Source organism: Stutzerimonas stutzeri, assembly GCF_002890895.1.
Taxonomy (GTDB): domain Bacteria; phylum Pseudomonadota; class Gammaproteobacteria; order Pseudomonadales; family Pseudomonadaceae; genus Stutzerimonas; species Stutzerimonas stutzeri_AB.
On sequence record NZ_POUL01000005.1, the window covers coordinates 284452 to 398745 of the forward strand.

The window sequence follows — 114294 nt, forward strand, 5'->3', positions numbered from 1 at the left end:
TTCGGCTTCGCGCATGCCGGTGAAGTCCAGTCGACCCAGGTAGGCTGCCAACGCATAGCCGATGGCCAGCGCGATGATGATCGCGCAGCTGCGCATCCACTGCATGGGCAGGCGGTTAAGCACGACGATGGCGGCCAGCACCACGCCGGAGAGCAGCAGGTTTTCGCGGCTGGCAAAGGTGCCGTCGCCCATGGCCGAGTAGCCGCCACCCATGCTGATCAGCCCGACCTTGATCAGCGTTAGCCCGATCATCAGCACCACGATGCCGGTCACCAGCGGCGTGATCAGCCGCTTGATGAAAGGCAGCACGCGCGAGACGCCCATCTCAATGAACGAGCCGGCGATCACTACGCCGAAGATCGCTGCCATTACGCCTTCGACCGGCGTGCCCTGATTGACCATCAGCACGCCGCCTGCGATCAGCGGGCCGACAAAGTTGAAACTGGTGCCCTGAACAATCAACAACCCGGCGCCCAGCGGGCCGAAGCGCTTGCACTGCAGAAAGGTGGCAATGCCGGAGATCACCAGCGACATGGAGACAATGATGTTGGTGTCGCGCGGCGATACGCCGATGGCCTGGCAGATCAGCAGGCCGGGCGTGACGATCGGCACGATGATCGCGAGCAGATGCTGCAGCGCGGCGAGAAAGGCAATCCATGGGCGTGGCCGGTCATCGAGGCCATAGAGTAGCGCTTCGTTCGTGTCGCTCGCGTTGAGCTGTTCGGGGGCGTTCATGGGCATCCTTGCGGATTGAAAAGGAGCGCGATTCTACTGAGCGCTGCCGGTCTCGCACAGGGCAAGCAGCCGGCAACCCGCACTGATCCACGTCGTGAGGTGGCCGCAGTCCACTGCGACAGCACGGTAGAGGCACCCGTCGGGACGTTGGGTCACCGTGCATGCCGACTGGAGGCTGTAGGCGTGTGCCCGGCGGACCAGATGATGGCTCGAGCGTTGGAGCCTCGCTCGCTGTACAGCAGGCATAAAAAAGCCCGACACGATGGTCGGGCTTTCATTGTTGCTGCAACGCAGACGATCAGCCGTCCAGCATCGCCTTGTTGCGCACCGCGCCCTTGTCGGCGCTGGTGGCGAGCAGGGCGTAGGCCTTGAGCGCCGTGGTCACCTTGCGCGCGCGTGGCTGGGCCGGTTTCCAGCCTTGCTTGTCCTGCTCGATGCGGCGGTGGGACAGTTCTTCATCGCTGACCTGCAGCTGGATGCTGCGGTTGGGGATGTCGATCAGTACCTTGTCGCCGTCGCGCACCAGGCCAATGGCTCCGCCCGCAGCGGCTTCAGGCGAAGCGTGGCCGATGGACAGGCCCGAGGTGCCGCCAGAGAAGCGGCCATCGGTGAGCAGCGCGCAGTCCTTACCCAGCCCCTTGGATTTCAGGTACGAGGTCGGGTAGAGCATTTCCTGCATACCGGGGCCGCCTTTCGGACCTTCGTAGCGAATGATGACGATGTCACCGGCCTTCACTTCGTCATTGAGGATGCCTTTAACAGCGCTGTCCTGGCTTTCGAAGATCTTCGCCGTGCCTTCGAACACATGGATGGATTCGTCCACGCCGGCGGTCTTCACCACGCAACCGTCCAGAGCGATGTTGCCGTAAAGCACGGCGAGGCCGCCTTCCTGGGAATAGGCATGCTCGACGCTGCGGATGCAGCCGTTTTCGCGGTCATCATCCAGGCTGTCCCAACGGGTCGACTGGCTGAACGCCGTCTGCGTCGGGATACCAGCCGGGCCTGCCTTGAAAAAGGTGTGTACGGCTTCGTCCTGGGTCTGGGTGATGTCCCACTGGGCGATACCTTCAGCCATGGTGCGACTGTGTACGGTGGGCACGTCGGTGTGCAGCAGGCCGCCACGGGCCAGTTCGCCAAGGATGGAGAAAATGCCGCCGGCGCGATGCACGTCTTCCATGTGGTACTTCTGGATGTTCGGCGCGACCTTGCACAGCTGCGGCACCTTGCGCGACAGGGCATCGATGGCGCGCAGGTCGAAATCGACCTCGGCTTCCTGAGCCGCTGCCAGCAGATGCAGGATGGTGTTGGTCGAACCGCCCATGGCGATGTCCAGGGTCATGGCGTTCTCGAAGGCGCGACGGCTGGCAATATTGCGCGGCAGAACCGACTCATCACCTTCACCGTAGTAGCGCTGGCACAGCTCGACGACGGTACGGCCGGCGCGCAGGAACAGCTGCTCGCGGTCGCTGTGGGTCGCCAGGGTCGAGCCGTTGCCGGGCAGGGCAAGGCCCAGGGCTTCGGCCAGGCAGTTCATCGAATTCGCGGTGAACATGCCGGAGCAGCTGCCGCAGGTAGGGCAGGCGCTGCGCTCGTATTCCGCGACCTTCTCGTCCGAGGCGGTTTCGTCGGCGGCGATGACCATGGCGTCGACCAGGTCCAGGCCGTGGCTGGCCAGCTTGGTCTTGCCGGCTTCCATCGGGCCGCCGGAGACGAACACCACCGGAACGTTCAGGCGCAGCGCGGCCATCAGCATGCCGGGGGTGATCTTGTCGCAGTTGGAGATGCAGACGATGGCGTCGGCGCAATGCGCGTTGACCATGTACTCCACCGAGTCGGCGATGATTTCGCGCGACGGCAGCGAATAGAGCATGCCGTCGTGGCCCATGGCGATGCCGTCGTCGACCGCGATGGTGTTGAATTCCTTGGCGACGCCGCCGTGCTTCTCGATCTCGCGGGCGACCAGCTGGCCCAGGTCCTTCAGATGCACGTGGCCTGGCACGAACTGGGTGAAGGAGTTGGCGATGGCGATGATCGGCTTCTTGAAGTCTTCGTCCTTCATGCCGGTGGCGCGCCACAGCGCGCGGGCACCAGCCATGTTGCGGCCGTGCGTGGAGGTTTTCGAGCGGTAATCGGGCATGACGGTTCCTGCGGCTAATCAGCTGGTCGAGTGGTGCTAATGGTGAGCGTCGCCTGTGCCGCATGCAACGGCAGGTAGCCGTGCGTGCGCAGGGGCCGGATCGAGGCGGGGTATCGCTCGGGCGGCCTGGGCTCATGGCCCGCCGGGGGATAGCGGCGAGGAATGCGGGCGATTCTACGCGCGTTACTGTCAGCGAGCCAAACGGCGCGATTACCGGCGCCCAACCAGGCTGAGCTGACCGCATCAACACTGGAGCTGATGACGCGTTATTCAGCCAGCGCCAAGCGAAGCCGTTCATCCGCTTAACCGGTGCCTGAGGTGGCGCAGTGAGTTTTGCTGGCTAGGGTTGGTTCGGGCTGACTGGCCACCCGTAGTTCAGGATTCGGGCGGGTGGCCTGGGCGGTGCCTTGCGTCGGCTCGGATTTCGAGCAGGCGCCAACGTAGCTTCAGATAAATAGAACAAGAAGAGGTATACACATGCTCGACATCAAACTCGGCGGTATTGCCGCTGCGCTAGCCCTGGCGTTTTGCGGGTCTGCCATTGCTGCTTCGCTGCCGGACACACCCGGAGCGCCGTTTCCGGGCGTGACCAGTTTCGACCGTTCCGGCCCCTACGCTACCACCAGTCGCAGCGAAGGCCCGAACTGCCGAGTCTATCGGCCCGCCACGCTGGGGCAGGGCGGCGTGCGGCATCCCGTGCTGCTGTGGGGCAACGGGACCGGAACGGGGCCATCCGCGTATTCGGGCCTGTTGTCGCATTGGGCCAGCCATGGCTTCGTCGTCGCCGCGGCAGAGACCTCCAACGCCGGAACCGGGCAGGACATGCTGGCCTGCCTCGATTATCTGGTGCAGGAGAGCAACCGCAGCTTCGGTACCTACGCAGGCGTGCTCAATACTGGCCGCGTCGGGACTTCCGGTCACTCCCAGGGCGGCGGTGGTTCGATCATGGCCGGGCAGGATGATCGCGTGAGCGTGACCGCGCCCATCCAGCCCTACACCATTGGCTTGGGGCACGACCCGGCGTCACAGCAGAACCAGAAAGGCCCGATGTTCCTGATGTCCGGCGGTGGCGACACCATTGCCTTTCCCTATCTGAACGCGCAGCCGGTCTATACCCGGGCCAACGTGCCAGTGTTCTGGGGAGAGCGGCGTTATGTCACTCACTTCGAGCCGGTCGGTGATGGCGGGGCGTACCGCGGACCGTCGACAGCCTGGTTTCGCTATCACCTGATGGATGACGAAACGGCCCGCAGCACCTTCTATGGTCGCTTCTGCGGGTTGTGCACCAGTTACTTGTGGAGTGACCAGCGCAAGGGCATCGAGTAAGCGTCCGTCGAAGCCCTCGTACGCGTCTCGGTGCGAGGGCTTCGTCTGTCGTCAGACGCTGATCAGCTGTTGGGCAGGATGCGGCAGGTGATGCTCTTGATGTAACGGGTTTCCGGGATCGCTGGATGAACCGGATGGTCCGGCCCCTGACTGCCGCGTTCGAGCAGTTGGATATTGCGGTCCAGATGCCGCGCGCTGCCGAGCAGGATGTTCTGCAGGTTGTCTTCTTCCAAATGCATGGAGCAGCTGGCGCTGACCAGGATGCCGTCCTTGTTCAGCAGACGCATGGCGGCTTCGTTCAGGCGGCGGTACGCGGCTTCGCCATTCTTGATGTCCTTCTTGCGCTTGATGAACGCGGGCGGATCAGTGATGACCACATCGAAGCGCTCTTCGGCGTTCTTCAACTCCCGCATCGCTTCGAAGGCATCGCCCTCGACGCAGGTCATCTTCTCGGCCACGCCATTGAGCGCAGCATTGCGCTCGACACCATCGAGCGCGAACGCCGAGGCATCCACGCAAAATACTTCGCTGGCGCCGAAGGCCGCGGCCTGCACGCCCCAGCCGCCGATGTAGCTGAACAGATCGAGCACGCGCTTGCCTTTGACGTAAGGCGCCAGGCGCGCACGGTTCATGCGGTGGTCGTAGAACCAGCCGGTCTTCTGGCCTTGCAGCACCGGCGCTTCGAATTTCACGCCGTTTTCTTCCAGCGCCACCCATTCCGGGACCACGCCAAAGGCGGTGTCAACGTAGCGCTCAAGGCCTTCGGCGTCGCGGGCGCTGGAGTCGTTCTTCCACAGCACGCCGCGCGGCTTGAGCACCTGCACCAGCGCTTCGAGCACGGCGTCCTTGTTGCGCTCCATGGTGGCAGAAGCCAGTTGCACCACCAGATGATCGTGGAAGCGGTCCACCACCAGGCCGGGCAGCAGGTCAGAGTCGCCGTAGATCAGGCGGTAACAGGGCTGGTCGAACAGGCGATCTCGCAGCGAGAGGGCGACCTGGATGCGATGCACCAGCAGCGACTTGTCCAGGCTGTGCTTGAGGTCGCGGGACAGCAGGCGGGCGCAGATCAGGTTGTTCGGCGAGACGCCGACAATGCCCAGCGGCTTGCCCCCAGCCGCTTCGAGAATGGCCTGATCACCGGCAGCAAAACCGCTCAGCGGGGTGGCTGCGGTATCCACCTCGTTGCTGTAGACCCACAGATGGCCGGCGCGCAGGCGGCGGTCGGCATTGGCTTTGAGGCGCAGGCTGGGCAGGCTCATCGGGAGGCTCCGGGAAAAGGGCGCGATTATAGGCGAGCGGGCTGACAAAAGCGCTGGCAGGATGCAGAACGGGCAGCCGGTTGGCCCAACGCTGCTGCACGCGGTTGCTTCCAGCAGGTGGCTCTGATGAGGCATCGGTCAGGTCGCGTCGACCGGATTCGCGATGCCTCTGCGCGACGAGGCTGGCGTCAGTCGGCGAGGGCTTTGACCAGCGCTTCGCTGAACGCCGGGATATCGTCCGGCTTGCGGCTGCTGATCAGATGACCATCGACCACGACCTGCTCGTCGACCCACTGAGCACCGGCGTTTTTGAGGTCGTCGGTCAGCGATGGCCAGCTGGTCATCTTCATGCCCTTGACCAGACCGGCCGAGGCCAATAGCCAGGCGCCATGGCAGATCACGGCGATGGTCTTGTTTGCTCGCGCCGCGTCGCGGACCAGCGCCTGAGCCATCTCGTCGGTGCGAATGGTGTCGGAATTTACCACGCCGCCAGGCAACAGCACGGCGTCATAGTCTTCCATGCGAATGCTGTCGAAGGTCTTGTCGACGTGAAACTTGGTGGCCGGTGTGGTGTGGTTCCAGCCGGTGACCTCGCCGTTCGATGACGAAACGATCTCAGCGGTCGCGCCGGCTTTTTCCAGCGCTTCCTTAGGGCCAGTCAGCTCGACCTGCTCGAAACCATCGGTTACCAGGATCGCTACGCGTTTGCCTTTCAGCGAATCGGCCATCTCGTTTCCTCCTCGTCGGATTGCAAAGTGATCTACTTGAATCCGACCATGAACTCGGCCAAAGTTCGCACTCTTTTCTTAGTGGCCTTGTGCTATTCGCAAGGCCTGGCCGCCTCCATGTCCATCGAACTCACCGACGAACAGATCCGCAGCGTGCTGCAGGGGATCAGTGTTCCACCGCAGCCGCAGATCATGGTTGATCTGCAGATGGAACAGGTCATGCCTGATCCCGACCTGCGCGCGATTGCGCGGCTGATCAGCCAGGATCCGGGGTTGTCGGGCGCCTTGCTGAAAACCGTGAACTCGCCGTTTTTCGGCCTTGCCAACCGCATCGCTTCGATTCAGCAAGCCGTCAATTTGCTGGGTTGCCGTTCGGTGATCAATCTGATCAACGCGCAATCGATCCGCGGCGAGCTGACCGATGCCGCCATCGTCACGCTCAATCGTTTCTGGGATTCGGCGCAGGACGTGGCCAGCACCTGTCTGGCGCTGGCGAAGCGGATCGGTCTTCCGGCACCTGATGAGGCCTATACCCTCGGTCTGTTTCACAACTGCGGCATCCCGCTGATGCTGACCCGTTTCCCCGGCTATATGGCCGTGCTGGAAGAGGCTTACGCCAGCGTTGGTCCCGAGACGCGCATCACCGACATCGAGAATCGGGTGCTCAATACCAACCATGCCGTGGTGGGTTATTTCGTCGCGCGCTCCTGGAAGCTGCCGCAGCACCTGTGTGAAGCCATCGCCAATCACCACAACGCCATGGCCCTATTCCGCGACGAGTGGAGCGATCCGCAGATCAAGACGCTATTGGCGATCCTGAAGATGGCCGAGCACATCTGCGCCTGTCATCGCGTATTAGGTGAGCAGCCGCAAGACCATGAGTGGGATGCCGTGGCGCAGCTGGTGCTCGAATACGTCGGCCTGTCGGAATACGATTTTGAATGCCAGCGCGACATCATTCGCGAACTGGGCGTCGGCTGACCCGGCTGCGCGTTAGCTGCTAAGGTCGCCATCCGGTCCACACTGCATATTTTTCTCTGATGCCCGAACTCCCAGAAGTTGAAACCACCCGCCGCGGTATCGCGCCGCACCTGGTCGGCCAGCGTGTCAGCCAGGTCGTCGTGCGCGAGCGGCGGCTACGCTGGCCGATTCCAGACGATCTCGATGTGCGGCTGTCGGGCCAGCGCATTGAAGGCGTCGAGCGGCGCGCCAAATACCTGCTGATAAAAGCGGAAGTCGGCACCCTGATCGCACACCTGGGCATGTCCGGCAGCCTGCGTCTGGTTCCGGCGGATCAGCCGGTCGGCAAGCACGAGCATGTCGACATCGTGCTGGAGTCCGGCATGGCGCTGCGCTACACGGATCCACGGCGCTTCGGTGCGCTGCTCTGGAGCGATGATCCGCTGAGTCACGTGCTGCTCGCCAGCCTGGGGCCGGAACCGCTGAGTGATGCGTTCGATGGCGAGCGTCTGTACCAGATGTCGCGTGGACGCAGCATGGCGATCAAACCCTTCATCATGGATAACGCAGTGGTCGTTGGCGTCGGCAATATCTATGCGAGCGAGGCGTTGTTCGCTGCCGGAATCGATCCGCGGCGTGCCGCCGGCGCAGTGTCACGGGCGCGCTATATGAAGCTGGCCGTAGAGATCAAGCGCATCCTTGCCTACGCCATTGAACGTGGCGGCACCACGCTGCGTGATTTCGTCGGCGGCGACGGCAAACCGGGCTATTTTCAGCAGGAGCTCTTCGTTTACGGCCGGGGCGGGGAGTTTTGTAAGACCTGTGGCTCGACCTTGCGCGAAATTCGCCTCGGCCAGCGGGCCAGTGTTTATTGCGTACGCTGCCAGCGATGATCTCGCCTGAGTGCGCAGGCGTTGACGTTGTTCACGATCAATAACCGACGGCCGCTGCTATAGTGGCCAACACCACAATTACCTGCCTCGTATCGCCCAGCTGAAGGACCACACCATGAATCTGTTTCGCTCCACTGCTGTTGTCTTGGCCCTGACCACAGGTCTGCTGACGATGCCCGTGCAGGCGCAATCGGTACAGCAGAACGCCAGCGGCGATCCGATGTACACCGTCGAAGCTCCCAAAGCCTTTTCCATCGTTGGCGATCTGTTGATTGCGCGCCCGTTGCTGATCGCAGCCACCGCCATTGGCGCAGGGCTGTTTGTGGTCAGCTTGCCGTTCAGCGCCATGGGCGGCGGCATCAAAGAGGCGGGTCATGCGCTGGTCGTCGAGCCAGGCGCTGCAGCCTTTGCTCGCTGCCTGGGCTGCACCCGCGTCGGCTACAACCGCCAGGACTGAATCCCCGGCCAGCATCGGTCAGTCTGAACTGCGATGACCTGCCATTCACGGCTCCGCCGCTTCACTGCGTGCGGAGCCGTGCTGTTTCCGGGGTTCGATTTGTTTCGCTGGATTGCCTGCAGACGCAGCCAGGCGTGTGAGTGCCAGTCTGTAGCGAGATCGTTTGGAGTTTTAGGCGAGAGGGAGTGCTGACCTCACCGTTCGGGTGAGGCCGCAAAAGATAAATCAGGCCTTTCCGGTGATGATCATGTACTTCTGCATCAGCTCGTCCTTGCTCTCGACATTGCTCTCGTCGAGGGGGATGCAGTCCACCGGGCAGACCTGCTGGCACTGCGGTTCGTCGTAGTGGCCGACGCACTCGGTGCAGAGGTTCGGGTCGATGACGTAGATTTCCTCGCCTTGGGAAATTGCGCTGTTCGGGCACTCGGGCTCGCACACGTCGCAGTTGATACAGTCATCGGTGATTATCAGGGACATCCAGCTGGCTCCAGCTGCGGCATCTGCCGCAGCGCAAGTAATAACGACGCGCCAATTTTGCCGCATCGACTCGCCCGGTGCACGCGGCAGTGATCACCCTTTTGTCGCTGAGTGTCTGCCGCGCAAAGCTGGAGTGCTTCAGCGCGAGCCGTAGCGCTCGGTCAACGCCTTCATCACCGAGGGGTGAACGAATTTGCTGACATCGCCCCCAAGCCGGGCGATCTCGCGGACTAGGGTCGAGGAAATATAGGAGAATTTTTCCGATGGCGTCAGAAACAAACTCTCCACGTCCGGAACGAGCTGACGGTTCATATTGGCCAGCTGGAACTCGTATTCGAAGTCCGAAACCGCCCGAAGACCGCGCAGCAGTACGTTGGCTTTCTGTTCGGTAACGAAGTGCGCCAGCAGGGTGGAAAACCCCATCACCTTGACGTTCGGCAGATGCGAGGTCACTTCCTTGGCCAGTGCAACGCGTTGTTCCAGCGGGAACAGCGGATTCTTGTTGGGGCTGGCAGCGACGGCAATGATGACTTCATCGAACAGGCGCGAGGCGCGCTCGACCAGGTCGGTATGGCCCATGGTGATCGGGTCGAAGGTTCCCGGATACAGCACTCGATTCATCGCGGCGTCCTGACGCTTGCGTGGGGGGTGGATGGTAGCGGCTCGGTGTCGGCAGCGTAAAGCATCAAAGCGGATGGCTGCCGAATGTCAGCACAACGAAGCCGTTCATGGGTTTTTTAACCTTTCGGCCAATTGACTCGAGAGGTTCGCGGCAAGGCCATAAATGGACAATTGCGGGTTGGCACCGATGCTGGTGGGAAACAGCGAACCGTCGTGGATCGACAGGTTGTCCATCTGATGATGCCGGCCAAGGCTGTCAGTGACCGCCTGAAGCGGGTCTTCGCCCATGGCGCAACCGCCCATCACATGGGCGCTGCCGAGGCGGGTGCGGTACAGCTCCAGACTCAGTCCATCGATCATCTGGCGCGCGTGTTCGAGGCTGGTGGCATGACTGGCGTCGCTGTGCAGCGGCAGGACGGTTCTGGCGCCCGCAGCGAACTGGACCTCCGCCATGCTGTGGTAGGCGCGGCGAATCCCGTCCCAGGTGTAGGGGGTCATCCTGTAGTCGAGGGTGGGGGTGCCGTCGCTACGTAGCTGAACCCTGCCCTCGGCGCTGTCAGGGTGAAAGCCGTCGCGCATCAGCGCAATCATGGCATTGGTATGCGGCAACTGCTCCATGCGCAGGGCATTGTCGATCCCTCCGCGGCCGAGCAATGTTGCGGCCAGGGCCGGGTGGATGGGCGGCACTTCCAGCTTGTAGGACATACGCCCGGCGGTGCCGTCATCCCATTGGAACTGATCGGAATAGATCGACTGAGGCGCGCCGTAGAACGGGTTGATCACCTGCTCGAACTGGGCGGCAGAGAAATTCACCAGATGCAGAAAGGTGCGTTTACCGACGCGCTGATGTGGGTCGGGCGCGTCTGAGCGCAACAGGATTGCCGGTGTGTTGATCCCGCCGCCAGCGAGGATGTAGTGGCGCGCACGCACCCGAATCTTGTGGCCGGTCGGCGCAACGCTGCGCGCATCCATGGCGAAGCACTCCAGTGCGGTGACGCGTGACTTGTCCAGAACAAGGCGTTCGGCGCGAGCGAGGTAAAGCAGCTCGCCGCCGGAATCCAGAGTGGCCGGGATGGTTGTCACCAGCATCGACTGTTTGGCATTGGTCGGGCAGCCCATGCCGCAGTAACCCAGGTTCCAGCAGCCTCGCACGTTGCGCGGGATCACCGCCCAGCTGTAACCGAGCGCTGAACAGCCGTCGCGGATCACCTGATTGTTGGCGTTGGGCGGCAGTGGCCATGGCTCGATGCCCAGACGCTGTTCCATGCGTTCGAACCAGGGCGCCATGGAGTGTTCGGAAAGCCCTTTGACGGAATGTTCACGCGCCCAGTGCTCCAGGGTGGCAGCTGGGGTGCGGAAACTCGATGTCCAGTTCACCAGTGTCGAACCGCCGACGGCGCGGCCCTGCAGGATGGTGATGGCGCCGTCCTTGCTGGTACGGCCGATCGCCTCCTGATAGAGCGAGGCGTAGGCGGACGGCTCCTGCATGTCGAAGTCGCGGCTGCTGCGCAGCGGGCCCTCCTCGATCAGCAGTACCTTGTAGCCGGCTGCGCTGAGGAGCTCGGCACTGGTGGCACCGCCAGCCCCGCTGCCAACGATGGCAATGTCGGCGTCGAGTGTAAGGTCCCGTTCGAGCTGCGAACCGTCATGGGTCTTCCAGCCTCGGGCTATACCTTCGGCAAAGGGGTCGGTAACAGGCATTGCGGATTCCTCAAGTCGGTCGAGCGGTCACTGCATTCATCGCTAGATAACCGGCGGGCCGGGGTAGCCGCAGTGACGCCAGGATTCCGGTCGGCCATACCAGGCCATCAGGATCATCTGCTGAAGCGAGGCATGACCCTGGCGCAACAGTGCGACCGAGCTGTTCTCCCATCGCTGTAGAAACGCCTGTACCTCGCCATCCTGCGCCTGTTCCCAGGTGCCCCATATGCCAGTCAGCGGGCCGCGGGTGAGGGTAAGAGAGAGCAAATCAAACAACTGCTGCACCTGTTTCAACACGGCGGGCGACAGATGGGCGAGCCCTTGATCGAGGCTCGTCAGGGTGCCCTGCACGGCGCTGGGCATGTTCGATTCCGGCACGGCGCCTTCCAGCAGGACTGGCGTCAAGCGCTGTAGCATCGGCAGGTCGCTGTCGCGCAACTGCGTGAAGCCCGCAGCAGACCGCTCACCACGACAGCCGGACAAACTGCCGAGCAGGCCTGCGCCGGCCAAGGCGGCGCTGCCAAACAGCCCAACCCTGAGAAGGCTGCGGCGGGAAAATGATCGCTCGGTACTGGTCATTGTTGTTGTCACCGATTGCGCTTTTTCAACGCACGAAGAGCTTGTAGACCAGCTTCTGCAGCGCCTTGCCGTAAGGGGGGTAGATCATCCGGGCGGCATTGAATCGCTGCTTGATGAATACGCCTTTGGCCTTGCTGAACGTAAGGAATCCGTCGTGCCCGTGGTAGTGGCCCATCCCTGACGGGCCTACGCCACCAAAGGGCAGATCATCCTGTGCGACATGCAGCAGCGTGTCGTTGAGGCAGACACCGCCAGAATGGGTATGACGCAGCACATGGCGCTGCTCGCTCCGGTCGTAGCCGAAGTAATACAGCGCCAGTGGGCGTGGACGTGCGTTGACATAGGCGAGCGCCTGGTCGATCCCGTCATATGGCACCACCGGCAGCAGCGGGCCGAAGATCTCGTCCTGCATGACCTGCATCTCGTCGGTGACGTCGAGCAGCAGGCAGTGCGGCATGCGCCGGTCCTGCCCCTGTTCGAACAGCGGGAGCAGGCGCGCACCCTTGACCTGGGCATCGTCCAGATAGCCTTGCAAGCGGGCCTGCTGCCGCCGGTTGACGATGGAGGTGTAGTCCGGGTTGTCCGCCAGCTGTGGATAAAAACGCTGAACGACCTTTCGATAGGCCTCGACAAAGTCATCGATGCGCTGCCGTGGAACCAGCACGTAGTCCGGCGCGACACAGGTCTGCCCGGCGTTGAGCGTCTTGCCAAAGGCGATGCGCTCGGCAGCGTCGGCGAGCGGCACGTCGTTTGAAACGATAGCGGGCGATTTGCCGCCCAGTTCGAGTGTCACCGGGGTCAGGTTTTCTGCGGCGGCTCGCATGACGTGACGGCCTACGCTGGTACTGCCGGTGAACAACAGGTGATCGAAAGGCAGCTTGGAAAACGCGATGCCCACATCCGCCTCGCCAAGGACAACCGCGACCTGGTCCTCGGGAAAGATCTGTGCGAGCAAGTCCTTGAGTAGCTGGCCGGTAACCGGTGTCGACTCGCTCATCTTCAGCATCACCCGGTTGCCGGCAGCCAGCGCGCCGATCAGCGGGCCGATGGCCAGATACAACGGGTAGTTCCACGGCACGATAATGCCGACCACCCCGAGTGGCTGGTAAACGACGCGGGCGCTGGCGGGCTGAAAGGCCAGCCCAACACTGCGCCGAGAAGGCTTCATCCAACGCGGCAGGAGGCGTTTGGTGTGGCGAATGCCATGCAGGCTGGGCATGATCTCGGCGAGTCGAGTCTCGTCAGCCGAGCGATTACCGAAATCCTCGCTGATGGCATCGATCACCGGCTGCTGATGACTGGCGAGCAAGTCATGCAGTGCCTCTAGCCACTGCAGACGATCCGCTGCAGTAGGGCTGGGATAGGCCTGAAAAGCACTGCGCTGACGCTCGAATAACGCCTGCAAACGCTCGGTTTCGAGATGGGTGGGATGCGAATACACAGCGTCGGCAAGCATGGACGATGCTCCGGAAAGGCGACAGATCGGAGATTTCTAGAGTAAAAACTCTAAACTGTCAAACCTGTGCGCACTCACGGCGGTCGGGTTACCTTTGCGTTCCGGCTCTAGCACGACGAAAGTAGCTTTCCGCAATGTCCCCGAAACCAAGAACCCGCGAGCGCATCCTGCAGGCCAGCCTCGAGCTGTTCAACGCCCAGGGCGAGCGCAGCGTGACCACGAATCACATCGCTGCGCACCTGGAGATTTCGCCCGGCAACCTCTATTACCACTTCCGCAACAAGCAGGCGATCATCGCCGAGTTGTTCGATCGTTATGAGCGGAAAGTCGATGGATTTTTGCAACTGCCGGAAGGCCGGGCGCTAACCATCGAGGACAAGACCGGGTACCTCGAAGCGCTGCTCTCGGCAATGTGGGACTACCGTTTCGTGCACCGTGATCTTGAGCATCTGTTGAGTGGCGACGACATGCTTGCCGGGCGCTACCGGCTGTTTGCCAGACGCCATTTGCTGAGTGCGCAGAGGATCTATCAAGGCTTCGTCGATGCCGGAATCCTCCGGATGACGCCTCCCCAGGTAGAAGCACTGGCCGTCAATGCGTGGATCATCATGACGTCATGGGTGCCCTTTCTCTGTACCGTGGACGGTTCCGAGGACATACGCATGGATAGAAACATGCTCCGTCGCGGGATCTTTCAGCTGTTGGCGCTAGAGGATGGGTTCGTGACAGACGCTGCACGCCCCGGCGTTTCAAGTTTGTTGGCGCAACTGCACGCCCCGATCATGAACGGTTGATCGGCCAGCCAGCGATACCTGTCTTGCCTGTCATGTCTGCTCAAGCCACTCCGGTATCCGCCGCTCCAGGTAATAGCTTGGCTTTAACGGCGAGCTCTCGACGAAGCCGACGTGCCCGCCGGACTTATGCAGTTCCAGCGTGGTGGTGGCTGAAAGCTCATCGGATTCTGGCAGGCTGTGGCGAAATACAAACGGATCGTCCTCGGCCTGGATTAGCAGGGTAGGGATGCGGATGTCCGGCAGGAAGTAGCGGCTCGAGGCGCGGCGATAGTAGTCTCGTGCATCGGTATAGCCGTGCAGCGGGGCGGTGAAGCGGCCATCGAAGTCCCAGAAGGTGCGCATGCCCTCCAGCGATCCCAGGCGCTTCAATGCCGAGAGATGGGCGTCATTACCCGTGCTTGCGAAGAGTCGCTGCTTGTCCCTGACATAGGCGACCATCTCGCGCATGAAATGCGCCTGATACACCCGCGAAAAGCCCAATCCGATACGGTCAGCGCACTGGTCCAGGCGAAAGGGTACGGAAACCGCCACGGCCCTTTGCAGCGGCGCGGCCCGGCCGGTCTCGCCGAGGTATTTGAGCAGCACGTTGCCCCCTAGCGAATAACCCACGGCATAGAGCGGCGCCAATGGCCGTGCGGCCTGTAGGTGAGCGATCACTTCGGTCAGGTCATCGCTGGCGCCGGAATGATAGGCGCGCGGGAGCAGGTTCGGCTCGCCAGAGCACCCTCGCCAGTTGATGGCGACGCTTGCCCAGTTTCGGCTCGCCAGTTGCCGTTGCAGGCCGAGCACATAGAGCGAATTCGATGAGCCGGTCAGGCCATGCAATACCAGCACGAGCGGTGCCGCGGGATCATGTGGGCCGTGCCAATCGAGATCGATGAAGTCTTCGTCTGCCAGCCATAACCGCTCTCGCCGGCGCTGAAGCACAGGCGTTCGGCGGCAGAACGGGTTCCATAGCGTTTGCAGGTGGCCGCCGGGCAACCACCAGGCCGGGGCGAAGGGGGGATCCATTTCAGGTGCAAAGTCTGTATCGGGAATGGTGGCGGACATGATCACCCTGGGTCGATTGCAATGCGATCCGTGTGGCCTGGTTGCCTTGGTCCAACCAGGCCACGGCGCGGCCTGAGCCTTACGCTTCGCCGGTGCGCTCCCACAGCGCGTAGTTCACCTTGCCCGCCTGTTTTTCGCGGTGCAGACGCCAGTTGCCAGGCAGGCCGAGGGTGGAAGGGGCGGCTTCGCTCTCGGTGTAAACCCAGGCGTGCTTCGCCAGCCAGCCCCGGTTCTCCAGCAGTTCGCAGGTGGGCTGCAGCAGGTTCTTGTTGAACGGCGGATCGAGAAACACCAGGTCGAAGGGGGTCGGGCTCTGGGTTTCGAGATAGCGCAGGGCATCGCTCTGTAGCAGCTGACCCTGGCCACACTTGAGCGTGTCGAGATGCTTACGCAAATTGGCGATGGCATTGGCGTTCACATCCAGCGCGAGAGCCATGCTGGCACCGCGCGAGAGGGCTTCTAGGTAGAGCGCGCCACTGCCGGTAAAGGGATCGAGCACGCGTGCACCGGAGAGGTAGGGGGCGAGCCAGTTGAACAGCGTCTCGCGCACGCGATCAGGTGTCGGTCGCAGGCCCTCGGCGTCGGGGAAGCCGAAGCGACGGCTGCGCCATTCGCCGCCGATGATACGCAACTGGCCTTGGCCCCCATGGGCGGAGGGGCGGACGGGTGGATTGGCCATCAATGCTCCGGAACGCTGCTGGGTTGTTCGAGGGGCTTCGTGCTCGGCGGGGGCAGCGGCTTCTGCTCAACCTGCGGACCTGCGGTGACAATCACGAAGTCGTCCGGGCTCAGATGCTTGTTCATCGCGGCCTTGACGTCTTCGACCGACAGCGCCTGGACCTGTTGCATGAAGTCTTCAAGGTGGGTCAGCGGCAGGTCATAGAAACCGATGCTTCCCAGCTGGCCGACAATGTCGCTGTTGCTTGCCGTCGACAGCGGAAAGCTGCCAGCGACTTCGCGCTTGCTGCGCGCCAGCTCAGCGTCGGTTGGACCCTTCTCCAGATATTCGGCCACCAGACGCTGAACCAGCACCAGCGTACCTTCAGCCAGTTCGGCACGGGTCTGCAGATTGATCATGAACGGGCCGGCGACCTGCATTGGACTGAAGCCGGAATAGACGCCGTAGGTCAGCCCACGTTTTTCGCGCACCTCCTCCATCAGACGCGTGCCGAAACCGCCGCCGCCGAGAATCTGATTGCCTAGATACAGCGCGGCGTAATCAGGATGGCCACGAGGTATGCCCAGTTGCGCCAACATCAGGTGGGTCTGGTTGGAGGGGAATTCGATGTTTTGAGTGCCAGCGGTTGGCTCGCTGGGTGACGGCGGGGGCGGTAGCGCAGGGCCTTGGGGCAGCGCTGCGGAGACCTGCGCGGCGATGGTTTCGGCTTCCTCGCGGCTGAGGTCGCCAACCAGCGCAATTACCGCGTTACCGGCGGTGTACCCCTTCTGATGAAACGCGCGCAGCTCTGCGACGATGATGCCCGGGATCGACTCTGGCGTACCTTCGCTGGGATGAGCATAGGGGTGATCGCCGTAGAGCTGCTCGAAGAGTTCAAGGCTGGCGAGCTTGCCCGGGTTCTGCTTCTGGAATTCAAAGCCGGCCAAGACCTGATTCTTGATTCGCTGCAGCGAGTCGTCCGGAAAGCTCGGTTGGCCCACGACATGGCTGAACAGCTGCAGCGCCGGCTCGCGCTTGTCCGGCTCGCTGAGACTGCGCAGGCTGGCGACCGCCATGTCGCGGTAGGAGCCGTTGCCGAAATCTGCACCTAGGCCTTCGAAGCCTTTGGCAATCGCGGTGACGTCCTTGCCTTCTATGCCCTCGTTGAGCATGGCGTTGGTCAGCATGGCCAGGCCCGGCACGCCATCATCCTGGCTGCTGCCCGCAGCAAAGGTCAGGCGCAGGTCGAACATCGGCAACTGATGCGCCTCGACGAACAGCACCTTGGCCCCGCCAGTGGTCTGCCAGCTCTGAATGTCGAGTTCACGGCGGGCCAGCGGCTTGTCGCCGAGCTCGGCCAACGACTCGATCTGTGTGCTGGCGGCTTCGGCCTCCTTGGCCTCAATGGCGATGGCCTGTCCGGACTCTGCCGGTGTGGCGACGGTTTCTTCGGTCGGTACCGGAATGGATGCGACGGCATCGCCGGCTTCTTCGTTGCAGGCGGCCAGGCCGAGGCAGGACGCCAGCGCCAGGCCGAGCAGGCCGCGACGCAACAGGTGGCGATCACTCATCGCTGGACTCCTCGGGTAGAACATGGGCAACGCTCAGGCGCGAGCGAGTGAAGTAGGTGCGAGCAGCCTGCTGGATGTCCTCAGGCGTAACGGCTTCCAGGGCGCTGAGCTCTTCGTCCATCAGCCGCCAGGAGAGCCCGACAGTTTCAAGCTGACCGATGGTGGTCGCTTGCTGTGTGATGGAGTCGCGCTCGTACACCAGCCCGGCGATGACCTGAGCGCGGACCCGGCCCAGTTCCTCGGCCGATGGTGCGGTTTGCTTGAGCTGTTCCAGCTGCTTCCAGAGACCGGCCTCGACTTCTTCCAGCGTTCGGCCTTTCTGCATGTTTGGCGCGGCGCTCAAGGCGAACAGCGTATCGCCGCGAGCGTAGGCGTTGTACCAGGCCGAGGCGCTGGTCACTAATTCCTCGCCTCGTTCGAGTTGCTGGGGTAGGCGCGCGCTGTAGCCGCCATCGAGCAGCGCGCTGATCAGCCGCAGCGCATGGATCTGCCTCGGGTTTTTGCTGGTGGCCAGGCTCGGCGTGTTGAAGGCCATGATCAGACTGGGGACCCGGGTTTGCACATGCAGGCGCAGCCGGCGCTCACCGGGCTCGTCCAGTTCCAATGGGCGATTGGCATTGGGTACGTCCTGTTTCTTGATCGGCCCGAAGTAGCGTTCCGCCAAGGTGCGGACTTCATCGACCGTAACGTCGCCGACCACTACCAGGGTTGCGTTGTTGGGCGCGTACCAGCGCTCGTACCAGGTGCGCAGGTCCTCGACGGTCATCCGCTTGAGATCGGCCATCCAACCAATGGTCGGGATGTGGTAGCCGCTGGCTGGATAAGCCATGGCCTCGAAGCGCTCGAAAGCCAGCGCGCTGGGCTTGTCGTCGGTGCGCAGGCGGCGCTCCTCCATGATCACTTCTATTTCGCGCTCAAATTCCTCTGCCGGCAGCTTGAGGCTCGCCAGACGATCAGCTTCCAGTTCGAAGGCCACGGCCAGGCGGTCGCGCGCCAGTACCTGGTAGTAGGCGGTGTAATCGTCGCTGGTGAACGCGTTTTCCTCGGCGCCAAGTTCGCGCAGGATGCGCGAGGCCTCGCCAGGGCCAAGCTTGCGGCTGCCCTTGAACATCATGTGTTCGAGGGCGTGGGACAGGCCGGTCTGTCCGGGCGACTCATAGCTGGAGCCGACCTTGTACCAGAGCTGGGAGACGACTATCGGCGCCCGGTGATCTTCTCGCAAGATCACCTTGAGGCCGTTATCCAGAAAGAACTCGTGGGTGGGCTGGGCTTCGGCAGCCATGACCAGCGGTAGGTACAGGGTGCCGAGTAGCAGGGCTGCGGCGCGGCGTAGCATCAGAGGCATAAGAAGAAAGGCTCGTTCAGTGATCGATCCCGCCCGCGAGGACGCTGGCTGGTGAGGGCACGCGAGCCATGGTACTGGGGCACTTGTGTCAGGGCAAAGGCATATGGAGGTGCTTGCCGGTGCGGCAGGCTGGGCGGATGGCCACGCTTAGCGAAGGCCGATGCTCAATGCTAGGATAGCGCCCGTCTGGCTGGTGGCATGTCCACCGGCGTATCGCCCTCTTGAGAAAATCTTCTCCATGTTTGGTTCAAACGACGATAAGAAGGCGCCGGCCGAGGCTGGCGAGAAGAAAGGCTTGTTTGGCTGGTTTCGCAAGAAGCCGCAGTCACCAGCGGCCGAACCGCCGCCTGCCGAGCCGCTGGAAGACAGCCAGCCGTTCGCCGACGAGCCCGATACCGCATTGCCCGACGAGGCAGAAACGGTCGAAGAGTCCCCGCCTGCGGAGCCGGAGCCTGCCCAGGCGGAGCCCGAAGAAGAGCCGCAGATCAAACCGGCCGCTGAATTGCAGCTTGAGCCCGAGGCAGAGCCCGAGCCTACGCCGGAGCTGGTTCAGCCTGAAGAAGTGCCCGAATCGCCAGTGTTGGCCGAGATTGCCGTCGAGCCTGCCCCGGCTCCGGTTGTCCAAGAACCCCCAGCCAAGCTCGGCTTCTTCGCGCGTCTCAAGCAAGGTTTGTCGAAAACCAGCGCCAGCATTGGCGAAGGTATGGCCAGTCTGTTTCTCGGCAAGAAAGCCATCGACGATGACCTTCTTGATGAGCTGGAAACCCGCCTGCTGACAGCCGATGTTGGCGTAGAGGCCACCACGGCGATCATGCAGAACCTGGCGCGCCGAGTCTCGCGCAAGGAGCTGGCTGACAGCGGTGCGCTGTATAAGGCGTTGCAGGAAGAACTCGCCAGCCTGCTCAAACCTGTGGAACAACCGCTGCTGATTGACGGCAGCAAGCAGCCGTTCGTGATCCTTGTGGTAGGTGTCAACGGCGTTGGCAAGACCACGACCATCGGCAAGCTGGCGAAGAAGCTGCAACTCGAAGGCAAGAAAGTCATGTTGGCCGCAGGCGACACCTTCCGTGCGGCTGCAGTCGAGCAGCTGCAGATCTGGGGTGAGCGCAACAACATCGCGGTGATCGCCCAGCACACGGGGGCGGACTCCGCTTCGGTGATCTTCGATGCGGTGCAAGCGGCCAAGGCCCGGGGCATCGATGTGCTCATCGCCGACACTGCCGGACGCCTGCATACCAAGGACAACCTGATGGAGGAGCTGAAAAAGGTCCGTCGGGTGATGGGCAAGCTCGATGAAACTGCGCCGCACGAAGTGCTGCTGGTGCTCGACGCCGGAACCGGTCAGAACGCGATCAACCAGACCAAGCAGTTCAATCAGTCGGTCGAGCTGACCGGCCTGGCACTGACCAAACTCGACGGTACCGCGAAGGGCGGCGTGATCTTTGCTCTGGCCAAACAGTTCGGCACGCCGATCCGCTACATCGGCGTTGGTGAGGGCATCGATGACTTGCGAACCTTCGAGGCGAACGCCTTCGTCGACGCCCTGTTTGCCGAGAAGGGGACGGGCGGAGCCTCGTCATGATCCGTTTCGAACAGGTGGGCAAGCGCTATCCCAACGGCCACGTCGGATTGCACGAGCTTTCCTTCCATGTGCAACGCGGCGAGTTCCTCTTCGTTACCGGGCACTCCGGCGCCGGTAAGAGCACCTTGTTGCGTTTGCTGCTGGCGATGGAAAGGCCCAGCAGTGGCAAGCTTCTATTGGCTGGCCAGGATCTGTCGCGAATCAGCAATGCGCAGATTCCGTTTCTCCGTCGGCAAATCGGCGTGGTGTTCCAGAACCACCAACTGCTGTTTGATCGCACCGTGTTCGACAATGCCGCCTTGCCGTTGCAGATCCTCGGGTTGAACAAGCGCGAAATCGGCCAGCGTGTAATGACAGCGCTCGAGCGCGTCAGTCTGAAGGACAAGGCGCTGCAGTACCCCTCCGATCTCTCCACCGGTCAGCAACAGCGGGTCGGCATTGCCCGCGCCGTGGTGCACCGCCCGGCATTGCTGCTCGCCGACGAACCGACCGGCAACCTCGACCCGCGTCTCGCGGCTGAAATCATGGGCGTATTCGAAGACATCAACCGCCTCGGCACCACGGTGCTGATCGCCAGCCACGACCTGGCGCTGATTGCCCGCATGCGTCACCGCATGCTCACGTTGCAACGTGGCCGATTGATCGGCGACGGGGAGGCCACCCGATGAGCGCACCCGAGCAGAACCCGAATCCAGCCGAACGCGCGGGCGGTGTACGCAACAAGCCCGAGCAGCCGAAGAGCGATGAGCCGGACTTCAACACCCTGTTTCATGCCTGGGTTGAAAGCCACCGAGCCAGCGTGGTGGATAGCGTCGGCAGGCTGATCAAGCAACCGATCGGTAGCTTCTTTACCTGCCTGGTCATGGCGGTCGCATTGAGCTTGCCGATGGGGCTGGCGCTGTTACTGGACAATGTCGAGCGGCTCGGCGGCTCCTGGCAGCGGGCGGCGCAGATTTCGCTGTTCATGCAGCTGGATGTAGACGGGGCGCAAGGACAGGTACTGCGCGAGCAAGTTCTGGCGATGCCCGACGTGTCCGAAGCCAGCTGGATCAGTCGCGAGCAGGCGCTGGAAGAGTTTCAACAACTGTCGGGACTCGGCGAGGCCTTGCGGGAGCTGCCGGAGAACCCGTTGCCCGGCGTCATCCTGGTGACACCCAACGAAGTTGATCGCGATAACCTCGAGGCGCTGCGCCAACGCTTGGCGGAGTTGCCCGGCGTCGAGCAGGCGCAGCTGGACCTGCTCTGGGTCGAGCGGTTGACCGCAATTCTCAAATTGGGTGATCGGTTCGTGTTCGGGCTTAGCCTGTTGCTGATCGCGACGCTGCTGCTGGTCATCGGTAATACCATCCGCCTGCATATCGAAAACCGGCGCACCGAGATTGAAGTGGTGAAGCTGGTCGGCGGTACCGACGGCTACGTTCGGCGTCCGTTTCTCTACATGGGCGCGTTGTACGGGCTGGGAGCAGGCCTGATGGCCTGGGTCTTGTTGGCTTATGGGCTCGGCTGGTTGAACGAGGCGGTCATAGGCTTGGCTGGCTTGTATAACAGTGACTTTGGTCTGGCAGGTGTGCCAGCCGATGACGGGCTCTCGCTCGTGCTGGGTGCCGTGCTGCTGGGTTATATAGGCGCCTGGCTAGCCGTGGCGAGGCATTTGAGCGAGCTTTCTCCTCGCTAAGTTGTTGATTTAGATGGATTTATTAGGCTGTAAGGAAACTTTTCCACAGGCTTGCAGTCTCATGCGGCAGTGCTAAACTGCTGCAGCTTCATTTTTGGAGGACCTGCATGACATCTAATCTCCAACCTGTTCAAGCCCTGGTCCCGGGAGGCAATCTCGAGGCCTATGTGCAGACGGTCAACAGCATTCCGCTGCTCACGGTCGAGCAGGAACGCGACTTGGCTGGACGTCTGTTCTACCAACAGGACCTCGAGGCCGCCCGTCAGATGGTGCTGGCCCACCTGCGCTTCGTCGTACACATCGCCCGCAGCTATTCCGGCTACGGTCTGGCACAGGCCGATCTGATCCAGGAAGGCAACGTCGGCCTGATGAAGGCGGTCAAGCGCTTCAACCCGGAAATGGGTGTGCGTCTGGTTTCTTTTGCCGTGCATTGGATCAAGGCCGAAATCCACGAGTTCATCCTGCGCAACTGGCGCATCGTCAAGGTCGCCACGACCAAGGCGCAACGCAAGCTGTTCTTCAACCTGCGTAGTCAGAAGAAGCGTCTGGCCTGGTTGAACAATGACGAGGTCGAGCGGGTTGCCGACAGCCTCGGCGTTGAGGCTCGCGAAGTCCGCGAGATGGAAAGCCGTCTCACCGGGCACGATATGGCATTCGATCCCTCTGCCGATGCGGATGATGACAGCGCTTATCAGTCGCCAGCGCATTATCTCGAGGATCATCGCTACGACCCGGCTCGGCAACTCGAGGATGCCGATTGGAGCGATAACTCCAATTCGAACCTGCACGAAGCGCTGGACACGCTCGATGAGCGCAGCCGCGACATCCTTCAGCAGCGTTGGCTGAGCGATACCAAAGCGACTCTGCATGATCTCGCTGCCAAGTATGGGGTTTCTGCTGAGCGGATTCGTCAGCTTGAGAAAAATGCGATGAACAAGCTCAAGGGTTCCATTCAGGCTTGATAGTCCTGGCCTGAATCGTCATCCCGAGCCTAGAGGCGCTGCAACTGCAGCGCCTTTTTTATAGTCGGACCGAAAGGAAGGGGTCGCATTCGGATTGTCGCTGGCATCAGCGGCAGTGCCTGGAGCTCTCCAGACTGTCGGTAAGGGCAATCAACAATTGGGCCGCGCTGATGGGTTTGTGTAGCCAGGTGATCCCCGAGTCTTCGGCGTTCTGCTCGAAGTGGCTGGCCGCCGATATCACGATAATCGGCAGATCACGCGTGTCAGCGTTGCGACGCACTTCGTCAATCAGCTCGCGTCCGCTGCCGTCAGGAAGATGTAAATCTAGCGTCATGGCCTCGTAACGGGTGCTCGCCAGCTTGTCTCTTGCAGCGTGCAGGCTCTGCACGCGATCAACCGCGTAACCAGCATCGCGCAGCATCAGCAGCAGCAACCGGCCAGTGTCCGGCTCGTCTTCGATCACCAGCAGGCGAGGCTGGCCTTGGTCCGGTGCCATGGTGGCCGACTCGAGGATTGGCAGCTCGCACCAGAACGTTGTGCCTTGGCCTTCGGCTGTATCAAAGCCGACACGGCCGCCCATCCGCTCGATGAATTCCTTGGTAATGGCGAGCCCCAGGCCTGTGCCGCCCTTCTGGCGACTGTCTGAGGCATCAGCTTGCGCAAATTTTTCAAATACCCGCGTCTGGAAGCTTGCCGGGATGCCCGGCCCCTGATCGGTCACGCTGATGCGAACATGGGTGGGGTCAGGCTGGCTGCAATGCAGAGTGACCTGACCTCCTTCCGGGGTGTATTTGATCGCGTTCGAAAGGAAGTTGGTCAGAACCTGCTGCAGGCGCAAACCGTCGACCCATACCTGCACGTTGGCTGGGTCACACAGTATGCAGTCCACCCCAAAATGTGCGGCGAAGGCCTGGTTGCTGGTCATCGCCTCATCCAGCAATTGGCGCAGCGATTGCTCGCGCATATCGAAGGTCATCTTGCCTGCGGTGATCTTCTCCATATCCAGCAGATCGTTGATCAGGTAACCCAACCGCAGGCTGTTGCGGTGCGCGATCTCCAGCATCTGCTGGATGGCAGGCGGAGTGTCGCCCAGGGCGCCGCCGGTTATCAGGCCCAGGGCACCGCTGATGGATGTCAGCGGGGTGCGCAGCTCGTGGCTTACCGTCGAGACGAACTCGTCTTTCATTTGTTCGATGCGCTTGTGCTCGGTCAGATCCATGCTGGTGCCGCTGATCCGCAGCGGCTGGCCGTCGCGGTCGCGCTGGATGTAGCCGCGGATGAGCACAGGCGTGATCTTGCCGCTTTTGTGCTGCAGACGTAGCTCGGTGGTGAAGTGATCAACCGCCGAGAGCATGGTCTGGGCCAGTTGGGTCCGCTCCTGAGGCAGATCCTCAGCTACGATGAGTCGCTCCCAGAGCTTGAGATCCGAACTCAACTCGCCGGGACGGTAGCCGAGCATGTGCCAGGCGCGCGGCGATGCATAGAAGGTTCCCGCTTCCAAGTTCATGTCCCACAGCCCGTCATTGCTGCCTTTGAGGGCAAGGCTGAGGCGTTCTTCACTGAGCTGAAGGGCGCGTTTGTTTTCGCGGATGTCTTCGGTCATCTGCTGGGCCAGCGCTTCGGCACGGCGGCGTCTGAGCAGCAGCGAAAACGTCAGCAGGAACAGCAGCGCGCTCAGGCCGGTGCCGAGGCCCGTTATCAGTCCTTTGTTGGTATGGAAAAACTGCTCGAAGGCCGGACGGCTTTCCAGGCGCAGCGTCCATGTCTGGCCATAGAGATTCAGCTCTACCACCTTGCTGTATTGGGCTTGCCCGATATCAGGGGCACCTTGACTGGCAAAGATCAGCTGCTCGGCTTGCTCGGTATCGCCTGCGTAGATGTGCAAGCTCAGGTTGGGGTTGGCTGCGCCTAGGATTCCTCGCATCAGGTCGTCCAGGCGGTAGGGGCTGTAGACGAAGCCCTTCAACGCTTGCAAACGCTGGGTCACAGACGTTAGCGGCTCCTCAGGATGGTAGAACGGTACATACATAAGGATGCCCGCCTGAACCTTGCCGTGAGTTTCCTGGCGTAACGTGACTTTCCCTGTGATCTGGGTTGTTCCGGTTTCGGCAGCGCTGAGCATGGCCTGCCGGCGAACCGGCTCGGAGAACATGTCAAAGCCGAAAGCGGCCAGGTTGCGATCGCGGAAAGGTTCGAGGAAGACGATGGGGGTGTATAGCGAGCGGTCCGCCCCTTGCGGGTAGACATCGTAGTCGGTATAGCCTTCAGCCCGGACGCTCTGCACATGGCTCTCGATATCAGACGGCAGCAGCGCCTTGGCAAAGCCGACCCCCTGAATGCCCGGGTAGCGCTCGGCCAGATGCAGTCGCTCGTTGTATTCACGCCACTCCGCGCGCGATACCTCTCCAGAGGCATCAAACAGTCCAGCCGCCCCGAGCAGGATTTGCTCGTGGTCCGTCATGCGTTTATGAATGGCTTCTATGGTGGTGTTTACCAACAGGTCGAACTGCTTGAGCGCGGCCCGCTCCTCTTTCATCTGCAGATGATTGAGAAGGGCCAGCTGTACCAACAGCGCCAACCCGAGTACGAGCCACGCGATGCTGTTACGCCAGTGAAAGAATTGCCGCACCTTGCTGAAAGGTGCACTTGTTCCGCTCATGCTATCTGCCGTGCGTGAGTGACGAATGGCGAGAAGGTATCGTCGCCCGGTTCGGCGACCTTCCTCACATGCGGGGCGTAGCCCGGCATTCACCCCATATATTAATCGCAGCTTACTCGCTGGGATGGCGTACTGCCATAACGCCCCGACAGAGCGCATCGGCTGTTACCTTGGTCTTTGGACGGGCGCTAAAGCCGGCCCGTCACGGTATGTTTCGGGTTACCTTCAGCGTGACTGGCTCGCTGATAGCTTGTTCAGGTATCCGCTGCCGCCCAGTTGCCTCACCTGCTTCCGTATCCAGGCGGCGCGACTGCGCACATGCGGACCGGGTCGACCGGCATTCCACTCGCGAGGATTAGGCAGTACAGCGGCCAGCTGGCTGGCCTGGCTGGCAGACAGGTAGGGTGCGCCAATGTCGAAATGATGCTGCGCGGCGGCTTCGGCGCCGAATATCCCATTGCCCCATTCGACGCTGTTCAGATAGACCTCCAGAATCCGCTGTTTCGGCCACAGCAGTTCTATCCAGCCGGTGAACCAGACTTCCAGTCCCTTGCGCAGCCAGCTGCGTCCGGACCAAAGAAACAGGTTCTTCGCCACTTGCTGGCTCAGGGTGCTGGCGCCACGGAGCGAGCCGCCACGTTCGTTGTGCTCGAATGCGGCGCGAATCGCAGCGATATCGAAGCCCCAGTGGTCGGCGAATTTCTGGTCTTCGGCTGCGATGACCGACATCTTTAAGTCGTCCGGCAGTGCTTTCCAAGGCCGCCAGTTGCGCTGCAGGTCAATGCTTTCACCGCTGGTCCAGGATTCGATCTTGCGTTCAACCATCAGCGCTGTGAAGGGCGGCGGCACCCACCGCAGCACCAGCACCAGCAATACGGACAGAGCCGTCAGCCATAGCAGCAGTTTGGTGAGTCGGCGTAGCAGTGCTCGAAGCATGGGGCGTGGTCGCAACCGGGGAGAACGGGCATTATAACGGTGCATACAGTCCCTGACCGGAAGGCCCCCGAATGATTCGCCCGTTTCTTATGCTCGCTGGATTCTTCGGCTTGACCGGCGTCGCGCTTGGCGCTTTCGCAGCCCATGGATTGAAAAGTCGTCTGGCTGCTGACTACCTCGCCGTGTTTCAGACCGGCGTGCACTACCAACTGATCCACGCGTTGGCGTTATTCGGCATCGCCTTGCTGGCGCTGCATGCGCCGAGCCGTCTGCTGGTCGCTGCAGGTGGCTTGTTTACGCTGGGTATCCTGCTGTTTTCCGGCAGCCTCTATCTGTTGACCCTGACGGGCGTCGGCAAGCTTGGAATCATCACACCCATCGGTGGCACGGCGTTTCTGGCCGGCTGGATCTGTTTGATGGTGGCCGCCTGGAACCTGCGCGTCTGATCGGACCGCATGCATGCGGCGGAGATGAATGGTGGCTGCGGCTGCCTTGGTTGACCGAGTCGATCGGGCTAGAATGCTGGCCCTTTTGCAATGGTGGCGATCACTATGCACATCCAGTTGAACGGCGAGCGCTACGAGCTCCCTGACGGTCAGTCGGTGGCCGATCTGCTGCAGCGCCTGGAGCTGACTGGGCGCAGACTGGCGGTCGAGCTCAATCGCGAGATCGTGCCGCGTAGCCAACATGCCGCGACGACGCTGGTCGAGGGCGACCAGATTGAAGTCGTACATGCGATTGGCGGCGGCTGACGAGCCCGCCGCGCCGATAATTCCCGGACGTCGCCCGTGCAGCGGCGTATTTCACGCTTCATTTGATCTGTACAGGATGGTCGCATGAGCCCAGTTCCGCACGACAAACCCTTCACGCTTGCGGGCCGCACCTATCAGTCGCGCCTGCTGGTAGGCACCGGTAAATACAAAGATCTCGACGAGACCCGAGCCGCCATCGAAGCTTCCGGTGCGCAGATCGTCACCGTTGCGGTGCGCCGTACCAACATCGGCCAGAACCCAGGCGAGCCCAATCTGCTGGATGTGATCTCGCCGGACCGCTACACGATCCTGCCGAACACTGCTGGCTGCTATGACGCCGAAGAGGCTGTGCGCACCTGCCGCCTGGCCCGTGAACTGCTCGATGGGCACAAGCTGGTCAAGCTGGAAGTACTGGCGGATCAGAAGACCCTGTTCCCCAACGTGATTGAAACCCTCAAGGCCGCGGAAGTACTGGTCAAGGATGGTTTCGACGTCATGGTCTACACCAGCGACGACCCGATCATCGCCCGCCAGCTGGCCGAGATGGGTTGCATCGCGGTCATGCCCCTGGCTGGTCTGATTGGTACGGGGTTGGGTATCTGCAACCCATACAACCTGCGCATCATTCTTGAAGAGGCCAAGGTTCCGGTTCTGGTTGACGCCGGGGTAGGCACTGCCTCCGACGCGACCATCGCCATGGAGCTCGGCTGCGAAGCCGTACTCATGAACAGCGCCATTGCCCATGCGCAGAATCCGGTGCTGATGGCAGAAGCCATGAAGTACGCGATTGATGCCGGCCGCCTGGCCTACTTGGCCGGCCGCATGCCGAAGAAGCTCTATGCCAGCGCCTCCTCGCCGCTGGAAGGCCTGATTCGCTAGTTCTCCCTTTCCTGTTTCTGGCCGCGTGATCGCTCGATCACGCGGCCAGCCTTTTTTAACTGTAGGTTCGTTCATGAGTGACATTCCAACCCCGGCCGAGGGCCAACGGCGCATGCGCACCATCAAGAGCTTCGTGATGCGTGCAGGTCGTATGACCGAAGGGCAGCAGCGTGGCCTGGATCAGGGCTGGCCCCGGTTCGGCCTGGAGCTGGCGGACGGCCTGCGAGATTTCGATGAGGTCTTCGGGCGACAGGCACCGCGTACGTTCGAGATCGGCTTTGGCATGGGCCACTCCACCCTGGAAATGGCCGCAGCGGCTCCTGAGCAGGACTTCATTGCGGTTGAAGTGCACTCGCCAGGCGTAGGGGCGCTGCTAAGCGGACTTCTGTCACAAAATCTGAACAACGTACGCATCTACAGTTGCGATGCGCTCGAAGTGCTGCGTGAATGCGTCCCCGATGCCAGCCTGGACCGGGTCCTGCTGTTTTTCCCCGATCCCTGGCACAAAAGTCGCCACCACAAGCGGCGCATCGTCCAGCCGGCATTCGCCGAACTGGTACGGCAGAAACTCAAGGTCGGTGGTGTGTTGCACATGGCGACCGACTGGGAAGCCTATGCGGAGCACATGCTTGAGGTCATGAGCGTTGCGCCTGGTTATCGTAACCAGGCCACGAGTGGCAGCTACATCGAGCGTCCCTCGGAGCGTCCAACGACCAAGTTCGAGCGGCGCGGTGAGCGACTAGGCCACGGCGTCTGGGACCTCAAGTTCGAGCGCATCGACTGATCCATTGAAATACGCGTCACCGTTACATCCGGCAGAGCCGCGACCCAGCGGCCCAGGGACGATCCAATAACGAGAAATGCCAGGAAGGACTATTCCCAACGCCTCAACGAGCGCTCTGCCTGCGGGTCAGAGCCGTCATCTGCCGCGCCAGCCGCGCTGCAAGGAGCAAACAGATGTACAGAAAATTCGGAATTCTGCTGCTGGCGGCCTGCGCCAGCCAGGCTCAAGCCAAGGTCGACGACATGCAGGCCGTGCGCCTGGGCCAGGATCTGACCCCGCTGGGTGCCGAGCGCGCTGGCAACGCCGCTGGCACCATTCCGGCCTGGACGGGGGGCGTGCAGCCACCGGCAGGCTACGAAGTGGGCATGCACCACCCGGACCCTTATGCGGCAGACCCGGTGCTCTACCAGGTGGATCAGAGCAACGTCGGGCAGTACGCTGCCTTGCTGCCAGAGGGGCTGCGAGCGCTGGTCGAACAGTATCCTGACTTCCACCTGCGGGTATTTCCAACACGTCGCAGTGCCAGCAACCCGCAGCGCATTTATGACGCTACACGGCTGAACGCGGTCAATGCCGAGTTGATTGCCAACGGCAACGGGATCAAGGGTGCCTTCGCTGGCATTCCATTTCCCATCCCGCAGGACGGGATGGAAGTGATCTGGAACCATGTCTTGCACTACAAGGGCGACCAGACTCACTTCGTCAACAATCAGGCCGTCGTCATCAACGGCAGCCCGACCTATATCAAACGTGATCGCGAGATCTACTACGTCTACAACCGTGAAGGCATGACCCAGGCCGACCTGGACAATACTTCGCTGTACTACAAATACCGTGTGACCGCGCCGGCCAAGCTCTCGGGAACTGCCCTGGTGGTTCAGGACCCGCTTGATCAGGTCCTGGCGGTGCGCAAGGCCTGGCGCTACAGCCCGGCTGACCGCCGCGTTCGGCGGCTGCCGTCGCTCGCTTACGATTCGCTGCAGCCCGACACCAGCGGTCTGGCCACAGCGGATGTGGTGGATTCCTTCAACGGCGCACCGGACCGCTATGAGTGGAAGCTGGTCGCCAAGCGCGAAATGCTGGTGCCGTACAACAGCTACGCGGTCCACCAGCAGGGCATGCCCTACGACAACATCGTCGGTCCGCGTACCTTGAATCCGGAATTGCTGCGCTATGAGTTGCATCGGGTCTGGGTCGTCGATGCCACACTACGCAAGGGCTACAGCCATCCCTATAGCAAGCGCCGGTTCTATGTCGATGAGGACAGCTGGTCGATCCTGGCGGTCGACCTGTACGACGAACAGGGGGAGCTGATCGGCCTGCAGGAGAGCCATCCGATCAGTTACTACGAGCTTCCGATGTTCAACAGCACGGTCGAAACGCTATACCACCTCAAAGAGGGCAACTACTTCGTCGATGGGTTGGACAACAACGAGCCGATGTATGACTTCGGCGCCAGGCTTGGTCCGCGTGACTTCTCGCCGGCAGCGCTGCGTCGTGGTGGCAACTGACCGATTGCCAGTAAACAAGAAGCCGCCTAATGGCGGCTTTTTTGCGTCTGGATCCGGCGGCTGTGCTTGATCAGTTGCGGTCGGCAACGACGCCGATAATGAACAACACCAGCAGTAGCACCGGCGCTAGGGTGTAGTTGTTGAACTGCGCCAAACCCTTCGCCAGCCAAGGGCTGAGATAGATGATGCCCAGACCGTAGACCAGTGCGCAGAAGATCACAAAGGCCAGTGTTCGGAGGACGAAGTTGAGTCCGCCGATGTTTTTCTGCACCCACGCATTCAAGGCGGGGCCGAACAGGACAAACAGCGTGGCCATGATCGTCAGGGAGATATCAAACAGGTGGTGGCGACTCCAGCGCGACAAGGTGGCGATGAGGTCCAGTACGAGATCCATGCAGGGTCCTTAGGGCAGGAAAAGTTGCAACAGGTCGTTGAGAAAAAGCTGGCCTTTGGCGGTAGCCACCAGCCGCTGCGGGTCAGGCTCCAGCAGGCCGCGCGCTTCAGCGTCGCGTCGTCCGGCGGCCAGCAGGTCCAACGAGAGGCCGGTGCGCTGAGTGAACATCAATGAAGGCACGCCGTCGGTGAGGCGCAGCACGTTCATCAGGAATTCGAAGGGTAATTCGTCCTGCGCGAGCTGCTTGTGGCCCGCACGGAAGCGTTTGTCCGGGTCGAGATAGTCTTTGGGCAGGCGGGTTTTCCAGTGCCGGTAGATCTCGCCGTCTGCTGCGGTCCACTTACCATGGGCACCCGCACCGAGGCCGAGGAAGTCGCCGAAGGTCCAGTAATTGAGGTTGTGCCGCGCCTGCCGACCCGGTTGCGCATAAGCCGAGGTTTCATACTGGCGATAGCCGTGTTCGGCGAGCAGTGCCTGTCCGGCTTCCTGGATGTCCCAGAGGGTTTCGTCTTCCGGCAATCGGGGCGGTTTGTTCCAGAACTCAGTGTTCGGCTCGACCGTGAGCTGATACCAGGACAGGTGCGTAGGCTGTTGGGCGATGGCGATGCGCAGGTCGCTCAGGGCGTCCTCCAGGCTCTGTTCAGGCAGGCCGTGCATCAGGTCCAGATTGAAATTATCGAAGCCCGCTGCGCGCGCCATGTCGGCGGCCCGGATCGCTTCGTCGCCATCATGGATACGACCGAGGGCCTCCAGCTTGGCGGGCTGGAAGCTCTGGACGCCGATCGACAAGCGGTTGATGCCGAGACTGCGATAGTCACGGAATTTTGCCTGTTCGAAAGTGCCGGGGTTGGCCTCCAAGGTGATTTCGATGTCCTCGGCGAACCCGACCCGCTGCCGCATGCCGTCAAGGATTCGCGCCAGTGCGCTGGCGGAGAACAGGCTCGGCGTGCCGCCGCCGAAAAAGATCGATGTCAGCCGGCGGCTCTGGATCTGCTCCAGATCGGCATCCAGGTCAGCCAGCAGCGCCTCGACATAAGCGTCCTCGGGCAGCGAGGCGCCGGCAGCATGGGAGTTGAAGTCGCAATACGGGCATTTGCGCACGCACCAGGGAATGTGAACGTAGGCCGCCAGCGGCGGCAATCCCAGGCGCGATGCCGCAGGCGGCTCCGGAGCGCCGCCGCTGGGAACTGCGGTCATGCGATCCCCAGCCGCTGCTTGAGCAGGGCCATGGCGCGGGCCCGATGGCTGAGCTGGTTCTTGTCCTTCGGTGCCAGCTCGGCGCTGGAGCAGTCTCGTTCCGGCACCCAGAACAGAGGGTCGTAACCGAAGCCATGCTCCCCCTGAGAACTGTGCAGAATGCGGCCCTGCCAGAGTCCTTCGCAGATAATCGGCAACGGATCATCAGCATGCCTCAGCAGCGCCAGCGCGCAGACGAACTGTGCGCTACGTCCGGCGTCCGGCACATCCTTCAGGGCATCGAGCAGTTTGGCATTGTTTGCCGCATCGCCCTGGCCATTGGCGTAGCGTGCCGAGTAGATGCCGGGTGCGCCGCCCAGATGATCCACTGCCAGCCCGGAATCATCGGCCAGCGCCGGCAAGCCGGATATGCGCGCCGCGTTGCGTGCTTTGAGAATGGCGTTCTCGACAAAGGAAAGCCCGGTTTCCTCTGGTTCGATGTCGCTGAACTCACCAATCGAGCGCACACGCACGGCGTCGCCGAGCATGGCCTGCAGCTCCTTGAGCTTGCCGGTGTTGTGGCTGGCCAGCACCAGTTCGTTGAAAAGCATCATTCGTCCGGGAAGACTTCTTGGCTGAAGTCGAAGTTGATCGCCGGGGCGCCGGCAGGCTGCACGTTCAGGTTGAAGCGCAGGGTTTCTTGCGAGTCGAAGGGGAACTGAGCCAGGTAGTAGATGGCCTGCTCGCCTTCTTTCAACTGCTTGAAGTTCAGGGTGTAATCCTGTCCGAGGAGGTTCTTCACCGTGCCATTGACCTGCGCTGCGGTCGGTTTGCCGGACTTGAGCACCGATATGTTGAGCACGCCTTGAGTCTTGCTGCGCACCAGGCCAGCTGCGGCGGCGATGTCAGGCTGCAGGAAGCCGGAATTGAAAGCGATGTAGTGCACATCGTATTCGCCGACGCTGTGTTTGCGCTCGGCCACGGCGGGCAGGGCGAATAACAGGGCGAGCAGGCATACCAGGCTAGATTTCATGAGTTACCTCCAGCAATGAGCGGTCAGCGGACGGCTCCGGTGACACGATAAATACCGATTTCACCAATCAGATTAGGCCACAAGCGACTCGCCACGCCGTGCTTGTGATGGCGATCCACAGCCAGACGTTCAAGCACCCGTGCGCCGAGTTCATGGGACAGTCGCTCGAAGTCCTCGAAGGTGCAGAAGTGAATGTTCGGCGTGTTGTACCAGGTGTAGGGGAGAAAATCGGACACCGGCATGCGGCCTTTGCTGGCCAGGTACCAGCGGCAGCGCCAGTGACCGAAGTTGGGGAAGGTGATGATGCATTCGCGGCCGACCCGTAGCATTTCCTTGAGCAGCTTGTCCGGGTAGTGGACCGCTTGCAGCGCCTGGGTCATGACAACCATGTCGAAGCTATCACTGGCGAAGTTGCCGAGGCCCTTGTCGAGGTCTTGCTCGATGACGTTGACCCCTTTCTCGACGCAGGCGGCAATGTTGTCCGGGTCGATTTCCAGGCCATAGCCGCTGACCTGCTTGTTGTCCCGAAGCCAGGCCAGCAGGTCACCGTTACCGCAGCCCAGGTCGAGCACGCGGCTCCCCGCCGGGATCCAGTCTTGGATGATGTCCAGGTCGGCGCGCATATGGGTTCCTTATACGGCTATACGGTTCATGTAACCGCGAAAGGCCTGTAGATAACGAGGGATCGGAATCAGGAAGGCGTCATGGCCCTGCGGAGCGTCGATCTCCAGGTAACAGACGTTTTTTCGCGCCGCCATCAGCGCGTCGACGATTTCGTGCGAGCGCTCAGGCGAGAAGCGCCAGTCGGTGGTAAACGAAATCACGCAGAAGTCTGCCTTAGCCGTCGACAGGGCCTTGGCCAGGTCATCTTCGTAGGCTGCGGCCGGGTCGAAATAATCCAGCGCCTTGGTCATCAGCAGGTAAGTGTTGGCATCGAAGCGGCCGGAGAACTCTTCGCCCTGATAACGAAGATAGCTTTCGACCTGAAATTCTACGCTGTTGAAATCGTAGTTCAGCTTCTCGCTCTTGAGCCCACGACCAAACTTGGTGCCCATGGCGTCGTCGGACAGGTAAGTGATGTGGCCGACCATGCGTGCCAGCATCAGGCCCCGCTTGGGAATCACGCCCTTCTCTTGAAAGTGGCCGCCATGAAACTCTGGATCGGAGAGGATGGCCTGGCGCGCGACCTCATTGAACGCAATGTTCTGCGCTGACAGCTTGGGTGCAGAAGCAATCGCCACGCAATTACGCACGCGCTCGGGGTAACTCATGGTCCATTGCATGGCCTGCATGCCGCCTAGGCTGCCACCGACTACAGCAGCCCACTGCTCAATGCCGAGCATGTCGGCCAGGCGGGCCTGGCTGTTGACCCAGTCCTCGACAGTAACAACCGGGAAATCCGCGCCATAAGGTTTGCCCGTGGCTGCATTGATGCTGCTGGGGCCCGTTGAGCCATTGCAGCCGCCGAGGTTGTTCAGGCTGACCACAAAGAAACGGTTGGTGTCGATGGCTTTGCCCGGACCGATACAGCTGTCCCACCACCCCGGTTTGCGGTCTTCCGCGTCATGGTAACCGGCCGCGTGGTGATGGCCTGACAGCGCGTGGCAGATGAGCACGGCATTGCTGCACGAGGCGTTGAGCTCGCCGTAGGTTTCGTAGATCAGCTGGTAATCGTTCAGCGTGCGGCCACAGGCGAGTGCCAGCGGCTCGGCGAAATGCGCGACCTTCGGACTCACCAGACCAACGGAATCGGTTGGGATAGCTGTGGGCATCGACCCTGGCTCGTACTGGAAGAAGGCGGCAAAGTCTAAAGGTTAGCGCGCCTCAATTCATCCTCAATCGCAACGCCGGTGTCAGCCCAAGTTGGCGCTGGTGAGGCTGACGACCTTGCCTTGGCGGCGAATCGGTGCCGGTTTTCGCAGCACTCGCAGCATTTCACCCGCCTGGGCCAGCTGTTGCTCCAGCTCCAGGCTGTACCGCGCGAGCGCGCGCCCGCGCTGGCTGCTTTGCTGGCTATCCTGCGCCAGGCTCTTGAGGCGCAGCATGTGTGCTTCCAATTGCTGCTTGTGTTCCAGCGAATGCTGCATCAGCGGCAGCAGCGCTTCATTGGCCCAATGCTCGGCTTCCTGGCGTAAGCGCTGATGCATGGCGACCACCTCCTGAACAAGGGTGGCGAAGAAGCGACGGGTCAAGGTGCGCTGCTCGGTGAGCAGCGTCTTGAGCTGCAGGCGGAACTGGTCGGCCTTGCTTTGCAGGTCCTTGAGTTCTTTCTGGTACTGCGCCAGACGGAACAGCGGGGCGTCCACGCCGTGTAGCGGATTTTCGTCGTTATGGCGCCTGTAGATGGCTGAGACCATCTTGTTGGCCAATGCCGCCTCGTGCTCAAGCGCAGCGATATCCTGCTCTACGGAGCGGAAAAAATGCACGATGCTGAGGTTGATTCCCAGAGTGGTCAGGCTGCCGGTCAGGCTGCGACGCAGGCGAGAGAGGTGTTCCTCGAGCCGTTCCGGGCGCACCGTCGAACGCAGAAGCTCGCCCTGGCGTTGCAGTAGACGCTGGTTGGTTTTCAGCTGCAGCAGGCGCTTGTGGTGCTGGTTATGGTCATGGCGGGTACGGGCCGTCAGCTCGAGGAGCATCTGGCCGCTGTCCTGGCGATGGCTATCGAGCAGTTGGCATTGCTCGCGAACCTTGGTCAGCCGCTGGGTCAGGATATGCTGGCTGTTCTGCAGCAAGGCGAGCACCTGGCGCACCACCTGTTGTTCCAGCAGATGCTCCTTCTGAGCAAGGATGCGCTCGCTGAGCAGATGTTCCAGTGCAACCAGTTGACTGCGCTCGAGCAGACTTTGATCGCCGCGAATCTTGGCCAGCAGGGCCTGCTTGGCTGAGAGAGGAAGCACATCCTCCACGGCGATGCCCAACTGTTGCGCCGTAGCGGCCTGCATCCGGTGAATCGCCTCACTGACAAAGGTCTCACCGGAGACGTCGTCCCACAGAACATCGATCTTGTTCAACACGGCAAACAGACGGTTTCGCCCACCGTCGTTGAGCTGGCGAATGTGCTGTTGCCAGATACCCATGTCGCTGGCCGTCACGCCGGCATCGGCCGACAGCAGGAAAATTACCGCGTGGGCGTTAGGCAGCATCGACAGCGTCAGCTCCGGCTCGCTGCCGAGCGCGTTGAGGCCGGGTGTATCGAGGATGCGCAGGCCTTGGCGCAGTAGCGGATGGTCGAAGCTGACCATGGCGTGTCGCCAAGCCGGCACCAAGACTTCACCGTTAACTTCGGACGCTTCCAGCACATCGGGGTGGAAGCCCAGCTGGATAGCCTGCTCGGCGGGCATGGATTTCGCGGAAGCTACCTGGCCGAACGCTTCGACCATGGCGTCAGGATTCGCGGGATCCAGCGCAATGTTCGTCCACAAGCGTGGGGCGCGCTTGAGCTGGGCGATGCTGGTGTCTTCAAGGCGGGATTCGATCGGCAACAGGCGAATGTAAGAACGTTCCGCGCGGGGATCGAAGAACAGCTCGGTCGGGCACATGGTGGTGCGGCCGGCACGCGACGGCAGGATGCGCTGGCCATACTCCGAGAAGAACAGGCTGTTGATCAGCTCCGTCTTGCCGCGCGAATACTCGCCGACAAACGCGAGGGTTATATGGTCGGTGCGCAGCAGTTTCAGCGAACGGTCCAGGCGGGCTTCAACCACCTCCGAGTTCAGCCGGTTGTGCGCCAGCCAGCTGCGGTAGCGCGTTATTTCGCGGATAAGGTCGCGTTTCCAGGAGACATAGGCATCCACCTGCCGGTCGAGTCGTTCCATGGTCGTGGTGCTTCCTGAAAGGCGTAGGAGGCGATTATCCCTGCCACCCGATGCGGGTCAATCAAGCCTTTTGTGAACCACCGCCCAAAGCCTGCACAAGGCTTAAGGCGGCTTCAGGCTCAGATAAGCGAGCGCAGGATGTTGGGCATGTGGGTCATCATTGCCAGGTTATTGATGACCAGCATGTCGATCAGCTTGATCGCCAGAAACGCGAAAATCGGCGAGATATCCAGCCCACCCATGCTTGGCAGCAGACGGCGGAAGGGTGCCAATGCCGGTTCGCAGATCTGGCTGACCAGTTGAGCGCCCGGGTTGTGACTGCCAGGTGCGACCCAGGACAGGATTACGCTGATGATAAGCGCGTAGAAGAAGATGTTGATGAACAGCCCGGTCACGCCAATGACGGCCCAGACCAAAAGCTGCAGCGGGTTTCCGATGGTGCCGAACGCGATCATCAGGATCGCCGCCATCAGTAGGATCTGGACGATGATCGCCAGTACCAGTGAGGACAGGTCTAGCCCGCCGATACTGGGGATGATGCGGCGCAGCGGCTTGAGCAGCGGGTGCGTGGCGCGGACAATGAACTGGCTAAGCGGGTTGTAGAAGTCTGCCCGGACCAGCTGCAGGATGAAACGCAGCAAGACGATCAGCAGGTACAGGCTGCCCAGCGTCTGGACGATCAGGATCAGGGCTTGCGAGAGTTGCGACATGAAGGCTCCTTAGTTGCCCAGTTGTTCGGCGAGTTCGGCCGAGCGTTGTGCGGCTGCAATCATCGCTCGCTCAACCAGGCTTTCGAAACCGCCCGCTTGGAAGGCTTTGATCGCCGCTTCGGTGGTTCCGTTCGGCGAGGTGACACGACGTCGCAATTCGGCCGCTCCAACATCGCTTTCGCAGGCCATTCGTGCAGCCCCCAGCGCGGTATGCATGGTCAGCTGCGCGGCCGTATCGCGCGGCAAGCCCATACGCTCACCCGCAGCGGTCATCGCCTCGATCATCAGGAAGAAATACGCAGGGCCGCTGCCCGACACGGCGGTCACGGCGTCGATCAGCGACTCCTTGTCCAGCCAGAGTGCCAGTCCAACCGCCGACAACAGCTGTTCGGCTTGCTGCTTTTGCGAATCGGTCACCTGATCGTTGGCGAACAGCCCGCTCACACCCTGACGCAGCAGGGATGGGGTGTTCGGCATGCAGCGAACGATCGCCCGTGGTGTTGTGTCACCCAGCCAGGCCTGCAGGCTGGCGCAATCGATGCCCGCGGCAATCGAGACGACCAGCTGATTCGCTTGCAGGTGTGCAGCCAGGTCGCGGCAGACCGCCTGCATCACCTGCGGTTTGACCGCGAGGACCACTACGTCCGCGCCTGCAACAGCCTGGGCGTTGTCGGTAAAAGCCTCGATGCCATGAGCGGCTTCGAGTTCGCTGCGTTTGTCGGCGCCGGGATCACTGGCGCAAATCGCGGAGGACGGGATGCCTTGGGCGCGTAGGCCGCCAATCAGGCTCGCGGCCATGTTGCCGCCACCGATGAAGGCGATACGGGGAGTGCTCATGTGGGATTCCTTGTTAGTCATGCGGTGGGGCGTCTGCAGCCACCTGCGAGGGGTAGGCACGGGCGCCGAACAGGGCAGTGCCTATGCGAACCCAGGTAGCACCCTCGGCAATGGCCGCCTCCAGGTCCTGACTCATGCCCATGGAAAGCGTGTCCAGATCCAGCGGCAGTTCGGACTGCAGTTGGCGTAGGCGAGCGAACGCTGCGCGCTGCTCGGCTGGATCGTCAGTTGGTTCGGGTATCGCCATCAGGCCGCGCAGGCGCAGGCGAGGTAGGGCGGCGATGGCCTGGGCCAGCTCGTGAACCTCTTGCGGCTCGCAGCCGGACTTGCTGGCTTCACCGCTGACGTTGACCTGCAGGCAGAGGTTCAAAGGCGCCAGATGGTCCGGACGCTGATCTGAAAGACGCTGGGCGATTTTCAAACGGTCCACCGAGTGCACCCAGTCGAAATGCTCGGCGATCAGCTTGGTCTTGTTCGATTGGATGGGCCCGATGAAATGCCAAACCAGCGGCAGGTCGGCGAGTTCGGCCTGTTTTTCCAGCGCTTCCTGCAGGTAGTTTTCACCAAAATCGTGCAGGCCCGCTTCGCTGGCCTCACGGATGGCCTCGGCCGGTTGGGTCTTGCTCACCGCGAGCAGCAGCACCTCGTCGGGATCGCGCTCTGCAGCTTGCGCCGCCTCACGGATGCGCGTTCCGACCTTTGCAATATTCGTCGCTATCGTGGACATTACCTGCGCCTGCCACCTTAGGGTCTGCGCGGCATTCTACCTGCTTGCTTGTAATTGGGGAGTCCCATGGATATCACAGAGCTGCTGGCCTTCAGTGCCAAGCAGGGTGCGTCGGATTTGCACCTGTCTTCCGGCTTGCCGCCGATGATCCGCGTCGACGGCGATGTGCGCCGGATCAATCTCCCTGCGATGGACCACAAGCAGGTGCACGCGCTGATCTACGACATCATGAACGACAAGCAGCGCAAGGATTTCGAAGAGTTTCTCGAGACCGACTTCTCGTTCGAGGTGCCTGGTGTGGCGCGCTTCCGGGTCAACGCCTTCAACCAGAATCGCGGTGCTGGTGCAGTATTCCGGACCATTCCGTCCAAGGTGCTGACCATGGAAGACCTCGGCATGGGCGAAGTCTTCCGCAAGATCACCGACGTACCGCGCGGGCTGGTGCTGGTCACCGGGCCGACCGGTTCGGGCAAGTCGACCACCCTGGCGGCGATGCTTGATTACCTGAACAACACCAAGTATCACCATATCCTCACCATCGAGGACCCGATCGAATTCGTTCACGAGTCGAAGAAGTGCCTGGTCAACCAGCGTGAAGTGCATCGTGACACGCTCGGCTTCTCCGAAGCGCTGCGCTCGGCGCTGCGTGAAGACCCGGACATCATTCTGGTCGGCGAGATGCGCGACCTGGAAACCATCCGCCTCGCGTTGACTGCAGCGGAAACCGGCCACCTGGTATTCGGCACCCTGCACACCACCTCGGCGGCCAAGACCATCGACCGGGTAGTCGACGTGTTTCCGGCTGAAGAGAAGTCCATGGTCCGCTCGATGTTGTCGGAATCCCTGCAGGCCGTGATTTCCCAGACCCTGCTGAAAAAGGTTGGCGGTGGTCGGGTGGCGGCGCACGAAATCATGATTGGCACTCCTGCGATCCGAAATCTGATCCGTGAAGACAAGGTGGCGCAGATGTATTCGTCCATCCAGACCGGCGGCTCGCTGGGAATGCAAACACTGGATGCCTGCCTTAAAGGCTTGTTGGCCAAGGGGCTGGTCTCCCGCGACAGCGCCAAGGAAAAAGCCAAGCAGCCGGAAAACTTCTAAAACCTATCGGGGCTTGGCGCTATGCCGGGTCCCTTCGCTTTGCATTGCGCGGCTACGCCCGGACTACGAGAACGACGATGGAATTCGAGAAACTGTTGCGCCTGATGGTCGAAAAGGGCGGCTCCGATCTGTTCATTACCGCTGGTGTGCCGCCTTCAATGAAGGTCAACGGCAAGATCCTTCCGGTGAACAAAACGCCGATGTCGCCGGAGATGACCCGCGAGACGGTCCATGCGGTGATGAACGAGCAGCAGCGTCGCGAGTTCACCGAAAACCACGAATGCAACTTCGCCATCAGTGCGCGCGGCATCGGCCGTTTTCGCGTCAGCGCCTTCTATCAGCGCAACCTTGCCGGCATGGTGCTGCGCCGAATCGAAACCAACATTCCAACGCTGGAAGACCTGAAACTTCCTGAGGTGCTGAAAAAGCTGGCGATGACCAAGCGCGGCCTGGTGCTGTTCGTTGGCGCCACCGGTACCGGCAAATCGACCTCGCTGGCCGCGATGATCGGCTACCGCAACAAGAACTCCAGCGGCCATATCATCTCCATCGAAGATCCGATCGAATTCATTCACCAGCACCAGAGCTGCATCGTCACCCAGCGTGAAGTGGGGATCGATACGGATTCTTTCGACGTGGCGCTGAAAAACACCCTGCGCCAGGCGCCGGATGTGATCCTGATCGGTGAAGTGCGGACCCGCGAGACCATGGACTATGCCGTGGCCTTCGCTGAAACCGGGCACCTGTGTTTGGCGACCCTGCACGCCAACAACGCTAACCAGGCGCTGGACCGAATCATCAACTTCTTCCCGGCCGATCGGCAGCAGCAGGTCTGGATGGACCTGTCACTGAACCTCAAAGCCATCGTTGCCCAGCAGCTGATCCCGACGCCCGATGGCAAAGGCCGCCGCGCGGTGATCGAGGTGCTGATCAACACGCCGCTGGCGGCTGATCTGATCCGCAAGGGCGAGGTTCACGAGCTCAAGTCGCTGATGAAACGCTCCACCGACCTTGGTATGCAGACCTTCGATCAGGCGCTGTACAACCTCTATGTCCAGGGCGAGATCACGTACGAAGACGCCTTGGCGCATGCCGACTCCTCCAACGATCTGCGACTGATGATCAAGCTGGGGTCGGAAACCGACGGTGAACACCTCACCAGCGTTTCACAAGGGCTGACGTTGGAGGTCAGCGACGACGATCCGGGACGCAGCTTCCGTTGATATGGCTAGCCAGGCCGGCTGATTCGCTTGCCTGGCTGGTTGGCCACGCGCTCGGCCTGACCGTCACGTTGTGCTCCGGCGCGCGCTTGGCTCATCAATTGAGGAATCAGGGCGCCCTCCGGCAGGTTCTTCCAGAATCGGACCGGTAGGTTGCTTTCCATGACGTTGCGGTTCAACCGCGCTGGGTTGAAGGTGCTTTCGTAATAGGTCTTCCACAGCTCCGCCCCTGGATCCTGCGCATTTTGCGCAAGCCGTCGCCAGGCGGGCGGGCACGCGGCGGCATGGTGCATGACCACTCCATCCCAAAGCACCGCATCGATTGGCGTTGCGATCAGCCAGGAATTTAGCCCCATCCGTTCTGCAAAGTGTGGTGCTGCACTTACGAGAACATCATGGGCAGGCTCGAACCAGGCGGCATAGTTCGGCGACTCGCCGCAGCCTGTCGGGCTGAACCGCAGAAAGGCATGCATGTGGTGCGCTTCACGGCGCACGGCCTTGATCCGTGCGTGCAGCTCGGTTCCGTCGATGTCGCCGACCAGCCTGGCTGTTTGATCGCCTTTTGCGACCCGCCAGAGCACGCGATACAGCAAGCTCCACCGATCTGCCGTACGAAAGCGGGCAGCACTTTCGAGCTCTTCGATCAGCTGTCGCGGAATGCGAACTGGCGGTCCGGCATCGACAGGTCCGGACGTATCTGGCTCATCGAACAAGCCACCTAGTTCGTCCTTGCCAAGCCACTCGACTTGATGCGGCGCGACGCCGCTTTGGAGCAGTTCACGGGCACTGTCGCGCCAGCCATCAAAGCTCCCATCAAACCGCACCTGCATCACCACAGGCCCATTTGTACCGGGCCGTCACTGAGGCTCCGGCGCAAGGTCGCAGACTCCCGATTGGCAAGGCTTGGTCGGTAGTCTTGTGTGATGACAAAGGGTTTAGCCTTTTCAAGCGAGCAGCGAAGCCGTGTCAGGTCTTCGAAGCGGATGCGCTTCTGCCGACGCAGGGCGACCAGCCTTTTGGCGTTCAGGATCCCGATACCGGGGATGCGCGCGATCAGTGTCGGCTCGGCGCTATTCAGGTCAACTGGAAAATGCTCACGATTGGACAGCGCCCAGGCCAGCTTCGGATCGATGTCCAGCGGCAGGTTGCCTGGGCCCGCCAGCAATTCGCTGACCTTGAAGCCATAGCCGCGCATCAGGAAGTCCGCTTGGTACAGGCGATGCTCGCGCAGCAGTGGCGGTGCCTCAAACGGCACGGTTTTGGGGCTGTGTGGGATGGGGCTGAAGGCGGAGTAATAGACGCGCCGCAGTCTGAAGTCGCCATACAGTGATTGGGCGGTGTGCAGAATGGTGCTGTCATCGGTGGCGTCAGCCCCGACGATCATTTGCGTACTCTGACCGGCCGGTGCGAAGCGTGGTGCGCGCTGTTCTGCTTTGGCTTCAGTCTCGCCTTCATGAATGGCGTGCATCGCCTGCTTGATGGTCACCACCTGTTTCTCTGGCGCCAGGCGGATCAGGCTGGCCTCGGTCGGCAGTTCGATATTGACGCTGAGGCGGTCAGCGTAACGGCCCGCCTCCGCGATAAGTTGCGGGTCGGCATCGGGAATCGTTTTCAGATGAATGTAGCCGCGAAACTCGTGCTCTTCGCGTAACAGCCTGGCCACACGGTTGAGCTGCTCCATGGTGTAGTCCGCCGAGCGGATGATCCCGGAGCTGAGAAACAGGCCGCTGATGCAATTGCGGCGGTAGAAGTCCAGTGTCAGCGTTACCACTTCTTCTGGAGTGAAGCGTGCCCGCGGAACATCGCTGGAGCGCCGATTGACGCAGTACTGACAGTCGTACAGGCAAAAGTTGGTCAGCAGGATCTTCAGCAGCGCGACGCAGCGACCGTCCGGCGTGAAGCTGTGGCAGATGCCCATGCCATCCGTGGCGCCAAGTCCGCTGCGGCCTTTTGAGCTGCGTTTGGGCGCGCCGCTGCTGGCACAGGACACATCGTATTTAGCGGCGTCGGCCAGGACGCTGAGCTTCTCGATCAATTGCATAGATCACCATGATGCTGGTTGGATATACAGTATCATGGCGGCTCAGGTGCGTGGTGTCCGCTCGGCAGGCGCTGCAATTGAGTGGGAATCGGATAAGCTCACGAAATACCCAAACCGGACTGCGAGGCTCAGATGCGTCAAAACACCCATAGCACCCTGATTGGCTATCTTTTGTGGATCTTCGGCTTTCTTGGCTCGCACCGCTTCTACTATGGCAGGCCGATCACCGGCACCATTTGGTTTTTCACGCTCGGATTGTTTTTTGTCGGTTGGATCATCGACCTGTTCCTGATTCCGTCAATGGATCGTGAAGCGGACATGCGGTTCCAGCCTGGTCCGATCGACTACACCGTCGCCTGGATTCTGCTGACCTTTCTGGGGATATTCGGCGTGCACCGGATGTACCAGGGCAAATGGATCACCGGGCTGATTTATCTTTGCACCGGTGGGCTGTTTTTCGTCGGCATCCTTTATGACTTCTGGACGCTGAATAGCCAGGTGTCGATGCAGAATATGGAAAAACGCATTAATTAGACGTTTTCCGTTCGCAGCCCTGCTCGGCTGCGAACGGCTGTGTGAGCGGCCTAGCCTTGGAAAGCGACACGGCCGTCAACCAGGGTGTAGCGCACGGCCCCGGGCAGGCAATGCCCGATGAACGGGCAATTGCGGCCTTTCGAGTGCCAACGCTCGCCGGCCAAGGTCGAACTGCTAGGGTCGAAAAGGACCAAATCCGCGGCTCCACCAATCGACAGTTGGCCGGCCGGCAGCTTCAGCGCCGCGGCCGGGCCGCTGCTCAGGCGAGCCAGCAAGGTCGGCAGGTCCAGCAGGCCGTCTTCAACCAGCGTCAGGGCGAGAGGCAGGAGAATCTCAGCGCTACTGATGCCCGCCTCGGTCTCGCCGAACGGGGCCTGCTTGGCGTCCGCTTCATGCGGTTGATGATGGCTTGAGATCACCGAGATGACACCGCTCTTCACCGCCTGACGAAGGCCCTCACGGTCGCCGGCACTGCGCAGAGGCGGCTGCACATGGTAGAGACTTGAGAAACCGTGCAGCGCTTCGTCGGTGAGGATCAGCTGATACATCGCCACGTCGGCGGTGATCGGCAGGCCACGAGCTTGCGCCTCGGCAATCATCTGGGCGCCGCGGGCCGTGGTGAGTTGGCTGAAGTGCGCGCGCACACCGGCTTGTTCCACCAGCAGCAGGTTACGCGCCAGGGCAATGGTTTCCGCCGTTTCGGGAATCCCGGCCAGGCCGAGAAAGGCCGCGGCCGGGCCTTCATGGGCCAGGCCACCCTCGGACAGGTCGCTGTCCTGAGAATGGATGACAACGGTGAGGTCGAATGTTGCAGCGTATTCCAGCGCTCGGCCCAGGTTGCGGTTGCTGGTGAAATTGGCCAGGCCATTGCCAAAGGCGACGCAGCCTGCGTCTCGTAGGGCAACCAATTCCGATAGTTGTTCGCCTGCCAGGTTGCGCGTCAGTGCGCCGATCGGGAAAACCTTGGCATGGCCGGACTCGCGAGCACGGTCGAGGATCAGTTCGGCAACTGCTGCGGTGTCCAGTACCGGCTTGGTCTGAGGTGGGCAGCACAGACTGGTGATACCGCCAGCGGTTGCCGCAAGCGTTTCGCTGGCAATGTTGCCTTTGCGGCTATAGCCCGGTTCGCGAAGTGCCACCGATAGGTCGACCAGGCCGGGCGCAGCAATCAAGCCGCGTGCATCAATGGTATTTGCCGCGCTGAATCCCGAAGGCGCCTGGCCGAGAGCGATGATCTTGCCGTCCTGACAGTAAATATCAGTGATTTCGTCGCGTCCATTGGCCGGGTCGATCAGGCGAGCACCGAGGATATGGGTAGGCATCAGTTCTGCTCCTCGGCCGCGTATTCCTGTTCGAGTTGCCGTTGTGCGGTCTGCCCGCTCATCGCCATGGACAGCACCGCCATACGAATCGCGATGCCATAGGTGACCTGGTTGAGGATGACCGACTGGGCACCATCGGCCACTGCCGATTCGATCTCGACGCCGCGGTTGATCGGGCCGGGGTGCATGACGATAGCGTCCGTTTTGGCCAGCGCCATGCGCTGGGTGGTCAGGCCATAGAGGCGATAGAACTCGCCCTCGCTGGGCAGCAGGCCGCCCTGCATGCGTTCGCGTTGTAGGCGCAGCATGATCACGACATCGACATCGCGCAGGCCTTCGTTCATGTCGTGGTAGACGTTCACGCCGTACTGCTCCAGGCCAACGGGTAGCAGCGTCTTCGGGCCGATGACACGAATGTCGGGACAGCCCAGTGTTTTGAGCGCGAGCATATTGGAGCGGGCTACGCGCGAATGCAGGATGTCGCCGACAATGGCCACCGAGAGTTTTTCGAAGTCGCCCTTGTGGCGGCGAATGGTGAGCATGTCGAGCATGCCTTGGGTCGGGTGCGCATGGCGTCCATCGCCACCGTTGATGATTGCTACATCCGGGCAGACATGTTCAGCGATGAAGTGGGCGGCGCCCGAATCAGCGTGGCGCACTACGAACATGTCGGCGGCCATCGCTTCGAGGTTGCGCAGGGTGTCGGTAAGTGTTTCGCCCTTACTGGTCGAGGAGGTCGAGACGCTCAGGGTGATGACGTCCGCCGAGAGCCGCTTGGCCGCCAGCTCGAAGGTGGTGCGCGTTCGCGTCGAATTTTCGAAGAACACGTTGCAAACGGTTTTGCCTCGCAACAGCGGAACCTTTTTTACCGCTCTGGCGCCGACCTCGAGGAACGAATCGGCAGTGTCCAGGATTTCCGTTAGCAGGGCACGGGGCAGGCCATCCAGCGAGAGGAAATGGCGCAACTGACCATTATCGTTCAGCTGTAGCGGGCGCTTGGCGTCGGTAGGCGTCATCGCGAGGGTCTCAATTGGCGGAGGCGAGGGTCTGGAGTTCGAGCGTTAGCGGGCTTGGGCCAAGGAGCTTTATCCGTTGGTCGGGCGCCAGTGAGAGTGTGGCACCCACCACGTCCGGCCTGATCGGCAGCTCGCGGGCATTGAGGTCCAGCAGGCATACCAGGCTGACGCTGGCCGGCCGGCCGTAGTCGAACAGCTCGTTCAGCGCTGCACGAATGGTGCGGCCGCTCATGAGCACATCATCGACCAGGATCAGATGCTGGCCTTCGATTTCGAATGGTAGCTCCGAGGGGCGGACCTGGGGATGCAGGCCGTTCTGGGTGAAGTCGTCGCGGTAGAACGAGACGTCCAGTATCCCCAGTGCTTCGTTCTTCGCCCGTTGTTCAAGAAGTGCCTGAGCGACCCAGACGCCACCCGTGCGGATGCCGATGAAACGAGGCTCGCTTATCTTCCGGCTCTTGAGGTGCTGATCCAGGGTTGCAGCCATTTCCGGGAGCAACTGGTCGGGGTTGGGCAGGGTCATGATTTCTCCTGGGGCCGCTTCAGGCGGATTGCTGGGCACTCAGCCAGCCTTCGAGTAAAAGAGCCGCAGCGAGGGCATCGACGGGGCGTTCACGGTAACCGCCGCTCTGACCGCCACGCAGGCGCTCGCCTTTGGCTTCGTATGTGGTGAGGCGCTCGTCATGAGTATGCACTGGCAGGTTGAAGCGACCGTTGAGGCGGCGTGCGAACTTTTCTGCACGAGCGCTCATCTCGCTGCTACTGCCGTCCATGTTTAGAGGCAGGCCGACCACCAGCGCATCCGGTTGCCACTCGCGTAGCAGCGCTTCGATCTGTGACCAATTAGGTACGCCGTTTTGCGCCTTAAGCACACAGAGCTCACGCGCCTGGCCGGTCACCGCCTGGCCGACGGCGACGCCGATCTGCTTGGTGCCGTAGTCGAAGCCGAGCAGTAGCCGCAGCGTACTCATGCGTGGCCGACCTGGCTGCTGAGCAGCCTGAGATCGACACCCAGCGATGCGGCAGCGGCCGTCAAACGCTGATCGTAGGGCAGGTCGAAAAGGATTTCAGGCTGCGCCGGGCAGCTCAGCCAGGCATTTTCCGCCAGCTCCGCTTCCAGCTGACCAGCCTCCCAGCCCGCATAACCGAGAGCAATGAACTGCTGCTTTGGGCCGTAGCCGTCGGCGATGGCGAAGAGCACATCTTGGGAAGTCGTCACACCGAGCGGGCCCAGATCAAGTGTTGCCTGGAATTGCGCATCGGCAGGATGCAGCACGAAGCCTCTATCGGTCTGTACCGGTCCGCCCGAAAAGATCGTCAGGTGCTGGCTGCTGGCATTTCCTGGTTGCTCCGGGCGGAGCTGCTCAAGTATGTCCGCCAGGTTCAATCCGCTCGGGCGGTTGACAATGAGCCCCATCGCCCCATCCCGGTTGTGTTCAACCAGATAGATCAAGGTTTGGGCGAAATTGGGGTCCGCCATATGTGGCATGGCGATTAGAAAGTGATGCTTGAGGTAGCTGGGCGAGGTCGCGTTCATGGGTGCTAGCTTAAGCGTTGCGGCCTGGGCCGTGAAGCGGCTGCACCAAACGCGATAGCCGACGCGGCGCCCGCGTCCCTTGTCAGCGGCTTGACAGGCGATCGCCGCGCTCGAAGCGCCAGGTTCGAATGATTTCGACCTGATCGTAGTTCTGCGCCAGCTCGCCGGCAAAAGGCGCAAAGGGCGCCGCAAGTCTGACGATGCGCATGGCGGCCTCGTCGAGCATCGCCTGGCCTGAGGATTCGAGTACTCGGAGCTCCTGTACCGCGCCGTTTCGGTCAACCACGACCAACATTCGCAGACTCCCGTAGATGCGTTGACGGCGCGCCTCATCTGGATAGTTCAGGTTGCCGATACGCTCGACTTTCTTGCGCCATTCGTCGCGGTACCAGGCACTGATGTCGCGCATGGTGGCAGCGCTGTTCTGGCGGCTGACACGAGGCCGCTTGGCATATTGCTCGACCTGCTGGGCAAGTTCGGCTTCGAGGCTGGCGATTTCTGCGCTGAGCTGCGAACTGTCATAGACGGGAGCCGGTTGCGCCTGTGGCTGCGGCTTGTTCTTTTGTGGCTTGGCCGGTGTCTTTTCAGGTTGCGGGGAGCGCGTCGCTACGGCTGTCTTGGGCGCCTCGCTAGGGTTGCTTGGCGGGGGCGACGAAGCGGGCGAGACCTTGCGTACCTGGGTGTCCTGGAATGGCGCTTGCTCAGTTGTTTTTGGCGAGGCCTTGTGCTCCAGCGTGCCGCTGCCTTGCTGATTGTCCTGAGCCAGGAAATCCGCTTCCTTCGGCTTGTTTTCGCTCTTAAACGTGGACAAAGTGATCTCCAGCGATTTGCTGGTCTGCTTTGGTTCTGAGAGCGTGAAGCCGAGCCCTAGAATCAGGGCACCGTGAAGCGCGGCTGCGAGAAATATCGTAAAGCCGAGACGGTCTGCCGGACGGACTCCGGTAGGGGCAAGAGAGGGTTGGCGTGTAGCGGCGTTCATCGCATTTCAGTCGGCTTGAAGTGCGCGCAGTCTGCCCAGCGTAACTGTAAAAGTCTATGAACCAGGCGGCAGCTTTGATGGGTGGCTACGACGATGCGTCGACCGAAGCGCAGCAGGCAATTTGAAAGAGAGGCGGTTGGCGCTGCGCCAACCGCATTTGAGCTAAACGTTGGATTCGCTCAGTTTTGCTGCGATGGCGTCCATCAGGCGCTCGCCGATGCGGGTATCGAAGGCGCTGTCAATCTCGCGGATGCAGGTCGGGCTGGTGATGTTGATCTCGGTGAGGAACTCACCAATCACGTCCAGGCCGACGAAAAGCAGCCCGCGTTTGCGCAGCTCCGGCCCCACAATCGCGGCGATCTCCTTGTCGCGCTCAGAAAGTGGCTGCGCGACGCCGCGTCCCCCGGCGGCGAGATTGCCGCGGGTTTCGCCCACTGCGGGTATGCGCGCCAGGCAGTAGGGCACCGGCTCGCCGTCTATCATCAGGATGCGTTTGTCGCCTTCCGTGATGGCCGGAATGTAGCGCTGCGCCATAATCTGACGGCCGCCATGCTCGGTCAGTACCTCGAGGATCACTGAAAGATTCGGGTCGCCTTCGCGGTGGCGGAAAATCGATGCGCCACCCATTTCATCCAGCGGTTTGAGAATGATGTCACGCTGCTCGCGAGCAAACTCCCGCAAAATGTCGGACCGCCTGCTGACAAGGGTCGGTGGGGTGCATTGCGGAAACTGGGTGGCAAAGAACTTCTCGTTGCAGTCGCGCAGACTCTGCGGGCGATTTACCACCAGCGTGCCGGCCTGCTCAGCAAGCTCCAGCAGATAGGTGGCGTAGACATACTCGCTGTTAAAGGGCGGATCCTTGCGCATCAGGATGACATTAAGGTCGGCAAGAGCGCTGTCTACTTCTTCCCCTGTTTCGTACCAGCGTTGGGGGTCGTTAAAGACCTGGATCGGGCGCATGCGGGCCCGCGCCTCGCCGGCAAGCTGGTAGAGATCGCGTTGTTCCATGTAGTAGATCGTCCAGCCGCGGTCCTGGGCTGCCAGCAGCATGGCCAGGGAGCTGTCTTTCTTGAATGCGATCTGCGCGATTGGGTCCATGATGATCCCGACGCGAACAGTCATGTGGTGGTCTCCAACGAGGGGCAGGCAAGCGCTGCCAGAGGCTTGAAATACCGACGCAGATTGGCGGCGGTTGTGCGCTGGGTCAAGGAAAATCCCGCTGCTCCGGCGGCAGATAGCTTGCACTTGAGGAGTGTGCTAAAAAGGTCCGGCGATTGGGTGCAGCCCATCGATGACAGGGCCTCCAGCGCACTGACATAACGATAAACTACGACTCACCGAGGCGATGGTAGGGCGAAATGGAACAGCACTCCGAGGGCTTGAAGGTCATGGTGATCGACGATTCGAAAACGATTCGTCGCACCGCCGAAACGCTGCTGAAAAAAGTAGGTTGTGATGTGATCACGGCGGTGGATGGCTTCGATGCGCTTGCCAAAATTGCGGATAGTCATCCGCGCATCATCTTCGTCGATATCATGATGCCCAGGCTTGATGGTTATCAGACCTGCGCGCTGATCAAGAACAACAGTTCGTTCAAGTCCACGCCGGTGATCATGCTGTCCTCGAAGGATGGTTTGTTTGACAAGGCCAAGGGGCGGATCGTGGGGTCTGACCAGTACCTCACCAAGCCGTTCAGCAAAGAAGAATTGCTCGGTGCTATCAAAGCACATGTGCCTGACTTTGCACCGGTAGAGCAAGTATCCTGAAGTCCGGCCCATTGTGCCGCTGAAGCCTTTCCTACGGAGAAACCATGGCTCGCGTTCTGATTGTTGATGACTCGCCGACCGAAATGTACAAGCTGACGGCCATGCTGGAGAAGCACGGGCACGTCGTTCTCAAGGCCGAAAACGGCGCCGATGGCGTAGCGCTTGCGCGCCAGGAGAAACCAGACGCGGTGCTGATGGATATCGTCATGCCCGGCCTGAACGGTTTTCAGGCGACTCGTCAACTGACCAAAGATGCTGAAACCAGTCACATTCCAGTGATCATTGTGACGACCAAGGACCAGGAAACCGATAAGGTCTGGGGCAAGCGTCAGGGAGCCAAAGATTACCTGACCAAGCCGGTGGACGAAGCGACATTGCTGAAGACCCTGAGCGCCGTACTTACCGGTTGATTAGCGGTTTCGGGATTCGGACGAAGGAAGTTACCAGCATGTCGGATACGCCTACGCCTTTTCAGCGACTTCTGGATATCGACAGCCGTTGCAGGGCTTCGGCTGCCGGATTGCCGTTGCAGCAAGAAGCTATCCAGTCATGGGCTGGTATCGGTTTCCGAATGGGAGGCCGACTGTTCGTTGCTCCGATGGGAGAGGTTGGCGAAATACTCCATGAGCCGCGGTATACCCTGCTTCCCGGTGTGAAGGCGTGGGTAAAGGGAGTGGCCAACGTCCGTGGCAGGCTTTTGCCGGTCATGGACCTGTGCGGCTACCTAGGGCTCGAGTTGTCGCCTTTACGCAAGCAGCGGCGTGTGTTGGTGGTGGACCACCAGGAAGTGTTCGCGGGACTGACGGTCGATGAAGTGTTCGGCATGCAGCATTTTCCGGTAGATGCATTCTCCGAACAGTTGCCTCCTGTCGAGGCCTCGATTCAACCATTCATTCACGGTGTCTTTCAGCGCGAGCAGCCCTGGCTGGTTTTCAGTCCGCACGCGCTTGCCGCGCACCAGAAATTTCTGGACGTGGCGTATTGATTTAGGTGGGGTCGGCTGATGCCGGCCTTTTGGTTCTTGGAAGGAAACGTACAGGTGGTCCAGGCGGGGGCCGGAAAAATGAAAAAAATGAACGCGAATGCATTGCTGGCAGGGGTACGTAGCAATACGTTGATCGCCGGCCTGTTTATCCTTCTGATCGTCTCGATGGTGTTGCTGTTCGTGAACTTCGCGTACATCAATACACAGGCCGACTACGATAACGAGTACGTTGGACACGCAGGTGAGCTGCGAGTTCTCTCCCAGCGCATCGCGAAGAACGCGGTTGAGGCGGCCACCGGTACCCCCGAGGCATTCGACTCGCTGAAAGATGCTCGCAATGACTTTAGCGAGCGTTGGAGCTACCTCTCGGTTGGCGATGAGCGCATCGGATTGCCTGCGGTACCGGAAGCGCTTCAATCCGAAGTGGCGGCAGTGCAGCAGGATTGGGATACGCTGCGGCAGAACACCGACGCGATCCTTGCCAGCGAACAAACAGTACTGTCCTTGCATCAGGTGGCAGCCACCCTCGCCGAAACGATCCCTCAGCTGCAGGTTGAGTATGAGGAGGTCGTGGACATCCTTTTGGAAAGTGGCGCTCCAGCCGCTCAGGTTTCCGTGGCCCAGCGTCAATCGCTGCTCGCGGAACGTATCCTGGGGTCGGTCAACAAGGTGCTTTCCGGTGATCAGGACTCTGTGCAGGCCGCAGACATGTTTGGTCGCGACGCCAGCCTGTTCGGTCGAGTGCTCAGCGCCATGCTGGAAGGCAACGAGGCCATGGGCATTACCCGGGTCAGCGACGTCGAAGCATTGGATCGGTTGGCCGCTATTTCAGAGCTGTTCCAGTTCGTTTCCGGATCGGTAGACGAGATTCTGGAAACCTCACCGGAACTGTTCCAGGTACGTGAGTCATCGAACAGCATCTTCGAGGTTTCGCAGACGCTGCTCGACAAAACGTCCGAGCTGACCCAGGGGCTTCAAAATCGTGCTGAAGCCCGTTACGTCAATACCCTCGCTGGCTATGTCCTTGGTGCATTGGCACTGGCTTCGATTCTGCTGATCGGCCTGGTCATGGTTCAGGTTACGCGTCGTCGGTTGAGCGAAACCGCGGAAAAGAATGAGCGTAACCAGACAGCGATTTTGCGTCTGCTTGACGAAATCGGCGACCTAGCTGACGGTGACCTGACGGTAGCCGCCACTGTTACCGAAGACTTCACTGGTGCTATCGCTGACTCGATCAACTACTCCATTGACCAGTTGCGCGACCTGGTTGAAACGATCAACCAGACCGCCGTACAGGTGTCCGGTGCGGCCCAGGAAACCCAGGCAACCGCAATGCATCTGGCCGAAGCATCCGAGCATCAGGCTCAGGAGATTGCTGGTGCCTCCGCGGCGATCAATGAAATGGCCGTGTCGATTGACCAGGTATCGGCTAACGCCGCCGAATCCTCGGCGGTAGCCGAGCGGTCGGTAGCGATCGCGAACAAGGGCAACGAGGTGGTGCACAACACCATTACCGGTATGGATAACATCCGGGAGCAGATTCAAGACACTTCCAAGCGAATCAAACGTCTCGGCGAGTCCTCGCAGGAGATCGGCGATATCGTCAGCCTGATCAACGACATCGCCGACCAGACAAACATCCTCGCGCTGAATGCCGCAATTCAGGCCTCCATGGCCGGCGACGCCGGTCGAGGCTTTGCGGTCGTTGCGGACGAAGTACAGCGTCTTGCGGAGCGTTCCTCTGCTGCAACAAAGCAGATCGAAGCGCTGGTTAAGACCATTCAGACAGACACGAACGAAGCGGTTATCTCGATGGAGCAGACCACGTCCGAAGTGGTTCGAGGTGCCCGCCTGGCCCAGGACGCAGGGGTCGCTCTGGAGGAAATCGAAAAGGTATCCAAGAGCCTTGCGGCGCTCATCCAGAACATTTCCAACGCGGCTCGCCAACAGGCGTCGTCGGCTGGTCATATTTCCAACACCATGAACGTCATTCAGGAAATTACCTCGCAAACATCTTCCGGTACCACAGCTACCGCGAAGAGCATCGGTAACCTGGCCAAGATGGCCAATGAGATGCGGCATTCGGTATCCGGCTTTACTCTGCCGGAAACGCAGGATCAGGCCTGATTTGAGAGCGCGGCGGCCTGAAACGGGCCGCTGTAGAATTTCATGGATAAGGGGCAGGGTATGCAGCCAGGTGTTGATTGGTCACTGAGACCCTTGGCTGATATGTCGGCAGCGGAATTCAATGACTGGCAGACCCTGCTCGAGGAGCGTTCTGGCCTGGTTGTGACCGAGCAACGACGGATCTTTCTCCAGACCAATCTGAGCCGCCGCATGCGCGAAGTCGGGGCGCAGGATTATGCGAGCTACTACCGCCAGGTCACCGACGGTCCTCGAGGGGCTGTTGAATGGTCCACTCTGATGGACAGTCTGACTGTACAAGAGACCCGTTTTTTTCGTCATCCGCCGTCGTTTGCAATGCTTTCCGATTACATACAGCAGCGTGTGGAGTCGCGGAATGCTGCTCGGCCCTGGTCGCTGTGGAGCGTTGGTTGTGCAAGCGGCGAGGAGACCTACTCGTTGGCGATTTGTGCAGCTGAGGCGCTTAAGTGCACCGACGGCGAAACACAGTTTGGTGTGATAGGAAGCGATATCAGTCTCAGTGCGTTGAGCCGTTCACGTGAGGGCCTCTATGGTCTACGTCGACTCGAACATCTGGAGCCCGACCTACGCGAGCGGTATTTCCAGCCACTGGCGGGTGATCGTTTTCAGGTGGTACCCAGTCTGGCAGCGAGGGTGTGCTTTGCCCGACTTAACGTGCTGGAGCTGGCCGGTGCACCAATGTCCGATGTGGACGTCATTTTTTGTCAGAACCTGTTGATCTACTTTCGTCGCTGGCGCCGCCGCGAAATCCTCAATCGTCTTGCCGAGCGCCTGGCGCCGGGAGGGTTGCTGGTCACTGGCGCGGGTGAGGTGGTCGGTTGGCAGCACCCGGAGCTGGTTCCGGTGGCTGATAGTCAGGTTCTGGCCTTTACCCGGAAATGTTTATGAGCGGAGTCGCTATGGGTGATCGGCACGATTATGTCGCCCTGGAGTGGGTGAAAGGCGAGATTGCCGAAACGCTGAAGCAGGCACGGCAGGCTTTGGAAGCGTTCGTCGAAAACCCGCAAGACTCGACGCGGATGCGCTTCTGTCTGACCTATGTACATCAGGTGCATGGCACCTTGCAGATGGTTGAGTTCTATGGCGCTGCACTGCTTGCCGAAGAAATGGAGCAGTTAGCTCGTGCGCTATTGGATGAAAGCGTCGCCAGCCAGACCGAAGCGCTTGAAGTGCTCATGCAGGCGATTCTTCAGATGCCGGTTTATCTGGATCGTATCCAGAGCGCTCGGCGCGATCTACCCATGGTGGTCCTGCCGCTGCTCAACGATCTTCGAGCGGCACGTGGCGAGAAGCTGTTGTCGGAAACCAGCCTGTTTTCGCCAGACATGTCCGTGCGAGCGCCGGCCCTTTCGGGCGAATTTTTGGCGCAGCGACAGACCGAGGATTTGCCAACGCTGCTTCGAAAACTAAGGCAGATGTTGCAGGTCGCGTTGGTCGGGGTCATTCGTAACCAGGATCTATCCACCAATTTAAGCTACATGGCACGTGTCTTTGCGCGCCTGGAAATGCTCTGTAAGGATGCGCCCTTGGGCGCGCTATGGCAGATCGCATCCGGTGTAGTGGAGGGGCTCGCCAGCGGCGCTGTCGCTAACGGCACCACGGTTCGAAACCTATTACGTCAGGTAGACAAAGAGCTCAAGCGTCTGGTCGCGGAGGGCGCTGAGGGCATCAATCAGGCAGCTCCTGACGAGCTGACCAAAAATCTTCTGTTCTATATAGCCAAGGCGCCGGCCCAGAGCCCGCGAATCCAGGCGTTGAAGGCTGAGTACAGCCTGGATGATGCGCTACCCGATAGCACGCTGGTCGACGAAGAGCGGGCCCAGCTTGCTGGACCGGACCGCGGCGCCATGCGCTCGGTGGTGGCTGCATTGTGCGAGGAGCTGGTCCGGGTAAAGGACAGCCTGGATCTGTTCGTGCGCAGCGATCGTACGGGCCTCACGGATCTCGGAGCGCTACAGTCGCCGCTCAAGCAGATAGCCGATACGCTCGCTGTGCTCGGTTTCGGTCAACCACGGCGGATCATTCTGGACCAGATCAGCCTGGTCGAAGGTTTGGCGAATGGGCGCCAGCAGCCTGACGACGCAGCTCTGATGGATGTCGCAGGCGCGCTGCTGTACGTCGAAGCGACGCTCGCCGGCATGGTTGGCGGCACCTCAGCTGAGCATGGTGGCGAGGACAGTCACCTCCCAACCACCGATGTCGGGCAGATCCATCGCCTGGTTATCCGCGAGGCGCGTACGGGGCTGGAGCAGGCGAAAGACGCCATCATAGAGTTCATTGCCTCCCAATGGAATCATCAACATCTGGCGCGTGTTCCGGAGTTGCTGACCCAATCCCGCGGCGGACTTGCAATGGTTCCCCTTGCCCGCGCCGCGGCCTTGCTGGATGCCTGTAACCAGTACATCCAAGAACAGCTGCTCGCTAAACAGGCAATCCCTGATTGGCAAAGCCTGGATACGCTTGCGGATGCAATAACCAGCGTCGAATACTACCTGGAGCGCCTCAGTGAAGACTGCGGCTCACAGGGTGACCTGATTCTCGATGTGGCAGAAGAAAGTTTGCAGGCGTTGGGCTATCCGCTCAGCGTGCAGGCTCCAAGTCAGTTTGAACAAACGGACTCGGAGACGAGTTTCGAGCTGTCAGATCCGCTCGATGAAATCGAAGTGCTCTCTCTGGAACCGGCATCAGAGTCTATAAGTACCCCTGAGACTCAGGACGCGAGCTCGCTTTGGTCAGACCCTTCGCAGACCGGGTTCGACTCGCAGACCAACGTCGATCTGATCCACGACGAAGAGTTGAACGTCGCCGATGTCGTTGAGGTTGAAGCGTTCGACTGGTCGGGAGAGGATGCCGAGCTGACCGAGGCAGAGCCGTCGCAGGCGATTAGCACTGCGACTGTCGAGACGTTGAGCGATTCCCAGGGTCAGCCTGCCGATGACGAGATCGGCTACGAAGTCGATTGGTGCGAAGCGGAGATGACGGCACTCGATATGCCCGAAGTCTCGTTGCCCGACCCGGTGATTCAGTCGGCTAACGACGAGCCGGTCATGACCGTGGCGGACGTATTGGCAACACCTGTTGCTTCCGTCAATCCCCCGGCACGGGATGTTCCGCCAAGCCTTCTGCCGCCTCCTGAGGGTGAAGAGGCAGTCGATGATGACTTGCTGGAGGTGTTCATCGAGGAGGCTGCCGAGGTTCTTGAAACCATCAGTGAGTACCTGCCGCGCTGGTGTGAAGATCCCATGGACAAGGAGGCGCTCGGCGAGGTGCGGCGTGCCTTCCATACCCTCAAGGGCAGCGGGCGAATGGTCCGTGCTTTGGTCATTGGAGAACTTGCCTGGTCTGTCGAAAACCTGCTCAACCGGGTTCTGGATCGCAGCATTGAAGCTGGCGAGCCAGTCAAAAAGCTGGTGAGAGATGTGGTGGCGTTGATGCCGGCGCTAGTCGAAGAGTTTGCAGCCAAGGCCCAACGCCAACGCGACGACGTCGACCTGCTGGCCGCAAACGCTCACGCCTTGGCCCGAGGGCAGTTGCCAGAACCTGCCCCGCAAGGCGGCGTCGCACAAGACCAGCCGGCCCAAGAAGAAGCAGATGAAGATGTGCTAGATCCGCAGTTGCTGGAGATATTCCGTAATGAGGCTGAAGCGCATCTGGCCACACTCGTCGACTTTCTCGCCGATTGCGCGCAACGCTTGCCGCAACCAGTAACCGACCCTTTACAGCGTGCGCTGCACACCCTCAAGGGTAGCGCCCATATGGCGGGCATTCTGCCCATGGCTGAAGTTGCCACACCATTGGAAAGAATGGTCAAGGAGTTCAAGGCCAACCTGATACAGATGGATCTGGCCGAGGCCGAGCTTCTACACACCGCTGAGCAGTTGCTCAGGCGTGGACTGGAAAATCTCGAGCGTGAGCCGCTGGCGGCCATCGAGGGAGCGGAGGCGTTCATTGCTCGCGTGCATGAGTTGCATCAGGCCCGACTGGCGGATGCCGGTGAGCGAGGCGACAGAGAGCACGGCGAGCCACGCGACCCTGGCATGATTGCGCTGTTTCTGTCGGAAGGCATGAACATCCTGCTTGACGCCGAAGCGCTACTGCAGAGTTGGCGCGAGCATCCAGCCGAGCGGCAAGAATTGACCGCGCTGTTGGAAGAACTGACGACGCTGGGTCTTGGCGCCCAGATGGCCGAGTTGCCACAGATCGACACACTGTGTCAGGTGTTGCTTGATCTCTATGCCGTTGTGCAGGAAGGGCGTCTAGCGGTCAGCGCCCGGTTCTTCGATGACGTCGAACAGGCACATGAAGCCTTGGTCGGCATGATGGATCAGGTCGCGGCAGGTCTGCAGGTGACCGGGCAGCCCGAGCTAGTGGCCAGACTTGAGAGTTTGCTCGCCGAGGCGATTGATCCGCTTACGTTGGAACAGCCGGTCAACGAAGTTTCCGGAGAGGCCTCTGCCACGTTTGCTTCGGCAGATAGTGCCCCCGAGCCTCTGGCCGAAGCCGAAGCCGAAGCCGAAGCCGAAGCCGAAGCCGAAGCCGAAGCCGAAGCCGAAGCCGAAGCCTGGCCTGTCGAGCCTAGCTTGGGCGAGGACGAGTTGGACGGAGAAATGGTCGAGATCTTTCTCGACGAAGCCGTCGATTTGCTAGAGAGTGCCGGCGGCGCACTGGAGCGCTGGCTCGGAGATCCGTCTAATCAGTTGGCGCTATCGGCATTGTTACGCGATCTGCACACGCTCAAGGGCGGCGCACGCATGGCTGAAATTCGGCCGATCGGCGATTTGGCACATGAGCTTGAAACGCTCTATGAAGGCCTTTCCGATGGTCGCTACGTGCATACCGATGACCTCGCCACACTGTTATTACGCAGTCACGATCAGCTAGCGGTGCAACTTGAGCAGCTTCAGGCACACCAGCCGATGGATGCCGCTACAGGGCTCATCGAGCATATTCGCGCGTATCGGCAAGGTGTCTCGCCGAACTTTGGTCCGGTTGCTTCGACCGACGATGAAGTACCAATGGCCGAAGAGGGCGCGCAGAGCACGGATGCTGCTTTTGAAGAGGCTGAGCCGCTGGAAGCTGTAGAGCGGCTTGATGATTCCGTGTTCGCGCTTGAAATGGACAGCGATGACCTTGAGCTGGAAAGTCCTTCAGCTAACGACCTCCCGTTTGCAGCGTCAGGCCAGCCTGAGGAACAGTTTGTCGCAGCGTTGCCCGAAGAGTCGGAGGCGGTCGCGCGGCCGGAGTCGATGTCGGCGGACGAGCATGGCAAGGCCGGAGAAGGCAGCTGGGAAAGTCGTGATCCGGAGCTGGTGGAAATATTCCTGGAGGAAGGCTTTGACATCATCGAGCGCGCCGGAGCATCGCTTCAGCGTTGGATGGAAGATGTAGGCAACAGTTTTGAAATCGAGGCGTTGCAGCGAGACCTGCATACCTTGAAAGGCGGTGCGCGGATGGCGGATATCCGCGAGATCGGCGATCTTGCTCATGAGCTTGAGTATTTGTACGAAGGACTGTGTGCCGGTAATTACCGCGCAAGTGAGACCTTGTTCACGCTGCTTCAGACCTGCCATGACCGGCTCGCCGAGATGCTTGACGCCGTACGCGCTTTCCGAGATCTGCCTAACGGGAAAGACCTGATTGGGACCATCCAGCAGTTTCGCGCGAACCCTGAAGAGCAATTGAGCATGCCGAGCAGCGTTGCTTTGAAGGCAGCGGAGGATGCTGCTCAAGACGCCGCCGAAGCCGAGATTCTGGATATTTTCGTCGAGGAAGCCGACGAACTGCTGGAGGAAATGGAAAGCGCTCTTGGACGCTGGGAAGCCACGCAAGATAGTACGGCCCCTCTGGGCGACATGATGCGCGTGCTGCATACGCTGAAGGGTGGCGCGCGGCTGGCGGCCCAAGGTCGCCTGGGCGACATGGCGCACGATCTGGAACAACGTCTTAGTGAGGCGCAACTCCAGGGTGATCCGTGGACTGACAGCTTGTTTATGGACGTGCAGGGCGGCTACGACGCGTTGCTCAAAGAGGTTGAGTCGATGCGCGCGCGGCTTAAACCTGAGCCCGACGTCCCTACAGACCATCAGGTTGAGGAAAGTCTTCACGGCGACCACCCCGACTCATCGGTAATCGTGCTCGAAACGCCTATCGTAGCTGCCAGTGCCCAGGCTTCGGTCAACAGTGCGCCGGCCAAGGTTCTGCCGTTCATCCGACGCGCCGAACAGGCCGCTCTGGATGCTGCATCACGTCGCGCGCCGCAGGAACTGGTCAAGGTACCTGCTGAACTCCTGGAAGGTTTGGTCAATCTGGCGGGGGAGACATCGATCTTCCGCGGCCGGGTTGAGCAGCAGGTCAGCGATGTCAGCTTCACCCTGGGTGAGATGGAAGCCACCATCGAGCGGGTGCGCGATCAGTTGCGGCGGCTGGATACCGAAACTCAGGCGCAAATTCTAAGCCGCTATCAGGCCGAGGCGGAGCGTGCGGGGTATGACGATTTCGATCCGCTGGAAATGGACCGGCATTCCCAGCTGCAGCAACTGTCACGCGCGTTGTTCGAATCTGCATCTGACCTGCTGGATCTGAAAGAAACCCTGGCCGCACGTAATCGTGACGCCGAAACACTGTTACTGCAGCAGGCGCGCGTCAACACGGAACTGCAAGAAGGCCTCATGCGCACCCGCATGGTTCCCTTCGATCGTCTGGTGCCGCGTTTGCGCCGGATCGTTCGCCAGGTAGCGGGCGAGCTAGGTAAACAGGTCGAGTTTCTGGTCGGTAATGCGACGGGAGAAATGGACCGTAGTGTGCTGGAGCGCATCGTCGCACCGTTGGAGCACATGCTGCGCAATGCCGTTGATCATGGGATCGAAGTGGGCACCAAGCGTGTCGCGGCGGGCAAGCCTGAGCAAGGCAATATCCGTCTCGATCTGAGCCGTGAAGGCGGTGACATCGTGCTGGCGTTGAGCGATGACGGTGCCGGTATCAACCTCGAAGCAGTCCGTCGGAAAGCGATTGAGCGCGGCTTGATGCAACCGGGTAGCGAACTATCCGACCATGAGGTGCTGCAGTTCATTCTGGAGGCGGGGTTCTCCACTGCCGAGCAAGTGACGCAGATATCCGGACGCGGCGTAGGTATGGATGTGGTGCACTCGGAAGTCAAGCAGCTCGGCGGCTCCATGAGCATCGAGTCGACCCTCGGCAAGGGAACACGTTTCCTGATCCGCCTGCCCTTTACCGTGTCGGTCAACCGGGCGCTGATGGTGTACTCAGGTGAGGACCTTTATGCGATCCCGCTCAACACGATCGAAGGTATCGTACGTGTGTCGCCGTACGAACTCGAAGCCTATTACCAGCCTGGAGCATCGCGCTTCGAATACGCTGGTCAAACCTATGAGTTGCGTTATCTAGGCGAGCTGCTAAACAACGGACAGCGTCCCAAGCTGGTCGGACAGAGCCTGCCTTTGCCTGTCATCCTGGTGCGCTCGAACGAGCACAGTGTCGCGGTGCAGGTCGATAGCCTCGCCGGTTCCCGGGAAATTGTGGTGAAGGGTCTGGGGCCGCAATTTGCCACTGTCCCAGGGATCTCCGGTGCGACCATCCTCGGCGATGGCCGGGTGGTGGTGATCCTCGATCTGCTCGCGACCATTCGTGTCCTGCATGCTCACCTACTTACCCAGCAGCAGCCATTGCGCCTGTTGGGCGAAGACGAGCCGGTCGATGTCGAAGTCGATCGGCCTACGTTGGTGATGGTCGTGGATGACTCGGTGACCGTGCGTAAGGTCACCAGTCGTCTGCTCGAGCGTAACGGTATGAATGTGCTGACAGCTAAGGACGGCGTCGATGCGATCACGCAGCTGCAGGAACGCAAGCCGGACATCATTCTGCTGGACATCGAGATGCCGAGAATGGATGGCTTCGAAGTGGCAACGCTGGTGCGCCACGATGAGCATTTGAAGGATCTGCCCATCATCATGATTACCTCGCGTACCGGCGAGAAACACAGAGACAGAGCCATGGCCATTGGCGTTAACGAGTACCTAGGGAAGCCCTATCAGGAGTCGCTGCTACTCGAGACGATCCAGCAGTTGGTCACACGTCATGAATGAAGTCAGCCCCGCCCGCATTGGCGTGATCGCAGACACCTCTCTGCAGCGTCATGTGCTGCAGCAAGCGTTGAGCGCGAACGGTTACAACGTCGTGCTTAACTGTGATCCGGCACGAATCGAGGAAGCAGACCTGACGGCGGCGCAAGCCGACCTGTGGCTTGTAGATCTGGCGCAGACGGAAGACTCCCCTCTGGTCAACGCCTTGCTCGAGCGGGACAGCTGTCCGGTACTGTTCGGCGAGGGCCATGCGCCGGAGCGGCACTCCGAACATTATCCGCGCTGGGAAAGGCGCATGTTTGGCAAGCTGAAGCGCTTGGTCGGTGACCCTTCCCGGGTCGTCGGGCCGCGTCTTGAAGTGATGCATGGAGATGCAGAGCGTGCTACCCGTCTGTCGTTACCCGGCTCGCTACTGGCGGCGGCTGAGTCGATCTCCGGCGAGCCCGCTCGAGAGGTCTGGCTACTGGCGGCGTCGCTGGGCGGCCCCGAGGCCGTAAAAGCGTTTCTCGATGCGCTGCCGGTAGGGCTGCCGGTTGGTTTCGTCTACGCCCAGCATATCGAGGCAAGTTTCGAGTCCGCCCTGTCGCAAGCGGTTGGGCGACACAGTGAGTGGAGCGTCAATCAGAGCAGGGCTAACGACTTGATTCGCTGTGGCGAAGTCGTCGTGGCACCTATCAGCGAAGAAATGGGCTTTGACAAGGATGGCGCCATGTCGCTCTCCGGGCGCTGCTGGCCGGAGCCATACAGCCCGTCCGTCGACCAAATGATGCTCAATCTGGCTCAACGGTTCGGTAACCGTTGTGGTGTCATCGCGTTCAGCGGCATGGGCAGTGATGGCAGTGCTGCTGCCGCTTATGTTCTGCGCCAGGGCGGCAGGGTCTGGACCCAGCGTGCCGATTCCTGCGTCTGCTCGAGCATGCCGGACAGCCTGCGCGAGGGCGGCTACAGCTCGCTCAGCGGTGATCCGCGCGAACTGGCCCAGGCTTTGGTCAATCACTTTGCGCAGCAGGCCAGCCGGCCCGTTGCGGCAATGCAACTGGATAACCCATGAGTCAATCCGCTATCACACAAGACGCTTCTGCCAGCCTGACCGGGCTTCTGGTCCCTTTGGCCGACCGCACGCTGCTTTTGCCCAACGTTGCAGTAGCCGAGCTGATTCCATATCGCGCTCCGAACTCGGCGCAGGGCAGTCCGGCCTGGTTTCTCGGACAGGTGGCCTGGCGAGACCTGACATTACCTCTTCTGTCGTTCGAGGCGGCTTCTGGTGGCCAGCCGGAGACAGGTTCGAGGGCACGCGTGGCCGTGCTCAACGCCCTGGGTGGCCGCGATCATGTCAAATTCATCGCCTTGCTCGTTCAGGGCATCCCGCGCTCGGTCAAGGTTGACTCAAGCTTGGCACGTTCGGATGTCGCCTTGGCGCCCCTGGAATTGGATGCGGTCAATCTCGGCGACGTCCAGGCGCGCATACCGGACCTCATCGCGCTGGAACAGAAACTGGCGGATGCTGGCCTGATCTGATCCCGCCCAGACCGGCCGACGACTGTTGATCAAGCACTCAGGCATCAGGCTGGAAATCGCCCCAGAGCTGCTGCGCGAGACTAAGCGCAACCACCGGTGCGGTCTCCGTGCGTAGCACGCGCGGGCCCAGCCGGGCCGGTTGGAATCCCGTGCTGTGCGCCAGGTCGATCTCGGCGTCGTTCAAGCCGCCTTCAGGGCCGATCAGAAACGCTAATGTTGCCGGCGGGGTATGTGCTGATAAAGGTTCAGCCACAGGATGCAGGACCAGCTTCAATTCCGCTTCCAGCGTCACCCAGTCCGGGAGCGACATCGGGGGATGGATGATTGGAATGACCGAGCGACCGCACTGCTCGCACGCGCTTATGGCGATCTGGCGCCAATGAGCCAGTCGCTTGTCGGCCCGCTCATCTTTCAAGCGGACTTCGCAGCGCTCGCTGACGATCGGTGTGATCTCCGCGACCCCTAGCTCGGTGGCTTTCTGAATCGCCCAGTCCATCCGTTCGCCTCGCGAAAGGCCTTGACCCAGATGAATGTGCAGCTTTGATTCAGGCAGCCCGGCCAACTGATCGCGCAACATTACCGCAACCTGTTTCTTGCCTACCTCGGCCAATTCGCCGCGATACTCCGTTCCACTACCGTCGAAGAGCTGCACCGCTGCGCCAACATTGAGCCGCAACACTCGGCTGATGTAATGAGCGGAGGCCTCCGGTAGCTGCTGGAGGCCAAGCGAGAGTGGCATGTCGATGAAAAAACGGGAAAGGCGCATGGCTGGGTACGGGTTAGAAAGGGAGACGCAGTTTAATGGTTTACCGGGTACGCCTGTAGCCTGCTAGCGGCTAACCGGGATCGTGGAACTCATCCGGCGCGCCAGCTGAAACCGCAACGCTGATGTCTGCTCGCGTGGCAATGTCGATGCCTTCGGTCGCCACTTCGGCAAGAAAATCGATCTGTTCCTCGGTGATGGTGTACGGCGGTAAAAAGTACACAACGCTACCCAGCGGTCGTAGCAGCGCCCCTCGCTGCAGTGCGTGCTGATAGACCTTCAGGCCGCGACGTTCTTGCCATGGATAGGGCGTTTTGCTGGCTCGGTCCTGAACCATTTCGATGGCCAGAGCCATTCCGGTCTGACGCACCTCGGCGACCTTCGGGTGGTCGCTCAGGTGGGCCGTAGCGGTTTTCATGCGTACGGCCAGTCGCTTGTTGGCTTCGATGACATTGTCTTGCTCGAAGATATCCAGCGTGGCTAGGGCTGCTGCACAGGCCAGCGGGTTGCCGGTGTAGGTGTGCGAGTGAAGGAAGGCACGCAATGTGGAGTAGTCGTCGTAGAACGCCTGATACAGCTTGTCTGTGGTGAGCACCGCAGCCATAGGCAGGTAGCCCCCGGTCAGGGCTTTGGACAGGCAAAGGAAGTCCGGCGTTATGCCCGCTTGCTCGCAAGCGAACATGGTGCCGGTACGGCCAAAGCCGACAGCGATCTCATCATGGATGAGGTGCACGTCGTACCGGTCGCAGGCCTCGCGCAGCAGCTTGAGGTAGATCGGATGGTACATGCGCATACCGCCAGCGCCTTGAATCAGCGGTTCGACAATCACCGCTGCGATCTCAACATGATGCTCGGCCAGCGTCTGTTCCATATGGGCGAACATGGTGCGTGAATGTTCTTCCCAGCTGACGCCGTCCGGGCGCAGGTAGCAATCCGGGCTCGGGACCTTGAAGGTATCCAGAAGGAGCGGCTTATAGGTGTCGGTGAACAGTGCGACATCGCCCACTGACATGGCAGCAACCGTTTCGCCGTGGTAGCTGTTGGTCAGAGTGACGAATCGCTGCTTGTCCGAGCGTCCGATATTGCGCCAGTAGTGGAAGCTCATCTTCAGCGCAACTTCGATGCCGGTCGATCCATTATCGGTGTAGAACACTCGATCAAGGCCCGCAGGTGTGATGCTTACCAGTCGTTCCGACAGTTCGACGACTGGCTGATGACTGAAGCCGGCGAGCATGACGTGTTCGAGCTGATCGAGTTGGTCTTTGATGCGTTGATTGATGCGTGGGTTGGAATGCCCAAACACATTGACCCACCAGGAGCTCACGGCGTCCAGATAACGCTTCCCGTCGAAGTCCTCAAGCCACACGCCCTCACCGCGCCGGATCGGAATCAGAGGAAGTTGCTCGTGATCTTTCATCTGGGTGCAGGGGTGCCAGAGTACGGATAGGTCACGCTGCATCCAGCTGTCGTTCAGGCTCATCATTGCTCCTTGGCATAGGCGTCGGCGCAGCCTAGCAGAAACAGCACGGCGGTCCGTTCAACGGAAACGGATCTATCTACCAGGCCGATATTTTGAAACGAAAAAATGCGATTCATTTCGATCTGTTAGCCGTTAGGCTAAGCGCGTTCATCATTTGGGACTTTAGCAATGCAATGGCGGAATTCTTCCAGTAACTACGGTCTGGTCAGTATCACGATGCACTGGCTGGTGGCGGTCGCTGTTGTAGTGCTGTTTGCGCTGGGTTATTGGATGGTCGGGCTGACCTATTACAGCAGCTGGTATCGGACCGCCCCGGACATACATAAGAGCATCGGTCTGCTGCTGCTGGCCCTTATGGTTTTGCGCGTCATCTGGCGCTTTCTCAATCGCGGTCCGGCGCCACTCGCAAACCACGGGCAAATGACTCGGCTGGCGACCAAGGTGGGTCATGGCGTTCTATACCTTGGGCTGTTCGCGGTCATGATTTCTGGATACCTCATATCCACCGCGGATGGCCGCAGCATCAGCGTGTTCGGCTGGTTCGAAGTGCCTGCGCTGATCACCTCGATTCCCGATCAGGAAGACATAGCCGGCCTGATCCACGAATACCTCGCCTGGGGGCTGGTGATTTTCTCCGGTCTGCATGCCCTGGCGGCTTTCAAGCACCATTTCATCGATCGCGATCCGACGCTCAAGCGGATGATCGGGCGCGCCGATGCCTGACAAACCTCAATAAGGAGTACTCCATGTTAAAGAAAAGCTTCGCTGCATTGGCCCTGGGCTCAATGCTGTTTGCAGGCCAAGCGCTTGCTGCTGACTACGCGATTGATACCAAAGGCCAGCATGCCTTCGTCAACTTCAAGATCAGCCACCTTGGTTACAGCTGGCTGTGGGGGTCGTTCAAAGAGTTCGACGGTAACTTCAGCTTCGATGCCGCGAAGCCTGAAGCAAGCAGCGTAAACGTCACCTTGCAGACGGACAGTGTGTTTTCCAACCACGCCGAGCGCGACAAGCATCTGCGCAGCGAAGATTTCCTGAATGTCTCCGAGCATCCAACCGCGACCTTCGAGTCCACCTCGGTCAAGCCGACTGGTGACGGTACTGCTGATATAACTGGCAATCTGACCTTGAACGGCGTGACCAAGCCGGTCGTGATCGCCGCCAAGTTCCTTGGTGAGGGCAAAGACCCATGGGGCGGCTACCGCGCTGGCTTCGAAGGCACAACGACACTCACGCTGAAAGACTTCGACATCAAGATGGACCTGGGTCCGGCTTCGCAAACCGTTGACCTGATCATCTCCGTGGAAGGCGTACGCCAGTAACTGAACGTGGTTCACCGAACGCCGGCGCAAGCCGGCGTTCTGGTTTCTAGCCACCCGACGCCGCTCTTCTCGAAACGCAGCGGCCTACGCGCGTGGTTTGCTCAATCAGCGCAATAGAGCGCCTGAGGCGCTATTGGCTGTTTACAGACACTGATGAATGTAAGTATATTCCCCGCATTCTGCCATTCGAGTCTGCCCTGGCTGTTCTCCCCCTAGGGCTAGCTGTTTAACGAGGTCACTTCCGATGCCAATCAAGCCAGCCAGTGCTGTTCTGATTCCACTCTTCGTCGCCGTAGCATTGCTGAGCGGCTGTCAGGAAGAACCAGCGGCGGTGCCAGCGAAGCAGCCGGCTCCACAGGTGGGCATCGTGACGCTCGGGGCCGAGCCGTTCGAATTGACTACGGAACTGCCAGGCCGAACCACAGCCTTCCGTGTCGCCGAAGTCCGTCCGCAGGTCAGCGGGATCATTCAGAAGCGCCTGTTTACCGAAGGCAGCGAAGTGAAAAAGGGGCAGCAGCTCTATCAGATTGACCCGGCCGTCTACGAGGCCACTTTGAAAAGTGCTCAGGCGAAGGAGGTCTCGGCCAAGTCGCTGTCGGATCGCTATGCGTTGCTGGTCGAGGAGCAGGCGGTGAGCCAGCAGGCCCATGACGAGGCCCGAGCTGCGTCGTTGCAGGCCCAGGCCGAGCTTGAGCGAGCGAAGATCGATCTGCGTTATACCAAGGTGCTGGCGCCCATCTCCGGCCGCATTGGCCGCTCTGCGGTGACCGAGGGCGCACTGGTCAGTAATGGCCAGACGCAGGAACTGGCGACTATTCAGCAGCTCGATCCGATCTATGTCGATGTGACCCAGCCGGTGCAGGACCTGATCGCCCTGCGGCGTGACCTGGAAAGCGGTCGGCTGCAGCAGGCCGGTGAGAGCGCGGCGAAGGCTCGGTTGATCCTGCCCGACGGATCTGAGTATCCGCATGACGGCACGCTGGAAGTAGCCGAGGTGGCCGTGGACGAAGGCACTGGCTCGGTCACCATCCGCGCCAAGTTCCCAAACCCTGAAAAAGACCTGCTGCCCGGAATGTTCGTCCACGCGCGACTGCTGGCGGGTGTGCGTGAGCAGGCCTTGCTGGTGCCTCAGCAAGGCGTTACCCGTAATGCTCGTGGCGAGCCGACGGCGATGGTGGTGGGCGCCGACAACAAGGTCGAGCTGCGCCAGATCAAGACCGAACGTGCAGTGGGTAATCGCTGGCTGGTCAGCGAAGGTTTGCAGCCCGGTGATCGCGTGATCACCGAAGGCCTGCAGTTCATTCGCCCGGGTGTCGAGGTCAATCCGCAGCCTGCCGGCAACGTCAAGCAGGCCGGGCAGAGCGATGCTCAGGCTGGCACTGCTGCCGCTGGCCAAGAGGAATAACCAGACATGTCCAAGTTCTTCATCGATCGGCCCATCTTCGCCTGGGTAATTGCCCTGGTGCTGATGCTTGCCGGAACGCTGGCGGTGCTCAATCTGCCGGTCAACCAATATCCGAGCATCGCACCGCCGAACGTATCGATATCGGTCAACTATCCGGGCGCGTCGGCTCGAACCGTTCAGGACACCGTCGTGCAGGTCATCGAGCAGCAGCTCAATGGCCTCGATGGGCTGCGCTATATCTCCTCGGAAAGCAACTCCGATGGCAGCATGACCATCAACGTGACGTTCGAGCAGGGCACCGACCCTGACATTGCTCAGGTCCAGGTCCAGAACAAGCTGCAGCTCGCGACGCCCCTGCTGCCTCAGGCCGTTCAGCAACAGGGCATACGGGTGTCGAAATCGGCGCGAAACTTCCTGATGGTGGTGGCATTGGTGTCGAAGGATGGGCAGCAGACCAACTTCGACCTGGCCAACTACATCGTGGCCAACGTACAGGATCCAATCTCCCGTACGCCGGGTGTGGGTGACTTCCAGGTGTTCGGCGCCCAGTACGCCATGCGCATCTGGCTCGACCCGTCCAAGTTGCAGCAGTTCCAGCTGACGGCGGTGGACGTTAGATCCGCTATTCAGGAGCAGAACGTCCAGGTTTCATCCGGCCAGCTCGGCGGCCTGCCAGCGGTGGAGACTCAGCAGCTAAACGCTACGATCATTGGCAAGACCCGGCTGGAGACGCCGGAGCAGTTCGAGAAGATCTTGTTGAAGGTCAACGCCGACGGATCACAGGTGCGCCTGCGTGACGTCGCCAGGGTCGAACTTGGCGCCGAGAGCTATGCGATCCGCGCCGAGTATAACGGCCAGCCGGCAGCCGGCCTGGGGATACGCCTTGCCGCAGGCGGCAATGCACTCGATACCGCCAAAGCGGTGCGCGCAACGATTTCCGAGTTGGAGCCCTTCTTCCCGCCGGGCGTCGAGGTGGTTTACCCCTACGACACCACGCCGGTGATCTCGGCGTCGATTGAAGGCGTTGTGCATACGCTGCTGGAAGCCTTCGTACTGGTCTTCCTGGTGATGTTCCTGTTCCTGCAGAACCTGCGGGCCACGCTGATCCCGACGCTGGCGGTGCCAGTGGTGATTCTCGGCACCTTCGCGGTCCTGCTGACATTCGGATACAGCATCAATACGCTCACGATGTTCGCGATGATTTTGGCCATTGGCTTGCTCGTGGACGATGCGATCGTGGTGGTGGAGAACGTCGAACGGGTGATGCGCGAGGAGGGGCTTTCCGCACGGGAGGCCACTCGCAAGTCGATGGGCCAGATTCAGAGCGCGCTGGTGGGTATTGGCGTGGTGCTTTCGGCCGTGCTGTTGCCTATGGCCTTCTTTGGCGGCTCCACCGGGGTCATCTACCGGCAGTTCTCGATCACCATCGTCTCGGCCATGGTGCTTTCGGTGCTGGTCGCACTGATCTTCACCCCGGCGTTGTGCGCGACCATCCTCAAACCGCATAGCGGCGATCACGAGGGCAAGCGCGGGTTCTTCGGCTGGTTCAACCGCACCTTTGAGCGCGGCACGCTGCGCTACGAGCGGGGTGTGGCTGCTGTGCTGCGGCGCAAAGCGCCCTACCTGCTGATGTACCTGCTCATCGTCGGCATCATGATTTGGATGTTCACCCGCATTCCAACGGCCTTCCTTCCGGAAGAAGACCAGGGCGTGCTGTTCGCCCAGGTGCAGACCCCGGCAGGTTCAACTGCAAGCCGGACTCAGGAGGTCGTCGAGCAGATGCGTGAATACCTGCTGACCGAGGAAAGCGAGACGGTCAATTCGGTGTTCACCATTACCGGTTTCAACTTCGCCGGTCGCGGTCAGAGTTCAGGCATGGCTTTCATCATGCTCAAACCGTGGGAGGAACGCACCGAGCCCGGGCAAGGCGTATTCGAGCTGGCACAGCGTGCGCAGGGCTACTTCTTCAGCCTTCGGGACGCCATGGTGTTCGCCTTCGCGCCACCCGCGGTAATGGAGTTGGGCAATGCCACCGGTTTCGATGTGTATCTGCAGGATCAGGCTGGGCTTGGCCACGAGGCCCTGACCAAGGCTCGCGAACAGTTCATGCAGCTCGCTTCCGAGGACCCGACGCTCACCGGTGTCCGCTTCAACGGGATGCGTGACGAGCCGCAGTATCGGTTGATCATCGACGATGAAAAAGCGCGTGCCCATCAGGTTTCCCTGGCGGCGATCAACGATTCGCTGTCCATTGCCTGGGGCTCAAGTTACGTCAATGACTTCATTGATCGGGGTCGGGTCAAGCGCGTCTACATGCAGGGCGAACCTACCTCGCGGATGAATCCGGAGGACCTGGGCAAGTGGTACGTGCGCAACACTGAGGGCGAGATGGTGCCCTTCACCGCCTTCGCCACGGGTGAGTGGACTTATGGCGCACCGAAGCTGACGCGTTTCAATGGCGTGCCGGCAATGGAGATACTGGGCGCGGCCGCTCCGGGTTACAGCTCCGGCGAGGCCATGGCAGCGGTTGAGCGGATCGCCGCGCAGTTGCCAGCGGGCATCGGTTACTCATGGACTGGTCAGTCCTATGAGGAACGTCTGTCCGGATCGCAGGCACCCGCGCTCTATGCATTGTCGCTACTGGTGGTATTCCTGGCGCTTGCCGCGCTGTATGAGAGCTGGTCGGTTCCGCTCTCGGTCATGCTGGTCGTGCCGTTGGGCATTGTCGGTGCACTGGCATTCACCATGGGTCGCGGGTTGTCGAACGACGTGTTCTTCCAGGTCGGACTGCTGACCACTGTAGGCTTGTCGGCACGGAATGCGATCCTGATCGTCGAGTTCGCCAAAACCCTGCATGAGCAAGGCATGACGCTGACCGCCGCCGCGATTGAAGCCAGCCGTATTCGTTTGCGCCCTATCGTCATGACCTCTCTGGCCTTCATGCTCGGCGTGCTTCCTCTGGCGATTTCCAGCGGGGCGGGTGCAGGCAGCAAGCATGCGATCGGAACCGGGGTGATCGGCGGCATGCTCAGCGCCATGGTCTTGGCGATTTTCTGGGTCCCGCTGTTCTATGTCCTGGTGTCTTCGCTGGGTAAGCGCAGAAAAACCGGCAGCGACGAGCAAAACGGAGAGGCGCAATGAACAAGTCACTATTGAGCCTGGCGCTGATGGCAGCGCTGAGCGGTTGCTCGTTAATACCGGATTACCAGCGACCTGACGCACCTACGGCTGCCAGCTGGCCCGAGGGTGAAGCGTATGACGGCTCAGCCAGTGCAGCGAAAGGGCAGCAGATGGAGATGGACTGGCAGTCCTTCTTCAAGGACCCTGCGCTGCGTGAACTGATAAAGGTGGCCCTGGAAAACAACCGCGACCTGCGTATCGCTGCGCTGAACGTCGATGCTTATCGCGCCCTTTATCGCGTGCAGCGGGCCGATGTGTTGCCGCTGGTAAGTGGCGATGCAGCCGGTAGCCGTACTCGGACCCCGGGCGATCTCAACCAGACCGGCCAGGGCGCCATCAGCAGTCAGTACAGTGCGACGCTTGGGGTGTCCTGGGAGCTCGATCTGTTCGGGCGTCTGGGTAGCCTGCGCGAGCAGGCATTGCAGGAATTCCTCGCCACCGAGGCGGCCCAGCGGAGCACGCGGATCAGCCTGATCGCCAGCGTTGCCAACGCCTGGCTGACCTTGCAGGCCGATCAGGCCCTGTTGCTGGTGAGCCGCGACACACTCAAGGCCTTCGAAGAAAGCCTCTCGCTCACCCAGCGCAGTTTCGACGTTGGCGTAGCCTCGGCGCTTGAGTTGAGCCAGGCACGCAGCGCGGTCGATACGGCACGGGTAGGGATCGAGCGTTACACCCGCCAGGTTGCCCAGGACCGCAACGCCCTTGCCTTGCTGCTTGGTCGGAATATTCCGGTGGAGCTGCCGGCCGATGGTCGGCTGGAGCGCGACCTGCTGGCCACGGTTCCGGTGGGGCTGCCGTCGGACCTGCTCTATAAACGACCGGACATCATTCAAGCCGAATACCAGCTACGCGCCGCCAATGCGAATATCGGGGCGGCGAGGGCAGCGTTCTTTCCGCGCATCAGCCTCACCGGGGCGGTGGGTACCGCGAGCAGTGAACTGTCCGGGCTGTTCGATGGCGGCTCCAGCTACTGGAACTTCGCCCCGAGCATCAGTGTGCCGATCTTTAATGCCGGGCAGCTGCGGGCCAACCTCGACTATGCCGAGATCAGCCGCAATATCCAGGTGGCGCAGTATGAGCAGGCCATCCAGACAGCTTTCCGGGAAGTGGCGGATGGGCTGGCTGCTCAATCGACGTACGTTCGCCAAGTGCAGGCTCAGCGCGATCTGTTGGAAACCAGTCAGGATTATTATCGTCTGGCCGAGCGCCGTTACCGCACCGGTATAGACAGCTATCTGACGCTCCTCGATGCACAGCGACAGCTGTTCGAAGTACAGCAGCAATTCATCAGCGACCGTCTGGCGCAGATGGTCAGCGAGGTCGAGCTGTTCAAAGCGTTGGGCGGCGGTTGGGATGCCCAGGACGAGGCTATCCCGGGTCCGGGTTGACCTCGTGTTGCGGCGCTTGCCGTCGCTCGCTGATCTTATTGCTCGGCGAAGAGTAAAAGGCTCCAACAAAAACGCCGCCCTGAAGGGCGGCGTTTTTGTTTGTGCTACCTGTCAGCGATTGCGGGTCAGCAATGCTGGCTTCTCGCCACGAGGCTTGGTTGGCAGTTGTTCCAGCTGCTCGATGCTGGGCAGGCGGTCCAGCTTCGACTCCTTGTGGATGATGACCGGCTGCTTTTCCTTCGGTTTCTCCGCAACGTCCCGACGGGCGCCACCGCTGTCACCCTCGATGCGGCGTCCTTCATTCTTGCGGCGTGGCTGGCTGCCACGGGCTGATTGGCCTTGACGCTTGCCTTTGCCCTGAGCGCCTGCACCGGCAGTAGCCGCGCGAGGGCCCGATGCGGCACGTGGTTGGCCGCCGGGTTGAGCCGGGGCGCCGGGGCGACGGCCACGTCCCTGCTTGTTCTGGTAGGGACTGACATAGTCGACGCTGTTGCCGAAGTTATCGACTTCGTCATCAAGAAATACGTCCGGAGCGCGATCATTCGGTATGCGAGGCGGACGGCTTGCCGGCGCGGCAGCTGTCTGCTCAGCTGAGCCCTGCGCTGGACGCGCATTGCGCGGCTTGTTGCGTCCGCGACGGTTGCGGTCGCCCGCTTTCGGCTCGCCAGCGGCCGCTTCGGTGGTTTTGGCGGCGCGCTCGCCGCGCGGTTTGCGTTCGGTATTGTGGGTAGGACGAGGCTGGCGCGGTTCGCGAACTTCCGGCTTCTCCGCTTCTATGGATGCGGCGTCGAAACCCATCAGGTCACCGTCGGGAATCTTCTGCTTGGTCATCCGCTCGATGCCTTTGAGGAGCTTTTCCTCATCGGGTGCAACCAGCGAAATCGCTTCGCCGCTGCGACCGGCGCGGCCGGTACGACCGATGCGGTGAACGTAATCTTCCTCGACATTGGGCAGCTCGAAGTTGACCACGTGTGGCAGCTGGTCGATGTCCAGGCCGCGAGCCGCGATGTCAGTCGCAACCAGAATGCGCACGGCATTTGCCTTGAAGTCAGCCAGTGCTTTGGTACGAGCGTTCTGGCTCTTGTTGCCGTGAATCGCGACAGCCGGCAGGCCGTGCTTGTCAAGGTACTCGGCGAGGCGGTTGGCGCCATGCTTGGTGCGGGTGAACACCAGCACCTGTTCCCAGGCACCCTGAGTGATCAGGTGAGCCAGCAGGGCGCGCTTGTGTGTGGCCGGCAGACGGAAGACCCGTTGCTCGATACGCTCGACCGTCGTGTTCGGAGGCGTGACCTGAATTTTCTCCGGCTCGTGCAGCAGCTTGCTGGCGAGGTCGGTGATGTCCTTGGAGAAGGTCGCCGAAAACAGCAGGTTCTGGCGCTTGGTCGGTAGCTTGGCGAGAACCTTTTTGACGTCATGGATGAAGCCCATGTCGAGCATACGGTCGGCTTCGTCGAGGATCAGAATCTCCACGTGGGAGAGGTCGACGGCCTTCTGGTTGGCCAGGTCCAGCAAGCGGCCAGGGCAGGCGACGAGCACGTCGAGGCCCTTGGCAATCGCCTGCACCTGCGGGTTCATGCCGACGCCGCCGAAGATGACCGCGCTTTTCAGCGGCAGGTCGCGGGCGTACAGCTTGAAGCTGTCGTGAACCTGGGCGGCGAGTTCGCGCGTCGGTGTCAGCACCAATACGCGTGGCTGACGCGGACCGTGGCGGTGCTCGCGATCGGGATGGCCACCCGGGAAAAGAATTTCCAGCACGGGGAGGGCAAAGCCACCGGTCTTGCCGGTTCCCGTCTGTGCAGCGACCATCAGGTCGCGTCCTTGCAACACGGCGGGAATGGCCCGCTGTTGCACTGGTGTAGGCTGGGTATAACCGGCAGCCTCGACGGCACCGGCCAAAGCCTCGGAGAGACCGAGGGAAGCAAAGGACATGAGTAATCCTGTCTCGTATAGGGCGAAGCCCTGGATGGTCATGCCTGGCTCGAATCGCGACTGGCGTGCGATCCCGTCCGGTCCTGCCGCATCTCAACGATGACGACATCCGGGCGTAAGCCTGGCGGAAGCGCGGAGTATAACAGAGCCTGTTATCACCGCATTGGTAGGACAGTGTGGCAGTTCGCAGGTTCATTGACCAGCTCCCTGTTTTTCAGGGAGCTGGTCGTTGCGTCAGCGGCCCAGCTTGAGATTGTCCCAGATTGCCAGGCTCGGCTCGGCTTGGTTCAGGGTGTAGAAGTGCAACCCCGGCGCACCGCCGGCGAGCAGCTTCTCGCACATCTCGGTAATGACCTGCGCGCCGAACGTCTGGATGCTCTCCATGTCGTCACCGTAGGCTTCCAGCTGCTTGCGCACCCAGCGTGGAATCTCCGCACCGCAGGCATCTGAGAAGCGCGCCAGCTTGCTGTAGTTGGTGATCGGCATGATGCCCGGCACGATCGGCGTTTCGACGCCCAGCTTGCGCACGCGCTCGACGAAGTAGAAGTAGCAATCGGCGTTGAAGAAATACTGGGTGATGGCGCTGTCGGCGCCGGCCTTGGCCTTGCGCACGAAATTGGCCAGGTCATCCTCGAAATTGCGTGCTTGCGGATGCATTTCCGGATAGGCAGCGATTTCGATGTGGAAGTGGTCGCCGGTTTCGGCGCGAATGAATTCCACCAGCTCATTGGCATAGCGCAGCTCACCGCTGGCCATGCCCATGCCCGACGGCAGATCACCGCGCAGGGCGACAATGCGTTTGATGCCGGCGTCCTTGTACAGGTTGAGCAGCTCGCGCAGCTCCTGCTTGCTGCCGCCGACGCAGGATAGGTGCGGCGCCGTGGACACTTTAACCTCGCCGTCCAGCTGCAGCACGGTGTTCAAGGTGCGATCGCGTGTCGAGCCGCCAGCACCGTAAGTGCAGGAGAAGAAGTCCGGTTTGTATTCGGCCAGGCACCTGGCAGTGGCCAGGAGTTTTTCGTGCCCGGCGTCGGTCTTGGTCGGAAAGAACTCGAAGCTGAAGCTATGGCTACGTGTGTGTGACATGACAATTCCTTTCGGCAATCAGCCGCACCGCACTCGGACGAACTGGTCGCCAGAGTGCCGATGCGGCATGGCCTCGATTAGTAGCGGTAGCTATCCGGCTTGAACGGGCCTTCGACTTCAACGCCGATGTACTCGGCCTGGCTCGGCGTCAGGCGAGTAATGACACCGCCGAAGCCCTTGACCATTTCCGCTGCGACTTCCTCGTCGAGCTTCTTCGGCAGCACCATGACGGTGACGTTCGCGGTCTTTTCAGTGACCGGCAGGTCGGCAAACTTCTCGTTGAACAGGTGGATCTGCGCGAGCACCTGATTGGCGAACGAGCCGTCCATGATCCGGCTCGGGTGACCGGTCGCGTTACCCAGGTTCACCAGGCGGCCTTCGGCCAACAGGATCAGGTAATCGTCGTTCTGCGCATCGAAGCTGCCCGGACCGGTGCGGTGAATTTTGTGCACCTGCGGCTTGACCTCTTCCCACGCCCAGTTCTTGCGGGTGAAGGCTGTGTCGATTTCGTTATCGAAATGGCCGATGTTGCAGACTACGGCGCGCTTCTTCAGCGCTTTGAGCATGCCGGCGTCACACACGTTGGCGTTGCCGGTGGTGGTGACGATCAGGTCGACCTTGCCCAACAATGCAGTGTCGATGCACGCGTCGGTACCGTCGTTCAGACCGTCCTTGTACGGGGAGACCAGTTCGAAGCCGTCCATGCAGGCCTGCATGGCGCAGATCGGGTCGACTTCCGAAACCTTGACGATCATGCCTTCCTGACGCAGCGACTGAGCCGAGCCCTTGCCCACGTCGCCGTAGCCAATGACCAGCGCCTGCTTGCCGGACAGCAGATGGTCGGTGGCGCGCTTGATGGCATCGTTCAGGCTGTGGCGGCAGCCGTACTTGTTGTCGTTCTTGCTCTTGGTGACCGAGTCGTTGACGTTGATCGCCGGGATCTTCAGGGTGCCTTTCTTCAGCATGTCCTGCAGGCGATGCACGCCGGTGGTGGTTTCTTCGGTGACGCCATGGACGCGCTCCAGCACCTGCGGGTACTTGTCGTGCAGGATCTGGGTCAGGTCGCCGCCGTCGTCGAGAATCATGTTGGCGTCCCACGGCTGGCCGTCCTTGAGGATGGTCTGCTCGATGCACCACTCGTACTCTTCTTCAGTTTCGCCTTTCCAGGCGAACACCGGGATGCCCGCCGCGGCGATGGCTGCAGCGGCCTGATCCTGAGTGGAGAAGATGTTACAGCTGGACCAGCGTACTTCGGCGCCAAGGGCGGTCAGCGTCTCGATCAGCACGGCGGTCTGGATGGTCATGTGGATGCAGCCGAGGATCTTTGCGCCTTTCAGCGGCTGCTCGCCGGCGTACTTGTGGCGCAGTCCCATCAGGGCAGGCATTTCTGATTCGGCGATGATGATTTCGCGACGACCCCAATCGGCCAGGGAAATGTCGGCGACCTTGAAATCGTTGAAACCTGCAGGCGTCATGACAGCGCTCATTGAAGAGTTCTCCATTCGTTTTGTGCGAATGGGCGCCGTTGATGCGTATGGTTAACGCCCTGTCCGAGCCTGACAGACCCCTGAATGGTAAGCCTGCTGCAGCGCCCCTCGGACAGGTGGCGGGCACGGCCGAACGGTGCCGGCGGTGTGAAGCCCGGCGATTATAGCCGCGCCCGCAGAAGATCCCAAGCCCGGCGCGCAATGCTGATCAGCGAGCGTGATTGGTATCTCGGGCGCAGCTCCACCGATCAATACGCCGGCCTACATGCCGGCCAGCTGGCCGGCGGTCGGACTGCTTTTCAACTGGCCTTCGAAAGGTCTCAGATGAAACCCAGTATACGAGGCAGGAAAAGCGAGAGCTCCGGTACGAAGGTCGTGACTATCATCACGGGCAACGCCACGAAGGCCATCAGCGCCAGCGCTGGCGCTACGGTTTTGTGGATAGAGACTTTGCCGATTCGACACGCCATATAGAGGATCGGGGCGACCGGTGGGCTGTTGGCGCCGATCACGACGGAGCAGGCGACGATCGAGGCGAAATGAACCGGATGCACGCCGCTTTCGACCATCAAAGGCAGGAACAAAGGCGCAATCACCACCGTGACCGATACATCGTCCATGATCATGCCGGCGATGATCAGGAAGATGTTCACTGCGATCAGGATCAACAATGGATTCTGAATCAGGTGGGTCACCAGCTCGGTCAGGTCCTGCGGAATCCGCTCGGATGCCAGGATTCGCCCGATCATAAAACTGAACAGGAGGATGAGAATCACCGTGCCGGTAGTCTCGGCCGCGGAGACCACGCTGCGGGCAAAGCTGCCCAGGTTGAGATCGCGGTAGACGAAAAAGCCGATGAACATGGCCGCGAACGCAGCCACCGCTGCGGCCTCGGTGGGGGTGAATATGCCCCCGTAGATCCCGCCGAGAATGATCACGGGCAGTGACAGCGCCGGAATGGCGCGCAGGGTTGCTTTGCCTTTACCCGGAAGCTGCCCGATACCGTCGCCTGCGGCACTCGTGACTTCATCAAAGAAGCGACCGACACTGAAACGGTTGGCCGCGATCAAGCCAATGATCAGTAGTACCGCCGGTCCAACCGAGGCGGCAAAACAGGCTGCCACTGACTGACGGGTTACCACTGCAAACAAGATCATCGTGATCGAGGGTGGAATCAGAATGCCCAGCAGCGATGAAATACCCAGCAGCGCGGCCGAGTAACTGCGTGGGTAACCGCGTTGCTCCAGTGGGCCGATCATGATCGTGCCGATCGAGGCGACAGCAGCGGTAGCCGTACCGGCGATGGCGCCAAAGATGCCGGATGCCATCACCATCGAGGCGCCCATGCCGCCACGGCGCCTGCCGATCATGACTTCGATGAAATCGACCAGCCGACGGGCGATTCCTCCGCTCTGCATCAGGTAGCCGGTTAATACGAACAGCGGCAGCGCAATCAGAATTACCGAGTCGAGAGAGCGGTAGCCCTGCAGCATCATGGTGTTCAGATTGGCATCGTAGGCGTACACCAAATACGCCAAGACGCCGGCGAACGACCAGGCGACAGGTACACCGATGATCATCAGCAGTATCAACAGGCCAATTGCAATAAAACCTTCCATATCAAAGCTCCTTTTGGCTCAGCTGTTTAATGCCGGCCAGTGAGCCGATGACGTCCCTCAGCGAGTAGCAGCTGCAACCAATGGCCGCGAGCATGATGGATGCCTGGGGCAACCACAGCGGGATGCCCATTCCCGGGGTCGATTGCGGACGGCGAAGCCCCCAGCTCAGCATGCGGTAGGCGAGTACCACGAAGAACAGGCAGATCAGGAACGAAATCAGCGAGATCAGAGCCTTGTGGATCAGCTGAAATCGCTGGTCGGTGATCTTCAACTCGATGAAGTCGACCTTGAGATGCTCGTTGCGCCGGCAGGCGATGGTGCCCCCGAGCATATAAAGCCACATGCCGAACAGCATGATCAGCTCCAGCAATCCCACTATGGACCAGCCGAACACATAGCGGGCCAACACCAGAAACAACATCAGACCAACCACCAGCAGACTGGCAACGAACGCTGCGGCCTCTAACAACCAGCCCACGCCTTTATCCAGTCCGGAAAAGAATTCTCGGATCATTTTTCTTCCAGCGTATGAACAAGCCGGCCCGCAAAGCGGGCCGGTTGTGGATTAAAGCCTGAAATTCGCTGATTACAGCGCAGAGGCGTTCTTGCGGATGGTGTCCATGATCTCTGGGCCCACTTCCTTGTCCATCTGTGGCCAGACCTTCTCGCGCGCGGCTTTGGCGAATTCGCGGATCTGCGCCTCGTTAGGCTCGAAGTACTTCATGCCCGCTTCCTGAGCTTTGGCGATGTAGTAATCGTCCTGCTGTTTGGCAGCCTTGAACTGCTCGTTCATGATCTCGATAGCCGCGTCGCTGACGATCTTCTGCTCCTCTTCGCTCATGTTTTCCCAGGTGTCCTGGTTGGCGGACAGAATGCCGGTCATGAAGAAGTGCTTGGTCTGCACGTAGTAATCCAGGGAATCGCGGAAGTACTCGTAGTCCCAGTAGATGACGTTGCCGGCTTCACCATCGACCACGCCGGTCTGCAGCGCGGTGTAGACCTCGCCCCAATCGATTGCGGCGGTCTGGTAACCCAGCGCCTGCATGGTCTGTGGCGCCGGGAACACGGTCATGGTGCGTACTTTAAGGCCATTCGCATCGGCAATATTCAGTGCATATTTGCCTTTGGAGGCGACACCGTTGAACCCTTCCGGCCAGGGGCCGAAGAACTTCAGGCCGATATCGCTGTAAATCCCGCCCAGCATGTTATTGACCCAGCCGCCAGGGCTGTAGGCCTTGAGCGCTTCATCCCAGGACAGCGTCATGTAGGGTGTGTAGATAACGCCGATGCGCTTGTCGTAAGACGTCATCGGCCAGTTCAGCATCAGATCGACGTCACCGGCGACATGCAGGTCAAACACTTCCTGCTGGCCGCCAAGCTCGTTCTGGTAGAAAACCTTGGCTTTGATCTCGCCGTCCGACTTTTGCTCGATCAGCTCGCCCCACTTTTTCAAGGCGTCGCCCGCCGGTGAACCCTTGGTGCCAGAGTCTGTAGCGAGTTTCAACGTCAGTGCCTGGGCATGCGTGCTCATTATCAAGACAGATGCTGCCGCACCAGCGAGCAACGTCTTCAGCGTGGCTTGGATTGTTCTCATTTTTTTCACCCTAGCTCCCTAACGGTTATCGAAAAGTGCGCAGATAGGCGACAGGCCTGTGCGATGTCTAATAGGTTCTGCGCAACCAGCAGGGCCCACTCGACATGCCTTCCGCCCCGACCATCAAGCTTCGGGGCCTGTCAGCGCTTTGAAACAGGACCGCATTGCGCGGTGCATCAAGGCCTATTCCTGATGCACGGGGTCTGTCAGGCTCCACGGTTCAGCCGTAGCGACAGGGCGCAAGGTTTGCGGTCAAGTACGGACCCGATGGTACGAATGCCATCCTGGGCGAGTGTTCTGGAAGCGACGCGTTGGCACCGGAAAACGATGCGGCAGTGACGGATATTGATTTACGTCAACGCTTCGGAGGGTTGGAGCCCGCGGGCAGCTAGTGGAGGCAAGAGTCGTGTGGCTCTGGATCCTCTCAGGATTTCGAGCAATTCGAGCAGACACTACGCGGTTGGCTTTCTCCAGATGAGCAGGCGCTTGCGCAAAGACGCCCCCCCGCGCTGGCTACAGCCGTGATCGTGGTAGGGCCTACCCCTGGCGCTTACCCAGGGATCAGTGAGAGCGGTCCGTATCGCGCGTGCAGATCCGCCGAACCAGCCTGCCAATGCTCAGTCCCTGTACCAGGATCGAGAACAGCACCACCAGATAGGTGATGTTCAGCAGCAGATTGCGCTCGTCGCTGGCTGGCAGCGCCAGCACTAGCGCTACAGAAATGCCGCCTCGCAGCCCGCCCCAGGTGAGGATGCGCACGGTGCCGTTGGGCAGTGCGCGGCCCATTACGCGCAACAGAAAGGCTGCCGGACCGACTGCCACCAGGCGGGTGCCAAGGATGAGGAGGGTGACGCACAGCGCAATCAGCAGGTACTGCGCGCTGAATGGCAGTAGCACCAACTCCATGCCGATCAGCACGAAGAGCACTGCGTTGAGAATCTCGTCGAGTAGCTCCCAGAAGTTATCGAGGTTGTCCCGGGTGTGATCCGACATGGCATGCCGGCGCCCCTGGTTACCGATGATCAGTCCGGCCACCACCATGGCGATGGGGCCGGAGACGTGCAGGTGCGTGGCCAGGGTATAGCCGCCCAGCACCAGCGCGAGGGTCAGCAAGACCTCCACCTGGTATTGGTCGATGCTCTTTAGCAGGGCAAAGGTCAATGCGCCAAGCAGAGCGCCGAGCAAGATGCCCCCTCCGGCTTCCTCGACGAACAACCATATGGCTTCCCCCGCGCCGGGCGCTTCGCCGCGGGCGAGCACGCCCAACAGCACGGTGAACACCACGACTGCGACCCCGTCGTTGAACAGCGACTCGCCGACGATAGTGGTCTCCAGTGCCTTCGGCGCGCCGGCCGAACGCATGATGCCGAGCACGGCGATGGGGTCGGTTGGCGAAATAAGCGCGCCGAACAGCAGGCAGTAGAGCAGCGGCGGCTGGAGTCCGAAAAGGTCAAGGATCCACCAGCTGCCCAAGCCGATCACGGCCGTGGAAAACAGCACCCCGACTGTAGCCAGTAGACCGATCGCCCAGCGGCGGGCGCGCAAATCGGTCAGATTGATATGTAGGGCGCCCGCGAAAAGCAGAAACGACAACATCCCGTCCATCAACAGGTGATTGAAGTCGATTCGCCCGACCAACGCCTCGATCTGCGCTTCCAGCTCCGGCAGACCCAACACCGCCAACCCATGCAACAGCAGCGAAAACACCAGCGCCGTGGCCATCACGCCGATGGTGGGTGGCAAGCCAATGAAACGGTAGTTGAGGTAGGCGAGCAGCGCCGTAAGGCTGATGAAAATGGCCGAGATTTCTAGCATGGAGTCCTCAAGTCAGCGTCCGTAGGCTGCAAAGAGTGGACTGGATGAGGGCGCAAATGGTGCCGAGCGAATCATGCGCTTGGCGAATCGCGAACTCGGTCAACGACTGGGCGGTCGAACGCTAAGGTTCGGTGAACCTCGCCGGGCGAGTGACCCTCAGGAGCTGCCAACATGAACCTCTTGTTTCGTTCTGTTCTGCTAGTCATTACGGCCGGGTTGAGCCTGCCGGCTGCCGCCAATTCCTGCTATGTCAGCGCCGAAACCTCCGGCGCAGTGCCGCCGCCGGTGGTGACCGAGAAGTGCTTTCGCTACGAGGGCATGGGCGACAACAACATCGATTGGGTCTGTCAAAACAACGAGGCGGTGAAGAATTCTCGCCGGGAGATCCTCGGCAGTTGCCCATCCGGTCATTTCGGCGTCTGTACGGCTGCGTTGACGCCCGCAACCCTGGCCAACGAACGCGCCACCGGTAGCCAGGCGACCAGCACGCCCGCGCCCACCACGGTGCCCGAGCAGGCGCGCATCATCACCTACTACTACAAGGCAACCGACCACGCTCAGGCCAAGATCGACTGTGAAAGTGCGGGTGGTGAATGGTCGCAGTAGGCGGATGAGGTTTGGTGATACGGCTGGCAGGGGCGATAATCGCCGGCCGTTGTATTTGCGAGTAGTCGAACCATGAAGTTGTTGCCGTTGAGTGTGTCGCTGGTCACCGTGTTGGCGCTGTTGGCTGGCTGTGATCGCATCGATCCCGATTCTCCTCTCGGCAAGCGCAAGGCCATCTACCAGCAGATGCTCGACGTCAAGGAGGACCTGGGCGGCATGCTGCGCGGTCGCCTGCCTTTCGATCCGGAAGGCTTCACCAGCGGAGCGGCGAAGCTTGATCAGTTGTCCCGCCAGCCTTGGCAGTACTACCCAGAAGTCAAGGAAGCGCAGAGCGATGCCCGTGACGACGTCTGGCAACAGCAGGCGCGGTTCAAGCAGATGGCACGTGAACTCGAGGCCCGCACTGCCGCGCTCGTGGCAGCGACCACACAGACGGCGGTGACTGCGGAAAGTGTCGCGCCGGCATTTCAGCAGGTCGAAGATGCCTGCGAAGCCTGCCACAAGGAATTTCGCGCCTATTGATCATGTGGGCGTCGAACGCTGTCAGTGCTTGGCCGCTTCCAGTTGCTTGCGCGCCTGATCTAGGCGCCGCTTGCTCACCTCGATCACCCGCTGATCACCCGTTCCCAACGCCTCGCGCAGCTGCGCTTCGCGCGTCGTCGCCAGGCGCATCGCGCGTTCGATTTCAGCGTGGTTGGGCTGCAGTGGGACTACACCACTGCAGCGCTCGGTCAGGTTTTGCAGCTGAGCTTCCAGTAAAACGCGTTGACCGCTGTCGCCCTTCAGGCGGGCGTCCTTTATCTGCTGGCTGATGTGCTCGCGCTGAGCGCTGCACGTGGCATCCGTCTCTGCGGCGGCCATCGCTGGCTGATTCACGCAAAGGCAGAACAGCATAGAAACGAGGAGATTGTGCCGGCCGGTCATGCACAGGTCCTTTTTTTGTTGTGATGTCATATGACTGGAGGCGAGCGGTGAAGTGCCGCTAGAAACCGACGATTCCGGCCTCACGCAGCTGCTGTCGCAGCCGTAGAACGTCCGGCGACGTGAAAAAGGCGCGCAGGTGCTGAGCGCGTGTTGCGCCAATGCCGGGCTCCGCTTGCCATTGCGTCAGGCTGACATTGGCCACGGCTTCCCAGTTCTCGGCGGGGATTGCATCGGCGCCAGGGGGCGCGCCGAGCGCGCGTAGCCAGGTGGCAAGGGGCCGCTCGCGGGCCAGCTGGAAACTGCTAAACAGACTGCTGGCACTGGCGTCACCGATGCCCGGAATCTGTTGCAGACGACGCTGATCGAGCTGCAGCCAGTCAAGCAGGTTTTCGACCAGCCCGGATTCCACCAGTGTTTGCCAGGTACCAGGCCCCAACCCTGGCAGGTCGAGACCGTGCTTGCCGCTGAGCCAGACGAGGCGTGCGACGAACTGCTGCTCGCAGCCAGGGCTGGCTTGCCAGCAACTCAGAAAATGGTAGTCACCGGGTCTGGGCGCCTCGACTCGTTGCCGCTGCTGCATGCGCCAGACGACACGCTCGAAGCGCGGAACAGTCAGGCCGGCCAGGGCGATCGCGACCTGATCGTCGGGCTGCACGTCCTCTTGCTGCCAACGCTTCACGGAGCCGAGGCTGACGCGGCTGACAAGGCGGTCATCGAGCTGTACCGGCTCCAGCTGCAGCACCGGCGTGATTCGGCCGCTGCGGCCAATGCTGAACGTTACGTCGCGCACACGGGTGACGGCTGTCCGCAATGGGTATTTCCAGGCGACTGCCCAGTGCGGTGGCTGGGCCTGCCAGCGGGCAGCCTCTGGACGTTGGCCTTGGCGCAGCACGATGCCGTCGGTGGCGAACGGCAGGCGGTGGTGGAACCAGTACTCACGCCAATCTCCGGCTTGCTCGGCGGTATCCAGCGGCAGGGTCATCGCGGCACTATTGCCGAAGTTCATCGCAATCAGTCCTGCAAGGCGTGCCTGCATGTCCCTAGGGCCGTTGGGCCAGTCCCAGACAAACAGGCCGATCTGCGCGGCGGTTTCCTGATCCAGCGCCTGCCTCGCCATCGCCCCGGCGACACGGCTGCGTGCCCCGACACTGCCGGCTTCGGCCTGGACATGGTCCTGCAAGCGCCAGTACAGCTCACCCTGCAGGATCAGCTCTCCGCTGACGGGCAGCGCTAGCGGTATGGCCTGTAGCAGTTGGGCCCGGTCGGTCCAATCCTGCCCGTGACTGCCGTTGCCGCGGCTTACCAGCCGGACCAGAGAACCGTTCCGGTAGTGCAGCGTCACCGCGACACCATCCACTTTGGGTTGCACCCAGACATCCGAGCGAGTCGCGAGCCATTCCTTGACCGCCTCGGCATCTGCGAGCTTGGTCAGCCCGGTTTGGGCGACCGGATGGGCTACGGGCCCTTCGGCGCCGTCAAGCGGGTCCGCCGCAGGTGTTGCGTTGATTGCAGCAAAGCATTCTTGCCATTGATCCAGGCGCTGCCGGGCCTGGTCGTAGATTTCATCATTGACCAGCGACAGGCCGCGCCGATGATAGGCATCGTCCCACTCTGCCACCTGGGCGGCCAAGGCTGTGAGTTCTGTTTCGGCTCGGCGGTTCGGCCAGTCAGGGCACTCGGCCATTGCCAGGCAGGAGAAGGTACAGAGCGCTGCTGCAATCAAACGCTGCATAAAGAGCATCCTTGCTCATTGAGGTCGGCACATTCTGCCCCCCATGCTCAGCTGCGGCCGTGCGCTAGCGCATGTTGAACAGTTCCTGATGGAAATCGCTGGCCGGCAGGCCGTGCTCGGTCAGGTCATGGCGCAGTTCGCTGCCGAAGCGGGCCGGCCCGCAGAACCAAACGTCGCGGTTTTGCCAGTCGGGGACCAGCTGGCGAACCCGTGCTGGCGTAAGCCGGCCCTGTTCGGCTGTCGTCAGGACGTGCAGGCGTATGCGGGCTGCTTCCGCCAGCGCTTCCAGGCCCGCGATGAAGCCCTGGTCCGGTGCACCGGTGCAGTAGAAAAGATCGACTTGGTGGCGTTGCTCTTTATCCGCCGCCAGCGCCTGCAGTTGGCCGATGAAAGGCGCAATGCCAATGCCGCCGGCAATCCAGATCTGTGCTGGTGCGCGTCCGCGAAAATCAAAACAGCCGTAAGGGCCTTCTATCGTGACGGCATCGCCGCTGTGCAATGTTTGCGGCAGGGTGCGGGTGTAGTCACCGATGCCTTTTATCGAGAACGACAGCTGGCCGTCGTTCTGCCAGGCACTGGAGACGCTGAACGGGTGCGGGCCTTCAGTCTCGTCAAACGTGACAAAGGCGAACTGCCCCGGCGTGTGCCCCGGCCAGGCGCCGTCCAACATTATGTGCACCTGCAAAACGCGGTTGTCGGCGTGGTAGGTGAGTTCTTCAATGTGGCCGACCACCTGATGTCTGCGACCTACCCGACGCAACAACGAGACGCCCGCCGCGAACGAGCCGGCGGCAAGTAGCAAAGCCATGGTGGCGCCCAACACTGAAGACCAGTAGGCCGGTGGCATCAGCATCACGCTGTGCGCTACCAGCACCAGATAGACCAGGCCCAGCCAGCGATGCGTCTTGAAGAACCAGCGATAGGGGAACTGCTTGAGCAGCGCGAGGATGATTAGCAGCGCGGCCAGGTAGAACGCCCACTCACCGATGTCCTCGGCGAAACCGCGCTGCTGGTGGAGCCAATCGATCAGCCCTTCCTGGATCTGACCCGCGCCGCGTCGCGCTGGAGGTTGGAGCCAGCCCAAATCCACCAGCCATTTAGGAATTTGCGCCCACCCCCAATGCACTGCCGATACCACCAAGGCGGCGATGCCCAGCCATTTATGCAACCGGTAGTTCTTGTCCAGTCCGCCCAGCAGGCGCTCCAGCCACTGTGGGCGGATGGCGAGGTAGATCGCCGCGCTCATGGCGGTGATGGCAAGAGCGCCACTGTAATGAACCATGTCTGCGCGCAGCGGCCAGAAACGGGAGTAGTCGACTGGGACGACGCCAGCTGTGGTGAGCCAAAGAACGGTTACGGTTGTGAACAGCGTGACGAAGGCCAGTCTGATCCGCTGCATACAAGGCCCCTCCTGTTGTGCCGACGGCATGAGCAGCATGCGCTTGCGATACGGCTGTGGGCATGATCGTTATCAACGGCATTGATTAGTGAGCTAATCAACAGCGCCGTACAATCGTCAGCCAAATGTTTTGCGGAGTGATTCATCTGTGCAACCCGTGATCACCATCGAGCACCTCACCAAGACCTACGCCTCAGGACATCCGGCGCTCAAGCAGATCGATCTAGAGATCCACAAAGGCGAGATCTTTGCCCTGCTTGGGCCCAACGGCGCGGGCAAGACCACACTGATCAGCATCATCTGCGGCATCGTCAATCCCGGTAGCGGACGCGTGTTGGTGGATGGCTTCGACATCATCAATGACTACCGCGCCGCGCGTTCGAAGATCGGGCTGGTGCCGCAAGAGCTGTTCAACGAAGGATTCGAGAGCGTCTGGGCGACGGTGCGGTTTTCTCGCGGTCTTTTCGGCAAGGCGCCGGACGACGCTTACCTTGAGCAGCTGCTGCGCGACCTGTCGCTGTGGGACAAGAAGAGCGCGCGCATTATCGAATTGTCCGGCGGCATGAAGCGCCGGGTGATGATCGCCAAGGCGCTGTCCCACGAGCCGAGCATTCTGTTTCTCGACGAACCCACGGCGGGCGTCGACGTCGAGCTGCGCCGCGACATGTGGGAAATGGTCCGCCGCCTGCGCGAGCGCGGCGTGACCATCATTCTTACCACGCACTACATCGAAGAGGCCGAGGAGATGGCCGACCGCATCGGTGTGATCAGCAAGGGCGAGATCATCCTGGTCGAGGACAAGAAAGCGCTGATGCAGAAGCTTGGCACCAAGCAGCTGACCCTGCATCTGCAACGGCCGCTGGCAGAGATTCCGGCGGAGCTGGCCAGCTATCCGCTCGAACTGGTCGACTCGGGCAACCAGCTGGTGTTCACCTTTGATGCCCAGCACGAGGACACCGGCATTGCTGACCTGCTCAGGCGCCTCGCCGCCCACGGCATCGACTTCAAGGACCTGCAGTCGAGTCAAAGTTCTCTGGAAGAAATCTTCGTCAGTTTGGTGAAAGGCAGCCGCACATGAATTTCCATGCAATCCGCGCCATCTATCTGTTCGAGTTGGCGCGCACCTGGCGCACGCTGTTGCAAAGCATCGCCACCCCGGTCATTTCCACATCGCTGTATTTCGTGGTCTTCGGTTCGGCCATCGGTTCGCGCATGGAGGCGATGCACGGCATTCCCTACGGCGCCTTTATCATTCCCGGCCTGATCATGATGGCGCTGCTCACCGAGAGCATTTCCAACGCATCGTTCGGCATCTACATGCCGCGCTATTCCGGCACGATCTACGAAGTGCTGTCGGCGCCAGTGTCGTATCTGGAGATCGTGATCGGCTACGTGGGCGCTGCAGCAACCAAGTCGATCATTCTCGGCCTGGTGATCCTTCTCACGGCGCGCTTGTTCGTCGATTACGAGATCGCTCATCCCTTTGTGATGGCGCTGTTCCTGGTGCTGACGGCGGTGACCTTCTGCCTGTTCGGTTTCATCATCGGCATCTGGGCGGATGGCTGGGAAAAGCTGCAAATCGTTCCATCGCTGATCGTCATGCCGCTGGCTTTTCTGGGCGGCAGTTTCTACTCCATCGAGATGCTTCCGCCGCTCTGGCAGAAGGTCACGCTGTTCAACCCGGTGGTGTACCTGATCAGCGGCTTTCGCTGGAGCTTCTACGGCGTTTCCGACGTTAACGTCGGCATCAGCCTGGCCATGACGCTGGGCTTCCTGGCGCTGTGCCTCGGGTTGATCTGGTGGATCTTCAAGACGGGCTATCGGTTGAAGAACTAGCCTGAATGAAAAAGCCCCGCTCAGCTTTTGCTGGCGGGGCTTTTTTTGTGCCGGCGGACTGTGTTTTACAGGCCAGCAGCGGCGCGCAGGGCGTCGGCTTTGTCGGTCTTTTCCCAGGTGAAGGCGGTGAAGGTGTCGCCACCGACCGTCATTTCAACTGGAGTACGCCCGAAGTGGCCATAGGCTGCGGTGGCTTTGTACATCGGGTGCAACAGGTCGAGCATGGTGGTGATTGCGTACGGACGCAGATCGAAATGCTCGCGGACCAGGGCGACGATCTTCTCGTCGCTGAGCTTGCCAGTGCCGAAGGTGTTGATCGAAATCGACGTCGGCTGGGCCACGCCGATGGCGTAGGAGACCTGAATTTCGCAACGCTCGGCCAGGCCGGCGGCGACGATATTCTTCGCCACGTAACGACCGGCGTAGGCGGCCGAACGGTCGACCTTGGATGGGTCCTTGCCGGAGAACGCGCCGCCGCCATGACGGGCCATGCCGCCATAGGTGTCGACAATGATCTTGCGTCCGGTCAGGCCGCAGTCGCCCACCGGGCCGCCGATGATGAACTGGCCGGTCGGGTTGATGTGGAACTGGGTGTCCCTGTGCAGCAGCTCAGCCGGGATCACGTGTCTGACGATCAGCTCCATCACCGCTTCCTTGAGGTCGGAATGCTTGACCTCAGGATTGTGCTGAGTGGAGAGCACGATGGCGTCGATGCCGACCACCTTGCCGCCTTCGTAACGGCAGGTGACCTGGCTCTTGGCATCCGGACGCAACCACGGCAGCAGGCCGTTCTTGCGCGCTTCGGCCTGGCGTTCGACCAGTGCGTGGGAGAAGCGGATCGGGGCGGGCATCAGCACGTCGGTTTCGTTGCTGGCGTAGCCGAACATCAGGCCCTGGTCGCCAGCGCCCTGATCCTCCGGCTTGGTGCGGTCAACGCCCTGGGCAATGTCCACTGACTGCTTGCCGATGATGTTGATGATGCCGCAGGTGGCGCCGTCGAAGCCGACTTCCGAGCTGTTGTAGCCGATGTCGACGATAACGTCGCGCACCAGCTGCTCGAGGTCGACCCACGCGCTGGTGGTCACCTCACCGGCGACAATGGCGACACCGGTTTTGACCAGCGTTTCACAGGCCACGCGGGCGTGCTTGTCCTCGGCGATGATGGCGTCCAGCACCGCATCGGAAATCTGGTCGGCAATCTTGTCCGGGTGCCCTTCGGACACGGACTCGGAGGTGAAAATCGAGTATTCGCTCATCTATCGGTTCCTAATTACCGGTGGGTGAGTCGGCTGTCAGGGGCGAGCCGGGAAAAGTACCGGGTCTGGATCTGAAAACCGTTCTTCAAGCCAATGTAGAGGCTCTCGCCGGGCGTGAGCCCCGCGGCATCGGCCCAACGGGCCAGATCGTCCTGTTCGAAGCCTAGCCAGAGATCGCCGCAGGCCTCCTTGGCCCAACTCTGGTTGTGGCTGCACAGCTCGGTGATCAGCAGGCTACCGCCCACGTTCACCAACCGCGCCAGTTGCTTGAGTGCTTCACCTGGCGCGGCCAGATGATGCAAAACCATGTTCAGCACAACGCAGTCGGCTGACGGACATTCGTCCTGCAAGGCGTCTGCAAGTTTCAACTCGACATTTTCCAGCGCATCCTGCTCGCAACGTGAGCGAGCCAGCTCGAGCATCGCCCGGCTGTTGTCCACCGCGACCACTCGGGCGAACCGATGAGCCAGTTCCGGCAGAAAGCCGCCGTCGCCGGGGCCTACCTCCAGTGCTGTAGCCTGGGCTGGAAGATTCAGCGCATCGAGCAGCGCGACCACGCTGTCGCGGTACTGCGGGAAGCCGGCAATCATGTCCTGCCGCGCCTGAAAGCTGCCGGCCATTCTTGCGAAGAAGTCTTCGCTGGCGGCGCTGCGCTGGGCATGCACCGTGGCAATGCGCGCCTGCACATCCAGCGGCAGGCTCAGCTGATCGACCTCTTCGAGCAGTGCGGCATGCAGCTTGCCGCCAAGGTTGTCGCTCTGGGGCAGGGCGCGTCGATAGAAGATCGCGTTGCCTTCACGGCGCGTCGCCAGCAGGCCGGCCTGGTTCAGCACCTTGAGGTGATGGCTGATGCCGGATTGTCCGGTGGCAAAAATCTGCGCCAACTCGAGCACGCCGAACGAGTCGCTGGCCAGCGCACGCAGCACGTTCAGCCGCAGCGAATCGCCGCCGGCCTTGCACAGGGCGGCGAGCTGATCGCTGTCGTCGAAAGACATCTGGGGAATGCGCAGGCTCATAGGCAGCGCAGTCTAGTCGGTCGATTTTCGTCCAGCAATGGCAATATCAAAAAGTTTTGATATTGGACAAGCGGCGCCTTAGCCGATCAGGCTGTTGACGCCCATGCCGCAGGAGACCAGGCCCAGGGCCAACAGAAAAAAGTTGGGCAGCAGATCGAGCAGCCCCTGCAGGCGGTCATTGCTCGACAGTTGGCGTGACACCAGGCTGTAGGTAATCAGAATCGAAACATCGACCAGCGCCCAGATGGCGATCAGCGCCAGCGCCTGCGGCGCGAAGGGTTGCGCCGGCAGAATGAAGCCTGGCAGAAATGCGAGAAAGAACAGGATGTCCTTGGGGTTGGACAGCCCGACCGCCATGGCCCGCCAGAAGTAGTGTGACTGCGGGCGGGGTACCTCCCTGGCTTCTTCGCCACCGCCGCCACACAGGCCGTCGGCGCCAAGCCAGATCAGATAGAGCCCGCCGAGCACCTGGCCCCATTCGAGAATGACCGGTTTCAGGTCAAGGGCCAGGTAGATCAGCATCAGCGCGGCGATCAACAGCAGTTGCGCGGAAATCACGCCGCCGAGAATGGTCCAGGCCGGCCAGCTGCGCCGCGCATCGGCGACAACCAGTGCGACGACCGGGCCGGGGGAGGCGATCAGCAGGGCGACCGCGGCAGCAAAGGCGAGATAGGTGGCATTCATAGCTCGGTTACCAGTTCGAAGATGCGCGATTGCTTGCCCAGCTTTTCGGTGTAGAAGCGCAGGTTGCAGCTGGCGAAGGTGCGCTGCATCCAGCGGTCGCTGCCATCGAAACGGGCCGTGAAGGGGCTGCGTGCGTGTGCTGTGCGGCGGTTGTCGATGATCAGCAGATCGCCATGGGTGAGCCGCACCGGCTCGACCACCTCCCAGGCAATGGCGCGCAGTCGGTCCAATGCACGCTGAGCCCGATCGCTGTAGGCGACCATGAATTGCGGGTCGAAGCGCAGAAAGGGCGCGTCGGGGTCGCCGTAGAGCACGGTTTGATGCTTGTTGATATCGATGCGCTGGTTCTTTTCGCTGGGGCCGTAGTCGGAGAGAAAGTTGTACGGCTCGTTGAGAAAGAACACCTGATCTTCGTAGGAAAGCCGGTCGAGAATGCGTTCGGCCGAAGCAATGTAGGTAACCGCTTCAGCCGCCGGGTCCTGGCGCAGGCAGAGCAGCAGCAAGTAGTCGGGCTGGATCGCGTGAAAAGCGTTCTCGGTGTGCAGGTCGAGTTCGGTGTCGAAGCTGTCCGACGTCGCGGCGCGTGACTGCGTCTGCTGCGGGAAAAAATTGTTGACGATGCAGCCGCCCGATTCCTGCACGTAGCCGATGGGTTCGCCCAGCAGGGCGGTAGCTTGCAGCAGCAGGCGCTCGCTGCGGTCGTCTTGCTTGTTCCGCTCGGTGCGTGAGGCGGGCGTCGGCGGGATCTCGCCGATGTCCGTGTCCTCCACGAGGACAAAGCCCTTGGCGTTACCCATCAGCTTGAAATCGAGGATATCCGCTATCTGCGCCTGACTGAGTCCCCCGTGACGAATGCTGGCAGATAAAAGTTGATCGAACTCACGAGTGGGCATGTCATCCTTCCCTAGCGTTATACAGGCAGAGGCCTCTTTTTTGAGTCGGTGTCAGCACGTGGCTGGCCGATTGCTGGCGAGTATTGGTGGGGCCTGGAGGGTTGCAAAATGGAAAAAACGACCATCTGGCATGAGTTTTACTCATGCTGGAGCCTGGTGGCATGACGTTGCGCATGCCGCCGCTCTATGCGCTGCGCGCCTTTGAGGTCGCGGCACGCTTCGGCTCGTTCACACAGGCCGCGGAAAGTCTGTGCATTACCCAGAGTGCGGTCAGTCGACACGTGAAGACGCTGGAAGAAAGCCTCGGCTGCCCGCTCTTCGAGCGGCGCGGTTCACGGCTGGCACTGACCGACACCGGACGGCTGCTGGCGCAGGAACTCAAGGTCGGCTTCCGAACCATCGAGAACGCCTGCATCGCCATCAACCGTCAGCAGGATGCACTCCGGCTGAAAGCGCCGTCGACGCTGACGATGCGCTGGCTCCTTGGCGCGCTGGAGAGTTTCCAGATCGACCAACCGCAGGACCGCGTGCAACTGACCAGTGCCTGGATGGACCTCGATTCGGTGGACTTCCACAACGAGCCTTTTGATTGCGCCATCCTGCTCGGCCATGGCGGATTTCCGGCCGACTGGAACCGGATCAAGTTGTTCGATGAGTGGCTGGTGCCGGTCTGCTCACCGGCGTTTCAGGGCGGATCACCCTGGACAGCCGCGCGCCTCGCCGATGCAGCGCTGATTCACCCCTCGCGTGACTGCCGGGATTGGCGACGCTGGTTGCAGCGCGTCGGCTGGGTCGAGTCAGTCAACTGGCAGCAAGGCAAGCTGTTCGACACGCTGGAGCTGGGAATTTCCGCGGCGGCGCAAGGGCATGGCATCTCGATCGGCGACCTGGCGTTGGTCAGCGCCGAATTACGCAAAGGCTCGCTGATGCTGCCGTTCGACCAGGCGGTGCGCTCCGGCGATAGCTATTACCTGGTATGGCCGGCAGCCGGTGAGACGCCCCCGACGCTGAGCCGAATGAAGGACTACCTTCTGCAGCATTTGCCGGACATCGGCAGCTGTGGCGTCAGGCTGCTCGACTAAAGGCTGGCGTTGGCAGCGACTCGGCCCTTATTCAGTCATTGCCCCGCCACCCGCGGTAGGGGAAAATGGCCGCCTTTTTCTTCGTACACCCCCGCAGGAGATTCAGCGATGCCCAGCCGTCGTGAGCGAGCCAATGCCATCCGCGCCCTCAGCATGGATGCTGTGCAGAAAGCCAACAGCGGCCACCCGGGTGCCCCCATGGGCATGGCGGACATCGCCGAGGTGCTCTGGCGTGATCATCTGAAGCACAGCCCGACCAACCCGCTCTGGGCCGACCGCGACCGCTTCGTGCTGTCCAACGGCCACGGCTCGATGCTGATCTACTCGTTGCTGCATCTGACCGGCTATGACCTGTCCATCGACGACCTCAAGAACTTCCGCCAGCTGCACAGCAAGACCCCGGGTCACCCGGAGTTCGGCTACACCGCAGGCGTCGAGACCACCACCGGGCCGCTGGGTCAGGGACTGGCGAATGCCGTGGGCTTCGCCCTGGCCGAGAAAGTCATGGCGGCGCAATTCAACCGCGACGGGCACAAGATCGTCGACCACCACACCTATGTATTCATGGGTGATGGCTGCCTGATGGAAGGCATCAGCCATGAAGTGTGCTCGCTCGCGGGCACCCTGGCGCTGAACAAGCTGGTCGCTTTCTACGATGACAACGGCATCTCCATCGACGGCGAAGTCCATGGCTGGTTTACCGATGACACCCCGCGCCGCTTCGAGGCCTACGGCTGGCAGGTGATTCGCAACGTAGACGGCCATGACGCCGACGAAATCCAGATAGCACTCGAGACGGCGCGCAAGAGCGACCGGCCGACGCTGATCTGCTGCAAAACCATTATCGGTTTCGGTTCGCCGAACAAGCAGGGCAAGGAAGAGTGCCACGGTGCCGCGCTCGGTGATGCCGAGATTGCCCTGACCCGTGAGGCGCTGGGCTGGACGCATGGCCCGTTCGAGATTCCGGCCGATATCTACGCCGAGTGGGACGCCAAGCAGAAGGGCGCCGACGCGGAGAACGAGTGGAACAAGCGCTTCGCCGCGTACGAAGCCGAATTCCCGGGTCTGGCATCCGAGTTCAAGCGGCGCATGGCCGGTGAGCTGCCGGCCGACTTTGCGGAAAAGGCGAGCGAGTTCATTCGTGAAGTCGCCACCAAGGGCGAAACCATCGCCAGCCGCAAAGCAAGCCAGAATTGCCTGAATGCCTTCGGCCCGCTGCTGCCTGAGCTGCTCGGCGGCTCGGCGGATCTGGCCGGCTCCAACCTGACCCTGTGGAAGGGCTGCAAGCCGGTGGTTGCCGAAGATGCATCAGGCAACTACATGTACTACGGCGTGCGCGAGTTCGGCATGGCTGCAATCATGAACGGCGTTGCGCTGCACGGCGGCCTGATTCCTTACGGCGCCACCTTCCTGATGTTCATGGAATACGCACGCAACGCTGTGCGCATGTCGGCGCTGATGAAGCAGCGTGTGCTCTATGTTTTCACCCACGATTCCATCGGTCTCGGGGAAGACGGCCCGACTCACCAACCGATCGAGCAGCTGACCAGCCTGCGTACCACGCCGAACCTGGACACCTGGCGCCCGGCCGACACGGTCGAATCAGCCGTGGCGTGGAAGCACGCCGTCGAGCGCAAGGACGGCCCGAGCGCGTTGATCTTCTCGCGTCAGAACCTGCCGTATCACATTCGCGACAACGAAACCGAGTCGTCCATTGCCAAGGGTGGCTACATCCTCAAAAACTGCGAAGGCGAGCCGGAGCTGATCCTCATCTCCACGGGTTCGGAAGTCGGTCTGGCCGTCCAGGCCTACGACAGGCTGACTGAGCAGGGCCGTAAGGTGCGTGTGGTCTCGATGCCGTGCACCAGCGTCTTCGACGCGCAGGACGCCGCCTGGAAGCAGCACGTGCTGCCGGTCGAAGTCGGCGCGCGCATCGCCATCGAAGCGGCCCATGCGGACTACTGGTACAAGTACGTCGGGCTCGACGGCCGCATCATCGGGATGACTACCTACGGCGAATCGGCCCCGGCTGGCCAGTTGTTCGAGGAGTTCGGCTTCACCGTCGAGAACATCCTCGCGGTTGCCGAAGAGCTGCTGGAAGACTGATAGGTAAGCTGAAAGCTGGAGGCTTGCTTTAAGCCTTCCAGCTCAGGTTTTGCGACATCACAGCAGCTGAGAAGGGGCGGCTCAGGATTGTCGGTGGCGGCGGTACGAACCACTTCCGGTCTTGGCTTCCCGCTTCCAGCTCGCACAAGACGAGCCGCGAATGCCCCAAACTTCCCCTTACCGCATCGCCCTCAACGGTTACGGCCGCATCGGTCGCTGCGTGCTGCGTGCCTTTTACGAGCGCGATGCCGCGTTTGATTTCGAGATAGTTGCCCTCAACGACCTTGCCGATATGGCCAGTCTGGAATACCTCACCCGTTTCGACTCTACCCACGGCCGTTTTCCCGGCGAGGTGGGCGTGGAAGGCGATTGCCTGCACTTGAACGGTCACTGCGTGAAAGTGTTGCGTGAGTCGACGCCTGAAGCGGTCGATTGGCGCGCTTTGGGGGTGGATCTGGTGCTGGAGTGTTCCGGTGCCTACAACACCCGGGCCGGTGGGGAGCGCTTTCTCGCTGCAGGCGTTCCGCGGGTGCTGTTTTCGCAGCCCATGAGCGGCGCCGCGGATGTCGATGCAACAGTGGTCATGGGTATCAATCACCAGCGCCTGACGGGCGTCGAGCGACTGGTGTCCAATGCGTCCTGCACGACCAATTGCGGCGTGCCGCTGCTCAAACTGCTTAACGACGCGATTGGTCTGGATTACGTATCGATCACCACGATTCACTCGGCGATGAACGATCAGCCAGTGATCGACGCCTATCACCACGACGACCTGCGGCGCACGCGCTCGGCCTTCCAGTCGGTGATTCCGGTCTCCACCGGCCTGGCAAAAGGAATCGAGCGCCTGCTGCCGGAACTCTCGGGGCGGATTCAGGCCAAAGCCGTGCGGGTGCCAACGGTGAACGTGTCCTGTCTGGATATCACGCTGCAGATGACGCGTGATACCGATGCGTCGACGATCAACCGAATCTTACGGGAAGCCGCTGAATCCGGGCCGTTAAAAGGCCTGCTCGCGTATACCGAGTTGCCCCATGCCAGTTGCGATTTCAATCACGACCCGCATTCGGCGATCGTCGATGGCAGCCTGACGCGCGCTTCTGGGCCGCGGCTGGTGAACCTGTTGGCGTGGTTCGACAACGAGTGGGGTTTCGCCAACCGCATGCTCGACGTGGCCGATCATTATCTGCGCGCCGCCCACCGCACTTAGCCGCCGCACCGGGCGTCCGCGGCTTGAAAACATCGCCGTTCTTGAACTTAAGGAAGATCACATGACCGTTTTGAAGATGACCGACCTCGACCTCCAGGGTAAGCGCGTGCTGATCCGCGAGGACCTCAACGTGCCGGTCAAGGATGGCGCAGTGAAAAGCGACGCGCGCATCCTGGCTTCGTTGCCGACCATCAAGCTGGCGCTGGAGAAGGGCGCGGCGGTGCTGGTCTGCTCGCACCTCGGCCGTCCGGAAGAAGGTGTGTACAGCGAAGAAGACAGCCTCAAGCCGGTCGCCGATTACCTGAGCAAGGCGCTCGGTCGCGAAGTGGCGCTGGTCAAGGACTACCTCGACGGCGTCGAGGTGCAGGCCGGCGAGTTGGTGCTGCTGGAAAACGTGCGCTTCAACAAGGGTGAAAAGAAGAACACCGACGAGCTGGCGCAGAAATACGCGGCGCTGTGCGATGTGTTCGTCATGGACGCCTTCGGCACTGCCCACCGTGCCCAGGGTTCGACCCACGGCGTCGCCAAGTTTGCCAAGGTCGCCTGCGCCGGTCCGCTGCTCGCGGCTGAGCTGGATGCACTGGGCAAGGCATTGAAGAGCCCGGCACAGCCGATGGCGGCCATCGTCGCTGGCTCCAAGGTCTCGACCAAGCTGGACGTGCTCAACAGCCTCAGCCAGGTCTGCAATCAGCTGATCGTCGGCGGCGGCATCGCCAATACCTTCCTGGCAGCGGCCGGCTACCCGGTGGGCAAGTCGCTGTATGAGGCGGATCTGGTCGACACTGCTAAGGCCATTGCTGCAAAGGTCAGCGTACCGCTGCCGGTTGACGTAGTCGTCGCCAAGGCCTTCGCCGAAGACGCCGAAGCCACCGTCAAGGCAGTCGCCGACGTGGCCGAAGACGACATGATTCTGGACATCGGTCCGCAAACGGCGGCCAATTTTGCCGAGCTGCTGAAGTCTTCCAAGACCATCCTGTGGAACGGCCCGGTTGGCGTGTTCGAGTTTGATCAGTTTGGTAACGGCACCAAGGTTCTGGCCCAGGCGATTGCCCAAAGCCCGGCGTTTTCCATCGCCGGTGGCGGTGACACCCTGGCAGCGATCGACAAGTATGGCGTGAGCGAAAAGATCTCCTATATCTCCACTGGCGGTGGCGCCTTCCTCGAGTTCGTCGAAGGCAAGGTTCTGCCAGCTGTTGAAGTGCTGGAGCAACGCGCAAACTGAAGCGGCTGATGGCCTTTTGTCGTTACAAACGTAACGGCGAAAGGCAACCCCTGCGACGGGTTGCTGTCTCTGTTCTGTCCAGATGAGGAATGGAGACTCACCATGCGTTTTGCCGCAATAGCTGTTTGCTGTATTGGCCTAGCCGGTTGTGCCGGAGGTTCGCCGGGCTCGCTCTGCGAAGTAATCGACCCGCCACCGGCACAGAGCCCGACTGCGCAGAATGATCAACGCATTGAGATGCAAAGCACGGGCGACCCGACTGCAGGAACCGCCGCGGATATGCAGGATTGTCCCTGAGCCAGCAAGGAGGACCAATGAAAGGTCTGCTCATTCCGATTGCTGCATTACTGCTCGGAGGGTGCGGGCACTGGCAATCCGGTCCGGATGCGCCCTTTGTAGTTTGGAAGTGTCAGAGCGAGCAAAACATAGCCTGGCGCTATGCTGATGACAGCCACCAGATGGTGGAGCTGAAAATTGGCGACAGCCAGCAGGTTCACAGATTGCGCAAGGAACCGGTGACCCGTGGTGCTTTCTATAGCGATGGTGTTGTGGCCTTTCATGACAAGGGGACTGGTGCGCTGGTCTATCGTCTGGCTGATGACAAACTGCTCGCCCATGGTTGCAGTGCGTCGTTGATCAATATCTGATCTAACAAGCGGCTGGCTCCCCTGTTTTAAGGCGTTTTTACCGGGTCTGATGGCTTTTGAGCCGTCCACCACTACAATGCCGCGCCATACCGCGCGGTGCTTGAACACCGTCAGCCCTTGCGGCAGGCTTTACACGATTAATCGACCCTAACCGGGAGAAAGGAAAACATGGCACTCATCAGCATGCGCCAGATGCTCGACCACGCCGCCGAATTCGGCTACGGCGTGCCGGCCTTCAACGTAAACAACCTCGAGCAGATGCGAGCCATCATGGAAGCGGCCGACAAGACCGACTCCCCGGTGATCGTCCAGGCTTCGGCCGGTGCTCGCAAATACGCCGGCGCGCCGTTTCTGCGCCATCTGATTCTCGCCGCGGTGGAAGAATTCCCGCATATCCCGGTGGTCATGCACCAGGATCACGGCACCAGCCCTGACATCTGCCAGCGCTCGATCCAGCTCGGCTTCAGCTCGGTCATGATGGACGGCTCGCTGCGCGAAGACGGCAAGACGCCGTCCGACTACGAATACAACGTCCGCGTCACTCAGCAGACCGTTGCTTTCGCCCACGCCTGTGGTGTGTCGGTGGAAGGCGAGCTGGGTTGCCTGGGCTCTCTCGAAACCGGTATGGCCGGTGAAGAAGACGGCGTCGGCGCCGAGGGCACACTGGATCACAGCCAGCTGCTGACCGATCCGGAAGAGGCTGCTGACTTCGTCGCCAAGACCAAGGTCGACGCCCTGGCCATCGCCATCGGCACCAGCCACGGCGCGTACAAGTTCACCAAGCCGCCAACCGGTGACACCCTGTCGATCCAGCGCATCAAGGAAATTCACCAGCGCATCCCGGATACTCATCTGGTGATGCACGGCTCCTCTTCGGTCCCGCAGGAGTGGTTGAAAATCATCAACGAGTACGGTGGTGACATCAAGGAAACCTACGGTGTGCCGGTCGAGGAAATCGTCGAAGGCATCAAGTACGGCGTGCGCAAAGTGAATATCGATACGGACCTGCGTCTCGCCTCTACCGGTGCAATCCGCGAGTTCATGGCGAAGAACCCCAGCGAATTCGACCCGCGCAAGTACCTGGCCAAGACCGTGACCGCCATGCGCGACATCTGCATTGCGCGTTACGAGGCGTTCGGCACCGCCGGCAATGGCTCGAAGATCAAGCCGATTTCCTTGGAAGGCATGTTTGAGCGTTATGCGCGCGGCGAGCTCGACCCCAAGGTCAACTGAGTCGATGCGTTGAAAAACGAGCCCGCCTAGTGCGGGCTCGTTGCGTTTGGGGCGTAGTTCTTTGCGTCAGGCTAGCAGCTGCTGAATCTGGCTGCGCAAAGAATCCAGTGAGAACGGTTTGGCCAGGATCGGCGCGGAGCGCGCAATCTCGCTGCCTGATTCCTGGATCTCGATGGGGTAACCGCTGATGAATATGATCTTAAGGTCGGGTCGCAGCTTCAATGCGGGCTCCGCAATCATCACTCCGGACACGCCGCCAGGAAGACGAAAATCAGTCACCAGCAGATCGAGTTGCGGCTTTGTCGCCAGGATCTCGAAGGCCCGCGGCGCATCGGCGGCCTCCAACACCTTATAGCCTTCGCCGGCTAGGTAATCAGACAGCAGGGAAAGGATGTGAGGTTCGTCTTCGACGAGTAAAACGACTTTCTTGTGTGCTTGGCTCATCGGAGCGATTCTCGATGTGTTTCATGAACATAGTGCGGTAGGGGCATTAATCCACGCGGATCAGCGTTGGAGCGAGTGCCGCTGCGCAAGTTCATTGATGTGCAGCTGCTCGTCAATCGTTTGCTGCGATTTGGCGATCTTTTCGCGATGCCACATGCATTGGCAACCGACAGTCGAGTAGTTAGGCTCACCTTTTCATCGCTGGAGTTCCCTCATGCCTGACGAAAATCATCGCGCTATTTCGGAACTGACGCTGGACGACTATCGCACCAACGCCGAGGCCTTTCGCGATGGGACCCGAGATCACGACGTCAGCCAGAACATCGATGCGTTGCTCCGGCACATCGAGGGCAAGGCGCCGCTGCGTATTCTCGATCTTGGCTGTGGTCCAGGGCGGGATCTCAAAGCGTTCACAGCGCGCGGGCATATTGCGGTCGGCCTCGATGGCGCAGAGCCCTTCGTGACAATGGCACGTGCCGAAACGGGGTGTGAAGTGCTGCATCAAAACTTGCTCGAGCTGGATCTCCCGGCCGAGTCGTTCGATGGCATTTTTGCCAATGCTGTGCTGTTTCATCTGCCCAGTCGCGAAATCGCCAGCGTCTTGTCGAGACTCCACGCGGCGCTTCGGCCTGCCGGGGTATTGTTCTGTTCCAACCCACGCGGCGACAACCAGGAAGGCTGGAGTGGCGCCCGCTACGGCACCTGGTACGACTGGCCTACGTGGCAGCACTTGCTGCATTCCGTCGGATTCATTGAATTGGAGCACTACTATCGCCCGCCAGGGCTGCCGCGCGAGCAACAACCCTGGCTTGCAAGCGTCTGGCGCAAGGCCTGAGCGCTCGACAGCGAACTTCAATATTTGTTCTTCCGCACAGCAGAATGCATGCCGTAAGCGTAACCGTCATGCGTTTTGCATGCGTACAAAGCGCCATTATGTGACTCAAGTCGCTGAAATGAAGCGAGTTTTTATGTTTGCCCGGTTGGCATGATCGATGCTCTAGCTACGTACGCTGGAACATAACCGGAGTACACAATAATGATTGCCGCTGAAAAAGTTCTCTCTGCCGCGTTTCCCGAGTTTGAAGTCGTCACCGCACCTCGTCCTGATGGCGGGCTCCTGCTAACGCTTCGTAACGATGATCGGGACGTCATCAAGCGGGCCCTGTCCAAAGGACAGACCCAGACGAATATCCAGCTTGAGTGGGTCATCAGTTCGGTCCGCCGTGACCTGGCGCTGGAAGCGGGAATGTCGCCCGCCATCGCCCGCCTGCAAAGCCAGAGCCGTACCGGGCTGCCCACCTACGAGTACGCCTGAGTCGGACGGCAGGCCTGTATTGCCACAGGCCTGCCGTACTCGGACGTGCCTGCCTAGCGCTGACGATCAGACCGAAGAGCCTGAATGCAGTGCAAACCTGATGAGAGGAAAACCCAATGAACGCCATTGACCTGTTGATCGACGACCACGAGAAAGTCAAAGACATTCTGACGCGCCTCACCGATACCTCCGAGCGTGCCGTCAAGACCCGCACCGAACTGTTACAGAAGCTGGAAATGGAAGTGTCGATCCATACCCAGCTGGAAGAACAGATTCTCTATCCAGCCTTCAAGGAAGCGGGTGGGAAAGAGGAGAAGACCATGTACCACGAGGCCAAGGAAGAGCATCGTGCAATCGATTCGCTGGTGCTGCCAGACCTCAAGGCTACTGACCCCTCGACGCTTGAGTTCTCCGGGCGCGTGAAAGTCTGCAAGGAACTGCTCGAGCACCATATCGAGGAAGAAGAGTCCGAAATGTTTCCCACTGCGCGTGAGTTGTTCAGCGATGACCAGCTGAGCGAGATGGGACAGCAAATGGAAGAGCTAAAGAGCCGCCTGAAGAAAGAATTCGCTGCGAAACAGGCCGCCTGACTGATCGCCACCGGGGCGCAACGCCCCGGTCTAGCCTGGTCGATCAAAGCAGCAAGCCCCGCCTATTGCCCCGCTGATCTGCATCAATATTCCCCCACGACGCTACTGTCAGGCTTGATGGCTTACTGCTACTAGCCGGCGAGCTTGCCTGCATGTAGTTGCTCAAGCGAAAGGAGCTGCGCTTTGCGGCTCCAGAGTAGGTGGTGGATGGAAGACGAGCTGAAGGAATTGCTGCAGCGGATCGGTCTTGGACCTGAGGCGATCCGGACGCGCATGCGCTTTCTGGAATGGCAGCCCAGCGATGGCGCGAGGCTGAACAGTGCAGCTGCCGACCTGGACGATGCGCAAGCCCGGTTCATCGAGCGCCTCTACACACACATGGCTGCGTTCGATACACCGACCGCCATGTTGGCCGATCCCCAGCGGCTGGTGCGGCTCAAGCACAGTCAGCGAAGCTATTACGAAAGGTTATGGAACGGCCCGTACGACCGCGACTATGTGAAGGACCGTCTGTTGGTCGGGCTGGTGCATCAGCGGGTGGGCGTCGATCTGGAGTGGTACCTGGGTGCCTACCGGCTGTATCTCGGTGACATGCTGGCCGAGCTACTGGGAGATGCTCCGGGTTACGCGGTGTTCAACAGCCTGCTCAAGGCAGTGTTCTTTGACATGATCCTCGCCATCGACACCTATACGGTGGCGCAGCGGCAGGCGCTGGAGGACAGCGAAGCACGCCTTGCCCGTGCCTTGAGAGGCACCGAGGATGGCATCTGGGACTGGCACATCGATGCCGATCAGCTCTATCTCTCCGAACGCTGGATGGCCATGCTGGGCCTTTCCGCCGAGCCAGGGTACACCAGCGACAGCTGGTTCAAACGGGTCCATCCGGATGACCTGGCGGGCCTGCGCGAAGCCATTTCCGCGCACCTGGGTGGCCGGACCGCAGCGCTGAACCACGAGTACCGCATTCAAACTCACTACGGCGAGTACATCTGGGTACAGGTGCGCGGCGTCGTTGAGCATTGCGAACGCAGCGGGCGGCGCATGGCCGGTTCGCAGACCAATATCAGTGCGCGCAAGATCGCTGAAAGCTGCCTTCACCACGCGGCCCGTCACGACCCGCTGACCGGGCTGGCTAATCGTCTGCACATGGATGAGCTTCTCAGCGCCGCGCAGCAGCGCAGTGGGGTGCGTGAATCAGCGCTGCTGTTCGTCGACGTTGATCGTTTCAAACTGATCAACGACAGCCTGGGTCACCGTGTCGGCGATCAGGTCCTGGTGGAAGTTGCCCGGCGTCTCTCCGGCTGCCTGCGTCCTGGTGATCATCTTGCCCGTTTCGGCGGCGACGAGTTCGTGGCCTTGCTCGGCGACCTTGCCTGCGCCAGCGACGCCGAGCGGGTGGCGCAGCGCATGCTCAATGCACTGCGTGCGCCGTTGCAACTGGCTGAGCGGACGCTGACACTCTCGGCCAGCATTGGTATCGCTCCGCTGCAGCGTGATGGCAAACCGCTGGATGCCTTGCAAGCCGCCGATCTGGCGCTGTACCGCGCCAAGGACGCCGGCAAGAACCAGTTCGCCTTGTACTGCGAGGGGCTGCAAAGCACGGCGCAGCGTCAGCTGGAGCTGCAGAGCAATCTGGCGCAGGCGCTCGAGCGCAACGAGTTCACGCTCTGTTACCAACCGATATGTCGCCTGGTTGATGGTCAGGCCCATCTGGCCGGGGTCGAGGCACTGCTGCGCTGGCAGCATGACGGTCGCTCGGTCGGCCCCCAAGAGTTCATCCCGATCCTCGAGGAGTCCCGTGAGATTGTCCGGGTCGGCGAGTGGGTTCTACGCGAGGCCTGCGCGCAGGTACGTCGCTGGCAGCAGGCCGGTCAGGCGCAACTCTACTGCTCGGTGAATCTGTCGATCAGGCAGCTGCAGCAGTCCGACTTCATCCACCGTCTGACCGCGATACTGGGCGAGACGCAGCTGCCCGCCTCGAGCCTGGTGCTGGAGATCACCGAAACCCTGTTGATGCAGCACAGCGATGCGGTGCGGGCGACCCTGCAGGAAATCGCCAATCTGGGTGTACGGCTGGCGCTGGATGATTTCGGCACCGGTTACTGCTCGCTCGGCTATCTGAAACAGTTTCCTCTGCACATTCTCAAGGTCGACCGCAGTTTCATTGCAGGGGTGGGTGAAGATGCGGATTCCGTCGTGATCAGCCGCGCCATCATCGGGCTGGGCCAGAGCCTGGATCTGACGGTGGTTGCCGAGGGCGTCGAAGAGCCGAAGCAGTTGGCATTTCTCGAGGCCGAACGCTGCGAGTACGCTCAGGGCTATCTGTTCAGTCGACCCTTGTCAGCCATCGACCTGCGCCGGAGCTTCCGTAATGACCACTGTGTCGACGGCCTTTGGCAGCTGGCCGTTTCGGCCTAGCTCGCTTGCCTGTCGAGGACTGAGGGCAGTCATTCGCAACCGTCGGGCGGCCTGGGCGCTCGAACGGGGCACTCCAGGCTGTCTGCAGGGTCAGTTTTGTTAAGGATTGACTCATGCCCGCCGGCTATTCGCGGGCTCGACGCTTGGAGGTATTGATGCGATTGGCCTATCTGTTTGCGCCTGTGCTTGGCCTGGTCTTGGTCGGTTGCGGGCAGGATGATGCTGAACGGGAAGTGGCGACGCCCGAGCCTGCGATCGAAAAGCCTGAACCGCCGTTCACCGGTGCGCCACCGTCCAATGACGGAGCGGGCGCCGGTCCTGAAGCCGGCGCACCGTTGGCGACCGGTGCAGAGGGCAACATGGATACAGCACCAGCGGACAACGGCAGCGGTCTGGGCACTGCGTCCGGGGCGGGAGCCGCGCCTAACACCACACGCGGCGCATCAGGCGCTGCTCAGTAAACTTCCGAAACATCTGAATGCATGTGCCGAAGCCGCCCATGAGGCTGGCGCACTGTACGGCAGGAGAATTGACATGAAATCCAGACTGATTGCCATCACCGCAGCACTTCCGCTCGCCTTGACACTGGTCGGCTGCTCGCCAGACGATGAGCCGTCTGCGCTGCGCAATGTCGAACGGAACCAGCAGGAGTACCAGAACACGGCGACTGACCCGGCCGGCCCGCGTGAAATCTCGCCGCCTTCCAACATGACCAATCAGTAGTAGGTCAGGCGTACTGCGCCGCGGCGTAACCCGAGGCCCAGGCCCACTGGAAGTTGAAGCCGCCGAGATGGCCGGTGACGTCCAGTACCTCTCCGACGAAATACAGCCCCGGCGACTTCTGCGATTCCATCGTCTTGGATGAGACTTCCCTGGTATCGACGCCGCCGAGGGTCACCTCGGCGGTGCGATAGCCCTCGGTGCCGGCCGGCACCAGTCGCCAGCAGGCCAGTCGCTCGGCGATCTCGGTCAGTTCGTTGGCTGAATACTGCTTCAAGGGTTTAGAGGTGAACCAGTTCTCCGCCAAGAGCCCCGCCATCTTGCGCGTGAAAAGCTCGCCGAGCAGGGTCTTCAGTTCGGTATTGGGGCGTTCTAGGCGCTGTTCCTCAAGCCACTCGCTCAGATTCAGGTGCGGCAACAGGTTGATTTCGATCGCGTCGCCCGGCTCCCAATAAGAGGAAACCTGCAGGATCGCCGGGCCGGACAGACCGCGATGGGTAAACAGAATGTTCTCGCGGAAGCTCTGGCCGTTGCAGCTGACCAGGCAATCCTCGACTGAAGTCCCGGACAGCGCCTCACACATCGCCTTCAATTGCGGCTCGGTGATGGTGAAGGGCACCAGCCCTGCACGGGTTGGCAGCACGGTGTGGCCGAACTGCCGCGCCACCTGATAACCGAATCCGCTCGCGCCGAGAGTTGGTATCGACAAGCCGCCTGTGGCTATCACCAGTGACTGACAGGCGACCGGTCCGGCATCGGTCTGCAGTTGGTAGCCATCCTCTGCTTTGTCGATCTGTTGTACCGCCGTATCGAGCCGCTGGTCGACGCCGGCTTGCTCGCACTCATCGAGCAGCATGCCCAGGATGTCGCTTGCCTTGTTATCGCAGAACAACTGGCCCAGTTTTTTCTCGTGGTACGGCACGCCGTGACGGCTGACCATCTCAATGAAATCCCACTGGGTATAGCGGGCAAGTGCGGATTTGCAGAAGTGCAGGTTGCCGGAGAGGAAGTTGGCCGGCTCGGTGTAGAGGTTGGTGAAGTTGCAGCGGCCACCGCCAGACATGAGGATCTTCTTGCCGGCCTTGTTGGCGTGGTCGATGAGCAGGACCCGTCTGCCCCGCGCGGCTGCTGTGAAAGCGCACATCAGCCCGGCAGCCCCTGCGCCGATTACCACCACGTCCGTCTGCACTGCCAACTACCTCGCCAGAAAATGCGCGATGGTACTCCTGCCGCTGGCTGACTGCAGCTCGGTCTCCGAGCATCCGACGAGCCGGGCGTCCCAAGCGGTGCTGACTGTGATTAGCTTGTGCTGGTGGCGCTTCGCTATGAGCGGGCCGGAGAGTGCTTTTGACAAGAATAAAAAACTTAGTGGTCGGAATGCTGCTATTGGCCAGTGCGTCGGTTTCCGCCGAGGTGCTGAGGATCGCGGGCGATGCCTGGCCGCCGTACACGGACCAAACCTTGCCGGCCGACGGGTTATCGGTCGAGCTTATCCGCACGGCGCTTGGCCGAGCGGGCTATGACGTCACCTACACCGAGGTGCCTTGGGAACGGGCGGTGCTGGGGTTACAGCAAGGCAAGTACGACATCATCAACGACTGGTTCACCACCCGGCATGCCGACTACGCAACGTACAGCCGTCCGTTTCTGAGCAACCGGGTGCGTTGGGTACAGCGGCAGGGTGACGGCATCCGATACGAGGGGCGTGACAGTCTGCGCGCTTATGACATCGTGCTGACCAATGGTTATGCCTATAGCGATGAGCTGGCTGACGATTTAACGCTGAACAAAGGCTACGCCAATAACTTCGTGCAGGCAGCGCGCATGCTGCTGGCCGATCGCGCCGATCTGGCCCTTGAAGACGAGCGTACCGTGTTGTTTCACTTCAACGGCGCGCTCAAGGCTGTGAGTGATGGGCTGAGTTTCGTCCCGGGTGAATTCAGCATTCGCAACCTGTCATTGGTGGTGCGTAATGATCATCCGCAGCAGGCGGCAATCCTTGCAGCCTTCAACCGCGAGATAGAGGCTATGGTCGAGGACGGTACCTACGCAGCCATGTTCGCGCGTCATGGTCTGCCTTCGCCGAACTCGCTGCCTCAGCCTTGAGGCTGCGGATGCTGCCGCAGCAAATGCGCAGCCATGCTACGCAGGGGCGCCAGTTGCCGGCAGATCAGGCCCAGTTGCGTTTGCAGTAGGCGATGGCTGTCGTCGATGTCTTCCGAAGCCTGTTCCAGCTGTTGCGCCAGCGCTTCTTCCGCTTCGCTGTAAACGGCCACCGGTTGGTTGTGTTGCAGCCCGTTGGCCAATTCGTCGAGGCTGCTTGCCAGTTGCTGCGCTGCGCTTTCCAGCAATTCGTCACGTGCATCGTCCGGCAGGCTTTCGCGGTGCGCACCCAGGCCCGACAGGTAATTGAGCAGCGTGTGCGAAAGGATCAGGAAGCGAAAGCCGGTTTCGGCGTCCTTGCGGAAATGCCCAGGTTCCAGAAGCATGTTCGACAAGGTGGTCGACAGTGCTGCGTCCGCGTTGTGTGCGTTGCGCCGTGCCAGTCGATAGGCCAGATCATCGCGCTTGCCGCTTTCATACTGGGTCATGATCTGCCGTAGATAGTCGGCGCTACGGGCCAGTGTATTGGCGACGACCTGATCGAGGCGTCGACCCTGCCAGTCCGGCAGGACGAGGAACACGGCAGCCGCCGCAATCAGGCTGCCCAGGATGGTGTCGACCAGCCGTGGCCAAAACAGCCCGTAACCGTCACCCACTTGGTTGAAGCAGAACAGCACCAGCAGCGTGATCGCCGCGGTCGCCAGGGTGTAGCGGCTGCTTCGGGTAGCGAAGAACACGACGCCGGCGATCACGGCGAACAGCGCTTGTATCGGCTGGCTGGGGAACAGGTCGAACAGCGCCCAGCCGACGGCCAGGCCGAGCGCCGTGCCCGTTACGCGCTGGACCAGCTTGATCCGCGTGGCGCCGTAGTTGGGCTGGCAGACGAACACCGTCGTCAGCAGCACCCAATAGCCCTGTTCGGGATGGATCGTGTGAAGCACGGCATAGCCGCAAAGCAGCGCCAGGCTCATGCGCAAGGCGTGGCGGAACAGGAGCGAGGTGGGCGTCAGTTGCAAGCGGACGCGGTTGAACGCATCCCGCAACGACTGCGGCTGCCGATCCAGCAGGCTGCTGTCCTGTTCCCCTTCCAGCGCGTCAGGGTTGGTCGCCGTGGACAGCTGACGCTGCATGGTCGACAGATTGCCGGAAAGCGCGCGCAATGAGCGCAACAGTCCGCGCCACGCCGGGTTGCTCTGCAGCCGCAGGTGTTCGAGCGACGACTCCAGATCCGCCAGTGCCTGTGCATTGGCTTCGCTGTAGCGAAACGGCTGGCGCAGTTGGACGGCATTCGCCAGGTCCGCGCAGGCCACGCCCTGCAAGCGCAGCAGCCGGCCGCAGCGAAACAGCACATCGCTATGAAAGAACGCCTCTGCCAGCTCTTGGTAAGGGTAGTGCGAGGAGCTGACGCGCTCGTGCAGGTCCTGAGCCAGGAAATAGAGCTTGAGGTAGTGGCTGATCTTCACCCCGGGCCGACCGTTGCCCAGGCGATGCAGAAGGGTTTCCTTGGTGACGTTCAGCGCGCTCACCACTCGGCCATTCTGCTGCGCCAGTTGCAGTCGACGTTCTTCTACATCCAGTTGGCGCACCGGCTCGAAGAGGGCGGCCTTGAGCTTGTAGTACCGCCCCAGCTCACGGTACAGGCGGGCCAGACTTTGCTGAACGGGTTGGTGCGCGAACAGCGCATTCCAGAGAACCGAGAGCAAGCCGTACCAGGTGGCGCCAGCCAACAGTAGCAGCGGGTCGCGCCAGGGGTGCAGCGCCTCGCCACCTCGCTGGTCGGCTGCAATCATGCTGTAGATCGAAAGAATCAGCGTCGCCTGGGCGATGGTCGCGTAGCGCTCGCCCAGCGCACCGAGCATGACCAGGCCGAACGCCGCGGCCGCCATGCCGAGTGCGAACAACAGGGGGAAGGGAAACAACAGCTGAACCGATGCCGCGGCGATGCTGAAGCACAGCAGCGTGACCAACAGCGCAGACAACCGCCCCAGCCAGCTGTCGTCGGTCTCTGCCAGGGCGCTGGCAATGACGCCGAGAAACAGTGGAATCGCCATCGCGGGCTGTGCCAGGTACCAGCTCAAACCCATGCTGCCGGCCAGCGCGATCAGCACGCGAAGGCTGTAGCCGAACTTGTCCAGCGCCCAGAGCTGGCGCAAGGAATGGTTGAGCGAAGGTGAGCGCATATGAACGAGTCGGACCTGTCGGCGATAAGAAGAAGGTTGGACGCCGGCCGTACGCGGACGTCACGGCAAGCGAAGCAAAGCTTATACCGTCCATCCGTCTCGCATCACCGGAACGAAACCGCACGGTCATCGTTTAGCCGTATTCGTCTGGCTTCATTCATGCCGCTCCCTCCCATTCCTATAAAGAGGACACCGCATGAACCGTGAACACGATGCCAGCCGCCGCAGCCTGCTCAAAGGTGGCGCTATCACCGCCGCCGTTGTGGCCAGCACGCCGTTTCTCGGCACGCTGGAAGCCTTCGCAGCGCGAAATGCACAGGGGCGCGGCGCCGGCCTGGTTCGCAGCAGCTACGGTCCGTTGCGTCCGACCAAGGACCTGAGCACAGGCTTGGAATTGCTACAGCTACCCGACGGCTTCCAGTACAAGAGCTTTTCCTGGACCGGCGACCTGATGGAAAACGGCCAGCCTGTACCCACGTCGCATGACGGTATGGGCGTCATCGAGGTGCGTCGCGGCCAACATGGTCCGGAAATCGTGCTGGTGCGTAACCATGAAGCCAGCACCGGTCCGCTGATCGACGCTACCGGCATCTATGATGACGTGACGCTTTCCAACGGCCAGCGTCCGGCCGGCGGAACGACCAATCTCTACGTTTCCCTCGACATCATGCAGCCGGTACGAACCCTGCCGAGCCTCGGCGGAACCCGTACCAACTGTGCCGGCGGTATCACCCCATGGGGGACCTGGTTGTCCTGTGAGGAAACCACGGCGGATTACAGCTCGGTGGGTGGTCGCGCCCACGGCTACGTATTCGAAGTGACTGCCGATCCAGCCCTGACGACCGGCGAGCCGATTATCCAAATGGGACGCTTTGCCCATGAAGCGGTCGCCGTAGATCCGAGCAACAGCTACGTCTACCTGACTGAAGACGCCCGCAACCAAGCCGGTTACTACCGTTATATTCCTACCGACGCGAGCCAGCAGCCAGGTTCGCTGGCCGTGGGCGGCATCCTACAGGCGGCGCGGGTTCGCAACCTTGCGTTTGCCGATTTGCTGGCGCCAAAACAAGGCGACAGCTATCAGTTGGAGTGGGTCGAGGTGTCGAATCCGAACCTGGAGCCGCAGCCCGAGGGCAGTGGGCCGTTCGCGCAGGCGCGTCGTGCCGGCGGCTTGAGCATGAGCCGTGGCGAGGGCGTCTGGTACAGCGAAGGCAAACTCTACATTGTCGATACCAGCGCCGGAACCGACAGCCAGGGGCGTGCCGGTTATGGCAACGGGGCAGTGTGGATGCACGACCTGGCCAACGACCGCTTGACCTGCATCTTCGCCTCTACCGACGCCGAAATCGCCAACAACCCAGACAACATCACCGTCAGCCCACGAGGCGGTTTGCTGCTCTGCGAAGACGGTGGCGGTGTGCAGGATACCTACGGCTTCGGTGAGCGCCTGTTGGGCCTAACCACGGCCGGTGAGGCGTATATCTTCGCCAAGAACAACGTGGTGTTCGATGACGTCCAGGCCGCTGCGGCCGGGAAGAATGTTTCGGGCGGCGACTACCGCAACCGTGAGTTCTGCGGCGCCTGCTTCGATCCGACCGGGCACTTCCTGTTCGTCAACATCCAGACCCCCGGCATCACCTTTGCCATTTGGGGCCCCTGGGCTCGCGGTTCGCTGTAACCCGCGCCATCGGCGAGTCGAGCGAAAGGACTTCTCGGCTCGCCAGCAGCGCCGTTCATTTGATCGGTCGCGTGAGCTGACGCTGCTTCTTCGAGACGGGCAATCCGTTTCGTCACGAGCCCGTACGCGGGGATGCGACAGGCTCGGTTCTTCCCGTTCGACTAGAGCGTGCGGACTTTCAGCGACCGGCCTTTGATCTTGCCGGAATTGAGGCGATTCAAGGCCTGCTTGGCCACGTCGCGCTCGACGGCAACGAACGCCTGGAAGTCGAAGATCGCAATCTTGCCCACCTGCTTGCCGGGAATACCCGCATCGCCCGTCAGCGCGCCAAGGATATCGCCCGGTCGCAGCTTGTCCTTGCGCCCAGCGCCGATGCACAACGTTATCATCGGCGGCTGCAGCGGGCCGCCCGGCTGCGCTTTTAGCTCGCTCAGCGGCTGCCAGTTGAGCGGCGCCTTCTGCCGGTCCTCGATGGCCTGGGCGCGGTGGCCTTCGGCGGGTGCGACAAGGCTGACGGCAATGCCCTTCTTGCCGGCACGACCGGTACGTCCAACCCGATGAATGTGGATTTCGGAATCGCGCGCCAGCTCAACGTTGATCACCATGTCCAGAGCGTCGATATCCAGCCCGCGGGCCGCGACATCGGTCGCGACCAGCACGGACAGGCTGCGGTTGCTGAACATGGCCAGTACCTGATCACGGTCGCGCTGTTCCAGGTCGCCGTTCAGCGCCATGGCAGAGATGCCTTTCGCGGTGAGAGCGTCGACCAGTTCCTGGCACTGCTGTTTGGTAAAGCAGAAGGCCACGCAGGTCTCCGGACGGAAGCTGGCCAGGACCTGAATCACGGCCTGCATGCGCTCTTCGGGGTCGATTTCGTAGAAGCGCTGCTCGATCTGGGTGTCGTCATGCAGGGCTTCGACCTTTACCTGCTGCGGGTCGCGCATGAAGGTCGACGCGAGTTGCTTGATGCCGCTGGGGTAGGTCGCGGAGAACAGCAGGGTCTGCCGCTTGTTCGGGGTCTGCCCGATGATTTCGGCAATCGCGTCGTAGAAGCCCATGTCGAGCATGCGGTCGGCTTCGTCGAGGATCAGCTTGTTCAGGCCATCGAGTTTCAGTGAGCCCTTTTTCAAATGCTCCTGAACGCGCCCAGGCGTGCCAACGATCACATGCGCGCCATGTTCCAGCGAGCCGATCTGCGGGCCTATGGATACGCCGCCGCAAAGCGTGAGGATCTTGATGTTGTCAGCAGCGCGCGCCAGCCGGCGCAATTCTTTGGCCACCTGATCGGCCAGTTCACGGGTCGGGCAAAGCACCAGCGCCTGACAGCCGAAATAGCGCGGGTTGATCGGCTCCAGCAGTGCAATACCGAAGGCGGCTGTCTTGCCGCTGCCGGTCTTGGCCTGCGCGATGAGGTCCATACCCTTGAGCATGACTGGCAGGCTTTGCGCCTGGATCGGCGTCATTTCGGCATAGCCGAGCGCGTCGAGGTTGGCCAGCGTTGCAGGGCTGAGGGGCAGGGTGGCGAAGGCTGAACTGGGCACGGTAGTGATCTGCTGAAAAAAGTGAGGCGCAGTCTAGCAGGCGGCTGACTTTCACGCGTGACGCCCGTGGCCCGCTACATAGGGCGGAACGGATCGCGGCGACGGTCGGTCCCACTCAGGTCAATACTGATTCAGGAGGCCGCTTTGTCCCGTTTGTTGTTGCTGTTGAGCGCGTTAACCCTTCCCGCCGTGGCCGCCGAGCCAACCTTGTTCGGCCGCTATGAGCAGATCAAGATCGAAGACCTCGGCAAGACCCTCAAAGCCAAGATGGACACCGGCGCGATGACTGCCTCGCTATCGGCGCGCGATATCGAGCGTTTCGAGCGCGACGGGGAAGACTGGGTGAGATTCCGCCTGGCTGTCGAAGGCGCTGACGACACGCTCTATGAGCACCGCCTGGCGCGCATCGCCGAGATCAAGACCCGCAAAGAAGAAGCCGTCGACCCGGACGACGATACGGATGCGGAGCGTGGGCCGGATGTCGCCGAGCGGCCAGTGGTGGAAATGCAGTTGTGCATCGGCGACCAGATGCGAGAAACCGAGGTCAACCTGACCGACCGTAGCCACTTCCGCTATCCGCTGTTGATTGGGGCTACGGCAATCCGGGATCTTGAGGCTGCTATCGATCCTGCTCAGAAGTACACGGCAGGCCGTCCCACCTGCTAGTTCGCCTAGTGCGATCCGAACGGGCGCGAACGCTAACCGCTGTCCGCGCCCAGCGCACGCACACACATCGGTTCCCTCTGTGGTTTGCGGGAGCGCATTCGCTCTGTCGGTGCGTATTGAAACTCCGAGGCAAACTGGATCTCGCGTTGTGTAACGCAAATATAATCTTGCGGTGCTAATTAATTAAGGTATTTAGGTTAGCTGCCATAGTCTTAATTATTAGCCGGAAGAAAGGTTAATTACGGTTGTTCGATTATATTTGGGT

The 114294-nt window shown here is 61.0% G+C and carries 104 protein-coding genes and 1 riboswitch (1 of these 105 only partly in view); of the genes, 50 read left to right on the forward strand and 54 right to left on the reverse strand.

The genetic code is table 11. The features are described from left to right. Both CXK96_RS11765 and ilvD read right to left on the reverse strand, forming a co-directional pair. Positions 1-735 carry the 5' portion of a uracil-xanthine permease family protein gene (locus CXK96_RS11765; protein ID WP_102836632.1) on the reverse strand. It extends 657 nt beyond the left edge of the window, so only the first 735 of its 1392 coding nucleotides appear in the window; its start codon is at positions 733-735; the stop codon falls past the left edge of the window. Between the two features lie 298 nt (positions 736-1033). Beyond that, on the reverse strand, positions 1034-2872 hold the full coding sequence (gene ilvD / locus CXK96_RS11770) for a dihydroxy-acid dehydratase (protein WP_102836633.1): 1839 nt from the start codon (positions 2870-2872) through the stop codon (positions 1034-1036). A gap of 477 nt (positions 2873-3349) precedes the next feature. Between ilvD and CXK96_RS11775 the strand changes: the two genes are divergently transcribed. Beyond that, positions 3350-4198 (forward strand): alpha/beta hydrolase, encoded by an 849-nt coding sequence (locus tag CXK96_RS11775; RefSeq protein ID WP_102836634.1) that lies wholly within the window; start codon positions 3350-3352, stop codon positions 4196-4198. A gap of 62 nt (positions 4199-4260) precedes the next feature. Here the strand turns inward: CXK96_RS11775 and CXK96_RS11780 are convergent, their stop codons facing one another. Beyond that, a complete protein-coding gene (locus CXK96_RS11780) occupies positions 4261-5457 on the reverse strand; it encodes a class I SAM-dependent rRNA methyltransferase (protein WP_102836635.1) in 1197 nt (398 codons plus the stop codon). A gap of 188 nt (positions 5458-5645) precedes the next feature. After that, positions 5646-6185: a type 1 glutamine amidotransferase domain-containing protein gene (locus tag CXK96_RS11785; protein WP_102836636.1), complete on the reverse strand. Its 540-nt coding sequence runs from the start codon at positions 6183-6185 to the stop codon at positions 5646-5648. 117 nt (positions 6186-6302) lie between these two features. On the opposite strand from CXK96_RS11785, the gene CXK96_RS11790 reads away from it, so the two are divergent. From CXK96_RS11790 to CXK96_RS11800, 3 genes are all read left to right on the forward strand, one after another. Next, complete coding sequence (locus CXK96_RS11790; RefSeq protein WP_102836784.1) at positions 6303-7166, forward strand: HDOD domain-containing protein; 864 nt, start codon at positions 6303-6305, stop codon at positions 7164-7166. 59 nt (positions 7167-7225) lie between these two features. Then, positions 7226-8038 (forward strand): bifunctional DNA-formamidopyrimidine glycosylase/DNA-(apurinic or apyrimidinic site) lyase, encoded by an 813-nt coding sequence (mutM, locus tag CXK96_RS11795; protein WP_102836637.1) that lies wholly within the window; start codon positions 7226-7228, stop codon positions 8036-8038. 115 nt (positions 8039-8153) lie between these two features. Then, entirely contained in the window at positions 8154-8495 is a 342-nt protein-coding gene (locus CXK96_RS11800) for a multidrug transporter (RefSeq protein WP_102836638.1), read from the forward strand. A 225-nt stretch (positions 8496-8720) separates the two neighbouring features. Here CXK96_RS11800 and CXK96_RS11805 read toward each other — a convergent pair whose 3' ends face one another. The 5 genes from CXK96_RS11805 to CXK96_RS11825 form a co-directional block, all read right to left on the reverse strand. Continuing rightward, positions 8721-8972, reverse strand: a complete 252-nt coding sequence (locus tag CXK96_RS11805) for a YfhL family 4Fe-4S dicluster ferredoxin (RefSeq protein WP_045423623.1) — start codon at positions 8970-8972, stop codon at positions 8721-8723. Between the two features lie 138 nt (positions 8973-9110). After that, complete coding sequence (coaD, locus tag CXK96_RS11810) at positions 9111-9593, reverse strand: pantetheine-phosphate adenylyltransferase (RefSeq protein WP_029404817.1); 483 nt, start codon at positions 9591-9593, stop codon at positions 9111-9113. A 105-nt stretch (positions 9594-9698) separates the two neighbouring features. Then, complete coding sequence (locus tag CXK96_RS11815) at positions 9699-11294, reverse strand: GMC family oxidoreductase (protein ID WP_102836639.1); 1596 nt, start codon at positions 11292-11294, stop codon at positions 9699-9701. A 42-nt stretch (positions 11295-11336) separates the two neighbouring features. Next, the gene (locus CXK96_RS11820; RefSeq protein ID WP_102836640.1) at positions 11337-11873 is read right to left on the reverse strand and encodes a twin-arginine translocation pathway signal protein; all 537 of its coding nucleotides are present in this window, start codon (positions 11871-11873) and stop codon (positions 11337-11339) included. Positions 11874-11898: 25 nt separating this feature from the next. Next, positions 11899-13329 (reverse strand): coniferyl aldehyde dehydrogenase, encoded by a 1431-nt coding sequence (locus CXK96_RS11825; protein ID WP_102836641.1) that lies wholly within the window; start codon positions 13327-13329, stop codon positions 11899-11901. A 134-nt stretch (positions 13330-13463) separates the two neighbouring features. On the opposite strand from CXK96_RS11825, the gene CXK96_RS11830 reads away from it, so the two are divergent. Further along, positions 13464-14123 (forward strand): TetR/AcrR family transcriptional regulator, encoded by a 660-nt coding sequence (locus tag CXK96_RS11830; RefSeq protein WP_102836642.1) that lies wholly within the window; start codon positions 13464-13466, stop codon positions 14121-14123. A gap of 30 nt (positions 14124-14153) precedes the next feature. On the opposite strand, the gene CXK96_RS11835 is transcribed toward CXK96_RS11830, so the two are convergent. The 4 genes from CXK96_RS11835 to CXK96_RS11850 form a co-directional block, all read right to left on the reverse strand. Next, complete coding sequence (locus CXK96_RS11835; RefSeq protein WP_102836785.1) at positions 14154-15134, reverse strand: hydrolase; 981 nt, start codon at positions 15132-15134, stop codon at positions 14154-14156. Between the two features lie 118 nt (positions 15135-15252). Then, the gene (gene rsmD, locus CXK96_RS11840) at positions 15253-15852 is read right to left on the reverse strand and encodes a 16S rRNA (guanine(966)-N(2))-methyltransferase RsmD (RefSeq protein WP_102836643.1); all 600 of its coding nucleotides are present in this window, start codon (positions 15850-15852) and stop codon (positions 15253-15255) included. After that, the gene (locus CXK96_RS11845; RefSeq protein ID WP_102836644.1) at positions 15852-17402 is read right to left on the reverse strand and encodes a M16 family metallopeptidase; all 1551 of its coding nucleotides are present in this window, start codon (positions 17400-17402) and stop codon (positions 15852-15854) included. The genes rsmD and CXK96_RS11845 overlap by 1 nt, the downstream gene beginning before the upstream one ends. Further along, complete coding sequence (locus CXK96_RS11850; protein ID WP_102836645.1) at positions 17395-18747, reverse strand: M16 family metallopeptidase; 1353 nt, start codon at positions 18745-18747, stop codon at positions 17395-17397. Before CXK96_RS11850 ends, CXK96_RS11845 begins: the two co-directional genes overlap by 8 nt. 238 nt (positions 18748-18985) lie before the next feature. Between CXK96_RS11850 and ftsY the strand changes: the two genes are divergently transcribed. The 4 genes from ftsY to rpoH all read left to right on the forward strand — a co-directional run bounded on the left by ftsY (position 18986) and on the right by rpoH (position 22966). Continuing rightward, positions 18986-20329 carry a signal recognition particle-docking protein FtsY gene (gene ftsY, locus CXK96_RS11855; RefSeq protein ID WP_102836646.1) on the forward strand — a complete coding sequence of 448 codons (1344 nt, stop codon included), beginning with the start codon at positions 18986-18988 and terminating at the stop codon, positions 20327-20329. Beyond that, entirely contained in the window at positions 20326-20997 is a 672-nt protein-coding gene (gene ftsE / locus CXK96_RS11860; RefSeq protein WP_073299191.1) for a cell division ATP-binding protein FtsE, read from the forward strand. Before ftsY ends, ftsE begins: the two co-directional genes overlap by 4 nt. After that, positions 20994-22004, forward strand: a complete 1011-nt coding sequence (gene ftsX / locus CXK96_RS11865; protein ID WP_102836647.1) for a permease-like cell division protein FtsX — start codon at positions 20994-20996, stop codon at positions 22002-22004. Before ftsE ends, ftsX begins: the two co-directional genes overlap by 4 nt. 107 nt (positions 22005-22111) lie before the next feature. Continuing rightward, positions 22112-22966 (forward strand): RNA polymerase sigma factor RpoH, encoded by an 855-nt coding sequence (gene rpoH, locus CXK96_RS11870; RefSeq protein ID WP_102836648.1) that lies wholly within the window; start codon positions 22112-22114, stop codon positions 22964-22966. 106 nt (positions 22967-23072) lie between these two features. Here rpoH and CXK96_RS11875 read toward each other — a convergent pair whose 3' ends face one another. Beyond that, the gene (locus CXK96_RS11875; protein ID WP_102836649.1) at positions 23073-25625 is read right to left on the reverse strand and encodes a hybrid sensor histidine kinase/response regulator; all 2553 of its coding nucleotides are present in this window, start codon (positions 25623-25625) and stop codon (positions 23073-23075) included. Between the two features lie 225 nt (positions 25626-25850). Then, entirely contained in the window at positions 25851-26561 is a 711-nt protein-coding gene (mtgA, locus tag CXK96_RS11880; RefSeq protein WP_102836650.1) for a monofunctional biosynthetic peptidoglycan transglycosylase, read from the reverse strand. 71 nt (positions 26562-26632) lie between these two features. Here mtgA and CXK96_RS11885 point away from each other — a divergent pair, with 71 nt between their 5' ends. From CXK96_RS11885 to CXK96_RS11905, 5 genes are all read left to right on the forward strand, one after another. After that, the gene (locus CXK96_RS11885) at positions 26633-27007 is read left to right on the forward strand and encodes a DUF423 domain-containing protein (protein ID WP_102836651.1); all 375 of its coding nucleotides are present in this window, start codon (positions 26633-26635) and stop codon (positions 27005-27007) included. Positions 27008-27112: 105 nt separating this feature from the next. Beyond that, entirely contained in the window at positions 27113-27313 is a 201-nt protein-coding gene (gene thiS / locus CXK96_RS11890; RefSeq protein ID WP_029404606.1) for a sulfur carrier protein ThiS, read from the forward strand. Positions 27314-27397: 84 nt separating this feature from the next. Next, positions 27398-28192 carry a thiazole synthase gene (locus CXK96_RS11895; RefSeq protein ID WP_073299185.1) on the forward strand — a complete coding sequence of 265 codons (795 nt, stop codon included), beginning with the start codon at positions 27398-27400 and terminating at the stop codon, positions 28190-28192. 73 nt (positions 28193-28265) lie between these two features. Then, complete coding sequence (gene trmB / locus CXK96_RS11900) at positions 28266-28976, forward strand: tRNA (guanosine(46)-N7)-methyltransferase TrmB (RefSeq protein WP_102836652.1); 711 nt, start codon at positions 28266-28268, stop codon at positions 28974-28976. A gap of 173 nt (positions 28977-29149) precedes the next feature. Then, positions 29150-30487, forward strand: coding sequence for a DUF1329 domain-containing protein (locus CXK96_RS11905; RefSeq protein ID WP_102836653.1), 1338 nt, complete (start codon positions 29150-29152; stop codon positions 30485-30487). 70 nt (positions 30488-30557) lie between these two features. Here the strand turns inward: CXK96_RS11905 and CXK96_RS11910 are convergent, their stop codons facing one another. The 10 genes from CXK96_RS11910 to CXK96_RS11955 all read right to left on the reverse strand — a co-directional run bounded on the left by CXK96_RS11910 (position 30558) and on the right by CXK96_RS11955 (position 39179). After that, entirely contained in the window at positions 30558-30881 is a 324-nt protein-coding gene (locus CXK96_RS11910; protein ID WP_102836654.1) for a DUF3392 domain-containing protein, read from the reverse strand. Positions 30882-30890: 9 nt separating this feature from the next. Next, positions 30891-32078, reverse strand: a complete 1188-nt coding sequence (hemW, locus tag CXK96_RS11915) for a radical SAM family heme chaperone HemW (RefSeq protein ID WP_180981519.1) — start codon at positions 32076-32078, stop codon at positions 30891-30893. Next, positions 32075-32671, reverse strand: a complete 597-nt coding sequence (gene rdgB, locus CXK96_RS11920; protein WP_102836655.1) for an RdgB/HAM1 family non-canonical purine NTP pyrophosphatase — start codon at positions 32669-32671, stop codon at positions 32075-32077. The genes hemW and rdgB overlap by 4 nt, the downstream gene beginning before the upstream one ends. Beyond that, complete coding sequence (locus tag CXK96_RS11925) at positions 32668-33090, reverse strand: DUF4426 domain-containing protein (protein WP_102836656.1); 423 nt, start codon at positions 33088-33090, stop codon at positions 32668-32670. The genes rdgB and CXK96_RS11925 overlap by 4 nt, the downstream gene beginning before the upstream one ends. Before the next feature lie 23 nt (positions 33091-33113). After that, positions 33114-33713 carry a methionine biosynthesis protein MetW gene (metW, locus tag CXK96_RS11930; RefSeq protein ID WP_102836657.1) on the reverse strand — a complete coding sequence of 200 codons (600 nt, stop codon included), beginning with the start codon at positions 33711-33713 and terminating at the stop codon, positions 33114-33116. Between the two features lie 9 nt (positions 33714-33722). Continuing rightward, on the reverse strand, positions 33723-34862 hold the full coding sequence (gene metX, locus CXK96_RS11935; RefSeq protein WP_102836658.1) for a homoserine O-succinyltransferase MetX: 1140 nt from the start codon (positions 34860-34862) through the stop codon (positions 33723-33725). A gap of 81 nt (positions 34863-34943) precedes the next feature. Then, a complete protein-coding gene (locus tag CXK96_RS11940) occupies positions 34944-36905 on the reverse strand; it encodes a dynamin-like GTPase family protein (RefSeq protein WP_102836659.1) in 1962 nt (653 codons plus the stop codon). 119 nt (positions 36906-37024) lie between these two features. After that, entirely contained in the window at positions 37025-37615 is a 591-nt protein-coding gene (locus CXK96_RS11945; protein WP_102836660.1) for a YggT family protein, read from the reverse strand. A 9-nt stretch (positions 37616-37624) separates the two neighbouring features. After that, positions 37625-38452, reverse strand: a complete 828-nt coding sequence (gene proC, locus CXK96_RS11950) for a pyrroline-5-carboxylate reductase (protein ID WP_102836661.1) — start codon at positions 38450-38452, stop codon at positions 37625-37627. Positions 38453-38465: 13 nt separating this feature from the next. Next, the gene (locus CXK96_RS11955; RefSeq protein WP_102836662.1) at positions 38466-39179 is read right to left on the reverse strand and encodes a YggS family pyridoxal phosphate-dependent enzyme; all 714 of its coding nucleotides are present in this window, start codon (positions 39177-39179) and stop codon (positions 38466-38468) included. A gap of 66 nt (positions 39180-39245) precedes the next feature. On the opposite strand from CXK96_RS11955, the gene CXK96_RS11960 reads away from it, so the two are divergent. Together CXK96_RS11960 and CXK96_RS11965 are read left to right on the forward strand one after the other, a co-directional pair. After that, complete coding sequence (locus tag CXK96_RS11960; protein ID WP_102836663.1) at positions 39246-40280, forward strand: type IV pilus twitching motility protein PilT; 1035 nt, start codon at positions 39246-39248, stop codon at positions 40278-40280. 77 nt (positions 40281-40357) lie between these two features. After that, the gene (locus CXK96_RS11965) at positions 40358-41503 is read left to right on the forward strand and encodes a PilT/PilU family type 4a pilus ATPase (RefSeq protein WP_102836664.1); all 1146 of its coding nucleotides are present in this window, start codon (positions 40358-40360) and stop codon (positions 41501-41503) included. 5 nt (positions 41504-41508) lie between these two features. On the opposite strand, the gene CXK96_RS11970 is transcribed toward CXK96_RS11965, so the two are convergent. Both CXK96_RS11970 and CXK96_RS11975 read right to left on the reverse strand, forming a co-directional pair. Next, a complete protein-coding gene (locus CXK96_RS11970; RefSeq protein ID WP_102836787.1) occupies positions 41509-42333 on the reverse strand; it encodes a TIGR03915 family putative DNA repair protein in 825 nt (274 codons plus the stop codon). Next, positions 42330-43541, reverse strand: a complete 1212-nt coding sequence (locus CXK96_RS11975) for a putative DNA modification/repair radical SAM protein (protein WP_102836665.1) — start codon at positions 43539-43541, stop codon at positions 42330-42332. The genes CXK96_RS11970 and CXK96_RS11975 overlap by 4 nt, the downstream gene beginning before the upstream one ends. Before the next feature lie 132 nt (positions 43542-43673). On the opposite strand from CXK96_RS11975, the gene CXK96_RS11980 reads away from it, so the two are divergent. Beyond that, positions 43674-44075 (forward strand): NINE protein, encoded by a 402-nt coding sequence (locus CXK96_RS11980; RefSeq protein ID WP_102836666.1) that lies wholly within the window; start codon positions 43674-43676, stop codon positions 44073-44075. Between the two features lie 50 nt (positions 44076-44125). Here CXK96_RS11980 and CXK96_RS11985 read toward each other — a convergent pair whose 3' ends face one another. From CXK96_RS11985 to gshB, 7 genes are all read right to left on the reverse strand, one after another. Then, positions 44126-45397, reverse strand: coding sequence for a dihydroorotase (locus tag CXK96_RS11985; protein WP_102836667.1), 1272 nt, complete (start codon positions 45395-45397; stop codon positions 44126-44128). Beyond that, complete coding sequence (locus CXK96_RS11990) at positions 45397-46413, reverse strand: aspartate carbamoyltransferase catalytic subunit (RefSeq protein ID WP_102836668.1); 1017 nt, start codon at positions 46411-46413, stop codon at positions 45397-45399. Before CXK96_RS11990 ends, CXK96_RS11985 begins: the two co-directional genes overlap by 1 nt. Positions 46414-46423: 10 nt before the next feature. After that, the gene (gene pyrR, locus CXK96_RS11995; protein ID WP_102836669.1) at positions 46424-46936 is read right to left on the reverse strand and encodes a bifunctional pyr operon transcriptional regulator/uracil phosphoribosyltransferase PyrR; all 513 of its coding nucleotides are present in this window, start codon (positions 46934-46936) and stop codon (positions 46424-46426) included. Between the two features lie 19 nt (positions 46937-46955). Continuing rightward, on the reverse strand, positions 46956-47384 hold the full coding sequence (ruvX, locus tag CXK96_RS12000; protein WP_102836670.1) for a Holliday junction resolvase RuvX: 429 nt from the start codon (positions 47382-47384) through the stop codon (positions 46956-46958). Continuing rightward, positions 47381-47950: a YqgE/AlgH family protein gene (locus CXK96_RS12005; protein ID WP_102836671.1), complete on the reverse strand. Its 570-nt coding sequence runs from the start codon at positions 47948-47950 to the stop codon at positions 47381-47383. Before CXK96_RS12005 ends, ruvX begins: the two co-directional genes overlap by 4 nt. An 82-nt stretch (positions 47951-48032) precedes the next feature. Continuing rightward, positions 48033-48929 (reverse strand): energy transducer TonB, encoded by an 897-nt coding sequence (locus CXK96_RS12010; protein ID WP_102836672.1) that lies wholly within the window; start codon positions 48927-48929, stop codon positions 48033-48035. Positions 48930-49091: 162 nt separating this feature from the next. Then, on the reverse strand, positions 49092-50051 hold the full coding sequence (gshB, locus tag CXK96_RS12015) for a glutathione synthase (protein ID WP_102836673.1): 960 nt from the start codon (positions 50049-50051) through the stop codon (positions 49092-49094). A 236-nt stretch (positions 50052-50287) separates the two neighbouring features. On the opposite strand from gshB, the gene pilG reads away from it, so the two are divergent. The 8 genes from pilG (at position 50288) to CXK96_RS12055 (ending at position 63463) form a co-directional block, all read left to right on the forward strand. Further along, positions 50288-50695 carry a twitching motility response regulator PilG gene (pilG, locus tag CXK96_RS12020; protein WP_019339789.1) on the forward strand — a complete coding sequence of 136 codons (408 nt, stop codon included), beginning with the start codon at positions 50288-50290 and terminating at the stop codon, positions 50693-50695. A 44-nt stretch (positions 50696-50739) separates the two neighbouring features. Further along, positions 50740-51105, forward strand: a complete 366-nt coding sequence (gene pilH, locus CXK96_RS12025) for a twitching motility response regulator PilH (protein WP_102836674.1) — start codon at positions 50740-50742, stop codon at positions 51103-51105. Between the two features lie 38 nt (positions 51106-51143). After that, complete coding sequence (locus CXK96_RS12030) at positions 51144-51680, forward strand: chemotaxis protein CheW (RefSeq protein WP_102836675.1); 537 nt, start codon at positions 51144-51146, stop codon at positions 51678-51680. Between the two features lie 78 nt (positions 51681-51758). After that, entirely contained in the window at positions 51759-53807 is a 2049-nt protein-coding gene (locus CXK96_RS12035; protein ID WP_102836676.1) for a methyl-accepting chemotaxis protein, read from the forward strand. Between the two features lie 60 nt (positions 53808-53867). Next, positions 53868-54734 (forward strand): CheR family methyltransferase, encoded by an 867-nt coding sequence (locus tag CXK96_RS12040; protein WP_102836677.1) that lies wholly within the window; start codon positions 53868-53870, stop codon positions 54732-54734. Between the two features lie 11 nt (positions 54735-54745). Next, entirely contained in the window at positions 54746-61948 is a 7203-nt protein-coding gene (locus CXK96_RS12045) for an Hpt domain-containing protein (RefSeq protein WP_102836678.1), read from the forward strand. Further along, positions 61941-62996 (forward strand): chemotaxis protein CheB, encoded by a 1056-nt coding sequence (locus CXK96_RS12050; protein ID WP_102836679.1) that lies wholly within the window; start codon positions 61941-61943, stop codon positions 62994-62996. The genes CXK96_RS12045 and CXK96_RS12050 overlap by 8 nt, the downstream gene beginning before the upstream one ends. After that, positions 62993-63463 carry a chemotaxis protein CheW gene (locus tag CXK96_RS12055; RefSeq protein ID WP_102836680.1) on the forward strand — a complete coding sequence of 157 codons (471 nt, stop codon included), beginning with the start codon at positions 62993-62995 and terminating at the stop codon, positions 63461-63463. The genes CXK96_RS12050 and CXK96_RS12055 overlap by 4 nt, the downstream gene beginning before the upstream one ends. A 37-nt stretch (positions 63464-63500) precedes the next feature. Here the strand turns inward: CXK96_RS12055 and CXK96_RS12060 are convergent, their stop codons facing one another. After that, positions 63501-64229 (reverse strand): 16S rRNA (uracil(1498)-N(3))-methyltransferase, encoded by a 729-nt coding sequence (locus CXK96_RS12060; protein WP_102836681.1) that lies wholly within the window; start codon positions 64227-64229, stop codon positions 63501-63503. Between the two features lie 70 nt (positions 64230-64299). Beyond that, complete coding sequence (locus CXK96_RS12065) at positions 64300-65706, reverse strand: adenosylmethionine--8-amino-7-oxononanoate transaminase (protein WP_102836682.1); 1407 nt, start codon at positions 65704-65706, stop codon at positions 64300-64302. Between the two features lie 168 nt (positions 65707-65874). Here CXK96_RS12065 and CXK96_RS12070 point away from each other — a divergent pair, with 168 nt between their 5' ends. The 5 genes from CXK96_RS12070 (at position 65875) to adeC (ending at position 73001) form a co-directional block, all read left to right on the forward strand. Further along, a complete protein-coding gene (locus tag CXK96_RS12070; protein ID WP_102836683.1) occupies positions 65875-66429 on the forward strand; it encodes a cytochrome b in 555 nt (184 codons plus the stop codon). A 23-nt stretch (positions 66430-66452) separates the two neighbouring features. Beyond that, positions 66453-67028: a YceI family protein gene (locus tag CXK96_RS12075; protein ID WP_102836684.1), complete on the forward strand. Its 576-nt coding sequence runs from the start codon at positions 66453-66455 to the stop codon at positions 67026-67028. 244 nt (positions 67029-67272) lie between these two features. Beyond that, entirely contained in the window at positions 67273-68433 is a 1161-nt protein-coding gene (locus CXK96_RS12080) for an efflux RND transporter periplasmic adaptor subunit (protein WP_102836685.1), read from the forward strand. A 6-nt stretch (positions 68434-68439) separates the two neighbouring features. Continuing rightward, positions 68440-71574, forward strand: coding sequence for an efflux RND transporter permease subunit (locus CXK96_RS12085; RefSeq protein WP_102836686.1), 3135 nt, complete (start codon positions 68440-68442; stop codon positions 71572-71574). Then, positions 71571-73001, forward strand: coding sequence for an AdeC/AdeK/OprM family multidrug efflux complex outer membrane factor (gene adeC / locus CXK96_RS12090; protein WP_102836687.1), 1431 nt, complete (start codon positions 71571-71573; stop codon positions 72999-73001). The genes CXK96_RS12085 and adeC overlap by 4 nt, the downstream gene beginning before the upstream one ends. Positions 73002-73112: 111 nt before the next feature. Here adeC and CXK96_RS12095 read toward each other — a convergent pair whose 3' ends face one another. The 7 genes from CXK96_RS12095 to CXK96_RS12125 all read right to left on the reverse strand — a co-directional run bounded on the left by CXK96_RS12095 (position 73113) and on the right by CXK96_RS12125 (position 82531). Continuing rightward, positions 73113-74930: a DEAD/DEAH box helicase gene (locus tag CXK96_RS12095; protein WP_102836688.1), complete on the reverse strand. Its 1818-nt coding sequence runs from the start codon at positions 74928-74930 to the stop codon at positions 73113-73115. 234 nt (positions 74931-75164) lie between these two features. Continuing rightward, positions 75165-76016 (reverse strand): methylenetetrahydrofolate reductase [NAD(P)H], encoded by an 852-nt coding sequence (metF, locus tag CXK96_RS12100; RefSeq protein WP_102836689.1) that lies wholly within the window; start codon positions 76014-76016, stop codon positions 75165-75167. A gap of 77 nt (positions 76017-76093) precedes the next feature. Beyond that, a complete protein-coding gene (gene ahcY, locus CXK96_RS12105; RefSeq protein WP_102836690.1) occupies positions 76094-77503 on the reverse strand; it encodes an adenosylhomocysteinase in 1410 nt (469 codons plus the stop codon). A 23-nt stretch (positions 77504-77526) separates the two neighbouring features. Next, positions 77527-77619, reverse strand: a riboswitch (S-adenosyl-L-homocysteine riboswitch). 204 nt (positions 77620-77823) lie between these two features. Next, positions 77824-79122: a TRAP transporter large permease gene (locus CXK96_RS12110; RefSeq protein ID WP_102836691.1), complete on the reverse strand. Its 1299-nt coding sequence runs from the start codon at positions 79120-79122 to the stop codon at positions 77824-77826. A gap of 1 nt (position 79123) precedes the next feature. Next, complete coding sequence (locus tag CXK96_RS12115; protein ID WP_102836692.1) at positions 79124-79636, reverse strand: TRAP transporter small permease; 513 nt, start codon at positions 79634-79636, stop codon at positions 79124-79126. 72 nt (positions 79637-79708) lie between these two features. Next, a complete protein-coding gene (gene dctP, locus CXK96_RS12120; protein WP_102836693.1) occupies positions 79709-80716 on the reverse strand; it encodes a TRAP transporter substrate-binding protein DctP in 1008 nt (335 codons plus the stop codon). A gap of 561 nt (positions 80717-81277) precedes the next feature. Further along, entirely contained in the window at positions 81278-82531 is a 1254-nt protein-coding gene (locus CXK96_RS12125; protein ID WP_102836694.1) for a cation:proton antiporter, read from the reverse strand. A 171-nt stretch (positions 82532-82702) separates the two neighbouring features. Between CXK96_RS12125 and CXK96_RS12130 the strand changes: the two genes are divergently transcribed. Beyond that, positions 82703-83137 (forward strand): hypothetical protein, encoded by a 435-nt coding sequence (locus CXK96_RS12130; RefSeq protein WP_102836695.1) that lies wholly within the window; start codon positions 82703-82705, stop codon positions 83135-83137. 72 nt (positions 83138-83209) lie between these two features. Then, positions 83210-83659 (forward strand): c-type cytochrome, encoded by a 450-nt coding sequence (locus CXK96_RS12135; RefSeq protein ID WP_102836696.1) that lies wholly within the window; start codon positions 83210-83212, stop codon positions 83657-83659. Positions 83660-83680: 21 nt separating this feature from the next. Here the strand turns inward: CXK96_RS12135 and CXK96_RS12140 are convergent, their stop codons facing one another. The 3 genes from CXK96_RS12140 to CXK96_RS12150 are packed head-to-tail and all read right to left on the reverse strand — an operon-like array spanning position 83681 to position 87192. Then, complete coding sequence (locus CXK96_RS12140; RefSeq protein ID WP_180981520.1) at positions 83681-84061, reverse strand: DUF1090 family protein; 381 nt, start codon at positions 84059-84061, stop codon at positions 83681-83683. A 58-nt stretch (positions 84062-84119) separates the two neighbouring features. Then, positions 84120-85802, reverse strand: coding sequence for an NAD-dependent DNA ligase LigB (gene ligB / locus CXK96_RS12145; protein ID WP_180981521.1), 1683 nt, complete (start codon positions 85800-85802; stop codon positions 84120-84122). 55 nt (positions 85803-85857) lie between these two features. Next, positions 85858-87192, reverse strand: coding sequence for a ferredoxin reductase family protein (locus CXK96_RS12150; protein ID WP_102836699.1), 1335 nt, complete (start codon positions 87190-87192; stop codon positions 85858-85860). Between the two features lie 148 nt (positions 87193-87340). On the opposite strand from CXK96_RS12150, the gene CXK96_RS12155 reads away from it, so the two are divergent. Beyond that, positions 87341-88270 carry an ABC transporter ATP-binding protein gene (locus CXK96_RS12155; protein WP_102836700.1) on the forward strand — a complete coding sequence of 310 codons (930 nt, stop codon included), beginning with the start codon at positions 87341-87343 and terminating at the stop codon, positions 88268-88270. Further along, the gene (locus CXK96_RS12160; RefSeq protein ID WP_102836701.1) at positions 88267-89028 is read left to right on the forward strand and encodes an ABC transporter permease; all 762 of its coding nucleotides are present in this window, start codon (positions 88267-88269) and stop codon (positions 89026-89028) included. Before CXK96_RS12155 ends, CXK96_RS12160 begins: the two co-directional genes overlap by 4 nt. A 65-nt stretch (positions 89029-89093) precedes the next feature. Here the strand turns inward: CXK96_RS12160 and metK are convergent, their stop codons facing one another. From metK to CXK96_RS12180, 4 genes are all read right to left on the reverse strand, one after another. Next, positions 89094-90284, reverse strand: coding sequence for a methionine adenosyltransferase (metK, locus tag CXK96_RS12165; RefSeq protein ID WP_102836702.1), 1191 nt, complete (start codon positions 90282-90284; stop codon positions 89094-89096). Positions 90285-90298: 14 nt separating this feature from the next. After that, positions 90299-91300 carry an ArsR/SmtB family transcription factor gene (locus CXK96_RS12170; RefSeq protein WP_102836703.1) on the reverse strand — a complete coding sequence of 334 codons (1002 nt, stop codon included), beginning with the start codon at positions 91298-91300 and terminating at the stop codon, positions 90299-90301. Between the two features lie 78 nt (positions 91301-91378). Then, positions 91379-91984, reverse strand: coding sequence for a LysE family translocator (locus CXK96_RS12175; RefSeq protein ID WP_102836704.1), 606 nt, complete (start codon positions 91982-91984; stop codon positions 91379-91381). Continuing rightward, complete coding sequence (locus CXK96_RS12180; protein WP_102836705.1) at positions 91981-92877, reverse strand: TauD/TfdA family dioxygenase; 897 nt, start codon at positions 92875-92877, stop codon at positions 91981-91983. Before CXK96_RS12180 ends, CXK96_RS12175 begins: the two co-directional genes overlap by 4 nt. Positions 92878-93038: 161 nt before the next feature. Between CXK96_RS12180 and CXK96_RS12185 the strand changes: the two genes are divergently transcribed. The 7 genes from CXK96_RS12185 to fba all read left to right on the forward strand — a co-directional run bounded on the left by CXK96_RS12185 (position 93039) and on the right by fba (position 100374). Further along, a complete protein-coding gene (locus tag CXK96_RS12185; RefSeq protein WP_102836788.1) occupies positions 93039-93959 on the forward strand; it encodes a LysR substrate-binding domain-containing protein in 921 nt (306 codons plus the stop codon). A 108-nt stretch (positions 93960-94067) separates the two neighbouring features. After that, entirely contained in the window at positions 94068-96065 is a 1998-nt protein-coding gene (tkt, locus tag CXK96_RS12190; RefSeq protein WP_102836706.1) for a transketolase, read from the forward strand. Positions 96066-96225: 160 nt separating this feature from the next. Beyond that, entirely contained in the window at positions 96226-97272 is a 1047-nt protein-coding gene (epd, locus tag CXK96_RS12195) for an erythrose-4-phosphate dehydrogenase (RefSeq protein ID WP_102836707.1), read from the forward strand. Between the two features lie 61 nt (positions 97273-97333). Continuing rightward, complete coding sequence (locus CXK96_RS12200; RefSeq protein WP_102836708.1) at positions 97334-98494, forward strand: phosphoglycerate kinase; 1161 nt, start codon at positions 97334-97336, stop codon at positions 98492-98494. 102 nt (positions 98495-98596) lie between these two features. After that, positions 98597-98791, forward strand: coding sequence for a hypothetical protein (locus tag CXK96_RS20965; protein ID WP_102836709.1), 195 nt, complete (start codon positions 98597-98599; stop codon positions 98789-98791). A gap of 17 nt (positions 98792-98808) precedes the next feature. Continuing rightward, a complete protein-coding gene (locus CXK96_RS12210; protein ID WP_102836710.1) occupies positions 98809-99141 on the forward strand; it encodes an MliC family protein in 333 nt (110 codons plus the stop codon). A gap of 168 nt (positions 99142-99309) precedes the next feature. Further along, on the forward strand, positions 99310-100374 hold the full coding sequence (gene fba, locus CXK96_RS12215) for a class II fructose-bisphosphate aldolase (RefSeq protein ID WP_102836711.1): 1065 nt from the start codon (positions 99310-99312) through the stop codon (positions 100372-100374). A 66-nt stretch (positions 100375-100440) separates the two neighbouring features. Here fba and CXK96_RS12220 read toward each other — a convergent pair whose 3' ends face one another. Beyond that, the gene (locus CXK96_RS12220; RefSeq protein WP_102836712.1) at positions 100441-100818 is read right to left on the reverse strand and encodes a response regulator; all 378 of its coding nucleotides are present in this window, start codon (positions 100816-100818) and stop codon (positions 100441-100443) included. 214 nt (positions 100819-101032) lie between these two features. Here CXK96_RS12220 and CXK96_RS12225 point away from each other — a divergent pair, with 214 nt between their 5' ends. The 6 genes from CXK96_RS12225 to CXK96_RS12250 all read left to right on the forward strand — a co-directional run bounded on the left by CXK96_RS12225 (position 101033) and on the right by CXK96_RS12250 (position 105864). Next, entirely contained in the window at positions 101033-101653 is a 621-nt protein-coding gene (locus CXK96_RS12225) for a class I SAM-dependent methyltransferase (RefSeq protein WP_102836713.1), read from the forward strand. Between the two features lie 201 nt (positions 101654-101854). After that, positions 101855-102133: a DUF3509 domain-containing protein gene (locus tag CXK96_RS12230; RefSeq protein ID WP_102836714.1), complete on the forward strand. Its 279-nt coding sequence runs from the start codon at positions 101855-101857 to the stop codon at positions 102131-102133. A 116-nt stretch (positions 102134-102249) separates the two neighbouring features. Then, positions 102250-102723, forward strand: coding sequence for a hemerythrin domain-containing protein (locus CXK96_RS12235; RefSeq protein ID WP_102836715.1), 474 nt, complete (start codon positions 102250-102252; stop codon positions 102721-102723). A 207-nt stretch (positions 102724-102930) separates the two neighbouring features. Then, positions 102931-105141 (forward strand): putative bifunctional diguanylate cyclase/phosphodiesterase, encoded by a 2211-nt coding sequence (locus CXK96_RS12240; RefSeq protein ID WP_102836716.1) that lies wholly within the window; start codon positions 102931-102933, stop codon positions 105139-105141. Between the two features lie 155 nt (positions 105142-105296). Beyond that, positions 105297-105602, forward strand: coding sequence for a hypothetical protein (locus CXK96_RS12245; RefSeq protein WP_102836789.1), 306 nt, complete (start codon positions 105297-105299; stop codon positions 105600-105602). A gap of 73 nt (positions 105603-105675) precedes the next feature. Further along, on the forward strand, positions 105676-105864 hold the full coding sequence (locus CXK96_RS12250) for a hypothetical protein (protein WP_046161648.1): 189 nt from the start codon (positions 105676-105678) through the stop codon (positions 105862-105864). Between the two features lie 4 nt (positions 105865-105868). Here CXK96_RS12250 and CXK96_RS12255 read toward each other — a convergent pair whose 3' ends face one another. Continuing rightward, a complete protein-coding gene (locus tag CXK96_RS12255; RefSeq protein WP_102836790.1) occupies positions 105869-107050 on the reverse strand; it encodes an NAD(P)/FAD-dependent oxidoreductase in 1182 nt (393 codons plus the stop codon). 188 nt (positions 107051-107238) lie between these two features. Between CXK96_RS12255 and CXK96_RS12260 the strand changes: the two genes are divergently transcribed. Next, positions 107239-107967: a substrate-binding periplasmic protein gene (locus tag CXK96_RS12260; protein ID WP_102836717.1), complete on the forward strand. Its 729-nt coding sequence runs from the start codon at positions 107239-107241 to the stop codon at positions 107965-107967. Here CXK96_RS12260 and yccS read toward each other — a convergent pair. Continuing rightward, a complete protein-coding gene (gene yccS / locus CXK96_RS12265) occupies positions 107958-110144 on the reverse strand; it encodes a YccS family putative transporter (RefSeq protein WP_102836718.1) in 2187 nt (728 codons plus the stop codon). The genes CXK96_RS12260 and yccS overlap by 10 nt on opposite strands. Before the next feature lie 196 nt (positions 110145-110340). On the opposite strand from yccS, the gene CXK96_RS12270 reads away from it, so the two are divergent. After that, complete coding sequence (locus tag CXK96_RS12270; RefSeq protein ID WP_102836719.1) at positions 110341-111822, forward strand: PhoX family protein; 1482 nt, start codon at positions 110341-110343, stop codon at positions 111820-111822. A gap of 161 nt (positions 111823-111983) precedes the next feature. On the opposite strand, the gene dbpA is transcribed toward CXK96_RS12270, so the two are convergent. After that, positions 111984-113363, reverse strand: coding sequence for an ATP-dependent RNA helicase DbpA (gene dbpA, locus CXK96_RS12275; RefSeq protein WP_102836720.1), 1380 nt, complete (start codon positions 113361-113363; stop codon positions 111984-111986). Between the two features lie 144 nt (positions 113364-113507). Here dbpA and CXK96_RS12280 point away from each other — a divergent pair, with 144 nt between their 5' ends. Further along, positions 113508-114029 (forward strand): ATP-dependent zinc protease, encoded by a 522-nt coding sequence (locus tag CXK96_RS12280; RefSeq protein ID WP_102836721.1) that lies wholly within the window; start codon positions 113508-113510, stop codon positions 114027-114029. Positions 114030-114294 lie beyond the last annotated feature (265 nt).

Bases quoted from the DNA above. Each gene is read 5' to 3' on its own strand.
- ilvD (WP_102836633.1), bottom strand. From the start codon at position 2,872: ATGCCCGATTACCGCTCGAAAACCTCCACGCACGGCCGCAACATGGCT.
- CXK96_RS11775 (WP_102836634.1), top strand. From the start codon at position 3,350: ATGCTCGACATCAAACTCGGCGGTATTGCCGCTGCGCTAGCCCTGGCG.
- CXK96_RS11780 (WP_102836635.1), bottom strand. From the start codon at position 5,457: ATGAGCCTGCCCAGCCTGCGCCTCAAAGCCAATGCCGACCGCCGCCTG.
- CXK96_RS11785 (WP_102836636.1), bottom strand. From the start codon at position 6,185: ATGGCCGATTCGCTGAAAGGCAAACGCGTAGCGATCCTGGTAACCGAT.
- CXK96_RS11790 (WP_102836784.1), top strand. From the start codon at position 6,303: ATGTCCATCGAACTCACCGACGAACAGATCCGCAGCGTGCTGCAGGGG.
- mutM (WP_102836637.1), top strand. From the start codon at position 7,226: ATGCCCGAACTCCCAGAAGTTGAAACCACCCGCCGCGGTATCGCGCCG.
- CXK96_RS11800 (WP_102836638.1), top strand. From the start codon at position 8,154: ATGAATCTGTTTCGCTCCACTGCTGTTGTCTTGGCCCTGACCACAGGT.
- CXK96_RS11805 (WP_045423623.1), bottom strand. From the start codon at position 8,972: ATGTCCCTGATAATCACCGATGACTGTATCAACTGCGACGTGTGCGAG.
- coaD (WP_029404817.1), bottom strand. From the start codon at position 9,593: ATGAATCGAGTGCTGTATCCGGGAACCTTCGACCCGATCACCATGGGC.
- CXK96_RS11815 (WP_102836639.1), bottom strand. From the start codon at position 11,294: ATGCCTGTTACCGACCCCTTTGCCGAAGGTATAGCCCGAGGCTGGAAG.
- CXK96_RS11820 (WP_102836640.1), bottom strand. From the start codon at position 11,873: ATGACCAGTACCGAGCGATCATTTTCCCGCCGCAGCCTTCTCAGGGTT.
- CXK96_RS11825 (WP_102836641.1), bottom strand. From the start codon at position 13,329: ATGCTTGCCGACGCTGTGTATTCGCATCCCACCCATCTCGAAACCGAG.
- CXK96_RS11830 (WP_102836642.1), top strand. From the start codon at position 13,464: ATGTCCCCGAAACCAAGAACCCGCGAGCGCATCCTGCAGGCCAGCCTC.
- CXK96_RS11835 (WP_102836785.1), bottom strand. From the start codon at position 15,134: ATGGATCCCCCCTTCGCCCCGGCCTGGTGGTTGCCCGGCGGCCACCTG.
- rsmD (WP_102836643.1), bottom strand. From the start codon at position 15,852: ATGGCCAATCCACCCGTCCGCCCCTCCGCCCATGGGGGCCAAGGCCAG.
- CXK96_RS11845 (WP_102836644.1), bottom strand. From the start codon at position 17,402: ATGAGTGATCGCCACCTGTTGCGTCGCGGCCTGCTCGGCCTGGCGCTG.
- CXK96_RS11850 (WP_102836645.1), bottom strand. From the start codon at position 18,747: ATGCCTCTGATGCTACGCCGCGCCGCAGCCCTGCTACTCGGCACCCTG.
- ftsY (WP_102836646.1), top strand. From the start codon at position 18,986: ATGTTTGGTTCAAACGACGATAAGAAGGCGCCGGCCGAGGCTGGCGAG.
- ftsE (WP_073299191.1), top strand. From the start codon at position 20,326: ATGATCCGTTTCGAACAGGTGGGCAAGCGCTATCCCAACGGCCACGTC.
- ftsX (WP_102836647.1), top strand. From the start codon at position 20,994: ATGAGCGCACCCGAGCAGAACCCGAATCCAGCCGAACGCGCGGGCGGT.
- rpoH (WP_102836648.1), top strand. From the start codon at position 22,112: ATGACATCTAATCTCCAACCTGTTCAAGCCCTGGTCCCGGGAGGCAAT.
- CXK96_RS11875 (WP_102836649.1), bottom strand. From the start codon at position 25,625: ATGAGCGGAACAAGTGCACCTTTCAGCAAGGTGCGGCAATTCTTTCAC.
- mtgA (WP_102836650.1), bottom strand. From the start codon at position 26,561: ATGCTTCGAGCACTGCTACGCCGACTCACCAAACTGCTGCTATGGCTG.
- CXK96_RS11885 (WP_102836651.1), top strand. From the start codon at position 26,633: ATGATTCGCCCGTTTCTTATGCTCGCTGGATTCTTCGGCTTGACCGGC.
- thiS (WP_029404606.1), top strand. From the start codon at position 27,113: ATGCACATCCAGTTGAACGGCGAGCGCTACGAGCTCCCTGACGGTCAG.
- CXK96_RS11895 (WP_073299185.1), top strand. From the start codon at position 27,398: ATGAGCCCAGTTCCGCACGACAAACCCTTCACGCTTGCGGGCCGCACC.
- trmB (WP_102836652.1), top strand. From the start codon at position 28,266: ATGAGTGACATTCCAACCCCGGCCGAGGGCCAACGGCGCATGCGCACC.
- CXK96_RS11905 (WP_102836653.1), top strand. From the start codon at position 29,150: ATGTACAGAAAATTCGGAATTCTGCTGCTGGCGGCCTGCGCCAGCCAG.
- CXK96_RS11910 (WP_102836654.1), bottom strand. From the start codon at position 30,881: ATGGATCTCGTACTGGACCTCATCGCCACCTTGTCGCGCTGGAGTCGC.
- hemW (WP_180981519.1), bottom strand. From the start codon at position 32,078: ATGACCGCAGTTCCCAGCGGCGGCGCTCCGGAGCCGCCTGCGGCATCG.
- rdgB (WP_102836655.1), bottom strand. From the start codon at position 32,671: ATGATGCTTTTCAACGAACTGGTGCTGGCCAGCCACAACACCGGCAAG.
- CXK96_RS11925 (WP_102836656.1), bottom strand. From the start codon at position 33,090: ATGAAATCTAGCCTGGTATGCCTGCTCGCCCTGTTATTCGCCCTGCCC.
- metW (WP_102836657.1), bottom strand. From the start codon at position 33,713: ATGCGCGCCGACCTGGACATCATCCAAGACTGGATCCCGGCGGGGAGC.
- metX (WP_102836658.1), bottom strand. From the start codon at position 34,862: ATGCCCACAGCTATCCCAACCGATTCCGTTGGTCTGGTGAGTCCGAAG.
- CXK96_RS11940 (WP_102836659.1), bottom strand. From the start codon at position 36,905: ATGGAACGACTCGACCGGCAGGTGGATGCCTATGTCTCCTGGAAACGC.
- CXK96_RS11945 (WP_102836660.1), bottom strand. From the start codon at position 37,615: ATGTCGCAACTCTCGCAAGCCCTGATCCTGATCGTCCAGACGCTGGGC.
- proC (WP_102836661.1), bottom strand. From the start codon at position 38,452: ATGAGCACTCCCCGTATCGCCTTCATCGGTGGCGGCAACATGGCCGCG.
- CXK96_RS11955 (WP_102836662.1), bottom strand. From the start codon at position 39,179: ATGTCCACGATAGCGACGAATATTGCAAAGGTCGGAACGCGCATCCGT.
- CXK96_RS11960 (WP_102836663.1), top strand. From the start codon at position 39,246: ATGGATATCACAGAGCTGCTGGCCTTCAGTGCCAAGCAGGGTGCGTCG.
- CXK96_RS11965 (WP_102836664.1), top strand. From the start codon at position 40,358: ATGGAATTCGAGAAACTGTTGCGCCTGATGGTCGAAAAGGGCGGCTCC.
- CXK96_RS11975 (WP_102836665.1), bottom strand. From the start codon at position 43,541: ATGCAATTGATCGAGAAGCTCAGCGTCCTGGCCGACGCCGCTAAATAC.
- CXK96_RS11980 (WP_102836666.1), top strand. From the start codon at position 43,674: ATGCGTCAAAACACCCATAGCACCCTGATTGGCTATCTTTTGTGGATC.
- CXK96_RS11985 (WP_102836667.1), bottom strand. From the start codon at position 45,397: ATGCCTACCCATATCCTCGGTGCTCGCCTGATCGACCCGGCCAATGGA.
- CXK96_RS11990 (WP_102836668.1), bottom strand. From the start codon at position 46,413: ATGACGCCTACCGACGCCAAGCGCCCGCTACAGCTGAACGATAATGGT.
- pyrR (WP_102836669.1), bottom strand. From the start codon at position 46,936: ATGACCCTGCCCAACCCCGACCAGTTGCTCCCGGAAATGGCTGCAACC.
- ruvX (WP_102836670.1), bottom strand. From the start codon at position 47,384: ATGAGTACGCTGCGGCTACTGCTCGGCTTCGACTACGGCACCAAGCAG.
- CXK96_RS12005 (WP_102836671.1), bottom strand. From the start codon at position 47,950: ATGAACGCGACCTCGCCCAGCTACCTCAAGCATCACTTTCTAATCGCC.
- CXK96_RS12010 (WP_102836672.1), bottom strand. From the start codon at position 48,929: ATGAACGCCGCTACACGCCAACCCTCTCTTGCCCCTACCGGAGTCCGT.
- gshB (WP_102836673.1), bottom strand. From the start codon at position 50,051: ATGACTGTTCGCGTCGGGATCATCATGGACCCAATCGCGCAGATCGCA.
- pilG (WP_019339789.1), top strand. From the start codon at position 50,288: ATGGAACAGCACTCCGAGGGCTTGAAGGTCATGGTGATCGACGATTCG.
- pilH (WP_102836674.1), top strand. From the start codon at position 50,740: ATGGCTCGCGTTCTGATTGTTGATGACTCGCCGACCGAAATGTACAAG.
- CXK96_RS12030 (WP_102836675.1), top strand. From the start codon at position 51,144: ATGTCGGATACGCCTACGCCTTTTCAGCGACTTCTGGATATCGACAGC.
- CXK96_RS12035 (WP_102836676.1), top strand. From the start codon at position 51,759: ATGAAAAAAATGAACGCGAATGCATTGCTGGCAGGGGTACGTAGCAAT.
- CXK96_RS12040 (WP_102836677.1), top strand. From the start codon at position 53,868: ATGCAGCCAGGTGTTGATTGGTCACTGAGACCCTTGGCTGATATGTCG.
- CXK96_RS12045 (WP_102836678.1), top strand. From the start codon at position 54,746: ATGGGTGATCGGCACGATTATGTCGCCCTGGAGTGGGTGAAAGGCGAG.
- CXK96_RS12050 (WP_102836679.1), top strand. From the start codon at position 61,941: ATGAATGAAGTCAGCCCCGCCCGCATTGGCGTGATCGCAGACACCTCT.
- CXK96_RS12055 (WP_102836680.1), top strand. From the start codon at position 62,993: ATGAGTCAATCCGCTATCACACAAGACGCTTCTGCCAGCCTGACCGGG.
- CXK96_RS12060 (WP_102836681.1), bottom strand. From the start codon at position 64,229: ATGCGCCTTTCCCGTTTTTTCATCGACATGCCACTCTCGCTTGGCCTC.
- CXK96_RS12065 (WP_102836682.1), bottom strand. From the start codon at position 65,706: ATGAGCCTGAACGACAGCTGGATGCAGCGTGACCTATCCGTACTCTGG.
- CXK96_RS12070 (WP_102836683.1), top strand. From the start codon at position 65,875: ATGCAATGGCGGAATTCTTCCAGTAACTACGGTCTGGTCAGTATCACG.
- CXK96_RS12075 (WP_102836684.1), top strand. From the start codon at position 66,453: ATGTTAAAGAAAAGCTTCGCTGCATTGGCCCTGGGCTCAATGCTGTTT.
- CXK96_RS12080 (WP_102836685.1), top strand. From the start codon at position 67,273: ATGCCAATCAAGCCAGCCAGTGCTGTTCTGATTCCACTCTTCGTCGCC.
- CXK96_RS12085 (WP_102836686.1), top strand. From the start codon at position 68,440: ATGTCCAAGTTCTTCATCGATCGGCCCATCTTCGCCTGGGTAATTGCC.
- adeC (WP_102836687.1), top strand. From the start codon at position 71,571: ATGAACAAGTCACTATTGAGCCTGGCGCTGATGGCAGCGCTGAGCGGT.
- CXK96_RS12095 (WP_102836688.1), bottom strand. From the start codon at position 74,930: ATGTCCTTTGCTTCCCTCGGTCTCTCCGAGGCTTTGGCCGGTGCCGTC.
- metF (WP_102836689.1), bottom strand. From the start codon at position 76,016: ATGTCACACACACGTAGCCATAGCTTCAGCTTCGAGTTCTTTCCGACC.
- ahcY (WP_102836690.1), bottom strand. From the start codon at position 77,503: ATGAGCGCTGTCATGACGCCTGCAGGTTTCAACGATTTCAAGGTCGCC.
- CXK96_RS12110 (WP_102836691.1), bottom strand. From the start codon at position 79,122: ATGGAAGGTTTTATTGCAATTGGCCTGTTGATACTGCTGATGATCATC.
- CXK96_RS12115 (WP_102836692.1), bottom strand. From the start codon at position 79,636: ATGATCCGAGAATTCTTTTCCGGACTGGATAAAGGCGTGGGCTGGTTG.
- dctP (WP_102836693.1), bottom strand. From the start codon at position 80,716: ATGAGAACAATCCAAGCCACGCTGAAGACGTTGCTCGCTGGTGCGGCA.
- CXK96_RS12125 (WP_102836694.1), bottom strand. From the start codon at position 82,531: ATGCTAGAAATCTCGGCCATTTTCATCAGCCTTACGGCGCTGCTCGCC.
- CXK96_RS12130 (WP_102836695.1), top strand. From the start codon at position 82,703: ATGAACCTCTTGTTTCGTTCTGTTCTGCTAGTCATTACGGCCGGGTTG.
- CXK96_RS12135 (WP_102836696.1), top strand. From the start codon at position 83,210: ATGAAGTTGTTGCCGTTGAGTGTGTCGCTGGTCACCGTGTTGGCGCTG.
- CXK96_RS12140 (WP_180981520.1), bottom strand. From the start codon at position 84,061: ATGACCGGCCGGCACAATCTCCTCGTTTCTATGCTGTTCTGCCTTTGC.
- ligB (WP_180981521.1), bottom strand. From the start codon at position 85,802: ATGCTCTTTATGCAGCGTTTGATTGCAGCAGCGCTCTGTACCTTCTCC.
- CXK96_RS12150 (WP_102836699.1), bottom strand. From the start codon at position 87,192: ATGCAGCGGATCAGACTGGCCTTCGTCACGCTGTTCACAACCGTAACC.
- CXK96_RS12160 (WP_102836701.1), top strand. From the start codon at position 88,267: ATGAATTTCCATGCAATCCGCGCCATCTATCTGTTCGAGTTGGCGCGC.
- metK (WP_102836702.1), bottom strand. From the start codon at position 90,284: ATGAGCGAATACTCGATTTTCACCTCCGAGTCCGTGTCCGAAGGGCAC.
- CXK96_RS12170 (WP_102836703.1), bottom strand. From the start codon at position 91,300: ATGAGCCTGCGCATTCCCCAGATGTCTTTCGACGACAGCGATCAGCTC.
- CXK96_RS12175 (WP_102836704.1), bottom strand. From the start codon at position 91,984: ATGAATGCCACCTATCTCGCCTTTGCTGCCGCGGTCGCCCTGCTGATC.
- CXK96_RS12180 (WP_102836705.1), bottom strand. From the start codon at position 92,877: ATGCCCACTCGTGAGTTCGATCAACTTTTATCTGCCAGCATTCGTCAC.
- CXK96_RS12185 (WP_102836788.1), top strand. From the start codon at position 93,039: ATGACGTTGCGCATGCCGCCGCTCTATGCGCTGCGCGCCTTTGAGGTC.
- tkt (WP_102836706.1), top strand. From the start codon at position 94,068: ATGCCCAGCCGTCGTGAGCGAGCCAATGCCATCCGCGCCCTCAGCATG.
- epd (WP_102836707.1), top strand. From the start codon at position 96,226: ATGCCCCAAACTTCCCCTTACCGCATCGCCCTCAACGGTTACGGCCGC.
- CXK96_RS12200 (WP_102836708.1), top strand. From the start codon at position 97,334: ATGACCGTTTTGAAGATGACCGACCTCGACCTCCAGGGTAAGCGCGTG.
- CXK96_RS20965 (WP_102836709.1), top strand. From the start codon at position 98,597: ATGCGTTTTGCCGCAATAGCTGTTTGCTGTATTGGCCTAGCCGGTTGT.
- CXK96_RS12210 (WP_102836710.1), top strand. From the start codon at position 98,809: ATGAAAGGTCTGCTCATTCCGATTGCTGCATTACTGCTCGGAGGGTGC.
- fba (WP_102836711.1), top strand. From the start codon at position 99,310: ATGGCACTCATCAGCATGCGCCAGATGCTCGACCACGCCGCCGAATTC.
- CXK96_RS12220 (WP_102836712.1), bottom strand. From the start codon at position 100,818: ATGAGCCAAGCACACAAGAAAGTCGTTTTACTCGTCGAAGACGAACCT.
- CXK96_RS12225 (WP_102836713.1), top strand. From the start codon at position 101,033: ATGCCTGACGAAAATCATCGCGCTATTTCGGAACTGACGCTGGACGAC.
- CXK96_RS12230 (WP_102836714.1), top strand. From the start codon at position 101,855: ATGATTGCCGCTGAAAAAGTTCTCTCTGCCGCGTTTCCCGAGTTTGAA.
- CXK96_RS12235 (WP_102836715.1), top strand. From the start codon at position 102,250: ATGAACGCCATTGACCTGTTGATCGACGACCACGAGAAAGTCAAAGAC.
- CXK96_RS12240 (WP_102836716.1), top strand. From the start codon at position 102,931: ATGGAAGACGAGCTGAAGGAATTGCTGCAGCGGATCGGTCTTGGACCT.
- CXK96_RS12245 (WP_102836789.1), top strand. From the start codon at position 105,297: ATGCGATTGGCCTATCTGTTTGCGCCTGTGCTTGGCCTGGTCTTGGTC.
- CXK96_RS12250 (WP_046161648.1), top strand. From the start codon at position 105,676: ATGAAATCCAGACTGATTGCCATCACCGCAGCACTTCCGCTCGCCTTG.
- CXK96_RS12260 (WP_102836717.1), top strand. From the start codon at position 107,239: ATGCTGCTATTGGCCAGTGCGTCGGTTTCCGCCGAGGTGCTGAGGATC.
- yccS (WP_102836718.1), bottom strand. From the start codon at position 110,144: ATGCGCTCACCTTCGCTCAACCATTCCTTGCGCCAGCTCTGGGCGCTG.
- CXK96_RS12270 (WP_102836719.1), top strand. From the start codon at position 110,341: ATGAACCGTGAACACGATGCCAGCCGCCGCAGCCTGCTCAAAGGTGGC.